The 113075-nt window shown below is 61.5% G+C and carries 101 protein-coding genes and 2 pseudogenes (2 of these 103 running past the window's edge); 55 read left to right on the top strand and 48 right to left on the bottom strand.

The features are described 5' to 3' along the window. Positions 1 to 344, top strand: the final stretch of a protein-coding gene (locus CTATCC11996_RS01000; RefSeq protein WP_003072033.1) for an FAD-binding oxidoreductase. 1084 nt of this gene lie to the left of the window's left edge; the window shows 344 of its 1428 coding nt (coding positions 1085-1428); its start codon lies off the left edge, out of view; its stop codon occupies positions 342 to 344. 88 nt (positions 345 to 432) lie between these two features. Here CTATCC11996_RS01000 and CTATCC11996_RS01005 read toward each other — a convergent pair whose 3' ends face one another. Both CTATCC11996_RS01005 and CTATCC11996_RS01010 read right to left on the bottom strand, forming a co-directional pair. Next, complete coding sequence (locus tag CTATCC11996_RS01005) at positions 433 to 1260, bottom strand: hypothetical protein (protein ID WP_003072034.1); 828 nt, start codon at positions 1258 to 1260, stop codon at positions 433 to 435. A 47-nt stretch (positions 1261 to 1307) separates the two neighbouring features. After that, positions 1308 to 1910 carry a tetratricopeptide repeat protein gene (locus tag CTATCC11996_RS01010; RefSeq protein WP_003065258.1) on the bottom strand — a complete coding sequence of 201 codons (603 nt, stop codon included), beginning with the start codon at positions 1908 to 1910 and terminating at the stop codon, positions 1308 to 1310. 197 nt (positions 1911 to 2107) lie between these two features. Between CTATCC11996_RS01010 and CTATCC11996_RS01015 the strand changes: the two genes are divergently transcribed. Further along, complete coding sequence (locus CTATCC11996_RS01015) at positions 2108 to 2860, top strand: class I SAM-dependent methyltransferase (protein ID WP_003072039.1); 753 nt, start codon at positions 2108 to 2110, stop codon at positions 2858 to 2860. Between the two features lie 6 nt (positions 2861 to 2866). Here CTATCC11996_RS01015 and sorU read toward each other — a convergent pair whose 3' ends face one another. From sorU to CTATCC11996_RS01040, 5 genes are all read right to left on the bottom strand, one after another. Further along, the gene (sorU, locus tag CTATCC11996_RS01020; RefSeq protein ID WP_003072042.1) at positions 2867 to 3202 is read right to left on the bottom strand and encodes a SorU family sulfite dehydrogenase c-type cytochrome subunit; all 336 of its coding nucleotides are present in this window, start codon (positions 3200 to 3202) and stop codon (positions 2867 to 2869) included. Positions 3203 to 3291: 89 nt separating this feature from the next. Continuing rightward, positions 3292 to 4503 (bottom strand): SorT family sulfite dehydrogenase catalytic subunit, encoded by a 1212-nt coding sequence (gene sorT / locus CTATCC11996_RS01025; protein WP_003072045.1) that lies wholly within the window; start codon positions 4501 to 4503, stop codon positions 3292 to 3294. Between the two features lie 47 nt (positions 4504 to 4550). Then, positions 4551 to 5138 (bottom strand): hypothetical protein, encoded by a 588-nt coding sequence (locus CTATCC11996_RS01030; protein ID WP_003072048.1) that lies wholly within the window; start codon positions 5136 to 5138, stop codon positions 4551 to 4553. Continuing rightward, positions 5135 to 5695 (bottom strand): RNA polymerase sigma factor, encoded by a 561-nt coding sequence (locus tag CTATCC11996_RS01035; RefSeq protein ID WP_003065266.1) that lies wholly within the window; start codon positions 5693 to 5695, stop codon positions 5135 to 5137. The genes CTATCC11996_RS01030 and CTATCC11996_RS01035 overlap by 4 nt, the downstream gene beginning before the upstream one ends. A gap of 100 nt (positions 5696 to 5795) precedes the next feature. Then, entirely contained in the window at positions 5796 to 6689 is an 894-nt protein-coding gene (locus CTATCC11996_RS01040) for an AraC family transcriptional regulator (protein WP_003072053.1), read from the bottom strand. Between the two features lie 77 nt (positions 6690 to 6766). Here CTATCC11996_RS01040 and CTATCC11996_RS01045 point away from each other — a divergent pair, with 77 nt between their 5' ends. From CTATCC11996_RS01045 to CTATCC11996_RS01055, 3 genes are all read left to right on the top strand, one after another. Next, positions 6767 to 8044, top strand: a complete 1278-nt coding sequence (locus tag CTATCC11996_RS01045) for an MFS transporter (RefSeq protein ID WP_003072055.1) — start codon at positions 6767 to 6769, stop codon at positions 8042 to 8044. A 215-nt stretch (positions 8045 to 8259) separates the two neighbouring features. Next, positions 8260 to 9546, top strand: a complete 1287-nt coding sequence (locus CTATCC11996_RS01050; RefSeq protein WP_003072058.1) for a M20/M25/M40 family metallo-hydrolase — start codon at positions 8260 to 8262, stop codon at positions 9544 to 9546. A 250-nt stretch (positions 9547 to 9796) separates the two neighbouring features. Beyond that, a complete protein-coding gene (locus CTATCC11996_RS01055; RefSeq protein WP_003072061.1) occupies positions 9797 to 10570 on the top strand; it encodes a class II aldolase/adducin family protein in 774 nt (257 codons plus the stop codon). A 55-nt stretch (positions 10571 to 10625) separates the two neighbouring features. Here the strand turns inward: CTATCC11996_RS01055 and CTATCC11996_RS01060 are convergent, their stop codons facing one another. The 7 genes from CTATCC11996_RS01060 to mnmG all read right to left on the bottom strand — a co-directional run bounded on the left by CTATCC11996_RS01060 (position 10626) and on the right by mnmG (position 16961). Further along, complete coding sequence (locus CTATCC11996_RS01060; RefSeq protein ID WP_003072064.1) at positions 10626 to 11168, bottom strand: GNAT family N-acetyltransferase; 543 nt, start codon at positions 11166 to 11168, stop codon at positions 10626 to 10628. Further along, entirely contained in the window at positions 11155 to 12084 is a 930-nt protein-coding gene (locus tag CTATCC11996_RS01065) for a ParB/RepB/Spo0J family partition protein (RefSeq protein WP_003072066.1), read from the bottom strand. The genes CTATCC11996_RS01060 and CTATCC11996_RS01065 overlap by 14 nt, the downstream gene beginning before the upstream one ends. Positions 12085 to 12099: 15 nt before the next feature. Further along, on the bottom strand, positions 12100 to 12648 hold the full coding sequence (locus CTATCC11996_RS01070; RefSeq protein ID WP_034348022.1) for an RBBP9/YdeN family alpha/beta hydrolase: 549 nt from the start codon (positions 12646 to 12648) through the stop codon (positions 12100 to 12102). 52 nt (positions 12649 to 12700) lie between these two features. Next, complete coding sequence (locus CTATCC11996_RS01075) at positions 12701 to 13471, bottom strand: ParA family protein (RefSeq protein WP_003072073.1); 771 nt, start codon at positions 13469 to 13471, stop codon at positions 12701 to 12703. Positions 13472 to 13483: 12 nt separating this feature from the next. Further along, positions 13484 to 14095: a LysE family translocator gene (locus CTATCC11996_RS01080; RefSeq protein ID WP_003072075.1), complete on the bottom strand. Its 612-nt coding sequence runs from the start codon at positions 14093 to 14095 to the stop codon at positions 13484 to 13486. Between the two features lie 245 nt (positions 14096 to 14340). Continuing rightward, a complete protein-coding gene (gene rsmG / locus CTATCC11996_RS01085) occupies positions 14341 to 15000 on the bottom strand; it encodes a 16S rRNA (guanine(527)-N(7))-methyltransferase RsmG (RefSeq protein ID WP_003072077.1) in 660 nt (219 codons plus the stop codon). Continuing rightward, complete coding sequence (gene mnmG, locus CTATCC11996_RS01090; RefSeq protein WP_003072079.1) at positions 14997 to 16961, bottom strand: tRNA uridine-5-carboxymethylaminomethyl(34) synthesis enzyme MnmG; 1965 nt, start codon at positions 16959 to 16961, stop codon at positions 14997 to 14999. Before mnmG ends, rsmG begins: the two co-directional genes overlap by 4 nt. A 255-nt stretch (positions 16962 to 17216) precedes the next feature. Here mnmG and CTATCC11996_RS01095 point away from each other — a divergent pair, with 255 nt between their 5' ends. From CTATCC11996_RS01095 to CTATCC11996_RS01105, 3 genes are all read left to right on the top strand, one after another. Further along, complete coding sequence (locus tag CTATCC11996_RS01095; protein ID WP_003072082.1) at positions 17217 to 17792, top strand: NADPH-dependent FMN reductase; 576 nt, start codon at positions 17217 to 17219, stop codon at positions 17790 to 17792. A 108-nt stretch (positions 17793 to 17900) separates the two neighbouring features. Next, on the top strand, positions 17901 to 18509 hold the full coding sequence (gstA, locus tag CTATCC11996_RS01100; protein ID WP_003072084.1) for a glutathione transferase GstA: 609 nt from the start codon (positions 17901 to 17903) through the stop codon (positions 18507 to 18509). Positions 18510 to 18859: 350 nt separating this feature from the next. Further along, positions 18860 to 19978, top strand: a complete 1119-nt coding sequence (locus CTATCC11996_RS01105; RefSeq protein WP_003072088.1) for an alkene reductase — start codon at positions 18860 to 18862, stop codon at positions 19976 to 19978. Between the two features lie 115 nt (positions 19979 to 20093). On the opposite strand, the gene CTATCC11996_RS01110 is transcribed toward CTATCC11996_RS01105, so the two are convergent. Then, positions 20094 to 21782 (bottom strand): methyl-accepting chemotaxis protein, encoded by a 1689-nt coding sequence (locus tag CTATCC11996_RS01110; RefSeq protein ID WP_003072090.1) that lies wholly within the window; start codon positions 21780 to 21782, stop codon positions 20094 to 20096. A 272-nt stretch (positions 21783 to 22054) separates the two neighbouring features. Between CTATCC11996_RS01110 and CTATCC11996_RS01115 the strand changes: the two genes are divergently transcribed. The 3 genes from CTATCC11996_RS01115 (at position 22055) to CTATCC11996_RS01125 (ending at position 24199) form a co-directional block, all read left to right on the top strand. After that, on the top strand, positions 22055 to 22249 hold the full coding sequence (locus CTATCC11996_RS01115) for a heavy-metal-associated domain-containing protein (RefSeq protein WP_003072092.1): 195 nt from the start codon (positions 22055 to 22057) through the stop codon (positions 22247 to 22249). A gap of 76 nt (positions 22250 to 22325) precedes the next feature. Beyond that, complete coding sequence (cueR, locus tag CTATCC11996_RS01120; protein ID WP_003072094.1) at positions 22326 to 22832, top strand: Cu(I)-responsive transcriptional regulator; 507 nt, start codon at positions 22326 to 22328, stop codon at positions 22830 to 22832. 179 nt (positions 22833 to 23011) lie between these two features. Then, positions 23012 to 24199: an acetyl-CoA C-acyltransferase family protein gene (locus tag CTATCC11996_RS01125; RefSeq protein WP_003072098.1), complete on the top strand. Its 1188-nt coding sequence runs from the start codon at positions 23012 to 23014 to the stop codon at positions 24197 to 24199. Positions 24200 to 24363: 164 nt separating this feature from the next. Here the strand turns inward: CTATCC11996_RS01125 and CTATCC11996_RS01130 are convergent, their stop codons facing one another. Then, complete coding sequence (locus tag CTATCC11996_RS01130) at positions 24364 to 25401, bottom strand: recombination-associated protein RdgC (RefSeq protein WP_003072101.1); 1038 nt, start codon at positions 25399 to 25401, stop codon at positions 24364 to 24366. A 262-nt stretch (positions 25402 to 25663) separates the two neighbouring features. Between CTATCC11996_RS01130 and CTATCC11996_RS01135 the strand changes: the two genes are divergently transcribed. Together CTATCC11996_RS01135 and CTATCC11996_RS01140 are read left to right on the top strand one after the other, a co-directional pair. After that, positions 25664 to 26218: a Spy/CpxP family protein refolding chaperone gene (locus CTATCC11996_RS01135; protein ID WP_003072102.1), complete on the top strand. Its 555-nt coding sequence runs from the start codon at positions 25664 to 25666 to the stop codon at positions 26216 to 26218. Between the two features lie 217 nt (positions 26219 to 26435). Continuing rightward, a complete protein-coding gene (locus tag CTATCC11996_RS01140; RefSeq protein ID WP_003072104.1) occupies positions 26436 to 26999 on the top strand; it encodes an acyloxyacyl hydrolase in 564 nt (187 codons plus the stop codon). A gap of 1494 nt (positions 27000 to 28493) precedes the next feature. On the opposite strand, the gene dinG is transcribed toward CTATCC11996_RS01140, so the two are convergent. Then, positions 28494 to 30665 (bottom strand): ATP-dependent DNA helicase DinG, encoded by a 2172-nt coding sequence (dinG, locus tag CTATCC11996_RS01145; RefSeq protein WP_003072106.1) that lies wholly within the window; start codon positions 30663 to 30665, stop codon positions 28494 to 28496. 320 nt (positions 30666 to 30985) lie between these two features. Between dinG and CTATCC11996_RS25665 the strand changes: the two genes are divergently transcribed. From CTATCC11996_RS25665 to CTATCC11996_RS01170, 6 genes are all read left to right on the top strand, one after another. Beyond that, positions 30986 to 31150 (top strand): hypothetical protein, encoded by a 165-nt coding sequence (locus tag CTATCC11996_RS25665; RefSeq protein ID WP_172590523.1) that lies wholly within the window; start codon positions 30986 to 30988, stop codon positions 31148 to 31150. Between the two features lie 539 nt (positions 31151 to 31689). Next, a complete protein-coding gene (locus CTATCC11996_RS01150) occupies positions 31690 to 32853 on the top strand; it encodes an efflux RND transporter periplasmic adaptor subunit (protein ID WP_034347924.1) in 1164 nt (387 codons plus the stop codon). Between the two features lie 20 nt (positions 32854 to 32873). Continuing rightward, positions 32874 to 35987: an efflux RND transporter permease subunit gene (locus CTATCC11996_RS01155; RefSeq protein WP_003072108.1), complete on the top strand. Its 3114-nt coding sequence runs from the start codon at positions 32874 to 32876 to the stop codon at positions 35985 to 35987. Then, positions 35965 to 37260 (top strand): TolC family protein, encoded by a 1296-nt coding sequence (locus tag CTATCC11996_RS01160; protein ID WP_003072110.1) that lies wholly within the window; start codon positions 35965 to 35967, stop codon positions 37258 to 37260. Before CTATCC11996_RS01155 ends, CTATCC11996_RS01160 begins: the two co-directional genes overlap by 23 nt. A gap of 122 nt (positions 37261 to 37382) precedes the next feature. Beyond that, the gene (locus CTATCC11996_RS01165) at positions 37383 to 38087 is read left to right on the top strand and encodes a response regulator transcription factor (RefSeq protein ID WP_003065317.1); all 705 of its coding nucleotides are present in this window, start codon (positions 37383 to 37385) and stop codon (positions 38085 to 38087) included. Next, positions 38087 to 39478, top strand: a complete 1392-nt coding sequence (locus CTATCC11996_RS01170) for a sensor histidine kinase (RefSeq protein WP_003072112.1) — start codon at positions 38087 to 38089, stop codon at positions 39476 to 39478. Before CTATCC11996_RS01165 ends, CTATCC11996_RS01170 begins: the two co-directional genes overlap by 1 nt. Before the next feature lie 22 nt (positions 39479 to 39500). On the opposite strand, the gene CTATCC11996_RS01175 is transcribed toward CTATCC11996_RS01170, so the two are convergent. Both CTATCC11996_RS01175 and CTATCC11996_RS01180 read right to left on the bottom strand, forming a co-directional pair. Then, positions 39501 to 40358, bottom strand: a complete 858-nt coding sequence (locus CTATCC11996_RS01175) for a protein NO VEIN domain-containing protein (protein WP_233506392.1) — start codon at positions 40356 to 40358, stop codon at positions 39501 to 39503. A 36-nt stretch (positions 40359 to 40394) separates the two neighbouring features. Then, positions 40395 to 40796: a YkgJ family cysteine cluster protein gene (locus tag CTATCC11996_RS01180; protein ID WP_003072116.1), complete on the bottom strand. Its 402-nt coding sequence runs from the start codon at positions 40794 to 40796 to the stop codon at positions 40395 to 40397. A 156-nt stretch (positions 40797 to 40952) separates the two neighbouring features. Between CTATCC11996_RS01180 and CTATCC11996_RS01185 the strand changes: the two genes are divergently transcribed. Together CTATCC11996_RS01185 and CTATCC11996_RS01190 are read left to right on the top strand one after the other, a co-directional pair. Beyond that, on the top strand, positions 40953 to 41570 hold the full coding sequence (locus CTATCC11996_RS01185) for a glutathione S-transferase family protein (RefSeq protein WP_003072117.1): 618 nt from the start codon (positions 40953 to 40955) through the stop codon (positions 41568 to 41570). Positions 41571 to 41943: 373 nt separating this feature from the next. Further along, positions 41944 to 42357, top strand: a complete 414-nt coding sequence (locus tag CTATCC11996_RS01190) for a hypothetical protein (protein WP_034347926.1) — start codon at positions 41944 to 41946, stop codon at positions 42355 to 42357. A 420-nt stretch (positions 42358 to 42777) separates the two neighbouring features. Here CTATCC11996_RS01190 and gyrB read toward each other — a convergent pair whose 3' ends face one another. From gyrB to CTATCC11996_RS25385, 4 genes are all read right to left on the bottom strand, one after another. Continuing rightward, positions 42778 to 45345: a DNA topoisomerase (ATP-hydrolyzing) subunit B gene (gene gyrB, locus CTATCC11996_RS01195; RefSeq protein ID WP_003072120.1), complete on the bottom strand. Its 2568-nt coding sequence runs from the start codon at positions 45343 to 45345 to the stop codon at positions 42778 to 42780. A 148-nt stretch (positions 45346 to 45493) separates the two neighbouring features. Then, the gene (dnaN, locus tag CTATCC11996_RS01200) at positions 45494 to 46615 is read right to left on the bottom strand and encodes a DNA polymerase III subunit beta (RefSeq protein WP_003064798.1); all 1122 of its coding nucleotides are present in this window, start codon (positions 46613 to 46615) and stop codon (positions 45494 to 45496) included. A gap of 131 nt (positions 46616 to 46746) precedes the next feature. Then, complete coding sequence (gene dnaA / locus CTATCC11996_RS01205; RefSeq protein WP_003064795.1) at positions 46747 to 48153, bottom strand: chromosomal replication initiator protein DnaA; 1407 nt, start codon at positions 48151 to 48153, stop codon at positions 46747 to 46749. 123 nt (positions 48154 to 48276) lie between these two features. After that, entirely contained in the window at positions 48277 to 48603 is a 327-nt protein-coding gene (locus CTATCC11996_RS25385; protein ID WP_138983832.1) for a hypothetical protein, read from the bottom strand. Positions 48604 to 48647: 44 nt separating this feature from the next. On the opposite strand from CTATCC11996_RS25385, the gene rpmH reads away from it, so the two are divergent. The 4 genes from rpmH (at position 48648) to yidC (ending at position 51409) form a co-directional block, all read left to right on the top strand. Beyond that, positions 48648 to 48782: a 50S ribosomal protein L34 gene (rpmH, locus tag CTATCC11996_RS01210; RefSeq protein ID WP_003060014.1), complete on the top strand. Its 135-nt coding sequence runs from the start codon at positions 48648 to 48650 to the stop codon at positions 48780 to 48782. A 64-nt stretch (positions 48783 to 48846) separates the two neighbouring features. Then, positions 48847 to 49404 carry a ribonuclease P protein component gene (locus CTATCC11996_RS01215; protein WP_003072124.1) on the top strand — a complete coding sequence of 186 codons (558 nt, stop codon included), beginning with the start codon at positions 48847 to 48849 and terminating at the stop codon, positions 49402 to 49404. Continuing rightward, the gene (yidD, locus tag CTATCC11996_RS24715; RefSeq protein ID WP_003060017.1) at positions 49401 to 49700 is read left to right on the top strand and encodes a membrane protein insertion efficiency factor YidD; all 300 of its coding nucleotides are present in this window, start codon (positions 49401 to 49403) and stop codon (positions 49698 to 49700) included. The genes CTATCC11996_RS01215 and yidD overlap by 4 nt, the downstream gene beginning before the upstream one ends. Beyond that, on the top strand, positions 49697 to 51409 hold the full coding sequence (yidC, locus tag CTATCC11996_RS01220; RefSeq protein ID WP_003072126.1) for a membrane protein insertase YidC: 1713 nt from the start codon (positions 49697 to 49699) through the stop codon (positions 51407 to 51409). The genes yidD and yidC overlap by 4 nt, the downstream gene beginning before the upstream one ends. A gap of 89 nt (positions 51410 to 51498) precedes the next feature. Here yidC and mnmE read toward each other — a convergent pair whose 3' ends face one another. Continuing rightward, positions 51499 to 52926, bottom strand: a complete 1428-nt coding sequence (gene mnmE, locus CTATCC11996_RS01225; protein ID WP_003072128.1) for a tRNA uridine-5-carboxymethylaminomethyl(34) synthesis GTPase MnmE — start codon at positions 52924 to 52926, stop codon at positions 51499 to 51501. A 237-nt stretch (positions 52927 to 53163) separates the two neighbouring features. On the opposite strand from mnmE, the gene CTATCC11996_RS01230 reads away from it, so the two are divergent. Beyond that, positions 53164 to 54582, top strand: a complete 1419-nt coding sequence (locus CTATCC11996_RS01230) for a sulfatase-like hydrolase/transferase (protein WP_003072130.1) — start codon at positions 53164 to 53166, stop codon at positions 54580 to 54582. A 240-nt stretch (positions 54583 to 54822) separates the two neighbouring features. Next, positions 54823 to 57132, top strand: a complete 2310-nt coding sequence (locus CTATCC11996_RS01235; RefSeq protein WP_003072131.1) for an NADP-dependent malic enzyme — start codon at positions 54823 to 54825, stop codon at positions 57130 to 57132. 69 nt (positions 57133 to 57201) lie between these two features. Here the strand turns inward: CTATCC11996_RS01235 and CTATCC11996_RS01240 are convergent, their stop codons facing one another. From CTATCC11996_RS01240 to CTATCC11996_RS01260, 5 genes are all read right to left on the bottom strand, one after another. Beyond that, positions 57202 to 57384 (bottom strand): hypothetical protein, encoded by a 183-nt coding sequence (locus tag CTATCC11996_RS01240; protein ID WP_003072134.1) that lies wholly within the window; start codon positions 57382 to 57384, stop codon positions 57202 to 57204. Between the two features lie 113 nt (positions 57385 to 57497). Further along, positions 57498 to 58265, bottom strand: coding sequence for a tyrosine-protein phosphatase (locus CTATCC11996_RS01245; protein WP_003072136.1), 768 nt, complete (start codon positions 58263 to 58265; stop codon positions 57498 to 57500). A gap of 154 nt (positions 58266 to 58419) precedes the next feature. Further along, complete coding sequence (locus tag CTATCC11996_RS01250) at positions 58420 to 59961, bottom strand: class I adenylate-forming enzyme family protein (protein WP_080569819.1); 1542 nt, start codon at positions 59959 to 59961, stop codon at positions 58420 to 58422. Between the two features lie 13 nt (positions 59962 to 59974). Next, positions 59975 to 61624, bottom strand: coding sequence for an acyl-CoA dehydrogenase family protein (locus tag CTATCC11996_RS01255; RefSeq protein WP_003072139.1), 1650 nt, complete (start codon positions 61622 to 61624; stop codon positions 59975 to 59977). Between the two features lie 85 nt (positions 61625 to 61709). Beyond that, positions 61710 to 62954, bottom strand: a complete 1245-nt coding sequence (locus CTATCC11996_RS01260) for a branched-chain amino acid ABC transporter substrate-binding protein (RefSeq protein ID WP_003072141.1) — start codon at positions 62952 to 62954, stop codon at positions 61710 to 61712. Between the two features lie 168 nt (positions 62955 to 63122). On the opposite strand from CTATCC11996_RS01260, the gene CTATCC11996_RS01265 reads away from it, so the two are divergent. Next, the gene (locus tag CTATCC11996_RS01265; protein WP_003072143.1) at positions 63123 to 63716 is read left to right on the top strand and encodes a TetR/AcrR family transcriptional regulator; all 594 of its coding nucleotides are present in this window, start codon (positions 63123 to 63125) and stop codon (positions 63714 to 63716) included. 65 nt (positions 63717 to 63781) lie between these two features. Here the strand turns inward: CTATCC11996_RS01265 and CTATCC11996_RS01270 are convergent, their stop codons facing one another. Continuing rightward, positions 63782 to 66718, bottom strand: a complete 2937-nt coding sequence (locus CTATCC11996_RS01270) for a DNA topoisomerase III (protein WP_003072146.1) — start codon at positions 66716 to 66718, stop codon at positions 63782 to 63784. A 117-nt stretch (positions 66719 to 66835) separates the two neighbouring features. Between CTATCC11996_RS01270 and CTATCC11996_RS01275 the strand changes: the two genes are divergently transcribed. From CTATCC11996_RS01275 to CTATCC11996_RS01285, 3 genes are all read left to right on the top strand, one after another. Then, complete coding sequence (locus CTATCC11996_RS01275; protein ID WP_003072148.1) at positions 66836 to 67342, top strand: SET domain-containing protein; 507 nt, start codon at positions 66836 to 66838, stop codon at positions 67340 to 67342. A gap of 151 nt (positions 67343 to 67493) precedes the next feature. Continuing rightward, positions 67494 to 68324: a biotin--[acetyl-CoA-carboxylase] ligase gene (locus tag CTATCC11996_RS01280; protein WP_003072150.1), complete on the top strand. Its 831-nt coding sequence runs from the start codon at positions 67494 to 67496 to the stop codon at positions 68322 to 68324. 164 nt (positions 68325 to 68488) lie between these two features. Continuing rightward, complete coding sequence (locus tag CTATCC11996_RS01285) at positions 68489 to 69292, top strand: hypothetical protein (protein ID WP_003072151.1); 804 nt, start codon at positions 68489 to 68491, stop codon at positions 69290 to 69292. 90 nt (positions 69293 to 69382) lie between these two features. On the opposite strand, the gene CTATCC11996_RS01290 is transcribed toward CTATCC11996_RS01285, so the two are convergent. The 4 genes from CTATCC11996_RS01290 to CTATCC11996_RS01305 form a co-directional block, all read right to left on the bottom strand. After that, the gene (locus CTATCC11996_RS01290) at positions 69383 to 70360 is read right to left on the bottom strand and encodes a Bug family tripartite tricarboxylate transporter substrate binding protein (protein ID WP_003064761.1); all 978 of its coding nucleotides are present in this window, start codon (positions 70358 to 70360) and stop codon (positions 69383 to 69385) included. A gap of 220 nt (positions 70361 to 70580) precedes the next feature. Beyond that, the gene (locus tag CTATCC11996_RS01295) at positions 70581 to 72023 is read right to left on the bottom strand and encodes a sensor histidine kinase (protein ID WP_003072153.1); all 1443 of its coding nucleotides are present in this window, start codon (positions 72021 to 72023) and stop codon (positions 70581 to 70583) included. Positions 72024 to 72115: 92 nt separating this feature from the next. Further along, positions 72116 to 72793 carry a response regulator gene (locus CTATCC11996_RS01300; RefSeq protein WP_003060046.1) on the bottom strand — a complete coding sequence of 226 codons (678 nt, stop codon included), beginning with the start codon at positions 72791 to 72793 and terminating at the stop codon, positions 72116 to 72118. Positions 72794 to 72902: 109 nt separating this feature from the next. Beyond that, a complete protein-coding gene (locus CTATCC11996_RS01305; RefSeq protein WP_003072156.1) occupies positions 72903 to 73394 on the bottom strand; it encodes a MarR family winged helix-turn-helix transcriptional regulator in 492 nt (163 codons plus the stop codon). Positions 73395 to 73532: 138 nt separating this feature from the next. On the opposite strand from CTATCC11996_RS01305, the gene recA reads away from it, so the two are divergent. The 3 genes from recA (at position 73533) to CTATCC11996_RS01320 (ending at position 76098) form a co-directional block, all read left to right on the top strand. Further along, positions 73533 to 74642, top strand: coding sequence for a recombinase RecA (recA, locus tag CTATCC11996_RS01310; RefSeq protein WP_003072158.1), 1110 nt, complete (start codon positions 73533 to 73535; stop codon positions 74640 to 74642). A 182-nt stretch (positions 74643 to 74824) separates the two neighbouring features. Next, a complete protein-coding gene (recX, locus tag CTATCC11996_RS01315; RefSeq protein ID WP_003072161.1) occupies positions 74825 to 75301 on the top strand; it encodes a recombination regulator RecX in 477 nt (158 codons plus the stop codon). A gap of 62 nt (positions 75302 to 75363) precedes the next feature. Next, entirely contained in the window at positions 75364 to 76098 is a 735-nt protein-coding gene (locus CTATCC11996_RS01320) for a hypothetical protein (RefSeq protein ID WP_034347932.1), read from the top strand. A gap of 25 nt (positions 76099 to 76123) precedes the next feature. On the opposite strand, the gene yddG is transcribed toward CTATCC11996_RS01320, so the two are convergent. The 3 genes from yddG to argC form a co-directional block, all read right to left on the bottom strand. Next, complete coding sequence (gene yddG / locus CTATCC11996_RS01325; RefSeq protein WP_003072164.1) at positions 76124 to 77044, bottom strand: aromatic amino acid DMT transporter YddG; 921 nt, start codon at positions 77042 to 77044, stop codon at positions 76124 to 76126. Between the two features lie 137 nt (positions 77045 to 77181). Continuing rightward, the gene (gene cycA, locus CTATCC11996_RS01330) at positions 77182 to 78594 is read right to left on the bottom strand and encodes a D-serine/D-alanine/glycine transporter (RefSeq protein WP_003072165.1); all 1413 of its coding nucleotides are present in this window, start codon (positions 78592 to 78594) and stop codon (positions 77182 to 77184) included. Between the two features lie 594 nt (positions 78595 to 79188). Further along, complete coding sequence (argC, locus tag CTATCC11996_RS01335; RefSeq protein ID WP_003072168.1) at positions 79189 to 80121, bottom strand: N-acetyl-gamma-glutamyl-phosphate reductase; 933 nt, start codon at positions 80119 to 80121, stop codon at positions 79189 to 79191. Between the two features lie 741 nt (positions 80122 to 80862). On the opposite strand from argC, the gene sucC reads away from it, so the two are divergent. From sucC to CTATCC11996_RS01365, 6 genes are all read left to right on the top strand, one after another. Further along, complete coding sequence (gene sucC / locus CTATCC11996_RS01340; RefSeq protein ID WP_003060063.1) at positions 80863 to 82023, top strand: ADP-forming succinate--CoA ligase subunit beta; 1161 nt, start codon at positions 80863 to 80865, stop codon at positions 82021 to 82023. Positions 82024 to 82043: 20 nt separating this feature from the next. Next, the gene (gene sucD, locus CTATCC11996_RS01345) at positions 82044 to 82943 is read left to right on the top strand and encodes a succinate--CoA ligase subunit alpha (RefSeq protein ID WP_003060065.1); all 900 of its coding nucleotides are present in this window, start codon (positions 82044 to 82046) and stop codon (positions 82941 to 82943) included. A gap of 145 nt (positions 82944 to 83088) precedes the next feature. Continuing rightward, positions 83089 to 83781, top strand: coding sequence for a TerC family protein (locus tag CTATCC11996_RS01350; protein WP_003072171.1), 693 nt, complete (start codon positions 83089 to 83091; stop codon positions 83779 to 83781). A gap of 134 nt (positions 83782 to 83915) precedes the next feature. Next, complete coding sequence (locus CTATCC11996_RS01355; protein WP_003072173.1) at positions 83916 to 84350, top strand: MerR family transcriptional regulator; 435 nt, start codon at positions 83916 to 83918, stop codon at positions 84348 to 84350. Further along, on the top strand, positions 84350 to 84784 hold the full coding sequence (locus CTATCC11996_RS01360; protein ID WP_003072177.1) for a PaaI family thioesterase: 435 nt from the start codon (positions 84350 to 84352) through the stop codon (positions 84782 to 84784). Before CTATCC11996_RS01355 ends, CTATCC11996_RS01360 begins: the two co-directional genes overlap by 1 nt. 121 nt (positions 84785 to 84905) lie before the next feature. Further along, positions 84906 to 85475, top strand: coding sequence for a dihydrofolate reductase family protein (locus CTATCC11996_RS01365; RefSeq protein ID WP_003072180.1), 570 nt, complete (start codon positions 84906 to 84908; stop codon positions 85473 to 85475). On the opposite strand, the gene CTATCC11996_RS01370 is transcribed toward CTATCC11996_RS01365, so the two are convergent. Beyond that, entirely contained in the window at positions 85472 to 86356 is an 885-nt protein-coding gene (locus tag CTATCC11996_RS01370; RefSeq protein WP_034347935.1) for a DMT family transporter, read from the bottom strand. The two genes, CTATCC11996_RS01365 and CTATCC11996_RS01370, sit on opposite strands and share 4 nt — an antisense overlap. Positions 86357 to 86586: 230 nt before the next feature. Between CTATCC11996_RS01370 and pyrF the strand changes: the two genes are divergently transcribed. From pyrF to CTATCC11996_RS01385, 3 genes are all read left to right on the top strand, one after another. Next, entirely contained in the window at positions 86587 to 87414 is an 828-nt protein-coding gene (gene pyrF / locus CTATCC11996_RS01375; protein ID WP_003072183.1) for an orotidine-5'-phosphate decarboxylase, read from the top strand. 19 nt (positions 87415 to 87433) lie between these two features. Continuing rightward, on the top strand, positions 87434 to 88342 hold the full coding sequence (locus tag CTATCC11996_RS01380; RefSeq protein WP_003072185.1) for a LysR family transcriptional regulator: 909 nt from the start codon (positions 87434 to 87436) through the stop codon (positions 88340 to 88342). Positions 88343 to 88547: 205 nt separating this feature from the next. After that, positions 88548 to 89531 (top strand): Bug family tripartite tricarboxylate transporter substrate binding protein, encoded by a 984-nt coding sequence (locus CTATCC11996_RS01385; RefSeq protein WP_003072187.1) that lies wholly within the window; start codon positions 88548 to 88550, stop codon positions 89529 to 89531. A 431-nt stretch (positions 89532 to 89962) separates the two neighbouring features. On the opposite strand, the gene CTATCC11996_RS01390 is transcribed toward CTATCC11996_RS01385, so the two are convergent. Both CTATCC11996_RS01390 and uvrA read right to left on the bottom strand, forming a co-directional pair. After that, on the bottom strand, positions 89963 to 91135 hold the full coding sequence (locus CTATCC11996_RS01390; RefSeq protein ID WP_003072189.1) for an NAD(P)/FAD-dependent oxidoreductase: 1173 nt from the start codon (positions 91133 to 91135) through the stop codon (positions 89963 to 89965). A gap of 54 nt (positions 91136 to 91189) precedes the next feature. Further along, positions 91190 to 94258 (bottom strand): excinuclease ABC subunit UvrA, encoded by a 3069-nt coding sequence (uvrA, locus tag CTATCC11996_RS01395; protein ID WP_003072191.1) that lies wholly within the window; start codon positions 94256 to 94258, stop codon positions 91190 to 91192. 226 nt (positions 94259 to 94484) lie between these two features. Between uvrA and CTATCC11996_RS01400 the strand changes: the two genes are divergently transcribed. The 5 genes from CTATCC11996_RS01400 to CTATCC11996_RS24720 all read left to right on the top strand — a co-directional run bounded on the left by CTATCC11996_RS01400 (position 94485) and on the right by CTATCC11996_RS24720 (position 99793). After that, entirely contained in the window at positions 94485 to 95657 is a 1173-nt protein-coding gene (locus tag CTATCC11996_RS01400; protein ID WP_003072194.1) for an MFS transporter, read from the top strand. A gap of 271 nt (positions 95658 to 95928) precedes the next feature. Beyond that, positions 95929 to 96477, top strand: a complete 549-nt coding sequence (ssb, locus tag CTATCC11996_RS01405) for a single-stranded DNA-binding protein (RefSeq protein ID WP_003072196.1) — start codon at positions 95929 to 95931, stop codon at positions 96475 to 96477. Between the two features lie 313 nt (positions 96478 to 96790). Then, positions 96791 to 97510 carry an FHA domain-containing protein gene (locus CTATCC11996_RS01410; RefSeq protein WP_003072198.1) on the top strand — a complete coding sequence of 240 codons (720 nt, stop codon included), beginning with the start codon at positions 96791 to 96793 and terminating at the stop codon, positions 97508 to 97510. Positions 97511 to 97698: 188 nt separating this feature from the next. Then, positions 97699 to 98142: a pilin gene (locus CTATCC11996_RS01415; RefSeq protein ID WP_003072199.1), complete on the top strand. Its 444-nt coding sequence runs from the start codon at positions 97699 to 97701 to the stop codon at positions 98140 to 98142. Between the two features lie 46 nt (positions 98143 to 98188). Then, a complete protein-coding gene (locus CTATCC11996_RS24720) occupies positions 98189 to 99793 on the top strand; it encodes an O-antigen ligase family protein (RefSeq protein ID WP_080569820.1) in 1605 nt (534 codons plus the stop codon). A gap of 99 nt (positions 99794 to 99892) precedes the next feature. Here CTATCC11996_RS24720 and CTATCC11996_RS24725 read toward each other — a convergent pair. After that, positions 99893 to 100643: pseudogene (locus tag CTATCC11996_RS24725) on the bottom strand (IS5 family transposase). Positions 100644 to 100701: 58 nt separating this feature from the next. Here CTATCC11996_RS24725 and CTATCC11996_RS26030 point away from each other — a divergent pair. The 3 genes and pseudogenes from CTATCC11996_RS26030 to CTATCC11996_RS26040 all read left to right on the top strand — a co-directional run. Beyond that, positions 100702 to 100893 (top strand): annotated as a pseudogene (locus CTATCC11996_RS26030) (DUF1153 domain-containing protein); the annotation flags it as partial. A 157-nt stretch (positions 100894 to 101050) separates the two neighbouring features. Then, on the top strand, positions 101051 to 101290 hold the full coding sequence (locus tag CTATCC11996_RS26035; protein ID WP_238532392.1) for a hypothetical protein: 240 nt from the start codon (positions 101051 to 101053) through the stop codon (positions 101288 to 101290). Beyond that, positions 101287 to 101712 (top strand): integrase core domain-containing protein, encoded by a 426-nt coding sequence (locus CTATCC11996_RS26040; RefSeq protein ID WP_236597890.1) that lies wholly within the window; start codon positions 101287 to 101289, stop codon positions 101710 to 101712. Before CTATCC11996_RS26035 ends, CTATCC11996_RS26040 begins: the two co-directional genes overlap by 4 nt. Before the next feature lie 180 nt (positions 101713 to 101892). Here the strand turns inward: CTATCC11996_RS26040 and moaC are convergent, their stop codons facing one another. After that, complete coding sequence (gene moaC / locus CTATCC11996_RS01435; RefSeq protein WP_003072208.1) at positions 101893 to 102366, bottom strand: cyclic pyranopterin monophosphate synthase MoaC; 474 nt, start codon at positions 102364 to 102366, stop codon at positions 101893 to 101895. A 200-nt stretch (positions 102367 to 102566) separates the two neighbouring features. Between moaC and CTATCC11996_RS01440 the strand changes: the two genes are divergently transcribed. Next, the gene (locus tag CTATCC11996_RS01440) at positions 102567 to 104213 is read left to right on the top strand and encodes a M48 family metalloprotease (RefSeq protein ID WP_034348030.1); all 1647 of its coding nucleotides are present in this window, start codon (positions 102567 to 102569) and stop codon (positions 104211 to 104213) included. Here the strand turns inward: CTATCC11996_RS01440 and CTATCC11996_RS01445 are convergent. The 3 genes from CTATCC11996_RS01445 to CTATCC11996_RS01455 all read right to left on the bottom strand — a co-directional run bounded on the left by CTATCC11996_RS01445 (position 104172) and on the right by CTATCC11996_RS01455 (position 105994). After that, positions 104172 to 104522 (bottom strand): phage holin family protein, encoded by a 351-nt coding sequence (locus tag CTATCC11996_RS01445; RefSeq protein WP_034348032.1) that lies wholly within the window; start codon positions 104520 to 104522, stop codon positions 104172 to 104174. The two genes, CTATCC11996_RS01440 and CTATCC11996_RS01445, sit on opposite strands and share 42 nt — an antisense overlap. Before the next feature lie 109 nt (positions 104523 to 104631). Then, entirely contained in the window at positions 104632 to 105105 is a 474-nt protein-coding gene (locus tag CTATCC11996_RS01450; RefSeq protein ID WP_003072214.1) for a hypothetical protein, read from the bottom strand. Between the two features lie 133 nt (positions 105106 to 105238). Continuing rightward, positions 105239 to 105994: a TerC family protein gene (locus CTATCC11996_RS01455; protein WP_003066777.1), complete on the bottom strand. Its 756-nt coding sequence runs from the start codon at positions 105992 to 105994 to the stop codon at positions 105239 to 105241. 425 nt (positions 105995 to 106419) lie between these two features. Here CTATCC11996_RS01455 and CTATCC11996_RS01460 point away from each other — a divergent pair, with 425 nt between their 5' ends. Further along, a complete protein-coding gene (locus CTATCC11996_RS01460) occupies positions 106420 to 106869 on the top strand; it encodes a DUF3717 domain-containing protein (RefSeq protein ID WP_003072217.1) in 450 nt (149 codons plus the stop codon). Between the two features lie 3 nt (positions 106870 to 106872). On the opposite strand, the gene CTATCC11996_RS01465 is transcribed toward CTATCC11996_RS01460, so the two are convergent. Further along, complete coding sequence (locus CTATCC11996_RS01465; RefSeq protein WP_003072218.1) at positions 106873 to 107433, bottom strand: YaeQ family protein; 561 nt, start codon at positions 107431 to 107433, stop codon at positions 106873 to 106875. Positions 107434 to 107584: 151 nt separating this feature from the next. Then, positions 107585 to 108964, bottom strand: a complete 1380-nt coding sequence (purB, locus tag CTATCC11996_RS01470) for an adenylosuccinate lyase (RefSeq protein WP_003072221.1) — start codon at positions 108962 to 108964, stop codon at positions 107585 to 107587. A gap of 170 nt (positions 108965 to 109134) precedes the next feature. Between purB and CTATCC11996_RS01475 the strand changes: the two genes are divergently transcribed. Beyond that, on the top strand, positions 109135 to 109752 hold the full coding sequence (locus CTATCC11996_RS01475) for a glutathione S-transferase C-terminal domain-containing protein (RefSeq protein ID WP_003072223.1): 618 nt from the start codon (positions 109135 to 109137) through the stop codon (positions 109750 to 109752). A 340-nt stretch (positions 109753 to 110092) separates the two neighbouring features. Here the strand turns inward: CTATCC11996_RS01475 and glnE are convergent, their stop codons facing one another. Next, complete coding sequence (gene glnE / locus CTATCC11996_RS01480) at positions 110093 to 112885, bottom strand: bifunctional [glutamate--ammonia ligase]-adenylyl-L-tyrosine phosphorylase/[glutamate--ammonia-ligase] adenylyltransferase (RefSeq protein ID WP_003072224.1); 2793 nt, start codon at positions 112883 to 112885, stop codon at positions 110093 to 110095. A gap of 183 nt (positions 112886 to 113068) precedes the next feature. Here glnE and CTATCC11996_RS01485 point away from each other — a divergent pair, with 183 nt between their 5' ends. After that, positions 113069 to 113075: the 5' end (the start) of a YhdP family protein gene (locus CTATCC11996_RS01485; RefSeq protein ID WP_003072227.1), read on the top strand. Its footprint extends 4055 nt past the window's final position; the window shows 7 of its 4062 coding nt (coding positions 1-7); its start codon is at positions 113069 to 113071; the stop codon falls past the right edge of the window.

Below are 113075 nucleotides of genomic sequence, written 5' to 3' on the forward strand. Positions count from 1 at the left end.
GCCTGGCCGATGCGCTGCTGGAGTGCGTGACCGAAGCCGATGCCAGCGGCATCCCCTACTTCCTGGTCGGCCACGTGGGCGACGGCAACTTCCACTTCGGCTATCTGATCGACCCCGACAACGAAGCCCAGCGCCAGCAGGCCGAGCAACTCAACCATACGCTGGTGGCACGCGCTATTGCACTGGGCGGAACCTGCACGGGCGAGCACGGCATCGGCATCCACAAGCAGGGCTTCTTGCTGGAGGAAGCTGGCGTTGGTGCGGTGCAGATGATGCGCGCCATCAAGCAGGCTCTGGACCCCAAGAACATCCTGAACCCGGGCAAGATCTTTCAGCTGCAGTAAGCAGCGCTCGAGGCGCTTGCTGAAGACGCGCAAACCATGAAAAAAGGGCCTGCAACTGCAGGCCCTTTTCTGTTCTCGGATCGGCGCTTTACTTGCCGACCTTGAGCTGACCGCCACGACCCAGGCCGCCCTTGACTTCCTGCGCCTTGTAGTTGCGCAGCGAGATCACCATGTTGTTGTAGGCATCCATGAAGGCGGCCACCGTGGCCTTGCCTTCGGGTGAGCGCGAGAAGCCGCCCAGACCACCACCCACGCCACCGCCGAACGCGCCCATGGCAGCGCCGAAGTTGGTGGCTGTGGAGTTGCCTTCGGAGATGGAGATCTGCACGCCAGAACGGATGTCGAACATGCTCAGCGTCACCACCGAAGCCTTGCTCTGCATGGCGCCGCCGATCAGCGTACCCACATTGCCGAACAGACCGCCCACACCCGCTGCCAGCTGGCCGGTTGCATCGTTGTCGATGATGATGGAAGGCTCCATGTAGTAGTCGGCTGCCACGCGCTGGCCCTTTTGCTGCTTGGAGCCGGCACGGAATTCACCGGAATTGCGCTGCTTGTCGGTGATCGCCGACATCTTGCTTTCGGTGCGGTTGTTGCCGATGGAGGTGATCACGAAGCAGTTGGACTGCTGCACGGCCAGACGGATCAGGGGTTCGATGGTCGTGATCTTGGTGGCAGCGCCAAAGCTGGCATACCAATCCTTGCCGCGACCGTCATCCACGGCCAGGGTGCCCAGAGGGGCATCGCAACGCTCCAGCGTAGGGTTCGCATTCACGCTGGTTGCGCCGCCCGCTGCGCCGGTGGCAGCCGTGGGAGCCGTACCCGTGGAGATGGTGCCGCCGCCGGGGGTCACGCAGCCGCCCAGTGCCAGGGCCGATGCGATGGCTGCCAGACGCAGCGTTGTCTTCTTGGACATAGTGATGCTTTCTAAAAAATAAAAAATGCTGCTGCGCTCACGGCGCCTCAGCGGTAATACCAACCCGACGAGCCCCACACCATGTAGTAGGGCGCGCCCACATACCAGCCGTTCCAGGACTTGCGCTCGTCCTCGATGGCCTGATAGCGTGCATGTGCATTCTGTTTGGCGGCCTGCGCCTGAGGCAGCAGTCGCTTGGCTTCCTTGAAGCCCTTGGCGGCAGCACGCGAAAGCCAAGCCTCGGCCTCGGCAGGGTCCGGGCCCATTTCTTCAAAGCCCAGCAGATACAGACGACCCAACGCAAACTGGGCCTGACCGTTACCGGCATCGCCGGCCTTGCGCATCCACTCGATGGCCTGATAGCTGTTGCGCTCCACGCCATCGCCGCGCAGATAGCGCAGGCCCAGGTCATAGGCTGCGCGAGGATCCGCTTCGGCTTTTTGCACCAGTGCCGCCAGGCGGCGCTCCGCCTCGGGATTGACGGGTTCGCCGCGGAAAGTCGCGACATTGCGCGGCAGCTCGGAACAGTTATTGCCTTCGCACAGGCGCACGGTGGGCGAAGCAGGTGCCAACTGCTCCTGCGGTGTCTGTACCGCGCATGCTGTCAACGCAAGAGCCGCCAATGAAAAGGTGGGGGCGAGCAGGCGCATGGATGTCTCCTCTGAATTCTCAGCCACTGAAAGCCGAAAAGTATACATAAGCAAAAATCAGTAATTTTTACGACGAGTTGACAACACGCATACCCCACCAAAGAGGGGTATCCCGCACAAAATGCAAAACTCCGACAAGGCCTTGTCTGCGCTTCGGTGTCTTGACGCCTGTGTATGACGGATACATTTCAAAACTCATGACAAAAAAATGGCTTGCCTCTACCTGGCCTCTGCCTGCACTGCTCGTCTGGCTGCTGGCCTGGATGATCTTTGCGGGACTGGCGCGCCTGCTGCCCTGGTGGCTGGCCCTGCTGGTCGCCGGCAGCTTCAGCACGGCAGCCAGTCTCTGCGGGCCCAACTGGTGGCGCAGGCTCATCATTGCGGCCGGGTTTCCGCTGTCGTTTCTGGTGCTCAGCGCCAGCCAGTTGCCCGCCTGGGGCTGGCTGCTGCCTCTGGGCTTGCTGCTGCTGATCTACCCGCTCAATGCCTGGCGTGATGCCCCGGTCTTTCCAACGCCGTTCAATGCGCTCAAAGGACTGGCAGAGATCGTGCAGTTGCCGGTGCAGGCGCTGGTGCTGGACGCCGGCTGCGGCATGGGCGATGGTTTGCGCGCGCTGCGCAGCGCGCTGCCGCAGGCCCGCCTCCATGGTCTGGAATGGAGCTGGCCACTGGCGATTGCCTGCGCCCTGCGCTGCCCCTGGGCACGCGTGCGACGCGGCGATATCTGGCTGGCCGACTGGAGCGGCTATCAGCTGGTCTATCTGTTCCAGCGGCCCGAAAGCATGGGCCGCGCCGCTGTCAAGGCGGCCACCGAGATGCAGCCCGGCAGCTGGCTGGTGAGCCTGGATTTCCAACTGCCCGGCGTGGAAGCGACGGCATGCCTGCAAGGCAATAGCCGCCACAAGGTATGGATCTACGCCATGCCGCTGGATGGCGCGCAGCGCGGCTGAGGCGCTTTACTTGGCTGCGCCGCTGGCCTTGCTCACGTAAAGAGCAACGGCAGCGATATCGGCTTCGCTCATTGTGGCCTTGAAGGAGGGCATGGAGCCGATTCCGTCCTTCAGAGCGCGCGCCACGCGGGCCGCATCGGGCTGCAGCTCGTCCAGCACGGGGCCGATGGCGCCTTCGGTGCCGGCGTCCTTGAGGGTATGGCACACCGCGCAGGCAGGGACTGCAGCAGTGGTGAACAGCTCTTTGCCGCGCGCCATCTGGGCAGACTGATCGGCATGGGCGGCAGTGCCCGCAAAGGCGGTCAACAACAGGGCGGCAAGGGTATGGTTTGTCTTCATCATTGTTCTTGGAGAAATGCGATGCATCGGGGTTGGATCCCATGCCCTGCGTCCCTTCTTCTGGCACCGGGCATGGGCAGTGATTGCGACGCTCAGGCCACGGTGACCGTCACTGCGTGGTCGGCCCAGCTGGTGTTGTTGTAGCCGCTCTGGTTTTCACCGCGCGTCTCGGGCTGCACATTGCCCTTCACATCAGTCGCGCGGCTGGCCAGCTGATAGGTGCCCTTGGGCAGCTGGGCCTGGAGCACGAACTGGCGCCAGGCGTACCTGCCCATGTCGGGGCCCACCAGACGGGCCTGCTTCCAGGTCTTGCCGCCGTCGATGGAGACTTCCACGCCCTTGACGGCGTTCATGCCGCCGAAGGCCACGCCCTGAATCTGCACCAGACCGGAGGCCTGGTTGCCGTCCTCGGGGATGGGGCTGTTGATCCATGACTTGACGCTCATCTCCTGCACCGAAGGCTGGCTGGGATCTCCCTTGCTGCCCGGAGGCGAGATGCGGTAGCCGTGGGACATGATGTGCGCTTCGCTTTCCTTGGCGGTAAAGACCAGCTGCTTGATGTACTTGATGTTGTTCACGCCGGTGTAGCCGGGCACGATCAGGCGCAGCGGGCCGCCATGGGCCAGAGGCACGGGCTCGCCGTTCATCTCCCAGGCCAGCAGCGCGTCCTCCATGGCCGAAAGGGGCACGGAGCGCTCCACCAGCACGCTCTTGGGATCGAGGCCTGCGGGCAGCACCTCTCCGCCCGTTCCCGTCATGTAGACCATGCCGTCGGCCACGCCGCCCAGGGCCTTGACCACATCGCGCACGGGCACACCGCTCCAGACCACGCAACCAGCAGCACCCACCGTCCATTGCGTACCGCTGGGCTTGGAGGGGAAGAAGGCGCGACCGTTGCCAGAGCATTGCAGCACCATGGTCACGGTCTCCAGACCCATGGTCTTGAGTTCACGCACGCTCAGCTGTCTGGGTTTTTTCACACCATCGATCTGCACCGCCCATGCGTCGCGGTCGGCCACGATGGCCTCGGAAGGCGTCGGCAGGTTGTTGCGCACATAGAGCTGGCTGGTGGGCGTGACCACGCCGGCGCCAAACGCGCTGCGCTTGGTCTCGATGGTGGTGGAGCTGTGCACGATCACGGCATCGGCATTCTTGAAGCTGGCATAGCCGGGCAGAGGCTTGGCGGCGGGCGCTGCCGCCTGAGCCATGGCTTGGCTCTGGAAGCTGGCCAGACCGGCTGCAGCCAGCGCGCTGGCGCTACCGGCGAGCAGGCGACGACGCGGCAGGGATGTGGGTTGTTGCATGGTGTCTCCTTGGTAATTGTGGTGAATGCTCAGCGCGAAAATCCGGTTCAGCCATCGGCTTTCTCAGGTGCCCCCAGAGCGCGTGATGCCACGGCCAGAGCCTGTTTCTTCTGTGCGATCAGCACCAGAGGGCGGCCTTCGCGCGAGCGCACCACCTGCCAGTAGCTGTTGGCCCACCAGCCCTGGCCGTCGGCAATCGGCTGGGGCTGCTCGAAGGCCAGCACGGTGACGATGCCGCCTTTTTCAAAAAAAGTGGTCAGGTGATAGGCGCGACTGCCGTCGATATCGCAGGGCCGCATGAGCTGGGTGTAGCCGGGCAGCTTCTGGTCGGCAGGCCAGTCCATATGCCTGGCAATCTCGGCCTCCGGGATGAACTGGCCACGCAGCGTGCGTTCGTAATACTCATGCTCGATGGCCGAGCGCACCATCTGCGGCGGGCGCAGGCTCAGCACGCCGCCCGCAGCAACGCTGCCGACCATCACGGCGGCACACAGTGCATGCAGGCCACGACGGGCGTACCAGGGCGTGTGGCGCAGCAAATGGGTCGGCGGCTCGCCGGGCTCGAAAGCCAGTGCCAGCTCGGCACGGGCACGCAGGTCGAAATCGGTGTCTTCGGGGCGGTCTTGGTGTTTCATGGTGCGCGCTTTCTCAGCGGTATCACGCCGGCAGCTGCGGAAGATTCGGTGGTGGCCCCTGCGGGACGGCGTGCAGGCTCCTGCAGTGCCGTCTTGAGCGCTTCACGGGCCCGCGCCAGGCGAGAGAGCACGGTGCCCGGTGCAATATCCAGCGCCTCGGCCATCTGGGCCGTGGGCATGTCGTCAAAGTAGTAAAGCACCAGCACTTCACGATGGATCGGGGCAATGCGGCTCAGCGCCTTGACCACGTCCAGCTGCGCATCGAGTGCATCGTGGTGATTCACGCCCTGCTCGCAGGCTTCATCCAGAGACTCGGTCTGCGATTGCACAGGATCGAAGTGCCTGAAGGCATGACGGCGCATGATCTGGAACAGCCAGGCTCTGGCCATGCTCTGGTCGCGCAGCTGGTGGCGAAAGCGCCAGGCGCTGGTGAAGCAATCCTGCACCACATCCTCGGCCGTGGCACGCGAGCCCGTCAGCGCCCAGGCGCTGCGCAGCAAAAAGCGGTAATGCTCGCGCACCCACTGGTTGTAGCGCGACTCGGCAGAGAAGATCATGGTGATAAAGAGCGCAGGCCTGCTGCTTTCATTCCATGTCGCTGCAAATATTTTCTGGAGCCACCCGGCAAATACAGATGAGGCTTGCAGCCCTGTTCAATCAATCGCTGGCAGCCATGACCTTGGTGTGCATGCCAAAGAACTGCGCAGGCGGCATGCCCACCGTGCGGCGCACCATGGCGCTGAAAGCGCTGGGACTGTAGTCCAGCTCGGCAGCAATGCGCTGAATCGGCCAGTTGCGCGCTGCCAAGCTCACGGCATGGGCCAGCACCACCTGCTGGCGCCACTGGGTAAAACTGCATTCCAGCTGCTGGCGAAACAGTCGCGCCACGGTGCGCGGACTGGCCCCGGTATCGCGCGCCCAGTCTTCCAGCGTCTCGTTGCGCGTGGGGTCGGCCAGCACGGCCTCGCACAGCAGGCGCAAGCGCTTGTCCTGGGGCAGGTTCACGCCCAGTTGCACGGCACTGGCGCGGCGCAGCTCGTCGAGCAGCAGCTGACTCAAATGGTGCTCGCGCGCCCTGTCCTGCTCGGACAGCTGCAGGCTGTCATCGGGCAGCGTGGGCAGCTCGCGCACCACGGCGCGCAGCAGATCCGACGCGTTGAGCACCCGGCATTGGCGCCAGGCCGCCTCTTGCTCAGGGCTGACATCGGGGCCGCAACGCCCCTGGGTCTGAAAGAAGTACAAGGTGCGCAGATCGGCACTTTCCACCATGGTCACCGCATGCTCCATGCCCGGCGGCACCCACAGTGCGCGGGACGGCGGCACGATATAGGTGCCCTGCGCTACTGTCAGGCGTATGGTGCCCGTGGTGGAGATGGCCAGTTGCCCCCAGGGATGACGGTGCGGCTTGACCTGGGTGTCGGCCTCCAGCCAGCGACATTTGGCGCGCACCGGGCGCTGCGCCGAGGGAATGTAGAGATGGGGTGTCAGCGTCTCCACATAGGCGGTGGCCTTGCCTGCACGCAGGGGCTCGGGGTCGTGGAGGCTGGACATGATGGTTGGCTGGCTTGCGATAGCAATTGGCAGACTATCGCATACAAGACGCAAGCAGTCTGCCTAAGATGCGACATATGAACCGCCCTGCCTCCACAACACCTCAAAACCAGGCGCCAGAGACACTGCGCAGTGACGCTCGCACCATCAGCCTCATCGGTCTGGCCCATGGCTCGTCGCACTTCTTCCACCTGCTGCTGCCGCCGTTGTTTCCCTGGCTGATCAAGGACTTCGGCTACAGCTATGCCGAGCTCAGCGTCATGGTTTCGCTGTTCTTCATTGTTTCCGGCACCGGCCAGGCACTGGCCGGCTTTGCGGTGGACCGCTTTGGCGCACGTCCGATTCTGTTTGCCGCCCTCGGCAGCTTTGTGGTGGCAGGCCTGATTGCCAGCACGGCCCAGGGCTACAGCATGCTGCTGGCTGCCTCCTTCTTTGCGGGCCTGGGCAATGCGCCCTTCCACCCCGTGGACTTCACCATCCTCAACAAGCGCGTGTCGCAGCAGCGCATAGGTCATGCGTTCTCGGTGCATGGCCTGTCCGGCAATCTGGGCTGGGCGCTGGCACCGCTGTTCATGGCGGGCATCACCACGGCCACGGGCTCCTGGCGTCTGGCCTGCCTGGGCGGCGCCCTCTGCGCAGCCGTGGTGCTGGCCATCATGGTCTTCAACCGTGACGCGCTCGATGATCGCGCCGAATCCGCAGGTGCTGCCGCCAAGCCGGCTGCCGGAGCCATTGCCGCACCTCAGGAACACCCCATGGCCTTCATGAAGCTGCCATCGGTGTGGCTGTGCTTTTCCTTCTTCTTCTGGAGCACCTGCGCGCTCAGCGCCATCCAGAGCTTTGCCAGCCCGGCCCTGCAATCCATGTACGGGCTGCCGCTTTCCGTGACGGCGCTGATCGTCACCGGCTATATGCTGTGCGGCGCTGCCGGTATGGTCGTGGGCGGCTTTCTGGTCGGCCGCGTGCAGCGGCTGGAGAAGGTGATCTCCATCTGCATGCTGGGCTCGGGCCTGTTGCTGTTTGTCGTCGGCACGGGCTGGCTGCCCGGCATGGCTGCCGTGATCGTGGCTTCTGTCGCCGGTCTGGGCACGGGCCTGGCCGGCCCCTCGCGCGACATGCTGATCAAGCGCGCAGCGCCCCCCGGCGCCACGGGCCGTGTCTACGGCACGGTGTATTCGGGCCTGGATCTGGGCTTTTGCCTGGCCGCGCCGGTCTTCGGCTACATGCTGGACCACCAGATGACCAACGCAGTGTTCTATGGCTCGGCGATTGCGCTGGTGCTGTCGGTGGTCTCGGCCGTCATCGTCGGCGACGGCGTGAGCAAGAAGACCAAATCCCATCTGGCAGCCGCCTGAGCAACAGGCGCAACCCACCCAGCCCTGCCCGCGCAAGCTGCAGGGCTTTTTTGTCGGCGCGAGAGATCAAGTTACCCTGGTATTTATCCCTAGTGGCTCAGCGCTGAGGCCACAAACACGGCTGCTAAGCTGAATTCCCTGAGCGGTGCATCACACCGCCTTTTCTTGCCGTGGCCCTATCCGGGAGCGGCTCGCCCCCCTCAAGGAGAATTTCTATGCGTTGGAACACGCCCTCTGCCCCTTTGCTGCGCGCCCTGCCCCTGGCCCTGGTGCTGGCCTTCGGCTCTGCCCAGGCTGCCTCTCAGACTGAATGGCTGGAGCATGCGAAAAAGGAGCAGCAGCCCTACCTGGATACGCTGCGCGATCTGGTGCATATCGAGTCCGGCAGCAAGGATGTGGCGGGCGTGAAGAAGATTGCCGAATACATTGCCGGCAAGCTGCGCGCGCAGGGCGGCAAGGTCGAGGTGATCGAGCCCAGCGACATCTACCGCCTCGATGACACGCCCGAGAAAGTCGGCTCCATGGTGCATGCCGAATTCAAGGGCAAGGGCAGCAGCCGCATCATGCTGATCGCGCACATGGACACCGTCTATCTGCCCGGCATGCTCAAGGATCAGCCCTTCCGTGTCGACGGCGACAAGGCCTATGGCCTGGGCATTGCCGACGACAAGCAGGGCGTGGCCCTGATCATGCATATCGTGCCCCTGCTCAAGAAGCTGGGCATCGAGGACTACGGCACGCTCACGGTGCTGATCAACGGCGACGAGGAAATCAGCTCGCCCGGAGCACGCAGCACCATCACCCGCCTGGGGGCCGAGCAGGACGCCGTGTTCAGCTTTGAAGGCGGCGGCACCGACGGCAGCCTGCGCCTGGCCACCAGCGGCATCGGCGCCGCCTACCTCAAGGTCACGGGCAAGGCATCGCATGCGGGCGCCAAGCCCGAAGACGGTGTGAATGCGCTGTACGAGCTGTCGCACCAGCTGCTGCAGATGAAGGATCTGTCCCAGCCCCAGGACGGCCTCAAGCTCAACTGGACGGTGTCCAAGGCCGGCACCAACCGCAATGTGGTTCCCGCCGAAGCCTCGGCCCAGGCCGATGCCCGCGCGCTGCGCGTGGCCGACTTCACGGCGCTGGAAAAAGCCATGCAGGACAAGATCGGCAACAAGCTGCTCCCCGCCAGCAAGGTGGAGCTGAAATTCGAAGTGCGCCGCCCGCCGCTGGAGGCCAATGCCACGGCGCGCAAGCTGGCGGCCCATGCCCAGGGCATTTATGAGCAGGAGCTGAAGCTGCCCATGAAGGTCATGGACAAGGCCACGGGCGGCGGCACGGATGCGGCTTTTGCGGCCCTCAAGGCCAAGGGCGGCGTGATCGAGGGCTTCGGTCTGTCGGGCTATGGCGCGCATTCCAACGATGCCGAATATGTGCAGATCAACACCATCGCACCTCGCCTGTATCTGGCCGCCCGCATGATCCAGGACCTGTCGCGCGGCCAGATCAAGTAAGCGCTTTTGATAGCTGCTTTCGCCTGATCAGCTTCGATTTCAGTATAAAAACAATCTACAAATCAACAGGAGCTTGCGATGCAAGCTCCTTTTTTATTCTCAGACTCAGCCAACACCTGCCACGGGCATCGCCACCACGCCTGATCCGAACCGGCCTCGCCCGCGTTTCCAGGCTTCTGTCGCCTAGCCAACAGACCGCTGACGCACGAGTGTCTACATTCATCGAATCAACGATGAAGGAGAGCCGCCCGTGAGCCAAGAGCCCTTGAACATCCCCAGCGTACAGCATCTGGTCAGCCCCGAGGAATGGCAGCTGCGCGTGGACCTGGCCGCCTGCTACCGGCTGGTGGCGCTGTACGGCTGGAGCGATCTGGTCTTCACCCACATCAGCGCGCGGCTGCCGGGCCCCGGGCATCACTTTCTCATCAACCCCTACGGGCTGATGTTTGACGAGATCACGGCCTCCTCGCTGATCAAGGTGGACCTGGGCTGCAACAAGCTCATGGACTCGCCCTTCCCCGTGAACCCGGCCGGCTTCGTCATCCACAGCGCCGTGCACGAGGCGCGTGCCGATGCGCAATGCGTGATCCACACCCACACGCGCGCCGGCGTGGCCGTGGCGGCCCAGAAGAACGGCCTGCTGCCCATCAGCCAGCAAAGCACCTTTGTCCTGGGGTCCCTGGCCTATCACGTCTATGAAGGCGTGGCCTTTCGCGAGGACGAGAAGCCGCGCCTGCTGGCCGACATGGGCGAGGCCAACTTCCTCATGCTGCGCAACCACGGCCTGCTGACCTGCGGCGCCACGATTGCCGATGCCTTTTTGTCCATGTACGTCTTCGAGTCCGCCTGCCAGATCCAGATCGCGGCCCAGTCGGGCGGCACCGAACTCACCGAGGTCGACCCGCAGATTCTGCAAGGCATCGCCCATGCCATGAAGGTACAGACCGGCGGCATGGGCGGCCAGTTTGCCTGGCCCGCCCTGCTGCGCAAGCTCGACCGAATCGACCCCGGCTACCGCAGCTAGAACACCACACCGGAATCAAAAAAGGGCATCCGAAGGGATGCCCTTTTTTGTAGCATCAGCTGCGGCGAATACGGTAGAGACAGTGCTCAGCCAGCGCGTGCCCAGCTGGCAGATCAGGGTGCATGAATGTCTGCGCATCGGGCTGCATTCCCAGGCGCTGCATTACGGCCTGCGAGGGCTTGTTCGGCACCGCCGTGAACGCCACAACTTCATCCAGCAGCAGCTCATTCCACGCAAAATCCAGCGCGGCTTTTGCACCCTCTGTCGCCAGACCTTTGCCCCAGTATGGCCGGGCCAGCCGCCAGCCCACTTCCACGCAGGGTGAAAACGGTAGCTCTGCTGCGGGAGTGTGCAAGCCAATCATCCCTGCCAAGTGCCCGGTGGCTCTATCCTGCGCAACCCAGAATCCCCAGCCACGCTCGGCAATCAGAGCTTCGGCCTTGGCGGCCAGGGCATCGCTGGCCTGCCTGTCCAGCACGCTTGGGAAGTAGCGCATGACTTCCGTGTCCGCATTGAGCGCGGCAAACTCCGGCAAATCCTGCGGCGTCCATTGCCGCAGAATCAGCCTTGGCGTGGTCAGGCACTCAGGCTTCACCACGCAGCTTTTCGATGATGCCGTTGAGCTCGTCAAGCGAGCCGAACTGGATGGCGATCTCGCCCATTTCCTGCTGCTTGCCGTGGCGACGCACGGTCTTCTTGATGCGCACCTCTACATCGGCCGTAAGCAGGTCGGACAGCTCTTCCTCGATGCGTTTCACGTCGCGCGACTTGCCATCCTTCTTGGCCTTCTGGCGCGTGAGATTGAACTCGGCACCGATCTTCTTGACCAGCGACTCGGCCTCGCGCACCGACATCTTCTTGGCCGCGATCTGGTTGCCTGCCGTGATCTGGGTGGCGCGGTCCAGCGTCAGCAGTGCCCGCGCATGGCCCATGTCGATATCGCCGGCCATCAGCATGGTCTGCACGGGCTCGGCCAGATTCAGCAGACGCAGCAGATTGGTGGCGGCGCTGCGCGAGCGGCCCACGGCCTGCGCGGTCTGCTCGTGGGTCAGACCGAACTCCTTGACCAGGCGGGCCAGCCCCTGCGCCTCTTCCAGCGGATTCAGGTCTTCGCGCTGAATGTTCTCGATCAGTGCCATGGCCGCAGCGGCTTCATCGGGCACCTCGCGCACCAGCACCGGCACCTCCGACAGACCCGCGATATGCGCGGCACGGAAGCGCCGTTCGCCGGCAATGATCTCGTACTTGCCGGCGTTGTCGCCCCGGGAGAGCTGGCGCACCAGAATCGGCTGCATGATGCCCTGGGCCTTGATGCTCTCGGCCAGTTCGTACAAGGCGCCTTCGTCCATGCGGGTGCGCGGCTGGTACTGGCCGGCCACCATCACATTGAGTGCCAGCGTGCTCGGCAGATTGGCCTGAGACCCGCTCGCTGCGGCCTGCTCTGCTTCACTGACCTTGGGGCCCAGCAGGGCTTCCAGACCACGTCCCAGGCCCTTGGGTTTCTTAGTCACCATTGCTGAATTCTTTCTTTAAAGGGAGAGCAGCAGCTCATGCCCGGCTTCCCACAGTCCCAGTCCGCTGGCCGTGTTGATATGGCCTGCGGCACCCGCATTCACGAAGCGGCTGCCCCAGCCCTGTGCCATGGCCTGTGCGCGTGCTACAGAGCAGTTGGGGTCGTTCTCGCTGCCCACCAGTATCGACGGGAAGGGCAGCTTTTGCAGCAGCACGGGCGACCAGCCCGGCAGGACGCCACGCAGACTCTCCTGCTCGGTGTCGCCGGGGGCCACCAGCAACGCACCGCGCACCTTGCTCCTGGCTACTTGAGAATGTGCCGCCCACCAGGCCACCAGCACGCAGCCCAGGCTGTGCGCCACCAGAGTGACGGGAGCAGGAGCGTCGAGCACGGTTTCCTGCAAGCGAATGCTCCAGTCACCACGCAGCGGATGCTGCCAGCTGTGCTGCTCCAGCCGTTGGTAGCCGTACTGCTCCTGCCACAGACTTTGCCAGTGGCCGGGGTCGGAGTTCTGCCAGCCGGGCAGCAGCCAGACATGCTGCGGGTTCAGTGCTTCAGAGGTCATGACCATTGGCGATGGCTAAATAGGAGACGGGGAGCTGTTTCACGTGAAACACTCACATTTTCTTGATACGGCGCACCATCTCTTCGGCGAACTCGACAAAGGCCTTGCTGCCCTTGGCCGAGGCGTCGAACACCACGCCCGGCAGGCCGTAGCTGGGGGCTTCGGCCAGGCGCACATTGCGCGGGATCACGGTATCGAACACCTTGTCGCCGAAATGCTCCTTAAGCTGGTCGCTGACCTGCTGCTGCAGCGTGGTGCGCGGATCGAACATCACGCGCAGCAGACCGATGATCTGCAGGTCGGGATTCATGTTCGCATGCACCTGCTTGATGGTGTTGACCAGATCGGTCAGGCCTTCCAGTGCAAAGTACTCGCACTGCATGGGCACGATCACGCCATGAGCCGAGCACAGACCGTTCAATGTCAGCATGGACAGCGAAGGCGGGCAGTCGATCAGCACAAAGTCATAGTCGGCGGCCACGGCCTGCAGAGCGGTCTTGAGACGCTCGTTGCGGCGCTCCAGCGAGACCAGCTCGATCTCGGCGCCCGACAGCTCGCGGTTGGCGCCCAGCACGTCATAGCCGACCTGCTCGGACTTCTGGGCCACTTCCTTGATGCTGGCGTTTTCCAGCAGCACGTCGTAGACCGTCAACTCCAGCGCGCGCTTGTCCACGCCGGAGCCCATGGTGGCATTGCCCTGCGGGTCCAGGTCGATCAGCAACACACGCTGGCCGACCTTGGCCAGACCGGCGGCAAGATTGACCGTGGTCGTGGTCTTGCCCACTCCACCCTTTTGATTGGCAACGCAGAAAATTTTGGCCATTGAACTTCTCTTTTAGTTGGCGGCCAGCTTGAGGCCAAAACCGATCAGAAACACACCGGCTGTTTTTTCCAGCCACTTCACCACGGCCGGATTGGCACGCAGACGCTCTGCCAACACCGTGGTCAGCGTCACCACGATGACGCTGTAGATAAAGGTAATTGCCGCCACCGTGGCAGCCATCACGCCAAAGGTGACGGCGCCCTGGTGATTGGCAGGGTCTACGAACATGGGAAAGAACGCCATGTAGAACACGATGGCCTTGGGGTTCATCAGAGTGATCAGAGCACCCTGACGGAAATACTGGCGCGGCTGGATTTCAATGGCTGGTGCATCGCCGGGCCTGGCCGTAAGCAGCTTGTAGCCCAGCCAGGCCAGATAGGCCGCCCCCACCCATTGCACGGCATGGAAGGCCGCGGGATAGGCGGCCAGCACCGCCGCCACACCGGCCACGGCCAGCCACATCAGCACCTGGTCGGCAGCCATCACGCCCAGGCAGCATGCAAGGCCCGCTCTCCATCCGCCCTTGCCCGTGGAGGTAATCAAGGCCAGATTGCCTGGCCCGGGGATCAGCAAGAAAACGGTAACGGCGGCTGCAAAAGCGCCGTAATCAGAGATGCCAAACATTCAAACCCTGCGCGATGGAAAACAGCAAGTTTATGCGAGGGCCATGACCGGCGCATCTGCATTGCGCAGATGTTGTCCGATACGGTGTGTAAAAAAAACGGTTTCCGCCGTGGCCAGCGACTTCGACATGCCGGCCCAGGTCGAGGACACCGAGCAAAGGCCCAGGCGGCCCAGGCGGCCCCGCGGCCCTGCGGCGAGAAGGCGCCGCCCCCTTCCAGGGGGAAGCGGCAAAGCCGCTCAGGGGGTTACTTGATTTTCAACCAGATCACGCAGCGCTCGGCATCAAGGCCGGGCACGGCCAAAGGTTCCACGTGAAACACCTTCACGTCGGCAGGCAGCGCAGCAATTTCCTCATCGGGGTGCTTGCCCTTCATGGCAAACCAGATTCCGCCCTCGGCCAGAGCCTTGCGCGACCAGGTCGTGAAGTCCACCAGGGACGCAAAGGCGCGGCAGCTGATGACCGGGTACTGGGTCTTGAGGTTTTCCACCCGGTCATGAATGCCGCGCAGATTGGGCAGGCGCAAGGATGCAGCCACCTGCTGGATGAAAGCGGCCTTCTTGCCCACGGTATCCACACAGTTCACATCGATCTGCGGGCAGCAGATGGCAAACACCACACCAGGCAGACCACCGCCGGAGCCCACGTCCAGCAGCGGCAGACGCTTGCCCTCTTCCAGCGGCAGGCTGCTCACATGTCGCAGCAAAGCGGGCACGGCAGCCAGGCTGTCGAGCAGGTGATGCGTCAGCATCTCCTGGGGATCACGCACCGACGTCAGGTTGTAGACCTTGTTCCACTTCTGCAGCAGATCCATGAAGGACATCAGCAGATCGATCTGGGCCGGGGCCAGATCCAGCTTCAGTGCCTGAACGCCCTGCTCCAGCTGAGTACGCAAAACCTGGCTCATGCGGAAGCCTCTTCGTTCTGATTGGCAAAGCCCTTGAAGCCGCCTTTTTTCAGATGCACCATGAGCAGCGAGATGGCAGCAGGCGTCACCCCCGAAATACGCGAAGCCTGACCCAGGGTTTCGGGTCTGTGCTTTTGCAGCTTCTGGCGCACCTCGAAGGACAGTGCCGCCACCTGCATATAGTCAAACTCCAGCGGCAGACGCAGGCGCTCGAAATGCGCGGCACGCTCCACCTCATCCTTCTGACGATCGATATAGCCAGAGTACTTGGCGGCAATCTCCACCTGCTCGATCACCGGGGCGCTGAGTTCGCCCAGCGCCTCGGGCTGCACATCGGCACTGGCGTACTTGCCCTCGTTCATGCCCATGAGCTTGTCGTAGTCCACACCCGGGCGACGCAGCAGGTCGAACAGGTTGTATTCGCGCTCCATGGCCTTGCCCAGCACGCGCTCGGATTCTTCCGCAGCCACGACACGCGGGTTCACCCAGGTGGACTTGAGGCGCTCTGTTTCACGTGAAACAGCATCGCGCTTGCGGCTGAAGGAGTCCCAGCGCGCATCATCGACCAGACCCATCTGGCGACCCGCTTCGGTCAGGCGCATATCGGCATTGTCTTCGCGCATCTGCAGGCGGAACTCGGCGCGGCTGGTGAACATGCGATAGGGCTCGGTCACGCCCTTGGTGATCAGATCGTCGACCAGCACGCCCAGATAGGCCTCGTCGCGACGCGGCATCCAGGGGCCTTCGCCACGGCACTGCAGCGCTGCGTTCAGGCCCGCGAACAGACCCTGAGCGGCCGCCTCTTCATAGCCGGTCGTGCCATTGATCTGGCCCGCGAAGAACAGACCCTGGATCTGCTTGGTCTCGAAGCTGCTCTTGAGCGAGCGCGGATCGAAGTAGTCGTACTCGATGGCATAGCCTGGGCGCAGGATATGGGCGTTCTCCAGCCCCTTCATGCTGCGCACCAGTTCGTACTGAATGTCGAACGGCAGGCTGGTGGAGATCCCGTTGGGGTAGAACTCGTGCGTGGTCAGGCCTTCGGGCTCCAGAAAGATCTGGTGGCTTTCCTTGTCCGCAAAACGGTTGATCTTGTCTTCCACGCTGGGGCAGTAACGCGGACCCACGCCCTCGATCTTGCCGGTGAACATGGGACTGCGGTCAAAGCCGCTGCGAATGATCTCGTGCGTGCGCGCATTGGTGTGCGTGATCCAGCAAGGCATCTGGCGGGGATGCATGGCACGGTTGCCCATGAAGCTGAACACGGGCACTTCGCCCTCGTTGACGCCGCCTGGCATGCCGTCGCCGGGTTGCTCCTCGCACTGGCTGAAGTCGATGCTGCGGCCGTCGATGCGCGGGGGCGTGCCGGTCTTCAGGCGCCCCTGCGGCAGCTGGAGCTCCTTCAGGCGTGCCGACAGGCTCACAGCGGGGGGATCGCCCGCACGGCCTGCTGCATAGTTGTTCAGGCCCACGTGGATCTTGCCGTCGAGGAAGGTGCCCGCCGTCAGCACCACGGTACGGCTGCGGAACTTGAGACCCACCTGGGTGACGGCACCGACCACGCGGTCGCCCTCCACCATCAGATCATCCACGGCCTGCTGGAAGAGCCAGAGATTGGGCTGGTTTTCCAGCATCTCGCGAATCGCGGCCTTGTACAGAATGCGGTCGGCCTGGGCGCGCGTGGCACGCACGGCCGGTCCCTTGGAGCTGTTCAGAATGCGGAACTGGATGCCGCCCTTGTCGGTCGCCAGGGCCATGGCTCCGCCCAGGGCATCGACCTCCTTGACCAGGTGGCCCTTGCCGATGCCGCCGATGCTGGGGTTACAGCTCATCTGCCCCAGGGTTTCGATATTGTGGGTCAGCAGCAATGTCTTGCTGCCCATGCGCGCAGCGGCCAACGCAGCCTCGGTGCCGGCGTGACCGCCACCGACCACGATCACGTCAAATTCCTGTGGGTACAACATATTTCTGCTCCGGGCCAAGCCCGGCCCTTGCCCCTGCACGAAGCAACCATGCCTCGGCTCTCATGGCAGGCGGACATGTTTTCGCGCCATGTCCAGCCCTGCGGGGAACCTGCAATTTTCCCACCATTGGCGCAACAATGCCTTGCCAGGGGGGTTTCACGTGAAACATGGCAGCCAGAGCTACGGCCTAGATGTTTGCCCTGATCACCCTGCCTACGCATGAAAAGTGCAATCGCTCTGTGCTGCAATGCCTGCATGCAAATCCTCATTTTTGCGGGCAGCACCCGCCAAGACTCGTACAACCGCAAACTGGCCAAGGTGGCCGCCTCCATCGCCCGGCAGCAAGGCGCAGAGCCCAGCCTGCTGGAGCTGTCGGACTACGACATCCCCCTCTACAACGCCGACCTCGAAGCGCAGGGAACTCCAGCCGATGTCATTCGCCTCAAGCAGGCCATGCACAGCCATGCTGCCTGGATTGTCTGCAGCCCCGAGTACAACGGCAGCTACCCTGCCCTGCTCAAGAACGCGATCGACTGGGCCTCCAGCCCGGTCAAGGGCGATGCGAAGTGGTCCGATGGCGTCCTGCCGTTTCGCAACAAGGTCGTCGGCATGGCCAGTGCCTCGCCTGGCGGTCTTGGAGGCCTGAGAGCGCAGTCACACCTCGCTGCGCTGCTATTGAACCTGGAATGCTGGGTGGCACCGCGCAGCCATGCCGTGAGCCAGGCGGGCGAGGCTTTCGATGCCCAGGGTCATCTGCTGCGCGCCCAGAACCAGCAAGGCATGGAGGCACTGGTGCAGCAGGTGCTGTGGGCTGCAGGGCGCCTGGGCTGAGCAATCCCCCACGGATACGGACTACTTGCTGTCGGCTGCATATGCATATGACATGCAACCGGTTTAGCATGGGCACTTGTCTTTTCATTGCATAGAGAGCCACTCACCATGAAGCTTTACTACAGCCCCGGCGCCTGCTCCCTGTCTCCGCACATCGTGCTGCATGAAGCAGACCTGCAGCATGAAACTGTGATGGTCAGCACCAAGAGCCACAAGCTCCAGGACGGAACGGATTACTACGGCATCAATCCTCTGGGCTATGTGCCTTTTCTGGTGCTGGACAACGGCGACACCTTGCACGAAGGCCCGGCCATTGTTCAATACCTGGCCGACCTGGCCCCCGAGAAAAACCTGGCGCCCGCCAACGGCACGGTGGCCCGCTACCACCTGCAGGAATGGCTGAACTTCATCAGCACCGAGGTGCACAAGGGCTTCGGCCCCTTGTTCAATCCTGCAACGCCAGAGGATTACAAGCCCCTGGCACGCGCCAGCGTGCTCAAGCGCCTGGCCTGGGTCAACGAGCAACTCGCCAACAAGACCTATCTGATGGGCGACCAGTTCACCGTGGCCGATGCCTACTTCTTCACGGTCACGGGCTGGGCCCAGTTTGTGGGCCTGGACATCTCCGAGCTCGAGCACATCCAGGCCTACCGCGAGCGCATTCTGGCGCGCCCCGCAGTACAGGCCGCCATGAAGGCAGAAGGCTTGCTGAAGTAAGTCTTTTGACACCCATGCAAACTGAGAACGTATTTACGATCTCTACGCAGCCGCGTTGGAGCGCAATCGGGATGAGTTCGAAGCGATGGCTCGCCGCTTGCACCGGGGTGCAAGCAAGAGACAGCGCACAGAAATCGCCCGATTTCGCTCCAACCCTTCGGGACAGTGTCTTTGCGGGCGGTCTGCGGCGTTGCGAATCCTCGCAATAGCACAGCTATTGCTGCGGTATCGCGCGCGGGGGGCCGCCCCCTTGCATCCCATCCCGCAAAGCCTCTGTCGCGGCGCGAGGAGATCGTAAACACGTTCTAGGAGCTCGGTACCCACCGAGCTTTTTTCATCTGGAGTTCTGCATGACCTCATTGTTCGACCCGATTGAAGCGGGCAGCCTGCGCCTGCCCAACCGCATTGCCATGGCACCGCTGACGCGCAACCGCGCTCCCGACGCGGTACCCACGCCGCTGATGCAAACCTACTATGTCCAGCGCGCCTCTGCCGGCCTGCTGATCAGCGAAGGCACGGCCATCAGCCACCAGGGACAGGGCTATGCCGACGTACCCGGTCTGTACGGCCAAGAGCAACTGCAGGCCTGGAAGAAAGTCACCGATGCCGTGCATGCCAAGGGCGGGCGCATCGTCACCCAGCTCTGGCATGTGGGCCGCATCTCCCACAACGTGCTGCAGCCCGACCTGCAGGCGCCGGTCGCGCCGTCGGCGCTGACGGCCCGCTCCAAGACTTTTGTGATCGACCGCGAGACGGGACAAGGCCAGTTTGTCGCCACCTCGGCGCCGCGCGCACTCGAGCAGAAGGAGCTGCCGGGCATTGTTCACAGCTTCGCCACCGCAGCGCGCGAGGCCGTGCATTCGGCGGGCTTCGATGGCGTGGAGCTGCATGCAGCCAACGGCTATCTGCTCGATCAATTCCTCAAGACCGGCACCAACCAGCGCAGCGACGACTACGGCGGCAGCATCGAAAACCGGGCCCGCCTGGTGCTGGAATGCGTGCGCGCTGTGGCCGATGCCATCGGTGCCGGCAGGTTCGGCATCCGCATCTCTCCGGTCACACCAGCCAACGACATCGTGGACGAAAACCCGCAGGCACTGTTTGAATATCTGGTGCGCCAGCTCGCGCCGCTGGGCCTGTCCTATATCCATGTGATCGAAGGCGCAACTGGCGGCCCGCGCGAACTCGCGGATCGCCCCTTCGACTACCAGGCACTCAAGCAGGCCTATCGCTCAGCGGGCGGCAAGGGAGTCTGGATGGTCAACAACGGCTATGACCGCCAGCTGGCGACGCGTGCGGTGGAAAGCGGCTATGCCGATGTCGTGGCCTTCGGCAAGGCCTATATCTCCAACCCCGATCTGGTGCACCGTCTGCGCGACGATCTGCCGCTCAATGCCTGGAACAGCGAACGCTTCTACGGCGGCGGGGCCGACGGCTATACCGACTACCCTGCGCTCGCCAGCCAGTAAGCACGAGCGGGCTGCAGGCCCCGTCACCGCTTGCGCCAGCAGCTGTTGAACGAAAGAAAAAAGCCCGGTGCAGCGCAGCAACCGGGCTTTTTTGTGGGCGTGCTCCGCCCGAGGATCAGGCCTGTTCGAGCAACTGCTGCTTCTGGCCCGGCAAAGCCACCTGGGCAGAGGCCACCTGGGCAGGCGCCATACCGGGATGGGCGGCAGTTCTGGGGCTGCGCTGTGCGGCATGCAGCGCGCCGCCGGCCAGCTTGAACTGGCTGACCAGCTGTGCCAGTCGCGCCGCCTGCTCGCGCAGCGATTCTGCGGCGGCGGCAGACTCTTCCACCAGTGCCGCATTCTGCTGGGTCATGCGGTCGATATCGCCCACGGCCTGGTTGACCTGGCTGATGCCCAGCGACTGCTCGCTGGACGCCGCTGTAATCTCGCCAATGATGTCGCCCACACGTTGTGCGCTGTCCACGGTCTCCTGCATGGCCTTGCCTGCGCTCTCCACCTGGCGCGCGCCCACATCCACGGTCTGCACGCTGGTGTTGATCAGCGACTTGATCTCGTTGGCAGCCTGGGCCGAGCGCTGGGCCAGGCTGCGAACCTCGGCCGCCACCACGGCAAAACCACGGCCTTGCTCGCCGGCACGGGCCGCTTCCACGGCGGCATTCAGCGCCAGGATATTGGTCTGGAAAGCAATGGAATCAATCAGACCGATGATGTCGCCGATCTTGCGGCTGGAGGCCGAAATTTCCTGCATGCTGTTGACGGCCTGGCCGACGATCTGGCCGCCCTGCACGGCCGTCGAAGAGGCCGAGGCCGCCAGCTGGTTGGCCAGTTGCGAAGACGATGCGGTCTGCTGCACCGTGGCCGTCAGCTGAGCCAGCGACGCGACGGTTTCCTGCAGATTGCTGGCCGTCTGTTCGGTGCGGGCCGACAGATCCTGGTTGCCCGTGGCAATTTCCTGGCTGGCCGTGGCGATATTGCCGCTGGCATCGCGCACCTGGGCCACCGTGGTGCCCAGCGACTGCTGCATCTGGTCCAGCGCACGCTGCAGATCCGTCAGCTCATCCTTGCCGCTGACCTCGACCTTGTGCGACAGATCGCCGCCAGCAATCGTCAGTGCCATCTGACGGGCCACTTCAAGCGGACGGCAGATGGACAGCATGTTCAGCAAAGTCAGCGGAATCACCACCACCAGCGCCAGGATCACGGCCACCACAAACATCCAGCGTGTCTGGTCGGCCACGTCGCGCTCGGCCGCAGCCAGTGCGTCGGCCTGCTGGCGCAGCAGCTTGTCCAGCTGCGCCAGCAGCTTGTCGGCCTCCATGACTTCGGCCAGAGCCTTGCCGCTCATGCGGTTGGCCGTGGTGGCCGAATCATAGCCACCGGCCTCCAGCTGGCGCGCCACAGGCTCGAAGAGCTTTCGATAAGCGTCGATATGCCCAATGATGCTCTTGGTCAGCTGTGCGTCCTGTGCATTCTGGTCGGTCACAAACTTGCCCAATGTCACCTTGGATTTGTCGATGAACATGACCCATTGCTGATAGGCCTTGCGCACCTCTTCGGGCTTTTCGTACTGGATGACCATGTCCTTCTCGCTGGAACGGATGCCACCCAGCTCGGTGCGCAGCTGCGCCATATGGCCCGATTTGACAAAGGCGTTGCTCAGAAACTCCTGGCTCATGTCCTGGATGCGGAACATGCCCAACATCCCGGCGCCCCCCAGCAAGCCCAGCAACACCATCACCACACCAATGGCGCCCATCATGCGCGTGCGGATGGTGAAGCCCCGCATCATTTCCAACAGACTCATGAATCTCTCTCCACTTTGAACGACTGGCATTGTCGGGCCAGAACTTGCAAATTGTTTCAGATTGTCACCGACACCGAGAAAAACCCGTGACTGCGATGCCCAAGCCATGGCGATGTGCAATATGACAAGTTCTTATCGGCAGTCTTTGCGGCTTATCAACCCTGCCGGCTTCATGTCTTGTCAAAGGCTTGACCTTGCCATGATGTTAGGGTTGACCATTCAAGACATGGAGTCCGCCAGTCCGGCCGACTCACTTTCTGAAGGAGCCATCCATGCAACAAGTTTTTGAAGTTCAAGGCATGACCTGCGGCCACTGCGAACGCGCCGTCACCAATGCCATCCAGGGCGTCGATGCCCAGGCACAGATCAAGATCGACCGCACAGCCAACCGCGTGGAAGTCGAAACCGGCGCCAGCCGCGAAGCCGTGGCAGCCGCCATTGCCGAAGAGGGCTACAAGGTAGCCTGAGCGCAGCCTCTCCCACCGCGCCAGCACCCCATGCAAGCCATAAGAAGGCTGCTGGCGCGTTTTTTCAGGACTAGCCATGCCCAACCACCCACCGACACAAAAAATCGCTCAGAACTGGCCTGTCGTCATCGGCGAGGCCGCACGCCGCGCCGGGGTTTCTGCGCGCATGGTGCGTCACTACGAGTCACTGGGCCTGCTGCCACCCGTGCACCGTACCGACAGCGGCTATCGCCAGTACACCGAAGCCGATGTGCATGCTCTGCGCTTCATCCGTCGCGGGCGCGATCTGGGCTTTTCCATGGACGAGATCGCCACCCTGCTCGGCCTGTGGCAGGACCAGGGCCGTGCCAGCAGCCAGGTCAAGGCCATCGCGCAAAAGCACATTGCCACTCTGACCGAGCGCATCGCCGCCATGCAGTCCATGCAGCGCACGCTGCAGACTCTGGTGCATTGCTGCCACGGCGATGACAGGCCTGACTGCCCCATCCTCGACGACCTGGCCAGCGCGGACACCGACCTGACGCCGACCCATCACGAGCCCACGGCCCCCACTCCGAGAAGCCGGCGCAGGGCTGCGGCCTGAGGCGGCTTGCGGGTTTCACGTGAAACCATCGCCGCCCACGCAGGGCAGCGTCAACAACGAGACATGTTGCACTGCAGCAAATACTGCAGAATACTCTGTGCGATGAATGCGGTTGCTCTCATTCATCTTTTCAAATCATTCAAGCACAAGCATTGCCGACGCGATGCAGGAGACAAACCATGAGCACCAGAGACATCTTCGTTGTCAGCGCCGCGCGCACGGCCATCGGCACTTTTGGCGGCAGCCTCAAGGACGTTCCCAACGCACAGCTGGCCACCACCGTGGTCAAGGCCGCCATCGCGCGTGCCGGCATCGCTGCCGACACCGTGGGTCATGTGGTGATGGGCAACGTCATCCCCACCGACACGCGCGACGCCTACCTGTCCCGCGTGGCTGCGGTGGACGCCGGCTGCCCCATTGAAACCCCTGCCTTCAACGTCAACCGCCTGTGCGGCTCTGGCCTGCAGGCCATCGTCTCGGCAGCGCAATCGATTGCGCTGGGCGACTGCGAAGTGGCCATTGGCGCCGGCTCCGAATCCATGAGCCGCGGCCCCTACTTCGACATGTCCGCGCGCTGGGGCGCACGCATGGGCGATGCCAAGAGCATCGACTACATGCTGGGCATCCTGCACGACCCCTGGCAAAAAATGCATATGGGCATCACTGCTGAAAACGTGGCCGAGCGCTACAAGATCAGCCGCGTGATGCAGGACGAGCTGGCCGTCATCAGCCAGCAGCGCGCCGCTGCCGCCATCGAGGCCGGCCGCTTCAAGGAGCAGATCGTTCCCGTGGAAATTGCCAGCCGCAAGGGCGTGGTGCTGTTCGACACCGACGAACACGTGCGCGCCGCCACCACGCTGGACACCCTGGCCGGCATGAAGCCCGCGTTCAAGAAGGAAGGCGGCACGGTCACCGCCGGCAACGCCTCCGGCATCAACGATGGCGCGGCTGCCGTGCTGATGATGAGCGAGCAGGCGCTGAAGTCTTCCGGCGCCAAGCCCATTGCCCGCCTGGTCGGCTACGCCCACGCTGGCGTCGAGCCCGCATACATGGGCATCGGCCCGGTCCCCGCCACGCAGAAGGTGCTGGCACGCACTGGTCTGAAGATCGAACAGATGGACGTGATCGAAGCCAACGAAGCCTTCGCCGCCCAGGCCTGCGCCGTGATTCAGGAGCTGGCTCTGGACCCTGCCAAGGTCAACCCCAACGGCTCCGGCATCTCCCTGGGCCACCCCGTGGGTGCGACCGGCGCCATCATCACCACCAAGGCCCTGTATGAGCTGCAGCGCACTGGCGGCCGCTATGCGCTGGTGACCATGTGCATCGGCGGCGGACAGGGTATTGCCGCGATTTTCGAGCGCGTCTGATACCGCGTTTCCGGGCGCCTGAAGCGCCCATGAAAAAGGCCTGCCGGAGACATCTGGCAGGCCTTTTTTTGATAGCTTCTTGCGCTTGCTAGCCATTGATTTCAGCATCAATGAATACTGAAATCCTTTATTTACATGCGTAAGAAGCTACATCATTCATAGCATCAGAACGGCGCCTCTTCCGGGGCCGTATCGGCGGGCGCCGTGGCCGGCCCGGTGACCGTTCCCTGGCTGCGCCCTTGTGCCAGACGCACGGGCAGAGTTTCTGCCGCAGGCGCCGACGACAGCGATGCAGGCAGGCCGTCGCCCAGACCCGTGCGCCCCTCCCCGCCCAGCGCCTCGATCAGGTCGGGAATCAGGCGCGAGAGCTCGCCCGTGGCAATCGTCACATCGGTATCGAAACCGCCATCATCCTGGGACTGGCCATCCATCACCGCATCGAGCAGCGCGATCTTCTTGATCTGCAGACCTTCGCTGAGCACAAAGCTCACGCGGTCATCCCAGGTCATGGCCAGCTTGGTCGGCAGCTTGCCATGCTCGATATGCTGGCGCACCTCGTCGATATCGAGCGGGTGGCGCGCATAGCGCACCACGGCTTTGGACTCATCGGCGGCCTTGAGCTCGCACTCGCGGTCGATGGAAAAACCTGCGGGCGGCTCCTGCGTCATCAGCCAGTGCGCCATGGCGGCCTGCGGACTGGTCTGCGTGTCCAGCAACGCCACCGCAAAGCCCGGCAGGCCTTCGACCAGCAGCGTCACGATCTCGTCGGCACGGCCTTGTGCACTGGTATCGAGCACCAGCGTGCGCGCCTGCGCATCGATCCAGACCCACATGCTGCCCTGCTTGGTGAAGGCCATGGGCAGCAGGTCCAGCTTGGCCTCGTCCTTGAGCTCCTTCTTTTCCTTCTTGCCGGGCTTGCGACCCTCCGTCTTTTCGATGTGCTCGGCCTTCTCGTTGACCTTGCGGTTGAGCACGCTGGCCGGCAGCATCTTGGACTCGCTCATGAAGCGCATCACCCACTGGCCGGCCACGCTTTCCGCCAGCGGGCCATGGGCCTCGCCTCGCGGCGGCACCCAGCCCACGGAGCGCTCCTGGGTCGCGCCGCACTCCTCAAACACCGTCTTTTGCAGCGCATCTTCGAGCTGCTGCAGATCGCCCTGCCAGCTCTCGGCAATGCGATAAACAATCATGTTCTTGAACATCAAAAACCTTTGCTAAACCTTCAATCGTCGCCAGCTCCTGCAGCTGGATCTCGCGGAAAAAAATCGGCCGCCAATGCAGCCCATGCATGCATTGTTGCGCAGTCGCAGCCACTCAAACTTATCAAATCTTTACAGAGCGGCTGCAAAACCTCACGTCTCAGAAACATGGGGGGGCCACACTTCAGTCATCCGCTACCGAATGCCCATTCAGGAGCAAGACCAGGCGGCCACTTCTTCCACTTCAACCGAAAAGGAAACAGACATGACCCGCTTTCGCCAGACACTGACCGGCGCCGCTGTTGCAACCGCCCTGCTCGCCTCGCTGAGCCTGCCCAGCTTTGCCCAGACCTCCGCCCCTGCCGAGCAACCCGCAGTCGCTCAAAAAGCGCCCGAGCCGCACCAGCACCAGCGTGGTGACAAGCGTGGCGACCGCATGGAGCATATGAAGCAGCGCATGGAAAAACTCAAGGCCGATCTGAAGCTGACGCCTGCGCAGCAAGCGGCCTGGACCACCTACACCCAGGCCATGAAGCCCGGTGAACGCCCTGCCCCCGGCGACCGCGAAGCCTTTGCCAAGCTGACCACGCCAGAGCGCATCGACAAGATGCGTGAAATGCGCGGCAAGCGCATGGCCGAGATGGACCGTCGTGCCGAAGCCACCAAGGCCTTCTACGCCCAGCTCAATGCCGAGCAGAAAAAGACCTTCGATGCGGCCACCCTGCACATGCATCACCAGCGTGGTGAGCGTCATCACGGCCACCATGGCGGCAAGCCCGGCCAGGAGCGTCCCGCAGCTCCTGCCCCTGCGGCAAAGTAAGCCGAGCTCAATCGCCCTCTCCATAAAAGCCCCCGGTCGTCATGACCGGGGGCTTTTTTCATTTCGATATCAATTGGCTGACTACCAACGCAAGCGCTTGCCGACAGAACATTTATTCACAAGCTTCTAGATTCATATCCACAGAGGGAGCGAAATCCAGGCAATACCCAAGCATCGATGTCGCGACCATATTCAAAACATTTAGATGGCAATTGACATGAAAAAACTGCAATTGACAACAAATCTTGTAGTCCCGACGCTGATCAGCCTGGCAAGCCCCATGCTTCATGCACAGCCTGCGCAATCATCGACAACAGCTATCTATCTGCAGTACGGCTCGGCGGAGCACAGCACCGACAGCTGGACGGGCGGCGTCATCCTCCCCTGGAACTGGAGCTACGCCCTTGGCTCGGGACGGATGACGGGTTACTGGGATCTCTCTGTCAGCCGTTGGTCGGCCGACTATCAGGGCGGCAATCGTTCAACCTGGGTTCTGGGTGCACAACCCACATTGCGCTGGCGCCCCTCTCAAGGCCAGTCTCCCTGGTTCCTGCAAGCCGGCCTGGGCGTGAGCTATGCCATCAACCACCGCTTCATCACCGATCACAAGGAATTTTCGACCCGCTACAACTTTGCCAGCCATATAGGCATCGGCTACCTGTTTGGCGAGCAACTGAAAAACGAGATCAGCCTGCGCTTCGAGCATCAGTCCAATGCAGGCATCAAGCGCCCCAATCCGGGAGAGAACTTTCTTCAGCTGCGATACGCACGCCACTTCTGAATTCCCGGGCCAGCGCGATCCGGGTCGACCAGGCCGCCCAACGGGCGGCTTTTTTCATGCTTTGCAGCATTTGCGTGACCTGTGAATAAACATGGTGATAAAAGCCAAGGAAATTTTCAGTTCTCCACAGACAGGCAAGCTTCTGGAAAGTTGTTCCCAAATCAAGGACATCGGCAGCCCATGTAAGGGCACAGACTTTCAAGAAGTGCAAGTTGTTGATTTTAAATGAACTTAATTACTTATCAACAATTAAGTGGACTACTTACTATTACTACTAAGTAAAAAGATAAGACTAGAAATAACAACTTTGGCCGAAGTGTACACAGCAATCTGAGAGGGCCTGGATAAAAAAACCGGCCGATCAGATCGAGTTCAGGAGGTTCTTGTTTCACCACACCTCTGACATCCAATGTGCCCAAGCATGCTTACATCAGTTGTTCACTATAAAAAACATAGCTAACTATGCTTATATAGCAACGTACTCATAGAATTTAATGCTTATCAAGGAAGAAATGAATTTCTGTGGATAACAAGATACCAACTCTTGGGTTTTCCACAAAAATCAAGAGATCGGCGAAGTTGTTCATGAACGGAGGACAGCAGCGACCCTCGTTTGTCTCCATGTTTGTCATCGAGCAAGAGACTTGATTTGTCTTGTTTTTTTGAAGTTATCAACAGCAGATGCCAAGTCTTACTACTACGACTATATTTTTATAAAACTTCTAAAGAACAACTGAAGGCAAACTCCCGGACAGGGGCTGGAGGAAGCTGGAACTGCGCGTGTTCAGCCGCTTCAATCCCTTTGCTTCAGAGGGAAGTTCAGAAAAAAAGCCCTTGATGAAAATTGACGCGCCAGATCTCGAAAAATTGGCGTAAGATGCGCCTCCTCAAAGATCCGAGCTGGGGATAAATTCCAGTGGCAGAGACTGTGAAGCGCTTGTTATCCACAGAATGTTATGAACAGCTGGGGGAAACTTGCCACGCATGCATGCAGCCGATGCCAGCGGCTGATGGCTTGTTATTCATTCAAAAAAATTCAATGATCCGTAGATAATTGTTTTCAAAGGATTTTTTGACTACTTCATGGAGTCCGAACCAGGACTGGGCCGGATACGGTTGGCATCCAGGCAGGTGCAAAGGCATTGCAGCAGGCGTCAATGCTCGAGCTGGGCACCCGCCATGGAGGCCGTCCAAGAGGAAAGGGCCGGATCGCAGGCGTATCGGGTATCGCGTCTTGCATGGGAATGGGCTTGCCGCGCAGTGCGTCGCATCGCTGCAGATGCTGCTCGCAGTCCCGGCAAGTGTTAGAAAAATTACAAATGCGCGGAGTGCGCCGGGACTGAGTGAACGTGCGCAGGAAGGGCGCGGCAGCAGTGCAGAAAAGAGCCATGCGGCGAAGGCCTGGAGCTCTGAAAACCTGCCTCAGGAATGACGCAAAAGAGCAGCGAAACGGCCTTGGATCAGCAGTGTGAAAGGCGCGCTTCGCTCAGGACTTCAAGGCATTGAAACAGGGCGCTTTTGCAGCGTGAACGGCGGCAGGCCCTTGATCAGCAGCTGGCCGTAGCTGGTGCCCGTCAGGCGACGGTCATAGCAGTACACATGGGCCTGGTCTTCCTCGGTCCGGATAGCGCGGCCTACCCACTGCGCCAGGCGAATGGCCGTGGCCGGCACCACCAGCTCGTTGAAGGGGTTGCGGCCGCTGCTGCGCAGCCATTCGGCTCTGGCTTCGCCAACGGGGTCGTCAGGCGGAGCAAAAGGCAGCTTGGTGATGAACAGGGACTCGCAGAGTGCTCCGGGCAGGTCCAGTCCTTCGCCAAAGGACTGCATGCCGAAGATGATGGAGGGCTCACCCATCGCCACGGCCTCGCGGTGGCGTGCCAGCAGTGTCTGGCGGGGCAGGGCGGTCTGCACCAGCACCTGGTTGCGCATGCTGGTGGAAAGCGCATCCACGGCCTGGCGCATCTGCTCGCGGGATGTGAACAAGACCAGTGCGCCGGCCTCTATGCGGCTCAGATCGTTCAGCAGGGCCTCTACCATCTCCTCGGTAAAGCGTGCGGCTTCGCGCGGGTCTGAGACCGTTTCACGGGCCACCAGCGTGCCCTGGCGCGCATAGTCGAAGGGACTTGGCACTTCCAGCGTGGTGACAGAGGCGTCATTGGCCAGCCCCGCCTCACGCAAAAAGAAGTCGAAATGGCCGCAGCTGGTCAGCGTGGCGGATGTCAGTACCGCGCCGCGCACCTGCGACCACAGATGCTGGCGCAGTGTGGAGCCGGGCTGTATGGGGCTGGCATGGGCCTTGACCACGATGAACTCGCCGTCCATCTCCAGCGTGAACCACTTGGCATGGGGCACCATCTTGCCGTCGCCGTCGCTCTCGTTGTTCTGCAGCAGCAATTGCGTGGTGTTGAAAATGGCTTCCAGCCTGGGAGCCAGGGCTCCTACCTGCGCATAGACGGTGGACAGGCGCTGTGCTTGCTCGGGTTGTTCCTTGATTTCGGCACGCAGGGCCTTGGAGACGGCACGCAGCGCATCCAGAAAGCCGTCGGCATGGTGCGCAATCTGTCCCAGAGGCTCCAGAAGGGCCTCTGGCAGCATTCCGCGGGGTGCCCGTACCCTGGCTGGCCCATAGCTGTCTTTTTGCGATTTGAGCGTCTCTCCGTAGTGCTCCATGACCAGTCGCGCCAGCTCCTGCATCTGCTGGCGCAGCTGACCCGCATGCTTGGGCACGTCGGCCAGTTCCTCCACTTCGGCGACCTGGTTCACGCGCAGCGCACGGCTGGCCAGCTTGTCGATCCAGCCCAGGCGGCTCAGATCCATCTCGCCGGCAAACTGGTCCAGAGCCGTGGAGGGCAGGTGGTGGGCTTCATCGAGCACCAGCAGGCAATTGTCCAGCTCGGGCAGCAGCTTGGAGCCCAGCGATGAAAGCAGCAAATCATGATTGGCGACAATGACTTGCGCTGCCACCAGGTCTTTGCGGCGCTCGTAATAGACGCAGTTGCCGAAGGCCGGGCAGTGCTTTCCGGTGCATGAAGAGGACTCGGCAGCCACGGGACTCCAGGCCTCGGCTTCGGGCGGGGTCTCCAGCGAATCGCGGTCGCCGTTCCAGGCCTCCGTGGCCAGCGCATCGGCCATGGATTTGTAGAACTGCATGCGGGCCTGCAGTTCATGCTGAGGACGACTGAACTTGGTCTGACCCTGCTCATCGCCAAACAGGTCGTCCATCTCGTCCTGTGCTTCCCCCGTGCTCGCCAGACGTTCCAGCTTGAGTTTGCAGACAAAGCGGCCGCGCCCCTTGGCCAGCGCGAATTTGAAAGGCTGGTCCAGCTTTTGCGCCAGGGCCGGCAAATCCTTGTTCACCAGCTGTTCCTGCAGCGCCACCGTGGCTGTGGAGATCAGCACGCGCGTGCCGCGCGACAGCGCCATGCGGATGGCCGGAATGCTGTAGGCCAGCGATTTTCCGACTCCGGTTCCAGCCTGCACGACAGCGATGGCACGACGCGGTTCCGGCTCGTCTTCATCGATTTTTCCGAGCTGGGCCTGGCTCAGCGTTTGCGCGATCTGGGCCGCCATTTTTCGCTGTCCATCACGACTGCGAAATCCCGGCATGGCCCCGACCACGGCATCAAAGGAATTCAGGGCCTCTTCAGCCCACTTTTTTTCATGCATTTCAGCGTTTTTCGAGACGCAAAGACGCTGTGCTTTTGCGACTTATAAGTATTCGTACAGAGATATGTATTAAATAAGATTGAATTTCTTATGCAATACGGCATACAAATCAGGGGAGTTTGTATGTTCTACAGCTGTATCCGAGGGAGTCGGTGGGCAGAACTTTTCCACTACTTGTATATGACTTGTTCATTGTAGTTGTGGATTCTGCCGAGTGCAGTTACCAAGAAACTTATCCACAGAATGGGTTGAAGATTGGCCTGTACATATCCTGGAGACAACCATGTATCAATCCCTGTGGATATGGTTGTTAAATTTTTATGAACAAAAAGATTTTTCTAGATTGCGACTTTGCTGTAATTTTGCAGAAATGCCATGGTTTTCAAGTGCTGTGGGTAAGGTTGTTCATGGCTATCTTCGCTCTTGCCAGTGGTGAAAAAGCAAATTTATCCACAAGTTTGATGAAAGCCCGCTGGGGTGGCTGAAGGCGCAAGATTACCCACCGGCAATGCTCGTCGCACTGGTTTGTATGCAAGAGCGCCGGTTTCTGTTGAAATCTGGAGGCAAAGGAGGAGAAGGGCGAAATCTATCCACCGCGTGGATAACTTTAAAGCTCACCTTTTGATAGTAGATATTCATTGACTATCAAAGGTTTGATTGTGTTTTCCCTGAAATTCAGAGACAAGGCATGCTTCGGCCCTTGGCCATGAAATGATGATGCTTTTGGTACTCATGTATGAAAAAATACATGAGAAATGCCTGTTTTTTGAGCAAGTTGCAGAAGGTATGCGTGATTTGCCTGAAAAACGGGCAATGCAGCCTGTCTGAAGGCTGATTTCCTGGTGTCAGGCCATCAGCGGGGCCTGGCCTGCTCTGCGGCCCTGTTTCAGTCCGTGTCTGGTCTTACCAAACCGTAATGCGTGTGTCATCCACGCCGCTGGGGGCTGTTCCTAGCATGGTGGCATCACTGCAAGTGAGGCCGCGGACCAGCTCGTCACTTGCCAGTCATGGAAAAGGGTGAACGATGAACAAAAGCCTTGTGGGACTGCCGGGAGCGGCACATTTACCAAACTGGACATGGGCAAGACTGCCGGTGGTGGCTGCGGCCATTGCCGTGGCGGGTCTGTTGGGTGGCTGTGATGCCTCCAAGGCCACCGAGGAAGCGAAGAAGCCGGTTGCGCAGCTGCCCAAAGGCTTTATTCAGGTCAAGCCAGAATCCGTGAAGATGCTGGAGATCGCGCCCGTGGCCGATCCGCAAGGGGTGCAGATGGCCTGGGCTCCTGCGCATGTGGCGTTTGTCGAGGATCGTGTGGCTTCGGTCGCAGTGCCGCTATCGGCGCGTGTCGTGGCTGTCAATGCGCATGTGGGCGATATGGTCAAGGCCGGTGATTTGCTGGCGACGCTGGTCAGCCCCGATGCACTGCGCACCCGCTATGACGTGGCTGCGGCCAAGACCGCACACGACGTGGCTGTGGTGGAAGCCCAGCGCCAGCAGACCATGGTGGACAAGGGCGTGGGCGTGGAAGTCGATCTGCGTGCCGCGCAGGCCAAGCTGCGTGAAACCTCGCAGGAGTTGGGCCGTGCACAGGGCACGGCAGCGCTGCTGGGCTCTGGTGGCGGCGATCGGATCGAGCTGCGCGCACCGCGCGCCGGCATCGTGGCCGAGCGCAAGGCCGTGGTGGGTACCGCTGCCGAGCCAGGAGCGGCGCTGTTCATGATTGGCGACCCCCAAGCCATGAATGTGGTCGCAGAGGTATTCGAGTCCGATCTGCCTGGCATTCGTCTGGGCAGTTCCGTACAGGTCGAGGTACCGCAGCTGCCCAAGCCGATCAAGGGCACGGTCCGTCATCTGGGGGCGACGCTGGACAAGGAGTCGCGCCGCGCTGCCGTGGTGGTGGAGCTGAGCGAACAGAACCCGGTGCTGCGTCCCGGCATGCAGGCCAAGGTGGGCGTGCAGTTGTCGAATCTGCAGGAGATGCTGATTCCCGTCACTGCCGTGCTTATCAAGGATGAGAGCCGCAGCGTGGTCTATGTACAGCATGAGAACAACCAGTTCGAAGCTCGCGTAGTGACGCTCGGGCGTCCATCGCGCGGCATGGTGCCGGTGATCAGCGGCCTCAAGGTCGGTGAGAAGATCGTGGTGCGTGGTGGCCTGCTGCTCGACGGCGCGGCCAGTCAGCTGCTGTAGTCCCGGCAGGAGTCTGAACCATGCTGCGTTCATTTATTGCATTTGTCGTCCATCGCCGACTGCTGGCGCTGTGCGCCACGCTGGCGATTGCCATCTATGGCGTCTACGCCTATCTGCAGACGGCCATCGAAGCCTACCCTGACGTGACCAATGTGCAGGTCGGCGTGATCACCCAGGCTCCTGGCCTGGCTCCTGAGGAAGTGGAGCGCCAGATCACGCAGCCGCTGGAGCGTGAACTCAACGGCACGCCGGGTCTGATATCGCTGCGTTCGGAGAGCTATTTCGGTCTCTCCATGATCAACCTGGTCTTCAACGACGACGCGAAAAGCTTCACTGCGCGTGCCGAGGTTTCGCAGCGTCTGCCGCAGGCAGATCTGCCCAACGGCGTGACGCCTGAAATGGCGCCCGACTACACCCCGCTGGGCAAGATTTTCTACTATCGCCTGCAAAGCGACAGGCACACCCTGGCGCAGCTGCGCACCGAGCAGGAATGGCATGTGGTGCGCGTGCTCAAGCAGGTGCAGGGCGTGGCCGATGTGGTGAGCATTGGCGGCTTCGTCAAGGAGTTCCACGTTGAAGTCGATCCCGAGAAGCTCTACAGCCTGGGCCTGTCGCTGGACGATGTGAGCGATGCGCTGTCCAAGTCCAACCGCAATGTTGGCGGTGGCCTGATGCGCCGCGGCGAGCAGTCCTTCATCATTCGCGGTATCGGCCTGTTGCGCAATCCGCAGGAGATTCAGGATGTGGTCGTTGCCATGCGTGGCAAGGCTCCCGTGACCATCGGTGACGTGGCGCGTGTCGCGCAGTCGCATACGCCGCGTCAGGGCTCGGTGGGCATGGACGACCAGAACGATGTGGTGCAGGGCATTGTGCTGCTCAAGCGCGGCGCCAACCCCTCCATCGTGCTCGATGACATTCATGCCAAGGTCGAGGAGCTCAACAGCGGCGGCCTGCCTGAAGGCATGCACATGGTCACCAACTATGACCGCTCCGATCTGGTGGGCCACACGCTCAAGACCGTGCAGCACAACCTGCTGTTCGGTGCCACGCTGATTGTGGCCGTGCTGTGGCTGTTCCTGCGCAGCCTGCGTGGCTCGCTGATCGTGGCCACCGTGATTCCGCTGTCGCTGCTGGTGGCCTTCATCGGCTTGCACTGGCTGGGCATGCCCGCCAATCTGATCTCCATGGGAGCCATCGACTTCGGCATCATGGTGGACGGTGCCGTGGTGCTGGCCGAGAACATCATCCGCAATGCACGCCAGCGCAAGCCGCAGACGGCCAATGACATGCGCCACATCATTGTGGATTCGGCCGTTGCCGTGGCCAAGCCCACCTTGTTCGCCATGGCCATCGTGATTGCGGCGCTGATTCCCGTGTTCTCGCTGCAGAGCATCGAAGGCCGCATCTTCCGCCCGCTGGCCATGACCTACAGCTTTGCCCTGCTGGGCGCGCTGGTGTTTGCCATGGGACTGGTGCCTGCGCTGTGCGCCCTGATGCTCAAGCCCAAGCATGTGATGGTGGAAGAGCCCAAGATCTTCGACCGCGCGCACCACGGCTACCAGCACTGGATCGCCAAGGTGCTGGGCGCAGCCAAGCGTCGCACGGCCGTGATTGCCGTGTTCGTGAGCGTGCTGGTGGTGGCCGGGGTTTCAGCCAAATGGCTGGGCACCGAGTTCCTGCCCGAGCTCGATGAGGGCGATGCCTATGTGCTGGTGCAGATGCCGGCTTCCATCTCGCTGGAAAAAGGCCAGGAAGTGCTGCGCGATGTGCGTCTGCGCCTCAAGGTCTTCCCCGAGGTGATTACCGTCACCACGGAGCAGGGACGTCCCGAATCGGGCACCGACAACGAGACGCTCAATCTGGCCAAGGTGCTGGTGCGCCTCAAGCCCCACGGCGATTGGCGCAAGGGCCTGACCAAGCCTGCGCTGATCGAGGAAATGCGTGCGACGCTGGGTGAAATTCCCGGCGTGGCCTTCAACTTCGCGCAGCCTATTCGCGACAGCGTGGAAGAGTCCACATCGGGCGCGCGCGGCCAGGTCGTGCTCAAGCTGTTCGGCCCCGATATTCCCACCCTGCGCGGCATTCTTCAGCAGACCAAGTCGCTGGTGAAAGGCATCGATGGCGTGGTTGACCTGGATCTGTATCGCGATGCTCCGGCACCCCAGGTGCATGTGCAGTTCGATCGCCAGGCACTGGCGCGCCAGGGCATTGCCATGGAAGACGCGCAAAAGACGCTGGAAGTGGCCCTGGCAGGCAATGTGGCCACCACTTTGTGGGAGGGCGAGTTCCCCGTGCCGGTGCGCGTGCGTCTGCCCTATGTGGACCGCATGGACGAGGAGCGCATTCGCAACATCGCCATACCGCTGCCCGATGGTGGTTCGGTCCCCCTGGGATCGGTCGGTACGGTCAGCATGAAGATCGGCAACTCCTCCATCTTCCGCGAAGGCAATGCGCGCTACATGGCGCTCAAATTCAACGTGGAAGGCCGGGATATCGGCTCGGTGGTGAAGGACACGCTGGCCACCTTCAAGCAGAACGTGAAGCTGCCCGAAGGCTACCAGGCCGTCTGGGGCGGCGAGTGGGAGAACCAGCAGCGTGCGGCTGCACGCCTGAAGGTGGTGGTGCCGCTGTCTCTGGTCATCGTCTATGCCCTGCTGTTTGGCGCGCTGGGCCAGGCCCGCAGCGCCGGCATCATCCTGCTGTGCGCGCCGTTCGCCATGGTGGGCGGCATCGCAGCTTTGCATCTGGCACACATCGAGCTGTCCATCAGCGCGGCCATCGGCTTTATCGCCTTGCTGGGTCAGGTGGCCCTGGCGGGCTTGCTGGTGGTCTCTGCGGTCGAGGATTTGCGCCGTCAGGGCATGCCCTTGATGCAGGCGCTGATCGAAGGTGCAGCCGAGCGCATGCGTTCCATCATTTTGGTGGCTTTGCTGGCGCTGCTGGGCCTGCTGCCCATGGCTCTGTCTACCGGCGTGGGTAGCGAAACCCAGCGCCCCTTTGCCTCGGTCATCGTCGGCGGCATGGTGGTGCTGCCACTGGTGGCACTGGTGCTGCTGCCCGTGCTGTATGCCTTGCTGGGCCCCAAGAACATGTTGACGCAGGAAGAACGTGATGAAAGCGCTCAAGATGAATAAGTGGCACTCTCTGGCCATGGCCGCTGCACTGTGCTGCGGTGCTTTCAGCGGCATGGGCCATGCTGCCGAGACTATGGATGCAGCCGCATACAGCAATGCTGCAGCGGGCCGTATGGCGGCCCCTGCACAGCCTGTGACCTTGCAGGAATATCTGCGCATCGTCGTGCAGAACCAGCCCAATCTGGCGGCTGATCGCATGCAGCTGGATCTGGCCAAGGCCGACAGCAAGACGGCTGCCACCATACCCAATCCCGCCATGCACTACTCCAGCAAGCGCGGCGAAAAGGAATGGGGTGTGGAGCAGGCCATCCCCATCTTCGGCCAGCGCGGCATGCGCATCGAGAACGCCAGGCTGGGCGAGAAGGCCGCTGCGGCCAATGCCGATGTCGCAGTCGCCGTCACCATGAGCGATGCAGCCCATGCCTTCAATGAGCTGCTGGTGGCACAGCAGCGCTATCAGGTGTGGTTGGCTGCCCGTGATGAGCTGGAGAAGGCAGGCAACATCGTCAAGGGCCAGATCGAAGCAGGCACGCGCAGCCGTTATGACGGCGCGCGCCTTAACCTGCAACAGGCACAGATGAGCATGCAGGTCAGCAAGGCTCAGGCCGCCTTGCGGGATGCAGCGTCACGTGTGGCCAGCATTGCGGCCTTGCCGCAATGGCAGGTACGTGTGGAAGGCAGCCTGCAGGCCACTGACATTCGCAAGGCAGCCAGCTACGAGCAGCTGTGGAACCAGGCGCAGACCCAGTTGCCGAGTCTGCGTGCCGCGCAGGCCGAGCTCGACAGGTCGCGCCAGAAAATCAAGCTGGAGCAGCGTGAAGCATTGCCCACGCCATCCTTTGGTCTGGCCCGCATTCGCAACAGCGTGGATGGCAGTTTCAACCAGGTGGGTGTGAGCGTGGAAATCCCGCTTTTCGACCGCCGCCAGGGCCCCATCGAGCGCGCCAAGGTCGAGGCCGATCAGGCCGAGCTGCGCCGTGATGCGGTCGTGCTTGCCGCTCAGTCCGAATTGCAGCGTGCCCTGCAGCAGCTGTCGCTGCGCCGAACGGCCGTGCGCGACTACGAGAAGGAAGGGCTGGCGCAGATCGCGCCGCTGCACCAGATGGCACAAGACGCCTACAAGCTGGGCAAGGGTACGATCCTGGAGCTGATCGATGCGCTGGGCTCGATTACCGAGCACAGGCTGGAGCACCTGGAGCTGGTCAAGGACATGCTGGATGCCGAGTGGGAAGTGCGTCAGGCCAGCGGCGATCTGCCACAGGTGCAGCCTTGAGCGAGGCGAGGGAGATGGCACAAACCCCTGTACCACCTCCTGATGCCGCTGCATCTCCGGCTGCGAAGGTGGAGGCAACGGCTTATAGTGTCTGTCCACCAACGGCCAGAGACAGACTCAGCATGTACCGCTACCTCATCATCGAAGACGATGCGCTCAACGCGCGTTACATCGCTGAAGGGTTGCGCCAGCAAGGCGCGCATGTCAGCGTCTGCGGTGACGGCGTGCAAGGCATTGCACAGGCTGTTGGCGAGAACTGGGATGTCATCATCCTCGACCGCATGTTGCCCAATGGCTTTGACGGGCTGCAGATTCTGCAGACACTGCGCTCCATGGGCAAGCAGACGCCGGTGCTGGTGCTCAGCGCCTTGTCTGCCACGGATGAGAGAGTGCGCGGGCTCAAGGCCGGCTGCGATGACTATCTGACCAAGCCCTTTGCATTTTCCGAGCTATCGGCAAGGCTCGAAGCCCTGGTGCGCCGCGCACAGATACCAGCTCCCACACGCGAGATGCAGGTGGCCGATCTGCGCGTCAACCTGATTTCACGCAGTGCCGAGCGCGCCGGCCAGCCGCTTTCGCTGCAGCCGCGCGAGTTCCGTCTGCTGGCGTTTCTCATGCAGCATGCGCATCAGATCGTCACGCGCACCATGCTGCTGGAGTCGGTCTGGGATTACCGCTTCGATCCGCAGACCAATGTGATCGACGTGCACATCAGCCGCCTGCGCAGCAAGGTGGACAAAGGCTTTGCCACGCCTCTCATCCATACCGTGCGCGGTGTGGGCTACAGCCTTTCGGACCAGCCGCAAGACCTGCCCGAGGTGGTCTGATGATGCGCTCCAGACCCTGGAGTTCACTGGCCTTCAGGCTGGCACTCAGCTATGGCGGCCTCATGGTGCTGACCATGGCCATTGTGCTGGCCGTCTTCTATGTCCAGACCGTCGGCGTGGTGCGGGTGAGGCTCGACAAGCAGGCCGAGAACCATGTGCGCAGACTGACCGAGCACTCGGCCAAATACGGCCCTGGAGCGCTGGAAAGCGAGATACTGCAGACCATTCGTGACGGTGTGAATACCGACACGGAAATCCTCATTCTCATGAACCCGCAAGGCGAGACCATTGTCAGCAATGCCGAGGTCTATCCTCCGCGCAAGCTCAGCATCATGGGTGTGCGTGAGCTGACCGTGAAGCGCAACGGGCGGCTGATGGTGGGCCGGGTTGCCGTGGTCGAAATGCCCAATGGCAATCTGCTGGCCGTAGGCAGCGACATGCAGCTGCAGCGCGACATGGAGGAGCTGTTCGGTCAGGCCAGCTTGCTGGCGGCCGTTGCTGCCTGCATCATGGCCCTGATAGGTGCCATGGTCTTCAGGCGTGTGGTGGATGAGCGCGCGGCAGCCATTCGCAACACCATGTCGCGCGTTGCGGCGGGCGATTTGCGACAGCGCATTCCGGTCGATCAGCGCGGTGATGAATTCACGCTGCTCAACCGCGATATCAACGCCATGCTCGATCGGCTCGAGCAGCTGATGGAAGGCATACGCCATGTCTCCAACAGCATTGCGCACAACCTCAGAACGCCGCTGACGCGCATATTGCTGCGCCTGCGCAACGCGCAGCAGGCCAGCCCCGAAATGCAGTCCGCCACGCTGGCGCTGGTGGCCGAAGAAGTCGCTGAACTCGGTGTGGTGTTCGAGAAGCTCTTGCAGATTGCCGAAGTGGAAAGCGGAGCCAGTCGCAAGAGCTTTGCGCCGGTTGATCTGCAGGCCTTGCTGGTCGATGTGGTGGACTTCTACGAGCCACTGGTGGAAGACGCCGGGGGCATTCTCAGGCTGGATGTGCAGGAAGGTGTGCAGGCCCTGGGCGATGGTGACTTGTTGGCCAGTGCTGTCTCCAATCTTGTTGATAACGCTATTAAATACGGAGCGTCAACCGACGATATCCATGGCGCTGACGTGCTGCTGCGTGCGGCCCCTGCGCAGGAGCAGGGCAGCGATGGCGCATGGGGGGTGGAGATCACCGTGCAGGACCAGGGACCGGGCGCAGATCCTCAGACCCTGGAGAAAATGACTACCCGCTTCTACCGCGCGGAATCGGATCGCCCGGGCTACGGACTGGGCCTGGCCAGCGTGCTGGCCATTGTCCAGCTGCATGGCGGCAAGCTCAGTTTTCACAACGCCCATCCAGGCATGGTGGCGCGCATCTGGTTGCCTGCCGTGGCGTAAGGGTGAGATCGGAGTCTCGTCGTTAGAAGCTGGCGCGATAGCTTTGTGCATCCAACTGGCAATGGCTGTCGATCGCTCCTGGGAGATCAAACAACTGAGGGCGCTTTCTGAAGTCATAAAGACGGTATAGATGAAAGCGAGAAGATTCTTGCTGTGACACCTGCAGCTCATTGCGTGTGACAAAAAATGGCGTTTCTTTGGCAAAGCTGGTGGTCTTTACTTCGATCAGCTTTTCCTTGCCGTGCAGGTCGAAGGATCGCACATCAAAACCCAGTCCATCCCCCAGCGACTCGGCAACATGCTCGACCCTGCTTGCCAGCTTGTGCAGTCCTTGCTTTTCAAGCTGCCATTGCTCATAAGCCAGCACAAATTTTTCGCCGGCCAAACCCAGTGAACGATTGCGTGCTTCCTGAGCCAGATAGTCACGTTTAGCGGCACTGTGCAGGGCATAAGTCGCGGTGGGCTCAGCCGCTTTGGGCGTGCGCTTCGGGGGCTCTTGCTGCACAGTGTCGAATGCCGGAGCGAGGTACTCAACTGCCGGTTGAGTCACGGCAAATTGCACGATGGCCTCCAGCGCCTGGCATTGCTGAAGCTGGGATTCGACTTCCTCCATCAGCAGCGACTGGAAGTTGAACCGCGGCTGATAACCCTTGATGTGAGGGTAGCCAAGAAGACGCATGACTGCACTGATATTGCAGTGCTTGAATTCAATGGACGCAGGCGATCGGATACCGTTCAGTTGCTGGAATAGAAGCTGTCGGCAAGCCGCCTTGTTGTAGCGTTGCCCGGCCAGCTCTTGCTGCAGCATGTTCAGATAACTTTGGACGGTTGCCCGAACTTCTGTTGTGCTCCAAGGCTGGCCCTTTTGTGATGTCTCCATGCCCCGATCTTGCCAGGAATTGAAGGCGGCTTGCTGCTATGAAAGCGCCTTGTTACCGTAGGCACAGAAGCCCGGTTTGGGCCCTTTCTTGGGATGCAATCTACAGGTCTCCGGGCGCTTTTCATAGACCGTGCAGCGGCGCGTGTTCTTGTCCAGGAAATTGCAGTCTCCGCCTGCCCGGCGGGCCATGGTGAAGATCTCGTGCTTGGGGTTGAAGTGGTCGATCAGGCGCATCTTCAGCAGCCGCTTGGCGATCAGCTTGGGCTCGATGTTCTCGACCTCAAACGGGTCCACCAGCTCCAGGCGCACCAGATCCGGCAGGCGTACCTCCAGCGGCATGGTGCAGCAATTGGCCGCGCAGCTGTCACACATGCCGGCCTTGTACTTGCTCCAGGTTTCCAGGCGGTCGACGTCAACAATGCGGATGGAGGATTTCATTTCGGGTGGGGCACTTCTGGCAGAAGCGCGATGCTGCCATGAGATGTCGATGTCTGCCTTGCGCCATTGCTATGAGCAGACCCGGTTCATGGGATTGAGCCGGCTGCGCAGCAGCCTACACTGCATAGGCACATCACCATCCACGGGAGAACGATTTTGGCAAGCCAAACCACGCTTTACTACGCAGCTGGCACCTGCGCGCAGGCCGTATTGATTGCGCTTTATGAGGCCGATGCCCAGTTCACGCTCAAGACGCTGAGCTTTGCCGACAACGAGCAGCGCAGCCCCGAATACCTGAGCATCAACCCCAAGGGCAGAGTGCCCGCGCTGGCCACGGAACACGGCGTGCTGACCGAGACTCCTGCGCTGCTGCTGTACGTGGCGCAGACCCATCCGCAGGCAAGACTGGCTCCGCTCCATGATCCCTTTGCGCTGGCGCAGATGCAGGAGTTCAATGCCTATCTGGCATCGACCGCGCACATCGCCCACGCTCACCGTCCGCGCGCCTCGCGCTGGGCCGACGACGAGGCCGCCCAGGCCTCCATGCGCGCCAAGGTGCCGCAGAACATGCGCGAATGCTTTGCCGTGATCGAGCAGCACTATCTGGGCGACAAGACCTGGGTGATGGGCGAGCAGTTCACCGTGGCCGACGGCTATCTCTACACCGTGGCCGGCTGGCTCAAGGGCGACGGCGTGGACATCGCCGAATTCCCGCGTGTGGCGGCCCATTTCGAGCGCGTGAAGGCCAGGGCTTCGGTGCAGAGGCTGAAATAAAAAAGGCCAGCTGACGCTGGCCTTTTTTCGGGTTTTGCACCAGGCGTAAGCCGCCACAAATAGTGAGACTGTCCTCACTGTAGAGATGCGTGACGACGCCACAGCATCAGCTCGCAAGCCGCCAAAGTTGCTGAGACTGGGCAAGGATGTGACACAGTTAGTGCGACTCAGGCTGCTGTGTTGGTGAATGTCTCAGACCGGCCAGGAGCAGTCCTTCGGACCGTGGCTTACAGCATTCACACCAAGACTGAGATCAAATTTTTAGTTTTGTCTAAACATGACAACAGCTAATTTGCCTGTCAAGTTGCGCACTCATACAGTATTAGGCGAACTAGACTTGCCTGTTGCGTGTCCTCTGAATCTCGTTAGCCTCATGAAAAAAACAACGAAGCTCCGAGGATTGGGCTCACCCACTCCCTCCAAAGAACAGCGAGTGCTGAGTGTTGAGCTGGATGGTGCACTGACAATCACCGTCGCAACATTCTCTCCATGGGATGGACAGTGGCGAGTCATCTTTAACAACCCGACTGGCGTTAGGGTGCTCGACGAGCGAGACACCCCCGAGTTCTGGCATATCTCTGTTGAGCTCTTGGATGGCACAAGTAACTCGGTCGTATATGAAGTAGTTGAAGGTGGCTGGCTTAGCCAGCAACTTCCTCACTCACCACTCATGCAGTCTGGTTTCTATTCAAGCATCAAGGAATATCTGGTTGCCGGAGATGCTGATTGCGTTAGTGTCCTTTCCGAGGACGAACCAAAAATTCTACGGATCAGCGAGTCCGCTTAGGCCTAACATTTCGTTCAAGGCGGACTGCTTTGCGCCGCTTAACTCAATCGTTAGTAATTTGGCTGTCTGATTTGGGTTGTGGATTTAACTGGTCAATGCAACACAATGACTGCCATCTGGCGGATGGAGTGTTGGCATGAAGCAAAGACCGCGGACTTACTACACCGAAGCTCAGAAGGCCCTGATGTGGGATCTCTGGAAAAGATGTTTAACGAATGTGTTGCATCCATCGGTTGAATCCACAGTCGATAGGCGACGGCTGCAGCCAACCTGTAATTCAGACCTCGCACCGCAAAAAAAGCCCCGTAACTTTGTTGAGTTGCGGGGCTTTTTTGATGCTCACCCACCAATAGCTAGCCCATTCGCGGCAACTGTGTCACCCAGTCGCAATTAATTTGGCGCCCTACGCCTGGGCAAAAATCAAACGTCGATATTCCCCGCACGCAGCGCGTTGTCTTCGATGAAGTTGCGGCGCGGTTCGACCTCGTCGCCCATGAGCATGGTGAAGACGCGGTCGGCCTCGATGGCGTCGCCGATCTTGACCTGCAGCAGACTGCGGACATTGGGGTCCATGGTGGTTTCCCAGAGCTGCTCGGGGTTCATTTCACCCAGACCCTTGTAGCGCTGGCGGCCCGTGGTGCGCTCGGCTTCGGAGATCAGCCAGGCCATGGCCTGACGGAAATCGCCAACCTTTTCGGTCTTGGCCTTCTCGCCTTCGCCGCGCGTGACCTTGGCGCCTTCGCTCAGCAGGCCGACGAAGTTCTGCGCTTCGTCGGACAGGGCGGCGTAGTCATGGCTGCGCACGAACTCCTGGGTCAGGATGGAGCTCTTGATATTGCCGTGGTGATGGCGGCTGATGCGCAGGATGGGGTGCTCGCTGTTGGGGTCGATCTCGGCCGTCACATCGGCAGGCACGCCGGTGGTGGTCAGCTCGCGCAGCTTGGCTTCCAGAATCGGGGCGCACTCCTGGGCTTGCTCGATGGTGTCGAGCTTGATCTGCACGCCATCGGCAATGGCGCGTAGGGCTTCGGCATCCATGAAGTTGGACAGGCGCTCGATGACGGTTTCGGCGGCCAGGTGCATGTTGGCCAGCTTGGCCAGCTCTTCGCCTTCCACGGTGCGCGGATTGTCGCCGCCGGTGTTCACGCTGGCATGGTTCAGCGCGATCTTGAGCAGGTATTTGTTGAGGGCAGGGCCGTCCTTGAGGTAGAGCTCTTCCTTGCCGTTCTTGACCTTGTACAGCGGCGGCTGGGCGATGTAGATATGGCCGCGCTCGACCAGGTCGGGCATCTGGCGGTAGAAGAAGGTCAGCAGCAGGGTACGGATGTGGGCGCCGTCCACGTCCGCGTCGGTCATGATGATGATGCGGTGGTAGCGCAGCTTGTCGGGGTTGTAGTCGTCGCTGCTGCTCTTGCCCGAGTCTTCGCTGACCTTGCCGATGCCGGTGCCCAGGGCGGTGATCAGGGTGATGATTTCCTGGCTGGACAGCAGCTTTTCGTAGCGGGCCTTTTCCACGTTCAGGATCTTGCCGCGCAGCGGCAGGATGGCCTGGAACTTGCGATCGCGACCCTGCTTGGCGGAGCCGCCGGCGGAGTCACCCTCGACGATGTAGATTTCGCACAGCGCAGGATCTTTTTCCTGGCAGTCGGCCAGCTTGCCGGGCAGGCCCATGCCGTCCAGCACGCCCTTGCGGCGCGTCATTTCGCGGGCCTTGCGCGCGGCTTCACGGGCGCGGGCAGCTTCCACAATCTTGTTGCAGAGAATCTTGGCGTCGTTGGGCTTTTCTTCGAGGAACTCGGCGAGCAGCTTGCCGACAATGTCTTCCACGGGCGCACGGACTTCGGAGCTGACCAGCTTGTCCTTGGTCTGGCTGGAGAACTTGGGCTCGGGCACCTTCACGCTGAGCACGCAGCACAGGCCTTCGCGCATGTCGTCGCCGGTGACTTCGACCTTTGCCTTCTTGGCGAGTTCGTTGTCGGCGATGTACTTGCCGATGACGCGGGTCATGGCGGCGCGCAGGCCGGTCAGGTGGGTGCCGCCGTCACGCTGGGGAATGTTGTTGGTGAAACAGAGGACTTGCTCGGCGTAGCTGTCGTTCCACTGCATGGCGACTTCGACGCCGATTTCGGTGCCGGGAATGCCACCATAGGTCTCTGCCGGGCGTGTGCCTTCGGCGTAGAAGGTGGTGGGGTGCAGGACCTTCTTGGTGCCGTTGATGAATTCCACAAAGCCCTTGACGCCGCCGGCGCCCGAGAAGTCGTCTTCCTTGCCGTCGCGTTCGTCCTTCAAGCGGATGCGCACGCCGTTGTTCAGGAAGGACAGCTCGCGCAGGCGCTTGGCCAGGATTTCATAGCGGAACTCGAAGTTCTCCTTGAAGATCTCCTGGTCGGGCAGAAAGTGCACCTTGGTGCCGCGCTTGTCACTGGGGCCGACCACGCGCATGGGCGAGACTTCGGTTCCGTCCACGACTTCGATCAGGCGGTTTTGCACAAAGCCGCGCGAGAAGTCGATTTCATGGCGCACGCCGTCGCGGCTGACGGTGAGCTTGAGCCAGATGGACAGCGCGTTCACGCAGGACACACCCACACCGTGCAGGCCGCCCGAGACCTTGTAGCTGTTCTGGTTGAACTTGCCGCCGGCGTGCAGCTCGGTCAGGGCGATTTCGGCCGCCGAGCGCTTGGGCTCGTGCTTGTCGTCCATCTTCACGCGCGTAGGAATGCCGCGGCCGTTGTCGATCACGGACAGCGAGCCGTCGGCGTGGATGGTGACCAGAATGTCGTCGCAGTAGCCGGCCAGCGCTTCGTCGATGGAGTTGTCCACGACCTCAAAGACCAGGTGGTGCAGACCGGTGCCGTCCGAGGTGTCACCGATGTACATGCCTGGGCGCTTGCGCACGGCTTCCAGGCCTTCCAGGATCTGGATTGCGCCTTCGCCATAGCCGCCTGCATCTGCGGCGGTCTGGGTGTCTGGCTTGTTCTCTTCGGTCATGAAATTACCTTGCTGCTACAAGATCAGGAGCTGTTGGCGCCTGACCTGCATAACTTTCAAATGAATACTTGCCTGAAATCATTACAGGACGAGCGGTAGCTGCTCCTGTTATTTCAGGCAATGAAATGGCTGGCTGCGTTCGGTCCACTCAGATGCGCATGGGCATCACGACGTACTTGAAGCTTTCGTTCTCGGGGATGGTGACCAGAGCCGAGCTGTTGCCGTCCTGCAGATCGATCTTGACCATGTCCTGGCTCATGTTGGTGAGCACATCGATCAGGTAGGTCACGTTGAAGCCGATCTCGATGGTGTCGCCACCGTAGTCGATGTCGAGCTCGTCCATGGCTTCTTCCTGCTCGGCGTTGTTGGACGCCACGCGCAGCGTGCCGGGCTCGACCGACAGGCGCACGCCCTTGAACTTGTCGCTGGTCATGATGGCCGTGCGCTGCAGCGATGCCAGCAGCGGGGCGCGGCCCAGGGTCACACTGTTGGTGTGGTTGCGCGGGATGACGCGGTTGTAGTCGGGGAACTTGCCTTCGACCAGCTTGGTCACGAACTCCATGCCGCCAAAGGTGAACTTGGCCTGGTTGTTGGCGAACTGCATCTCGATGACGGGCTGGTTCTCGCCGCTGGCGTCCGACAGCAGGCGCTGCAGCTCCAGCACGGTCTTGCGCGGCAGAATCACTTCCTGCTTGATGGGCACTTCCACATCCAGCGTGGCGCTGGCCCAGGCCAGGCGGTGGCCGTCTGTGGCCACCAGGCTCAGGGTGTTGCCTTCGGCGACGAACAGAATGCCGTTCAGGTAGTAGCGGATGTCCTGCACGGCCATGGCAAAGGAGACCTGGCCCAGCAGGTCCTTGAGCACTTTTTGCGGCACGCTGAAGGCGGGGCCGAAGGCGGCCGATTCCTGCACCAGCGGGAAGTCTTCGGCGGGCAGGGTCTGCAGCGTGAAGCGGCTCTTGCCGCCTTTCAGAATCATCTTGGACTGCTGCGTCTCCAGGCTCACGGTCTGGTCGCCGGGCATGGTCTTCAGGATGTCGATCAGCTTGCGGGCACCGATGGTGGTGGTGAAGTCGCCGGCGTCGCCGCCCAGCTCGGCCGTGGTGCGGATCTGGATTTCCAGATCGCTGGTTGTCAGCTGCAGTGCATTGCCGGTCTTCTTGATCAGCACATTGGCCAGAATGGGCAGCGTGTGGCGGCGCTCGACAATGCCGGCCACCGATTGCAGGACCGCGAGAACTTTGTCTTGTGTGGCTTTCAGGACGATCATGTCAACCTCAGTGATTTAAGTGCGCATTTGTTTTGACGCGGCGGCGTCCGCAGGGCAGGGCGGACGCTCCCTCATGCCGCGTGAATTCCCCATTTTGCCCTGTGTGAGTGACATTCATGGGGGAGTTTTCATCAACCCTTGAGCGTTTGTTCCAGCACATGGAGCTGCTGGTTCAACTCGGTGTTGGTCTGGCGCTCGCCCGCAATCTTGCGTACGGCGTGCAGCACCGTGGTGTGGTCGCGGCCGCCAAACAGCTCGCCGATCTCGGGCAGGCTTTTCTGCGTCAGCTCCTTGGCCAGGTACATGGCAATCTGGCGCGGCCGGGCAATGCTGGCCGGGCGCTTCTTGCTGTACATGTCGGCTACCTTGATCTTGTAGTAGTCAGCCACCGTCTTCTGGATGTTTTCCACAGAGATCTGGCGGTTCTGAATACTGAGCAGATCGCGCAGCGCCTCGCGCGCCAGCTGGATCGACACTTCCTTCTGGTTGAAGCGCGAATAGGCCAGGATCTTGCGCAGCGCGCCTTCGAGCTCACGCACGTTGGAGCGCACGTTCTTGGCCACGAAGAAGGCGACTTCCTCAGGCATGTCGGCGTTCTCGGCGCGGGCCTTGTTGATCAGAATCGCCACGCGCATTTCCAGCTCGGGCGGCTCGATGGCCACCGTCAGGCCGGAGTCGAAGCGCGAGACCAGGCGCTCGTGAATATTGGCCAGACCCTTGGGATAGGTGTCGGACGTCATCACGATATGGCTCTTCTTGGCCAGCAGGGCCTCGAAGGCATTGAAGAACTCTTCCTGCGTACGGTCCTTGTTGGCGAAGAACTGCACATCGTCGATCAGCAGCAGATCGAGCGAGTGATAGCGTTCCTTGAACTCGTCGAAGGTGCGGCGCTGGTAGGCCTTGACCACATCCGAGACGAACTGCTCGGCGTGGATGTAGAGAATCTTGGCGTCGGGCTTGTCCTTGAGCAGCTGGTTACCCACAGCATGCACCAGGTGGGTCTTACCGAGACCGACACCGCCGTAGATGAACAGCGGGTTGTAGAGGTGGCCGGGCGAGCCTGCCACATGCATGGCGGCCGAGCGCGCCATGCGGTTGGCCGTACCTTCGACCAGCGTCTCGAAGGTGAGGGCCGGGTTCAACCGGGTGCGGAAAACAGGTGCGCTGGCCTCTTCGCTGGTGACGGTGGGCACAGCGACATTGTGCGTCTGCGGCGCAGCCTGCTGTGTCGACGACGGAGGGCGCACATAAGTACGGACAACGCTTTCCCGCTGAGCAAGTGCTAACTCAAGGGTGACGGGTTGGCCGTAGAGCGACTCCAGCATGGCCGAGATGCGACCCGCATACTGGGCACGGATCCAGTCCAGCTTGAAGCGGTTGGCCACATAGACGGTGACCTTGGAAAAATCTTCTGCAACGAGTGCCGTCAGCGGCTTGATCCAGGTGTTGAATTGCTGCTCTGGCAGCTCCTGACCCAGTTGCTCAACGCAGACCTGCCACAGGGCCTGGCCTGCATCATTGGTTGGTTCCTCTGTCATTGTCAAAAGTCTAATTGTGGATAGGAGGAACAGTTGCGGGGTTGGTATTGTAGCTTTTGCGGAAGTTATCCACAAAATATCAGAAGGCTGTCCCCGACTCCAGTGCGTTATAGGCTGCACATCCTAATAGATTGGCAGCCTGCTGTTTGTAAAGAATCTCTGGGCCACGCAGGTGCTTGACGGGATACCCTGCGAGTCCTTAGCAAATTCAAGGGTCATTGCATCAAAGGCGCAACGCTGTGATAATCCCCGGTTTCCCTGAATGTGTTCAGGGTGATATGAGCCGGGCGCCTTTTTTGTGCGCGCGCGCCCAGTTGCTTTAGGAGCTGTGGCGGGTGCTTTGTTCCGTTTGTTGCCTTCTGGCCCGATGACATGCACGGCATGTGAAAAAATATCGGGTTTGGCGGTGACAGTGTGCGGCGCAAAACCGGAATGGTCGGGCGCGAACATGGCGCCTTGCCGACGCAAATACTGAACCTTCTCAAGGAACCAACATGAAACGTACTTACCAACCTTCCAAGATCCGCCGCGCCCGTACCCACGGTTTCCTGGTCCGCATGAAGACCAAGGGTGGCCGTGCCGTGATCAACGCACGTCGCGCCAAGGGCCGCAAGCGTCTGGCCGTCTAAGGCCGGCGTTGGCTAGCGGTCTGCTCATTCGCTGCGCTGAAGGCCTCTGAACGGAGGCTCTCCTATGCAAAGGCTGAAAACGCGTCCGCAATTCCAGGCCACCATGTCCGCGGGTACGATTGCCCGTACCCCGCACTTCGCCCTGCACCGCATGGAGCTGGTGGCCGAGGTTACCGACATGGTTGCCAACCCCAGGACAGGGCCCGGATCGAATGATCCGCAGGCCCTGTTTGGCATTGGTGCCGTGCGCAAGCAGGCCTGGCTGGGTGCCATGGTGCCCAAGCGCTGGGCACGCCGCTCTGTCACGCGTCACACCATCAAGCGCCAGATCTATGCGGTGTCCTCGGATTACGAAGACGCCCTGCTGTGTGCTTCCTATGTGGTGCGCCTGCGCTCGGGGTTTGACCGTAAGCAATTCGTCAGTGCAACTTCGGATCAGCTCAAGGCAGCGGTCCGCAAGGAACTGCAACAGCTTTTTGCGACCGGGGCGCGCCGCCTGACGCAGGCCCGTCAGGCCGCTGAGGCGGAGGTGGATTTGAAGAAGAATTCACCTCAAGCCATTGACGGCAAAGCGCAAGAGGCTACTGATTCAATAGCGAATCAGCCGGAGAACCAGCCATGATGCAGCGACTGCTCATGGCTGTAGTGCGTGGCTACAGGCTGCTGCTCAGTCCCTGGCTGGGCTCGGCCTGTCGCTTCGAGCCGACCTGCTCGGCCTATTCCCTTCAAGCGCTGGAGCAACACGGCGCTGCGGTAGGCTCTTATCTGACGGTGCGCCGGCTGGCGCGTTGTCATCCGTGGTGTGACGGAGGGCATGATCCCGTGCCACAGCAAAAGCCCAGGCTGTTTTCCTTTCTGGACAATGCCTCGGACTCTTCCGCGACCACCCAACCTTCCTCACCTAAGAAGTCTTCATGAACGATATTCGCCGCACCATACTGTGGGTGATATTTGGCTTTTCCATGGTTTTGCTCTGGGACAAGTGGCAAATCCATAACGGCAAAAAGCCCACCTTCTTCCCATCGCCGCAGACGGTCAGCGCGCCTGCTGCGGCTGATGCCAAGCCTGCTGACGTCAGCGTGCCCCAGCCCGCCGCTGCCGCTTCTGCCGGCGATGTGCCCGGTGCTGCCAATGCTGCGGCTCAGCCCGCAGCAGCCGTGACGCCCCGTCAGGACGTGATCGTGGACAGCGATGTGATGCGTCTGACCTTCGACAGCGAAGGTGGCACGCTAAAAGCTTCCGAGCTGCTCAAGTACTCCGACACCACGGATGACAAGAAGCTCATGCAGGTGTTCGAGCAAAACGCCAAGCGCGTCTACCTGGGTCAGACCGGCCTGATCGGCGGCAACTTCCCCACGCACAAGACTCCCATGACCGTGATGCCCGGCGAGCGCGAGCTCAAGGACGGTCAGGACAGCGTGCAAGTGCGCTTCGAGTCCGCCGACCAGGGCGGTGTGAAGCTGATCAAGACCTTCACGCTCAAGCGCGGCTCCTATGCCGTCGATGTGCAGCACGATGTGGTCAACACTGGCTCGACCGCCGTGAACCCCCAGCTGTACATGCAACTGGTGCGCGACGGCAACAAGCCTGAGCATGAGTCCAGCTTCTATTCCACCTTCACCGGTCCTGCCGTCTATACCGACGCCAAGAAGTACCACAAGGTCGAGTTCAAGGACATCGAAAGCGGCAAAGCCGAGGTCGACAAGGCCTCTCCCAATGGCTTTGTGGCCATGGTGCAGCATTACTTCGCCAGCGCCTGGCTGCTGGCCGACGGCATCCAGCGCGACAACTTCGTGCGCAAGGTGGGCGACAACCTCTATGCAGTGGGCATGATCACGCCCGTGGGCACGGTGGAGCCTGGCCAGACCAAGACCGTGAGCTCGCGCCTGTTCTCCGGTCCTCAGATCGAGCCCATGCTGGAAAAGCTCTCGCCCGGTCTGGAACTGGTCAAGGACTATGGCTGGCTGACGATTCTGGCCAAGCCGCTGTACTGGCTGCTGTCCGAGCTGCACAAGTTCATCGGCAACTGGGGCTGGTCCATCGTGGCCCTGGTGGTGCTGCTGAAGATCGCCTTCTACTGGCTCAACGCCAAGGCGTACTCCTCGATGGCCAAGATGAAGGCCATCAACCCCCGCATTCAGGAAATGCGCGAGCGTCTGAAGGACAAGCCCCAGCAGATGCAGCAGGAGATGATGCGCATCTACCGCGAGGAGAAGGTCAACCCCATGGGCGGCTGTCTGCCCATCGTCATTCAGATCCCTGTCTTCATGGCTCTGTACTGGGTGCTGCAGTCCAGCGTGGAAATTCGCAACGCACCCTGGATTGGCTGGATTCATGACCTTTCGGTGCCGGATCCCTTCTTCATCCTGCCGCTGCTGATGACACTGTCCTCGCTGTTGCAGACCGCCCTGAACCCCGCTCCTCCTGACCCCATGCAGGCCAAGATGATGTGGATCATGCCGCTGATGTTCAGCGTGATGTTCTTCTTCTTCCCCTCGGGTCTGGTGCTGTACTGGCTGACGAACAACATTCTGTCGATCGCTCAGCAGTGGATCATCAACAAGCGCATGGGCGTGCCGCCTCAGTTCAACCTGCCCAAGTTCGGCAAGGCTGCCGAAGGCAAGTAAGCACGGCGCCAGCGCCAACAAAAACGCCACCTGAAAAGGTGGCGTTTTTTTATGCCCGCTCGAACAGGGCGGAGGGCCGGCCTGCGGCCTTACTTGCCGATGCAGAAGCTGGAGAAGATCACCCCCAGCAGGTCGTCTGAGCTGAATTCGCCGGTAATCGAGTTCAGCGACAGCTGGGCCAGGCGCAGCTCCTCGGCCAGCAGGTCCAGATGGGCGGATTGCGCAGCCAACTGCTCGTCGGCCATCTCCAGGTGGGCATCCACGGCCTGCAGGGCCTCCACATGGCGGGCGCGTGCCAGGTACAGGCCCTCGGGGGCGGACTGCCAGCCCGCCACTTCCAGCAGGCGCTTGCGCAGCGCATCCAGGCCGTCGCCGGTACGGGCGGACAAGGCGATCTGCTCGGCATTGAGCTGGGCGGTGTGACGGGACTGCACGTCGGCAGCCGCCATATCGGTCTTGTTCCAGACATGAATGACCGGCACCTGCGCGGGCAGCCTGTCCTGCAGGGTGCGGGCGATATCGGCATCGGCTGCCGCATAGTCGGCCTGCTCCACGCGGGTCAGGTCATGCAGGAAGAGCACGGCATCGGCCGCTGCAATCTCGTCCCAGGCGCGTGCAATGCCGATGCGCTCCACCTCGTCATCGCTGTCACGCAGGCCTGCGGTGTCGATCACATGCAGGGGCACGCCCTCGATCTGAATCGTCTGCTGCACCTTGTCGCGCGTGGTTCCGGCAATGGGGGTGACGATGGCCAGCTCGGCCCCTGCCAGCGCATTGAGCAGCGAGCTTTTGCCCGCATTGGGCTGGCCGGCAATCACCACCTTGATGCCTTCGCGCAACAGCGCGCCCTGGTGGGCGCGTGCCAGCACGGCAGTGACCTGGGCGCGCAGGCGCTCGAGTTGGCCAAAGGCATCGGCCTTCTGCAGAAAGTCGATTTCCTCTTCGGGGAAGTCCAGTGTGGCCTCCACCAGCATGCGCAGATGCACCAGAGCATCGCGCAGCACATGGATTTCCTGCGAGAACGCGCCGGACAGCGAGCGGCTGGCACTGCGCGCGGCCGCTTCGGTGCTTGCATCGATGAGGTCGGCAATCGCCTCGGCCTGGGCCAGGTCGATCTTGTCGTTAAGAAAGGCGCGCTCGGTGAACTCGCCGGGCTGGGCCAGGCGCAGTCCAGTCAGCACTGGCTTGCCATCTTCATTGGCGCTCTGTGCTGCTTCCAGACAGCGCGCCAGCAGCAGCTGCAGCACCACAGGGCCGCCGTGGGCCTGTAGCTCCAGCACATCCTCGCCCGTGTAGCTGTGCGGGCCCGGAAAGTAGATGGCCAGGCCATGGTCGATGGGCGAGCCGCCCGCGTCCCTGAAGGGCAGATAAGTCGCTTCGCGCGGTTTCAGCGCCTTGCCACAAAGCGTCCGGACCAGCGCAGCAATGCCTTTGCCGGAGACCCGAACGATGCCCACGGCACCACGCCCCGGAGCGGTGGCGATAGCGGCAATCGGGTCGTTGTGGCGGGGCAGCATGGGCGGACTTTCGGTCGAGAAGAGAAGCCGCGAATCATAGCCCTGTGGGTCAAGTCCTAGGAAATCAGTGGTGAGCGCTGCTTGGGCGGCTATTTAACAAAAGAAGTATTTCATACAATCGTCACAAAACTGTCACGAAAAATGAATATATCTTCCTTTGCAATGAGACTGGGCTCTCTACTAGCCTGGATACTGCTTTTTTCACCGCCGTTTCTAATTCGCTCATATGGAAAAGAGGTGGGCTACACATTGTTGGCCGCGCTGTTCTTCTATCCTTTGGCGCTGTCCCGAAAGTCTCTGGCGATCTGTATTCCACTTCTGATTTTTATTGGCGCTGCGAATATTTTTCATGCCCAGTTTTTGGGAAACATGATCGATGAGTTTTCCCTTGCCACGCTGCTGCGCACCGAGGCTCATGAGGCTGCCGAGTTCCTGAACTCTATCAATCGCCAGATGATTCTTGTCGTGCTGTGCTGGCTGGTGGCAAGTTTCGGATGTGGCTACTTTCTCTTTAAAAACTGCAAGGCTGGAGCAGCTCCATTTCAGAAATGGGAGAAAAGAATACTGCTGGGCATAGGATTGCTCTGGACCAGCTTTTTTGCCTTTGGCATGACCCAGCAGTTCACCGTCAATGACTATGTGCATAAACTGCGTCATATCTACCCCATGCATATGGCCAAGGCTGCGGTGCGCTATGGAGATCTGGAAAAAGAGGTTTTCTATCAGCCGACACTGCCTGCCAGGCCAAGCGCATCTCAGGCGAACACCTTGGTGGTGATTATTGGTGAGAGCGCCAGCAGCCATCGCTGGTCACTATTGGGCTATCAGGAAGACGATACCAATCAGTCACTGAGGCAGGTTTCCGGTTTGCGTACCTACAAGGTCATGGCTCATGGCTTCAATACCGCAAAGGCGCTGCCCTATATTTTGACGGGGCAGTCTGCTTTCGACAGCCAGAAAAATGCCTCGCCTTCGTTCCTGGATTTGGCGCGGCATGCTGGCTACAAGACCTTTGTCTTTTCGAACTCTAGATTCAATGACAAGAGCGAGGATATGTACTCGCAGATATTGCGTCGCTCTGCGGATGTCTATGCCAAGGTGGGCAATGGGGCACATGACGAAGTAATGACGACTTGGCTGGAGAAGTCGCTGGCGGATGACGCGTCACATAAGCTAGTGGTTCTTCATACCTATGGCAGTCATCCCGATATCTCCCAGCGCTACCCTCGTTCCCGCTATGAGGGCGCAGATGCATACGATAACTCGATTCGCTATACCTCGGACCTGCTGGCCGACTGGATTCGCATGGTGGATGAGGCGTCTGACGCGCCCAGCGCGCTGCTTTACGTGTCTGATCATGGCCTTGGAGTTCCTCCTTGTGTGGACAGCCCTCGCCAGGGTAATGATCAGTCAGTGCTGGAGGTGCCGCTGGCATATTGGGCGAATGAGGCAATGAGGAGTCTCCAAGGGAGCAAAGAGGTGGCGGTCTCTGACAGTCCTCTGGAACACAGCACGACTCTGGCACCCGAGATATTGATTGCTGCCCAGGGGTACGACATCCGCACGGCGATGCCGCATTTGCAGGACAGCCGGAAGCTGCATTTCGATGGCGTGCCTTATGCCAAGCTCTATCGCGACGATGCCTGCACGCCCTGAAGTGCAAAATCTCCATATGTTATGCGCTGTTTGCATAATGTTATGATTTCGTTTGCATTGTTATTGAACAGTCATGGCTGTTTGACCTTAAACGCCGAGCTGCAACCCCTCTTTTTTTGATAGCGCTCGGCCTACAATCCAAAATCCGATTTCATCGTCCGCGGGAGCACAGGGGCCGGGCTGTGTGCCCATAGAGAGTCCTTACTGCGGATGACTTACTTTGCGAGCTGGAGACCGCTGATGTCCGACACCAAGCCCATTACCTCGATTGATAAACGTGCGTTGCTGCGTCAGGCGGCGCTGGAGTATCACGAGTTCCCCAAGCCCGGCAAGGTGGCCATCACGGCAACCAAGCCCATGGCCAATCAGCATGATCTGGCTCTGGCCTACTCGCCTGGCGTGGCTGCGCCTTGCGAGGAAATCGTCAAGGACCCGGCTGCAGCCTTCAAGTACACCAGCCGCGGCAACCTGGTGGGCGTGATCTCCAACGGCACGGCGGTGCTGGGCCTGGGCGATATCGGCGCGTTGGCTTCCAAGCCCGTGATGGAGGGCAAGGGCGTGCTGTTCAAGAAGTTCGCCGGCGTCGATGTGTTCGATATCGAGATCGACGAGAAGGACCCGCAAAAGCTGGTCGACGTGATTGCTGCGCTGGAGCCCACCTTCGGCGCCATCAACCTCGAAGACATCAAGGCACCCGAGTGCTTCTTCGTGGAGCGCGAGCTGCGCAAGCGCATGAACATTCCCGTCTTCCACGACGACCAGCACGGCACGGCCATCACCGTGGCAGCCGCCATGGTCAACGCGCTCAAGGTGGCGGGCAAGAAGATCGAAGAGGTCAAGCTGGTGGCTTCGGGTGCTGGCGCCGCGGCGCTGGCCTGCCTGAACCTGCTGCTGGAAGTGGGCCTGAAGCGCGAGAACGTGTTCGTGACCGACATCGCCGGCGTGGTCTATGAGGGCCGTACCGAGCTGATGGACCCGGACAAGGCGCTGTTTGCCCAGAAGACCGAGCTGCGCACGCTGGGTGAGGTGATCGAGGGCGCCGACGCCTTCCTGGGCCTGTCCGCCGGCAACGTGCTCAAGCAGGACATGGTCAAGAAGATGGCGGCCAGGCCCATCATCTTCGCGCTGGCCAACCCCAACCCGGAAATCATTCCTGAAGATGTGAAGGCGGTGCGCGACGACGCCATCATCGCCACGGGCCGCACGGACTACCCCAACCAGGTCAACAACGTCCTGTGCTTCCCCTACATCTTCCGTGGCGCGCTGGACTGCGGTGCGACCACCATCACCACTTCGATGGAGATCGCCTGCGTGCACGCGATTGCCGCGCTGGCCCAGGCCGAGCAGTCCGAAGAAGTGGCAGCCGCCTATGTGGGCGAAGTGCTGAGCTTCGGCCCCGAGTACCTGATTCCCAAGCCCTTCGACCCGCGCCTGATGCTGATCGTGGCACCCGCCGTGGCCCAGGCAGCGGCCGAAGCCGGCGTGGCCAAGCGCCCCATCCAGGACATGGATGCCTACCGCGAGCACCTGAAGACCTTTGTCTACGCCTCCGGCACCATGATGAAGCCCATCGTGCATGCCGCCAAGAAGGCCACCAAGAAGCGCGTGGCCTATGCCGAGGGCGAGGAAGAGCGCATCCTGCGCGCGGCCCAGATCGTGGTGGACGAACGCATTGCGCGCCCGACACTGATCGGCCGTCCCACCATCATTGCCCAGCGCATCGAGAAGTTCGGCCTGCGCATGAAGGAAGGTGCCGACTACGACGTGGTCAACGTCGAGCATGACGAGCGCTACCGCGACTTCTGGCAGAGCTATCACCGCATGACGGAGCGCAAGGGCATCACCGCGCCCATCGCCAAGATCGAAATGCGCCGCCGCCTGACGCTGATCGGCTCCATGCTGCTGCACAAGGGTGAGGTCGACGGCCTGATCTGCGGCACCTGGAACAACACCAATGTGCACCTGAACTACATTGATCAGGTCATCGGCAAGCGCAGCGGCGTGGCCACCTATGCCTGCATGAACGGCCTGCTGCTGCCCGAGCGCCAGGTGTTCCTGGTCGACACCCACGTCAACTACGACCCCACGGCCGAGCAACTGGCCGAGATCACCATCATGGCTGCCGAGGAAATGATGCGTTTCGGCATCAAGCCCAAGGCTGCGCTGCTGAGCCACTCCAACTTCGGCTCCAGCAACCAGCCCAGCGCCATCAAGATGCGCCAGACCCTGGAGCTGCTGCGCGAGCAGGCACCCTGGCTCGAAGTGGATGGCGAAATGCACGGCGATGTGGCTCTGGACGGCAAGGCCCGCGCCAAGCTCATGCCCAACAGCACGCTGCTGGGTGATGCCAACCTGCTGGTCTCGCCCAATATCGACGCTGCCAACATCAGCTACAACCTGCTCAAGCAGGCGGCCGGCGGTGGCATTGCCGTGGGCCCGGTGCTGCTGGGTGCGGCCAAGCCCGTGCATGTGCTGACGCCCAGCACCACGGTGCGCCGTATCGTGAACATGACGGCGCTGACCGTGGCTGACGCCAACGTCAGCCGTTAATTACGGGGCAAAAACAAAAGCCCGCCGTGCAGGGAGCACGGCGGGCTTTTTTGTGCCTTGCGGCGGGGCTTACCAGGTGCGGCTGACGCCTGCGTCCACGGTGCCGAAGATTTCCACGCCGCCGGAGCTGCCGGAGCCGCTGGAGCTGGAGGAGGCCGGCATGGTGCCGGAGCAGGCCGTCAGCGCCAGCGTGGCGGCTGCTGCGGCCAGGGAGAGCCATTTGCGCATCTGCATTTCCTTGTCCGCATCCATTGCGGCTTATGGGCCATGGTAGCGGGCCGAGGATATCCTGCCGTAACAGCTTGTTATGCCTGAAATTGGTGTGAAACCAATTCAGGACAAGCGTTGACAGCTATCAAAGTTGATCAAGTCTCCAGATACAGCTCGGCCAGTCGCTCGCGTGCAGTGCCGTCTATACCCAGCTCCTGGCTCAGATAGCGGTCCACGCTGCCGTGCTGGGCGCGCACCACATCGACCGAGGCCATCAGATAGGACGGCTGCACGCGCCACAGCGCATCCAGAGCCTCTTCGGACAGCTGGCCGTACATCTGGGCCGGGCGTTTGAAGTACTGATTGGTCAGCAGATAGTCTTCCATGATCTGCTCCTCGTCCACGCCCAGCGCCGTCAGCAGCAGGGCAGCAGCCCAGCCCGTGCGATCCTTGCCGGCCGTGCAGTGAAAGACCAGCGGCGCATCGCTGAGCTGCAGCAGTGCGAGGAACTGCGCAAAGCGATTGCCGTACACGTTCACAAAGCTGCGGTAGGTGTCGTGCATCAGCTCCTCGGTATCGCGGCTGCTGAGGTTACGGCCCTGCTCCATCAAGGACTGGGCGCGCTGCACTACCGTGGGCTCGACGACCAGGGCATGGCGCTCGATTCTGGGCCAGTCATAGGAGAGATGCGCGCTTTCGCCTTCGCCGCGAAAGTCCGCGCTGCGGTGGATGCCAAGCTTTTGCAGCTGTTCCAGGTCCTGCTGCGTCAGATGCGCCAGATGGGCGGAGCGGTACAGCTTGCCCCATTGCAGGCGGCGGCCGTCCAGGCCCCGATATCCGCCCAGATCACGGAAATTGGAGGCTCCCGAGAGGGAGACTTGGCGCGCCGGGCGCTCCGTCAGCAGGTCGTGGTTCAGTTGCATATCACTGCTTATAGCGGATTGCAAAGACCCATCCATGTCATCCGTGTTACCCGGGTGCGGCACCAGGAGCATCGGCCCGAACGGAAAGCGCCGCATGCCCAGGACATGCGGCGCTGAACCTATCCGAAGCGGTCTTGCGACAGTGCCTTCGCACTCAATGGCTGGTCGTGCTGCCCCGCAGCATGTGCTTGAGCAGCTTGCCGGTCGCGGTGCGTGGCAGCGTGTCGCGGGCCTCGAAGAAGCGCGGAATCTTGTAGCGCGCCAGCTTCGGCGCCATGAACTGGAGTAGGGCCTCATGGTCCAGCAACTTGCCGGGCTTGAGGGTCAGCACCGCCACCACGGTCTCGCCCCATTCAGGATGAGGGCGGCCGATGACGGCTACGTCCTGCACATCGGGGTGGGTGCAGAGCACGTCTTCCACTTCCTTGGAGTAGACGTTCTCGCCACCCGTAACGATCATGTCCTTGAGTCTGTCCACGATGTAGAGATAGCCGTCCTCGTCCACGCGCGCCAGGTCGCCGCTGCGATACCAGCCCTGGTCGTCCAGCACGGCGGCCGTGGCCTCGGGGTTGTCCAGATAGCCTTGCATCATGGCCGCAGAGCGCAGGCAGATCTCGCCCACTTCGCCGGGGCCGCACAGGCCGCCGTCCTGACGGCGCACCTCCAGTTCCACGCCGGGTATGGCGCAGCGACCTATGGAGCCCGCCTTGGCCACAGCCTCTTCGGGGTAGAGCACGGTGCCCAGAGGGCCTGATTCGGTCATGCCATAGACCTGCATGAAGCGGTCGCTGCGATAGGCCTGAGCCAGCTTGCGCGCCATGTCCGCGCCCAGTGGGCCACCGCCGTAGGCCCACAAACGCATGGCACTGAAGTCGTAGCTGGCCACATCGGGCACCACGGACAGCGGAGCCAGAAAGGCAATCGGTGCGCCAAAGGTGAAGCTGATGCGCTCCTGCGCCAGCGTTTCCAGAAACTCCCTGGGCGCATATTCGCGCATCAGCACAGCGGTGCCGCCCATGAGCAAGGTGCCCAAGAACCAGTTGTTCAACGGCGACGAGTGCCATATGGGCATGGCGATCAGCGTGCGCTCTGTGGGAGTCAGCGAGGTGGCCGCCGCTGCACACAGGGCGGCATGGAAGACATTGGCATGGCTGTGCAGGCAGCCCTTGGGCTGGCCCGTGGTGCCGGAGGTGTAGAGAATCTCGGCCAGCGCGTCTGGCGCAGGTCGGCCATGCTCTTCGCCGCAGGGCGCAGCCTGCGCCAGCAGCTCATCGAAGCAGTCCAGGCCTTCGGCGGCAGACGCTGTGCTCAGCCACTGCATGTCCGCCAGCGGCTGTGGTTCGGCCTGGATGGCGGTGATCAGCGAAGCGCGCGCACCATCCACAAGGCACAGTCGAGCACCCGAGTGGCGCAGTATGTAGCTGACTTCCGGGGCCTGCAGCTTGTGGTTGATGGGCACGACGACCGCGCCCAGCCGCCAGGCGCCGAATAGGGCGAACACAAAGCCCGGGGTGTTGAAGCACAGCAGACCTAGCTTGTCGCCCCGGCGCATGCCTTGCGCGCGGAGCACGGCAGCGGCGCGACGGCTGGCCTCGGCCAGCGCGGCATAGCTCCAGCCCAGGCCGTCCGCGCGCAGCGCCAGTTTTTCGGGGCGCGTACGTGCCTGCTGGTCGAGCAGGGAAATGAAATTCATCATTGCTGGCATCCCCTCAACCCGCCCATGCATTGCGCAGCAGGGCGGCCGGGTCGTTGCTGGCGCAGGCAACACCGGCCACCGGGCCCCAGTCCGGATCGAAGCGGCTGCCGATGAAGGCCGAGGCACTGTCGCTGCCCGCATGCTGCAGCATCAGTGTGGCTTGTACCGTGATAGCCAGGCGCTGGGTGAAGCGGCGCGCCTCGCGCTCCAGATCCTGCGGAGGCAGGGTGACGGCCTGGCGCAGCTTGTCCACCTGCGCACGCAGCACGGCCTCTTCTGAGCTGACTTCACGCAGATGGTCCAGCAGCAGATGGGCGTCGTCGGGGTTGCGGGCAATGGCGCGCAGCACATCCAGACACATGACGTTGCCCGACCCCTCCCAGATGGAGTTGACGGGGGCTTCGCGGAACAAGCGTCCCATGGGGCCGGTCTCCACATAGCCGTTGCCGCCGAAGACTTCCATGGCTTCGCCGGTGTAGCCCACGGCACGCTTGCAGTTCCAGAACTTGGCGGCAGGCGTGACGATGCGGCGCCAGGCCTGATCCAGCGGGTCTTCGGAGCCAAAGCGTGCGGCCAGATCCATGGCCAGCCAGGTGGCGGCTTCGGATTCCAGTGCCATATCGGCCAGCAGGCCGGTCATCACCGGCTGCTCGGCCAGCGGCAGGCCGAAGGCATGGCGGTTGCGCGTGTAGTGCAGGGCCTGCACCAGGGCCTGGCGCATGAAACCTGCACTGGACAGCGCACAGTCCAGGCGGGTGTAGGTGGCCATTTCGATGATGGTGGAAATGCCCCGGCCTTCCTGGCCGATGAGTACGCCCCAGGCGTCGTCGAACTCCACTTCGCTGCTGCTGTTGGAGCGGTTGCCCACCTTGTCCTTGAGGCGCTGGATGTGAATGGCGTTCTTGCTGCCGTCGGGTCGCCAGCGTGGCACGAAAAAGCAGGTGGGGCCCCGCTCCTCGGTCTTGGCCAGCACCAGATGCCCGTCGCACATGGGGGCCGAGAAGAACCATTTGTGGCCGGTGATCAGGTATTCCTCGCCCCGGGGGCCGCTGCTGCCCGACGGGTTCAGGGCCACGGCACGAGTGGTGTTGCTGCGCACATCGCTGCCGCCCTGGCGCTCCGTCATGCCCATTCCCACGGTGATGGAGCGCTTGCCCTCGGCGGGAATGTCGCGTGCGTCGTAGTCGGTGGATTCCAGCAGCGGCCCCAGCGTCGCGTTGAGCTGGGGGTTGATGCGCACCAGCGGAATGCTGGCCTTGGTCATGGTCGTCGGACAGGTCGAGCCGGACTCGATCTGGCTGTGCATGAACAGCGATGCGCCATAGGCGGCCCAGGCCGTCTGTCGCTGGTCGGTGAAGGGCAGGTTGGAGATGCCGTTGCGCCGTGCAATCGTCATCATCTGGTGCCATGCGGGGTGAAAGCGGACCTGGTCGATACGGTCGCCTGAGGGCGAATGCGTGTGCAGCTCGGGCTCGAAGTGGTTGGCTTCTTCTGCGGCGCGCAGCGTGGCTTCGGCGCCATATTCCGCGCCCTGGCGTTGCAGCTCCGGGTCGCGCCACTGTGCGCCGCCGCGAGTCACGGCACGCTGCAGCACCGGGTCGCTGGTGTAGACGTTGTAGTCCTTGAGCTCTGGAGCCTGGTTATGGGGATGGATGCCAGTCATGATGTCTCTTCCTTCTGAGGTGGGTGGCCCTGTTCGCAGAGGGGCTCAGGGCGTTGTGATTTCTAGGAGGCGCCAGGCAGGCGGCTCAGGAGGGCCGCTTCATAGTGCAGCTGGTGTCCAGGCTGGATGCCTGTGCGGAAACCGTGCTGACGGGCTTCCATCCCAGGCCCGTTCCTTCCTGGTCATGCACCACGGTCTTGCCGTCCATTTTTTCCCAGCTCAGCACATGGATGGGTTGCTGGGCCTGGTGGTCGCTCTTGCGCATTTCCACGGGGCCGTTGATGCCCTCGAAGCGCATGCCAGACATCCTGGCCGCGACGGCGCCAGGTTCCACGGACTTGGCCTCGCGCATGGCCTGGGCCAGCATCAGCATGGCGTTGTGGCCCAGGCCGTTGATGAAGTCCTCGTTGAACTGGCGCTTGAAGCCCGGCAGCAGCGGGCTGCTCATCAGCGGCTCAGAGTTGGGGCTGAAGGCCGAGATCAGCTTGACCCGGCCTTGCCCTGCCGCACCCATGGCGCTGGGCACCCCGAAGTTGTTGCCGTTGAGGGTGTAGAAGTCCGTGTTCAGACCCGCTTCGCGCGCAGCCCGCACGATCAGTGCCAGATCGGCACCGAAGTCCGCAGTGATGACGGCATCGGCCCCGGATTGCTTGATCTTGGCGATATACGGCGAGTAATCCTTGACCTGTCCGAGAGGGTGGAAGTCATCGCCCACGATCTTCAGGTCGGGGCGCTTGGCCGCCAGCATGCTGCGTGCGGCGCGCGAGACTTCCTGGCCGTAGGCATAGTTGGGGTTGAGCAAAAAGACCTGCTTCACCTGCTTTTGCCCGGCCAGGTAGGAGGTCAGCGCGGCCACCTTCATGTCCGAATTCGCATCGGTGCGAAAGTGCCAGTAGCTGCACCTGGCATTGGTCATCTGCGGCGCCTGGGCTGCATAGTTCAGGTAGATGATTTCCTTGCCGGGGTTGCGGCTGTTGTGCTTTTCTATGGCCTCCTGCAGTGCCAGGCCCACGGCCGAGGAGCTGGCACCCTGCACCACATAGCGGATGTTCTGTCCGATGATGGAGTTGAGCTGGCTCAGCGCCTCCTGTGCGGAGAGGCGGTTGTCGAAGGGCACGACCTCGAACTTCACGGCACCGGCCCAGCCTTGCTCGTTGGCAAGCTTGGCGCTGTACTGGAAGCTCTTGAGCACATTCAGGCCCAGCCCCGCCATGGGGCCGCTCATGGCATCCAGCGAGGCAATCTTCACCACCGTGGCCGGCTGCGCGTGAACGAGTGATGCGCAGGCCAGAGCCACTGCCGCCAAGGGAGTGGAAATACGAGGGTGCATGCTTGTCTCCGTCTTCTCATAAGAATTTTTTATTCACCAGGCCGCAATGCACAATGGCATCGAAGTACCTGTCAAAAATTCTAGGAAACCGTGCAAAAAAGGTGTTCGGATTTGGCCAGCATGAAACCACGCACTCCTTCGACCGCGACAGCAGGGCGTCGCCGCCCTTTGCAGTCCCGTGCGCGGCAGACGTTTCAGGCCCTGCAGGACGCCTTTGTTCGGCTTTTGCTTGAGCGCAGTTACGCGGAAATCACCGTGCGCGAGATCGTCCTGGTGGCGGGCACCGGGCTGGGCAGCTTCTACGAGTACTTCTCGGGCAAGGAAGACCTGGCCAAGGTTTGCCTGCATCTGCGCTCCAAGTCACTGCTGCTGGGAATTCGCGGCGTGACCGCAAGCCATTCGGGCCAGCCGCTGATGCAGATTACCGAGGCGGTGATCGAGTCACAGCTGCAGGCGCACCGTGAGCGGGCAGATGAATGGGGTGCCCACTATCTGCTGGAGCGCCACTACTCCACTTCCGAGGCCTACCGAAAGATGTTCGAGCGCTTTGTGGATGCCTGGGCCGCAGCCATGGAGCAGGCCGTCGATCTGCCCCCGGACTACCCGGTGCGCGATGCTGCACGGGTGAGCCAGTGCATTCTGTACGGCCTGTTCAATCACAGCTATCTGGCCGCCGATGCTCCGCCGGATCTGGACTTGCTGCGCCAGCGCGCCAACACGGCCATATCCGGCTATCTGAACGCCTTGCGCTGCGCTGCCTGAAATGAAAAAGACCGCCAGCGGCAAGCCGTGGCGGTCTTGGTTGGTCATTGCGGCAGGGCTGGCGATCAGCTCACATGCTTGCCCACAATGCCGGCCAGCTCGAACATGCTGATCTGCTCCTTGCCGAACACCGGCTTGAGCTTGGCGTCGGCGTTGATGGCGCGCTTGTCCTTGGCGTCCTGCAGGCCGTTGGCCTTGATGTAGTCCCAGAGCTTCTTGATCACGTCGGGGCGCGAGGTGGGCTCGCTGCCGATCACGGCGGCCAGGTCGGCGCTGGGCTTGAGCGTGGCGCTCACGGTGCGGGGCTTCTTCACCGCAGCGGTCTTGGTCGTCGCCTTGGTCGCTGTCTTGGCGGCGGTCTTCTTGGCTGCGGCGCCTGTCTTCTTGGCGGCAGCCGTCGTGGTCTTGGCCGCTGCAGCGCCCGCCGTCTTGCGTGCCGGGTATTTGCCTTCGCGCTGCTCGAACTCGAAGTTCACCTTGCCCGCAGCACCATCCCAGACCAGGAAGGCCTTGAAGTTGCGGCGCGTGCGGTTGGAGACGAACTTCTCCAGCAGATCGGTCTTGCCGGTCTGCAGCAGCTTGCTCATCTGCTCGCGCTCGATGGGCTGCTGCAGGATGATCTGGCCGCTCTTGAAGTCGCAGCTGGGCGTGGTCTGGGCCAGCGTGGGCACGGCCTTGGAGCAGACATAGTTGGCGCCATGCTCGAAGACGGGCGAGCCGCACTTGGGACAGGGGCCCAGGCTTTGCTGGTGGGCAAAGTCCACAATCTCGCCCGTGTCCTCGGAGTCCTTGTCGTCGCCGAAGTCGAATTCCAGCTTGAAGTTGCTGTTTTCCTCGTCACGCACGATGGCGACCTCGGCCACAAACGGCCAGCCGGCCTTGGAGCGGAAGCCTTCCAGCGGGCCGATGCGGCGCTCGCGCAGCAGCTGCTCGGCTTCGGCCGTCTCGAAGGTGCGGCCGGCCGGCGACTTGGTGAACGAGAAGCCGCAGCCTTCGCTGGCGCCATTGGCGCCTGTGCAGGCGTAGCGGCGGTAGTTTTCCTTGACTACGCCGCCGCAGTTGGGGCAGGGCGTGGAGAGCGTCGCGTAGTCACCGGGAATGGTGTCGCGGTCGTATTCCTTGGCCTTCTTGACCAGCTTCTCGGTCATGGCCTGGATCTGCTGCATGAAGGCTTCGCGGGAGAGCTGGCCTTTTTCCATCTGCGACAGCTTGAATTCCCATTCGCCGGTCAGGTCGGCGCGGCACAGTTCCTCGACTTCCAGACCGCGCAGCAGCGTCATCAGCTGGAAGGCCTTGGCCGTGGGGATCAGTTCGCGGCCTTCGCGCAGCATGTACTTTTCCGTCAGCAGGCCTTCGATGATGGCCGCACGCGTGGCTGGCGTGCCCAGGCCTTTTTCCTGCATGGCTTCACGCAGCTCGTCGTCGTCGATCTGCTTGCCGGCGCTTTCCATGGCCCCCAGCAGCGTGGCTTCGGAGTAGCGTGCCGGCGGCTTGGTCTTGAGGCCCTTGACATCGGCGTGGTGGGTGCGCGGCTGCTCGCCGGGCTTCACGGCCACCAGGGGCTGGCCCTTGTCGCCTTCCTTGGCATCCTCCACCTCGTTGGCGGCTTCCTTGCCATAGATGGCCAGCCAGCCCGGCTTGACCAGCACCTTGCCCTCGGTCTTGAAGCTGTGCTGCTCCACCTTGCTGATGCGCGTGGTGACCTGGTATTCGGCGCTGGGGAAGAACACCGCCATGAAGCGGCGCACGACCAGGTCGTACAGCTTCTGTTCGGCTTCCGACAGGCCGGAAGGGGCCTGTGTGGTCGGGATGATGGCAAAGTGATCCGACACCTTGCTGTTGTCGAAGACGCGCTTGGTGGGGCGGATGTAGTTGTCGTTGATGGCCTGCTGGGCAAACGGCGCCAGATGGCGCATGCCGCTGGTGGCCAGCATGTCGAAGGTCTGCTTGGCGACGGGCAGATAGTCTTCGGGCAGGGCGCGCGAGTCGGTACGCGGGTAGGTCAGGGCCTTGTGGCGTTCGTACAGGCTTTGCGCCAGCGCCAGCGTGGTCTTGGCCGAGAAGCCGAACTTGCCGTTGGCCTCGCGCTGCAGGCTGGTCAGGTCGAACAGCAGGGGCGATGCCTGCGTGGTGGGCTTGCTCTCTTCGGTGACGGTGGCCGGCTTGCCTTGCACGGCGGCGGCAATCGCTTCGGCATCGGCCTTGTTCCACAGGCGGTCGGCCTTGGCCTCGGCATCGTCCGACTTCTTCCACTGCGGGTTGAACCACTTGCCCAGGTACTGGCCGGCCTGAGCGTCGAAAGTGCCGTGCACTTCCCAGTAGTCGCGGCTGACGAATTTGCGGATCTTTTCCTCGCGCTCCACCACCAGGGACAGGGTGGGCGTCTGCACGCGGCCCACGGTGGTCAGGAAGAAGCCGCCGTCGCGCGAGTTGAAGGCCGTCATGGCGCGCGTGCCGTTGATGCCCACCAGCCAGTCGGCTTCGGAGCGGCTGCGCGCAGCGCTGGCCAGGCCCTGCATCTGGGCATCGCTGCGCAGATTGTTGAAGCCGTCGCGAATCGCCTGCGGCGTCATGGATTGCAGCCACAGGCGCTTGACGGGTTTGCCCAGGCCGCCCTTGGCGCCGCCCGCGTATTGCTCGATCAGGCGGAAGATCAGCTCACCTTCGCGGCCCGCGTCACAGGCGTTGATGAGTTCGGTCACGTCCTTGCGCTTGGCCTGCTTGACCACGGCGTTCAGGCGGGTCTTGGTCTTGTCCACGGGCTTGAGGTCGAAGCGCGGGGGGATGACCGGCAGATTGGCAAAACTCCATTTGCCGCGCTTGACGTCGAATTCTTCGGGCGCCTGAATTTCCACCAGGTGGCCGACCGCACTGGTCACCACATAGCTGTCCGATTCGAAATAGTCATCGTGTTTTTCGAACTTGCCTGCCACCGGGGTCAGCGCACGGACGATGTCCTGTGCGACAGAAGGCTTCTCTGCAATCACCAGGGTTTTAGTCATTGTGTGTTCTCGTCGTCATTAACCACCTGAACCCGAATCAAAACTCAGGCTCATACAATTCGCTTATCACGCGCGCGCATGCGCACATGTGTGCATATTCAAAGTATCAGAGAAAACATGCCCCGCACATCACTGGCCTCTTCAACGGGTCGCCGCATCCAGACCCGGCGCTCTGGCGTTCATGGCAAAGGCGTTTTCGCCGCGCAGGATATTGCGGAAGGCGAAACCATTATTGAGTACGTGGGCGAAGTGATTGACTGGCAGGAGGCGCAGGACCGTCATCCGCATGATCCCAGCCAGCCCAATCACACTTTTTACTTTCAGGTCGATGATGAGCGGGTGATAGATGCCACGCACAAGGGCAATTCTTCGCGCTGGATCAACCACAGCTGCGCGCCCAACTGCTACACCGACGAGATCGACGGTCGCGTCTATATCGTGGCGCTGCGCAATATTGCAGCGGGCGAGGAACTGAACTACGACTATGGCCTGATGGTGGAGGAGCGCTATACGGCCAAGCTCAAGGCTGAATATGCCTGCTACTGCGGCGCCGCGAACTGCCGCGGCACCATGCTGGCGCCGAAAAGGGGCTGGAAACCTCCGATGCCCCAAGGCTCCCCCTGAGCGGCTTTGCCGCTTCCCCCTCTCTCGCGTTGCTTCGCAATGCGGGAGGGGGACGACGCCATCGCCGCGAGGCGGCTCTTGCTCGGCGTCTCTGAGTTGGAACATGCTTGTTCAAGGCGTGCTCGCTGCATAGAAATTTTGGATAAAGAAAATGACTCAGCCGATTCACTGGAATGCCGAAGCCTTGTGGGAAGCCATTGCACCGCAGTTGCCGGGCTTTACGGTCGAGGTGCTGCCGACCATCGATTCCTCAAATACCGAAATCATGCGCCGCGCGCGCGACGGGCTGACGGACCCGGTGCTGCTGATTGCCGAGCAGCAGACCCAGGGCCGAGGCCGCCTGGGCCGCAACTGGGTCAGTGGCGTCGGTGATTCGCTGATGTTCTCGCTGGGCCTGCCACTGGCACCGCGCGACTGGTCGGGGCTGTCATTGGCGGTGGGAGTGAGCGTGGCCGAGAGCCTGCAGCCCCAGCTTCCTGCAGCGGGGGCTGCGCCCAGGATCGGCATCAAATGGCCCAACGATCTGTGGCTGGAGGGCGACCGCAAGCTGGCCGGCATTCTGATCGAGACCGCCAGCTTTGTCGGCGGCCAGCAGCACGATATGACGGCGCCGCGCTATGTGGTGATCGGTATCGGCATCAATGTACGCCCGCGTCCCGGTGACGGCATGCGCACGGCCCCGGCCTGCCTGCAGGAGCTCGATGCCGCACTGGATGCGCCCACGGCCCTGGCCTGCATATTGCCCAACCTGGTGGCCGAGGTGCAGAGCTTTGCCCTGCATGGCTTTGCTCCGCTGATGCAGCGTTTTGCCCAGCGCGATCTGCTGGCTGGACGCGAGGTGAATCTGAGCGACGGCACGAGCGGCATGGCTCAGGGTGTGGCTGCCGATGGCGGCTTTCTGGTGCGTACCGCGACCGGGCTGCAAGCCGTGACCAGTTCTGAAATCAGCGTGCGTCCGGCTGGCAGCCCGCTGCAGGCTTGAAATGAAGCACCTCATGAGGCGCTTTGCGCCTTCCTCCTCTCTCTACGCGCTGCGCGCTAGGGGAGAAGGACGCAGCCCTCGCTGCGGGGCGGCGGGGCCGCCCAGGCCCTTGCCCGGCTGCCCGCGAGCGGCTGCAGCCCATGGATAACTGATGTGAGAAACCTATGCTGAGAATCGTTTTTCTGCTCCTGGTACTGGGCAATGCCGGCTACTACCTGTGGAGCCACGGCTATCTGGCCGGCATGGGACTGGCGCCGGAGTTGCAGTCCGAGCCGCAGCGCCTTCAGGAGCAGATCAGACCGGATGCCCTGGAGCTGCAACAGCCCGAAGCGGCGCAAGCTCCGGCCGTTGAACCCGCAAAGACTTCGGAGCCTGAAGCGCCTGCGGTGGACGACAGCGCGCCGCCAGCCGCTCCCGAAAGCAAGTCGGATGGCAAGCCTGAAGCTGCAACCGTCGCGGCCAGGGAAACCAAGGACGCCAAGGATACCAAGGATGCCAAGACCGCCATCAAGGAGCCTGAGGCCTGCTATCAGGCCAACGGCATCGAAGAGGCGCAGGCCGACAGCATTCGCCGTGCGCTGGCGGGCAAGTCCAAGAGCGATTGGGAGCTGGTGGCCAGCCATCAGGGGGGGCGCTGGATGGTCTATATGGGCAAGTTCCCAGACGCCGAGTTCATGGACCGCAAGCGCGGCGAGCTGCGCCTGATGAATATCGACTTCGACCGCGCCGGCGGCAGCTTCGAGCCCGGTCTGTCGCTGGGGCGTTTTTCGACGGAAGAAGCCGCCCAGCGGCAACTGGCCACTTTCGCGCGCCAGGGCGTGCGCACGGCGCGCGTGGTGCAGGAGCGCCCCGATGTGACGACCTATGCGCTGCGCCTGCCCAAGGCCACACCGACCTTGCGCAACGAAGTGGCCGCGCTGGCCGGCAAGAACTTGGTACCCAAGGCCTTGCAGGCCTGTGCCAAGTAATTTTCGTAGCTGCTATCGCAAGAAAGGCCTGCATTTGCAGGCCTTTTGCATTGGAAAACCAGTTGCGACAAGCGTAACCAGCTCCTGTTTTTAGTCCAGATGAATATTGGCAACAGCGGCCAGTTTCTTCATCTTGGCCACTTCGCTGGCGATCTGCTTGGTGAAGTCGGCGCTCGATGTGCCCGAGGGGTACAGGCCTTGAGCAGCCATGCGCTGCTTGACGGCGGGATCCTTGAGTGCGGCAATGATGGCTTTTTGCACACGTTCCACTTGTGCGGCGGGCGTGTTCTTGGGGGCTACCAGGCCAAACCAGGAAGGCTCGTTCAGATCGGGGTGACCGGCCTGCGCATAGGTCTGCACATCGGGCAGCACGTCCAGGCGTTCATGCCAGGACACGGCCAGGGCGCGCACCTTGCCCGACTTGATATGGGGCAGCGAAGAGTTCACCTGGTCGAAGTACACGGGAACCTGGTTGCCCAGCACGTCGTTGATGGCCGGAGCCGAGCCACGGTAGGGAATGTGGTGCATTTCGGTGCCCGTGCTCTTGAGGAACTGGGCGCCCCACATATGGCCGATGGTGCCGTTGCCGGGGGTGGCATAGGACACCTTGCCGGGGTTGGCCTTGAGGTAGGCCACAAACTCGGCAAAAGTCTTCACGGGAATCAGCTTGGGGTTGATCACCAGCACGCCGGGGGCCTTGACGATCTCGGTCACGCCCACGAAGTCGTTGATCGCGTCGTAAGGCAGCTTCTTGAACACGGCGGGGTTCACGCCATGGGTGGACAGCGTGGCGATACCGAAGGTCACGCCATCGGTGGCACGGGCCACTTCGGCCATGCCGATGGAGCCGCCGGCGCCGGCCTTGTTTTCAATCACCACGGCCTGGCCGCCCAGCAGCTTGATCAGCACGTCCTGCATATTGCGGGGCACCATGTCGGTAGGGCCGCCTGCGGGGAAGGGCACGACGATGCGCAGAGGACGCGATGTGTCCTGCGCCATGCTCATGCCGGAGAAAGAAGAAGCGGCTGCGGCAGCAGCGGCGGTGTAGATGAATTGACGTCGTTGCATCAAAAAGCTCCCAGGATCCAGTGATTCCAAATTGTTGTCCTGCAGAGCACAAATAGCGACTCTTCAGACAACCCATGATCGAATTGATTCTAGGGTAAGCGAGAACTTGCCAAATACGCAGTTTCCGATATCCGCATCGGGGCAAACGGGCGCAAAGCCAAGTCTGGCGCGGCTTCTGAGCCTTGGCTGGCACCGAATTGGTGCATTTCGAGCTTGCGCTTCACTGCTGTCCGGGCATGGCCTTGAAGCGCACGGTAAACAGCGCCCCCGGCGGGGTATGACCGGGCCTGGCATCTTGCAACAGCACTTGCGCGCCATGCTGACGGGCGATTTCCATGACGATGGGCAGGCCCAGACCGGAGCCGTCGGCTTCGGAGCCCAGCGCCCGGTAAAAGGGCTGGAAGATCAGTTCGCGCTCGGCCAGCGGCACGCCGGGGCCTGAGTCCTCGACCTGCAGCAGCAGAATCTGGCCGAAATGATCGGCCTGCACGCGCACGGTGACCACGCCTGGCTGTTCGCTGGTCGATGGCGTGTAGTTGATGGCGTTGTCCACCAGATTGCGCACCAGCTCGGCGAGCAACGTGGCATTGCCGTTGAGCCAGACACCGGGCGTGCTGGCGTCGGCGCCCTCGTAGCCCAGGTCGATGTGCTTGTCCATGGCGCGCGGCAGGCAGTCCTGCACCACGTCGGTGACGATGCGCACAAGGTTGCAGCCCTGCATGGCGGGCACGGCGCTCTCGGCCCGTGCCAGTGCCAGCAACTGGTTGACAGTATGGGTGGCACGCATGCTGGAGCGGCCGATCTGCGCCAGCGAGCGCTTCAGATCTTCGGTATTCGTGCCCTCGCGCTGGGCCAGGTCGGCCTGCATGCGCAGCCCCGCCAGCGGGGTCTTGAGCTGGTGGGCGGCGTCGGCCAGAAAGCGCTTTTGCGTGGCGATGGAGTCATGCAGACGCTGCAGCAGATCGTTGACCGAATCGACCAGCGGAACCACCTCCAGCGGCACATCCTTGTGGTTGATGGGCGAGAGATCCTCTGGCTTGCGCGCGCGGATGCGCTCTTCGAGCCGGTGCAGCGGCTTGATGCCGCGCGCCAGTGCCAGCCACACCAGCAGGGCGGCCAGCGGCAGGATGACGAACTGCGGCAGCATCACGCCCTTGATGATTTCCGTGGCCAGCACGCTGCGCTTTTCGCGTGTTTCCGCGACCTGCACCAGAGCGCTGGGCTCGCCGGGCAGCGGCATGCGCACCCAGATGTAGGCCACGCGCAGATCGATACCCTTGTATTCCTCATCGCGCAGCAGCACCGTGCCGGTGGGCGGGTCCTCGTCGATGGCGGGCGGGCGGGGCAGGTCGCGCTCGCCCGCCAGATATTCGCCCCTGGTGCCGCTGACCTGGAAGAACACCGTGTCCGATTCATCGGCGCGCAGGATCTCGCTGGCCGACTGCGGCAGATTGAACTGCACCTTGCCGCGTTGCACGATGACCAGCTGAGCCAGGGCCTGGGCGTTGTACTCCAGCGCGCGGTCGAAGGGCTTGTTGGCCAGACCCTGGGCCACCAGCCAGGTCAGCGCCAGGCTCACGGGCCAGAGCAGCAGCAGCGGCGTGAGCATCCAGTCGAGGATCTCGCCAAAGAGGGATCGCTGCTCACGCTGAAAGATCTTCATGGGTGGGGCGCTATCTCATGCAAGAGGCAGCCAGCGAGGGCCGCCCCGAAGCCAAGGCTGCCGTCCCCCTTGGGGGGAAGCGGCAAAGCCGCTCAGGGGGGGGTGATTTTTTCCAGGCAGTAGCCGAGGCCGCGTACGGTGGCGATGCGGATCGGACCTTTCTCGATTTTCTTGCGCAGGCGGTGGATATAGACCTCGATGGCGTTGTTGCTCACCTCTTCGCCCCATTCGCACAGGCGCTCCACCAGCTGGTCCTTGCTGACCAGACGGCCCGCGCGCTGCAGCAGCACCTCCAGCAGGCCCAGCTCGCGCGCCGACAGCTCCACCATCTTGCCGTCGATGGTGGCCACCCGGCCGGTCTGGTCATAGACCAGCGGGCCGTGCTTGATGGTGGAGCTGGCGCCGCCCATGCCGCGACGCGTGAGGGCGCGCACGCGCGCTTCCAGCTCGGACAGCGCAAACGGCTTGGCCATGTAGTCATCGGCACCATAGTCCAGGCCCTGTACGCGCTCTTCGATCGAGTCGGCGGCCGTGAGAATCAGTACCGGAAGCGCATCGCCGCGCCCACGCAGGCGCTTGAGCACTTCCAGGCCGTGCACCTTGGGCAGGCCCAGATCGAGAATCAGCAAATCGAATTCGCTGCTGGTCAGCAAGGCGGTATCGGCCTCGCTGCCATTGGCCACATGGCTGACGACGGCGCCCGAGCTGCGCAGCGTGCGCAGCAGGCCGTCTGCCAGCACCTGGTCGTCTTCGGCAATCAGTATGCGCATGTGTGTCTCCTGCTTGTTATGTGTGCCTGTTTGCACTTTTGCTGCCATTGTAGGGATGGCCCGTGGCCGTTCGGGGCAATTCTCGACAGCCGCTTACAGGCGTCGAATCTCAGTAGCCTTCGGCATAGGCTTCCAGGCCCAGCGCGACCACGGTGGCCACATCCGCGCCCACGGCTTCGCGAAACTCGGCCTCGGCCTGGCTTACGGCGTCGTGAAAAGCCTGCAGCCAGGCCAGGCCCGCATCGGTGAAGCGCACGCGCCTGGCGCGCGCATCATGCGGGTCGGCCTCGCGCGTGACCAGGCCCCAGGCTTCGCACTGCGTCACCAGATCGGCCATGGCCTGCTTGGTCATGCCGGCCTTGTCGGCCAGATCGGTGAGCCGGTCGCCAGCCAGCGACAGATGGCGCGTGATGTGGATATGGGCTGCCCCCACCTTGTCGCGCGCCGCCAGATTGGACAGGGCCAGCGGCACCTCCACTGCACGCGCCATGAGCTGCAGCACGCGTGCATCGAAGCGGCGCATGGCATGACCCAGCAGACGGCCAAGATGGGTCTGGCGCCAGGCATCGGCGGGCGGGGTGACGGGGGCGATTTCTGACATGGATAAATAGTAAGGCAAACTGACTAAATATTTAAATAAATTCGCAATATCAGCCTCTAAACTACTGTTCAAGCATCCAGCCTGAATACAACAACAGGGCTGGCCACAGACAGTCATTCACCTACTTCGGAGCCTGATATGAACGCCATCGCCAAGACCAACGACGCCAACAGCGAAAAAGCCAAAGCCCTGGCTGCAGCCCTGGCCCAGATCGAAAAGCAGTTCGGCAAGGGCACCATCATGAAGCTCGGTGAAGGTGAGGCCATCGAAGACATTCAGGTCGTCTCCACCGGCTCTCTGGGTCTGGACATCGCGCTGGGCGTAGGTGGTCTGCCGCGCGGCCGCGTGATTGAAATCTACGGTCCCGAATCCTCGGGCAAGACCACGCTGACGCTGCAGGTCATTGCCGAGATGCAAAAGCAGGGCGGCACCTGCGCCTTTATCGACGCCGAACATGCGCTGGACACCAGCTACGCCCAGAAGCTGGGCGTGAATCTCAGCGACGTGCTGATCAGCCAGCCCGACACCGGTGAGCAGGCCCTGGAGATCTGCGACAGTCTGGTGCGTTCGGGTGCCGTGGACCTGATCGTCATCGACTCGGTGGCCGCATTGACGCCCAAGGCCGAAATCGAAGGCGAGATGGGCGACGCCCTGCCCGGCCTGCAGGCCCGCCTGATGAGCCAGGCCCTGCGCAAGCTGACGGCCACCATCAAGAAGACCAACTGCATGGTCATCTTCATCAACCAGATCCGCATGAAGATCGGCGTGATGTTCGGCTCGCCCGAGACCACCACCGGCGGCAATGCGCTGAAGTTCTATGCCTCCGTGCGTCTGGATATCCGCCGCACCGGCACCATCAAGAAGGGCGACGAGGCCATCGGCAACGAAACCAAGGTCAAGGTCGTGAAGAACAAGGTCTCGCCCCCCTTCAAGACGGCAGAGTTCGACATTCTGTTTGGCGAAGGCATCAGCCGCGAAGGCGAGATTCTGGATATGGGCGTGAACGCCAAGATTCTGGAAAAGAGCGGTGCCTGGTATGCCTACAACGGCGAAAAAATCGGCCAGGGCCGTGACAACTCGCGTGAGTTCCTGCGCGAGAACCCCGCGCTGGCCATTGAGATCGAAAACAAGGTCCGCGAAAGCCTGGGCATCAAGCTGTTGCCCGTGGACGGTGCTGCGGCTGCCGAAGCCAAGCCTGCCAAGGGCGGCAAGGGCAAGGTGGACAAGGACGGAGTGATTGAAGGTTGATTCTTCCCCCTGAGGCGCTTGCGCCTTTCGCGAAAGGGGACGACATCCTCGCTGCGGTGCGGCCCTTGCTTGATGTCCCTGGCTTGATGAACGCCAGTGTTTGAGTACGGGCCTCATTGCTCAAAAGGTTTGCCATCTTTGCGCAGGTTCGTCCTGCGCCTTTTTGTTTCTGGAGATGCGTCGTGAGCTTTGCCAAGCTTTCACTCAAGGGCCGCGCCCTCAAGCTGCTGGCGCAGCGCGAGCATTCGCGGCTGGAGCTGCAGCGCAAGCTGGCCGCCCATGTAGAGGAGGGCGATGATCTGAATGCCGTGCTCGACGAGCTGGAGCAGCGGGGCTTCATCAGCGTGGAGCGCGTGGTCGAGTCTGTCTTGCGCAGCAAGGCCGGCCGATATGGTGCAGCGCGTCTGGTGCATGATCTGCGCAGCAAGGGGCTTGATGACGAGACCGTGCGTCAGGCGGGCGAGCAGCTGCGCGGCAGTGAGCTGCAGCGCGCGCGGGCGCTTTGGTGCAAGCGCTTTGGCAGCGTGCCCGTCGACCTCAAGGAAAAGGCCAGGCAGCTGCGCTTTCTGGCTTCGCGCGGCTTTTCGGCAGATGTGGCTTCACGCGTGCTGCGCGATGCCCCATACTCCCCTGCACCCGACTGCGAGGACGAGGACTGAGGCGGCCACCCGGTCCCCGCCCACCTGCGGCGGCAACAGCTTCTTACACCGGAGGGACCCACGTGCTGACTGCTTCGCAACCCCCTGATTCCCCATCCGCATTGCGCGTGGGCCTGAGTGCAGGCAAATCGCTGCTGGGCGGCCTGATGCTCGGTGCCTTGCTGGCCCTGGTGCTGGGCTGCGGCGCGGCCGTGTTCTATTTTTCCCGCCTGATGGCCGACCCCGGCCAGGGCATTCATGCCTCGGCGCATACCGGCATCTACGGCGCCGTGATCAGCCTGCTGATGTCGCCGCCGCTGCTGGTGGCTGTGGTGCTGATCTTTATCATCCCCGCCTACCTCATGGTCGGTCTGCAACTGGGCCGCGCCCGCGCGGCAGGCAAGCTGGTGGCGCGTTACGGCCAGGGCCTGGCCGAGCGTCTGGCGGCCATGCTGGCACAGCGCATCGAGGCCCTGCCCAGCGCTCACAAGGCCATGCACAAGGCGGCCGACCTGCTCACCGTGGGCGCGGCGATGGAGCATCTGCAGCCCTGGGTGGGTAACGGGCGTGCCGTGCAGTTCGTGGTGCGCAGCGTGCTCAATCGCCTGCCGCTGGCCGATCTGCTTGAGGAATGGGGCCACACGCGCGCCCAGTGGGGCAGCGAAGGCGGCAAGGACGATCCGGCGCTGCGCGCCTTTCTGGGCGCCCGCATCCAGGAGATGCTGCAGGGTCTGACCGAGCCGCCCTGGACGCTGTTGTGGATCTTGCTGGCCGGGCATGCCACCGTGCTCGGATTGGGCATCTGGCTGACGGCCTGAGGGCCCCGGCGGGCGCGGTGCCGGCCTAATCCCGGCTGCTGCGCGTCGCCCACCAGCAGATCAGCGAGCCCAGCGTGACCAGGGCCACGCCCTGCCAGAAGCTCCAGCCCGGCAGCACCTGCAGCAGGGCGCTGGCCATCAGCGCCGAGAGCACGGGCGTGAAGTAGGACGCCGCTGCCAGCAGGGCCAGCTTGCCATGCTGGATGCCGTGCTCCCAGCAGCTGTAGCCCAGTGCCGTGAGCGCGCCGACCAGAAGAACCTGGCCGGCGGTGAGCCAGGTCCAGTGCATGGGCTGTGCGTCGCCCAGCATCAGCCATTTGAGCCACAGCGCCAGGGCAGTCCAGGTCACGAACAGGCCCACGGCGTTGAAGCCCGCACCGTGGCGGCGCGCCAGCAGCGAATAGGCCGGCCAGAGCAGGGCGGCGGCAAAACCCATGCCATAGGCCAGCGGGTTGCCCAGCACATGGCTCCACATGACCGGCAGGCTGAAGCTTTCGCCGCCCAGCACGCGCGCCAGGCCCCACAGGCAGATCAGTACGCCGGGCCACAGCCACCAGCGTGCCGCCTGCTGGCCGCACAGCACGGCCAGCACGATGGTGAGGCTGGGCCAGAGGTAGTTGATGAGCCCGATCTCCATGGCCTGGTTACGATCGTGAGCCAGGCCCACGGCCACGGACAGGCAGATCTCGTAGACCACAAACAGCAGGCCGCAGCCCCAGAGATAGGCCGGATGCATGCTGCGCCAGCGGGCCAGCTCGCGCCAGCCCTTGCGTCCGCGCGCCACGGCGATGCACAGCGCGGCCATGGTGTAGAGGCAGGCTGCGCCGCCGACCGCGCCCAGCGGCTCGGCCACGGCGCGCATCAGACCCACGGTGCAGCTCCAGCAGAGCACGGCCAGCAGGCCTATCAGGGTGGCGCGGTGCTGAAGGTTGGGATTCTGGGACATGGGACCGGCCGGGTTATCAAAACAATAGCTGCTTGCGCCCGTCAGATAAGGAATTTCAGGTGAAACACCTGAAATTCCATGCTGGGAAAGCGTCAGCTGCTATCCAAAACAAGAATGCCGCGCATTGTGCGCCGAGCTTACTGAATGGCCACCACGCCGGCTGCAGCGCGCTTGCGCACGAACTGGTAGGCCACGCCCAGCAGCACAAACCACAGCGGGGTGACGATCAGCGCCTGGCGCGTATCGTCCTTGAGCGTGAGCAGCACCAGAATACCCGCGAAGAAGGCCAGGCAGGCCACGCACATGGGAACGCCGCCGGGCATCCTGAAGCGGGAGGCCAGGTGCAGCGCTGCACGCTGGCGGCGGTAGGCGATGTAGGACAGCAGAATCAGCGACCAGACAAACATGAACAGAATGGCCGATACCGTGGTCACCAGGGTGAAGGCTTCCATCAGATCGGGAATCATCCACATCAGGAAAGCGCCTGCCAGCAGACAGATGCACGAAAACATGAGGCCGCGCGAAGGCACGCTGCGCGAGGACAGGGTGCCGAAGGACTTGGGCGCATCGCCCTTGAGCGACAGGCCGTAGAGCATGCGGCTGGTGGAGAACACTCCGCTGTTGGCCGAGGAGGCGGCCGAGGTCAGCACCACGAAGTTGATGATGCCGGCGGCGGCGGGCAGACCGGCCAGCACGAACAGTTCCACAAACGGGCTCTTGCCCGGCACCACGTCGCGCCAGGGTGTGACGGTCATGATGGCCACCAGCGCCAGCACGTAGAAGACGATGATGCGCACGGGAATCGAGTTGATGGCGCGCGGCAGCGTGCGCTCCGGATCCTTGGCCTCGGCGGCGGTGGTGCCCACCAGTTCGATGCCGACAAAGGCGAACACCGCAATCTGGAAGCCCGCGAAAAAGCCCATCAGGCCGTTGGGGAACATGCCGCCGTCATTCCAGAGATTGGCCAGCGCAGCCTGACGGCCCGCAGGCGATACAAAGCCCGAGAACACCATCCACAGGCCCACGCCGATCAGCGTCACGATGGCCACGATCTTGATCATGGCGAACCAGAACTCGGTCTCGCCGAACAGCTTCACCGTCAGCAGGTTCAGGCCCAGCAGCAGCAGCACGCAGGCAATCGCAGGCAGCCACTGCGGGATGTCGGGGAACCAGAATTGCGCGTAGCCGGTGATGGCAATCACATCTGCGATGCCGGTGACGATCCAGCAGAACCAGTAGGTCCAGCCCGTGAAAAAGCCCGCCCAGGGGCCCAGCAGATCGGCAGAGAAATCGATGAAGGAGCGGTACTGCAGATTGGACAGCAGCAGCTCGCCCATGGCCCGCATCACGAAGAACAGCATGATGCCGATGGCCATGTACACAAAGACGATGGACGGCCCGGCCAGGCTGATTGTCTTGCCCGAGCCCATGAACAGGCCCGTGCCTATGGCGCCGCCGATGGCGATCAGCTGTATGTGGCGGTTGGTGAGGTTGCGTTGCAGGTGGTCGTGGCCATCCTGGCCCGGCGCGCCTGATGCCTTGCGAGTCATCTGAGGGAAACCTTTGCAAAAGCTGCCGTCGCCACGAACGGCAACGCCGCCGCTGCGGCGCCGGACCGCAATGGCTGGCAGGAAACCTGAAATCTTAGAGCGTGGTTACGATCTCTACGCAGCCGCGTTGGAGCGCAATCGGGATGAGTTCGAAGCGATGGCTCGCCGCTTGCACCGGGGTGCAAGCAAGAGTCAGCGCACAGAAATCGCCCGATTGCGCTCCAACCCTTCGGGACAGGGGCTTCGCGGGCGGTCTGCGACGTTGCGAATCCTCGCAATAGCGCGGCTATTGCTGCGGTATCACGCCTTGCATCCCATCCCGCAAAGCCTCTGTCGCGGCGCGAGGAGATCGTAAGCACGCTCTTAGAGTCGGCAAGGATAAACCAAGCCGGCTCATGGCATCCGGGGTACTGGAATCCGGACTCGGGCGGCAGCCCTGCCGCCACAGGAGTTCGGCTGCGGGCAGGCGCATTAGAAATGCCCGCCGAGGCGGGCATCAGCGGATGTGGAGCGCATGCAGGCGTCAGTGCCCGTCGGGCAAGCGCCTGCAGCTATCGCAACCGTAGCGAGTGGGAGCGCCGACCGAGCCCGCGATTACAGGCCCAGCATGAGCTGCAGGTTCTGCACGGCGGCACCGCTGGCACCCTTGCCCAGATTGTCCAGACGTGCGATCAGCACGGCCTGGCGATATTGCTCGTTGGCAAACACGCGCAGCTCCAGCTTGTTGGTATTGGCCAGGGTGTCGGCGGCCAGCTTGTTGTCGTCCGTGGGCGGCAGCACGCTGACCCAGTTGGCGCTGGTGTTGGTCTGGGCGTAATGGCTGGCCAGCGCGTCGTGCAGGTCGGAGGCCTTGGGCGCGCCGGGCAGCAGATCCAGGTGCAGCGGCAGCTGCACCAGCATGCCCTGGGCAAAGTTGCTCACGGCGGGGATGAACACGGGGCGGCGGGTCATGCCGGTGTAGTGCAGGATTTCGGGAATGTGCTTGTGCGACAGGCCCAGAGCGTAGGCTTCGTAAGGTGCAGCATCGCCGCCTTCATAGGCCTCGATCATGGTGCGGCCGCCGCCGGTGTAGCCGGACACGGAAGGCAGGCTCACGGGGTAGTCGGCGGGAATCAGGCCGGCAGCCACCAGCGGTGCCAGCAGGGCGATGGCGCCAGTGGCGTAGCAGCCGGGGTTGGAGACCCGGGTGGCGCTCTTCACGGCGTCGAGCTGGCCGACGCGCAGTTCGGGGAAGCCGTAGACCCAGCCTGCGGCCGTGCGGTGGGCGGTGGAGGCGTCGATGATCTTGATGGCGCGGCCGGTTTCTGCGGTGATGGAGTCCACCATGGCTGCCGTTTCACGGGCGGCATCGTCGTGCAGGCAGAGGATGACCAGATCCACACCGGCAATCAGAGCGCGTTTGGCGGCCGGGTCCTTGCGCAGTGCGGGGTCGATGCTGACCAGCTCCACACCTGCAAAATCGACCAGACGATCACGGATCTGCAGACCCGTGGTTCCTGCTTCTCCGTCAATAAAGACTTTTGCCATTGCATTTTCTCCTGCACCGGCGCGCGCATTTCTTGGTTTATATGCCGCTGCCTGCGGCACCATTGCCGCTTTCCGAGCGGTGATTGTCCTTGAATCTCGTCAGGGATGTGCATTGCCTGTCTTTGAGAACGTGGTTGAGATCTCCTCGTGCCGCGACAGAGGCTTTGCGGGATGGGATGCAAGGCGCGATACCGCAGCAATAGCCGTGCTATTGCGAGGATTCGCAACGCCGCAGACTGCCCGCAAAGACACTGTCCCGGAGGGTTGGAGCGAAATCGGGCGATTTCTGTGCGCTGACTCTTGCTTGCACCGCGGTGCAAGCGGCGAGCCATCGCTTCGAACTCATCCCGATTGCGCTCCAACGCGGCTGCGTAGAGATCGCAATCACGTTCTGAGGCAAGTCTTGCGCGAATGGCCCAGTAGACGTAGCAGCTATTCGCAGTTGTCAGCACATTGCCAGCCGCTGCCTCAATGCCTTTAACTCGTATATAAGACATAAGAAAGTTGCGGGAAGAAAAGATATCGTGTAGGAATAATTTCCCTAAAGAATTCAAGGCATTGCAGCTGTTTCCGGAACACGACAAAGTTGCGCGAAATTGTGGATTTTGCGCATGTTCAGGTGTCGTTTTGCGCGGTGCAGCATGGTACATTCCTGCTCGCCATGTCATATGAACCCGATGGCCAGGCTCCCCCGAGTCGGTGGCAAGCGGGTATTTCCCCTCAGTTCAGAGAGACAAAGTCATGAAGATTCATGAATACCAAGGCAAGGAAATCTTGCGCCAATTTGGTGTGCCCGTTCCCCGTGGCATTCCTGCGTTTACCGTGCAAGAGGCTGTTGAAGCAGCCCAGAAGCTGGGTGGACCCGTGTGGGTGGTGAAGGCCCAGATTCACGCTGGCGGCCGCGGCAAGGGCGGCGGCGTGAAGGTTGCCAAGTCCATCGAGGACGTGCAAAAGCTGTCCGAGCAGATCCTGGGCATGCAGCTGGTGACTCACCAGACCGGCCCCGAAGGCCAGAAGGTTCGCCGCCTGTATATCGAAGACGGCGCCGACATCAAGAACGAGCTGTATGTGTCGCTGGTGACTGACCGCGCCACACAGAAGGTTGCCCTGATCGCTTCCAGCGAAGGCGGCATGGACATCGAGGAAGTGGCTCACTCCACTCCCGAAAAGATCATCACCGAGATGATCGACCCCCTGACCGGCATCACCGAAGCGCAATCGCGCAAGGTGGCGGCTGCCATCGGTCTGGAAGGCAAGTCCGTGGACCAGGCCGTGGATCTGTTCGCCAAGATCTACAAGTGCTACATGGACACCGACGCGTCGCTGGTGGAAATCAACCCCCTGAACTGCGACTCCAAGGGCGACCTGATGGCCCTGGACGCCAAGTTCAACTTCGACCCCAACGCGCTGTTCCGTCACCCCGAAATCGTGGCCTTCCGCGATCTGGACGAAGAAGACGCTGCCGAAATCGAAGCATCCAAGTTCGATCTGGCCTACATCTCCCTGGATGGCAACATCGGCTGCCTGGTGAACGGCGCCGGTCTGGCCATGGCCACCATGGACACCATCAAGCTGTTCGGCGGCGAACCTGCCAACTTCCTGGACGTGGGCGGTGGCGCTACGGCCGAGAAGGTGACCGAAGCCTTCAAGATCATGCTCAAGAACCCCGAAGTCAAGGGCATTCTGGTCAATATCTTCGGCGGCATCATGAAGTGCGACACCATCGCCAACGGCGTGGTCACAGCCTGCAAGGCCGTGAACCTGTCCGTGCCTCTGGTCGTGCGCATGAAGGGCACCAACGAAGAGCTGGGCAAGCAAATCCTCAAGGATTCCGGTCTGCCCATCATCGCTGCTGACACCATGGCTGAAGCAGCGACCAAGATCGTTGCTGCCGTTAAGTAATACGCCCCGGAGATAGAAACATGTCGATCTTTATCAACAAAGACACCAAGGTCATCACCCAGGGCATTACTGGCAAGACCGGTCAGTTCCACACTGAAAAGTGCCAGGAATACGCGAACGGCAAAAACTGCTTCGTGGCAGGCGTGAACCCCAAGAAGGCTGGCGAAAAGATTTTCGACATCCCAATCTTTGGTTCCGTCAAGGACGCCGCCAAGGAAACCGGCGCTACCGTGTCCGTGATCTATGTGCCTCCCGCAGGTGCTGCTGCTGCCATCTGGGAAGCGGTTGAAGCCGATCTGGACCTGGCCATCTGCATCACCGAAGGCATCCCCGTTCGCGACATGCTGGAAGTGCGCAACAAGATGAAGGCCAAGGAAGCTGCTGGCGGCAAGAAGACTCTGCTGCTGGGCCCCAACTGCCCCGGTCTGATCACGCCTGACGAAATCAAGATCGGCATCATGCCCGGTCACATCCACAAGAAGGGCCGCGTGGGCGTGGTGTCCCGTTCCGGTACGCTGACTTACGAAGCCGTGGCTCAGCTGAGCGAACTGGGCATTGGCCAGTCCTCCGCCGTCGGTATCGGTGGCGACCCCATCAACGGCCTGAAGCACATCGACGTGATGCGCGCTTTCAACGACGATCCCGACACCGATGCCGTGATCATGATCGGTGAAATCGGCGGTCCCGATGAAGCCGAAGCTGCCCAGTGGTGCAAGGCCAACATGAAGAAGCCTATCGTCGGCTTCATCGCCGGCGTGACTGCGCCTCCCGGCAAGCGCATGGGCCACGCAGGTGCCCTGATCTCCGGCGGTGCCGACACGGCTGACGCCAAGCTGGCCATCATGGAAGAGTGCGGCTTCACCATCACCCGCAACCCTTCCGAGATGGGTCGCCTGCTGCAAGGCCTGCTGAAGAAGTAAGCCCGTGCAAAAGTTCGTGATACCGCGTTGAATTTACGCAGTATTACGAACTGGCAAGGTGGGCTTCGCGCCCTACACTGCCTCCACTCTTAAAAGAAAGCGCCGCGCAATGCGGCGCTTTCATATTCAAAACAGTGGAGTCAACATGGAAATGCTCAATAGCGCCGATTTCTGGATCGGCCTGGTGAAGATCATCTGGATCAACATCATCCTCTCCGGCGACAACGCCGTGGTCATCGCGCTGGCCGCGCGCTCCCTCCCCCCTGAACAGCAAAAGAAAGCCATCATGTTCGGCTCCGGCGCCGCCGTGGTGCTGCGTATCGTGCTGACCGTGGTCGCTGCCAAGCTGCTCGAACTCTCCTTCCTGCAAGTCGTGGGCGGCTGCCTGCTGCTGTGGATCGGCTATCAGCTGCTGACTGGCGACGAAGACGGCGAGGGCGAATCCAAGGGCCATGGCTCCATGATGACCGCCATCCGCACCATCCTGATTGCCGACTTGGTGATGAGCTTGGACAACGTGATTGCCGTGGCCGCTACCGCCCAGGGCAATATGGTGCTGCTGATCCTGGGTCTGGCCATCTCCATTCCCCTGGTGATTTTCGGCTCCACGCTGATGATCAAGCTCATGGAACGCTTCCCCGTCATCGTCACGCTGGGCGCGGCGCTGATCGGCTGGGTGGGCGGCGAGACCATCGTCAACGACAACCTGCTGCATGGCTACACCATGGCTCACCCCTGGCTGCACTATGCCGCTGCTGCAGCGGGCGCCGTGCTGGTGGTCGGACTGGGCAAGCTCATGCAGGCACGCTCTGCCAAGAAGGAAGTCGCCGCGGCCTGATTGCCCCGGAAGTCTTTCCCCAAAAAACGCACCGTGCTTTCACGGTGCGTTTTTTTGGCTGCAGCGCGGATGACAAACTGTGTGAACATGGCCTCCAACCTTCGTGTAACCCCAGGCTTGTTAGCCTTGTTGCCATGCAGATATCGGAACTTGCCAGCCTGTCGGGTGTGTCCGTGCACGCCATTCGCCACTATGAGAGTCTGGGCCTGATTGCCGCCGCCCGGCGCCCCTCCGGCTACCGCGAGTTCGATGACAGCGTGATCCGCGAGCTGCGATTCATCGCCATGTCGCGGCAATGTGGCTTCTCCCTGGCGCAGATCGCCGAAGTGCTGCCGGCCTATCGTCGCAAGACGCTGACGGCGGCCCAGATGATTGCCAGGCTTGAGGAGCGCATTGCCGAACTGGATGCGGAGATTGCCCAGCGGCGCGCACTGCGCAAGCACCTGGTTTCACATATCGCATGGTTTGGCGAGCGCGAGCCGCAGCCAGCCTCGAAGTCAGGATTTCCGCGTGTTCGTGCGCGCGGCAGTGACGAGGCCGGTTTATCCGGTCGGAGCAGGAGGAAGTGATGACACCACAGAACGAGAATTTCGCCCGTGACGTACAGGCCCTGGTGCTTTCCATGCCGGTGGCGCAAATGCTGAAGCTGCGCTTTGAGCGCATGGAGCCAGGCGAGGTCGATCTCTGCCTGCCATACCAGGAAAGCCTGAGCTTCAGACCCGGACAGTTGCAGGCAACGCCGGTCTTTGCCATCGCGGACTTCGCCGCCGTATCGGCCGCAGGGACACTGCTGCCGACCGGCTGGCGCAATGCCACGATCGACTGCAGCATCAAATACCTGGCTCCTGCCGATGGCGAGACATTGCTGGCCCGTGGCCGGGTCATCCAGACCAGCAAGCTGCTGACGGTTGCCAGGGCGGATGTGTTTTCTCGCAAGGCGGGCCGGGAGCTGCTGTGCGCCACCATGCTGGCCACGGCGCGGAACCTGGCGCCTGCACAGTAGGGGGCCTTTCGGTGCTGTAGCGCCTGAACGGCGGATGCTGGATGCTATCGAGATAGATTTTTCTCCATAGCAGGTCTGTAACCGACCGGGCCAGCGCCTTCAAGGCAAACTACAGCCCATCATGAAAACCCAGTACTACACCGCCTCCAGCCTGGACGGATTTCTCGCCACCGAAGACGACTCACTGGACTGGCTGTTTCCGTTGGGCAGCCTGACGCAGTCCAGCTATCCGGGCTTTATTGCGCAGGTCGGCGCGCTGGCCATGGGCTCATCCACCTACGAGTGGATGGTCCGCAATGCCGATGCGGTGAAGAAGGAGACCGGCGCGGCCTGGCCTTATGCGCAGCCTGCCTGGGTGTTTTCCAGCCGTCAGCTGCCGTTGATAGAGGGAGCCGATGTGCGCTTTGTCAGCGGCGATGTGCGGCCCGTGCTGGCAAGCATGAGAGCTGCAGCCGGTGACAAGAACATCTGGATCGTGGGCGGCGGTGATCTGGCGGGTCAGTTCCATGACGCGGGGCTGCTCGATGAGGTGATTGTGCAGGTTGGCTCGGCCACTCTGGGCCGTGGCAAGCCTTTGTTTCCGCGCCGCGTGCTGAGCCCTGTGCTGCAGCTGCAGTCCGTACAGCAGATGGGCGCGGGCATGGCGGAGCTACGCTACACCGTGTGCAAGACGCAGCTGCCCGCGAATTAACGGCTGTTTTTGGCAGGCCAGAGCACCGAGGCAATTGCCACCACCATCAGGCAGACAGCAGTCCAGTCCTGCCAGTGCAAGACCTCGCCCAGCCACCAGGCGCCCACAAAAACGCCCAGCACCGGAATCATCATCACGCTCAGCGTGGAGGCCACGGGCGGCAGGCTGCGAGCCAGATAGAACCACACGGCCTGGGCAAAGCCCAGCACTAGCACACCATTGAAAGCGATCGCAGCCAGAGCGCTCTGGTCGGGCACATGCCATTGCTGGCGCTCGAAAACAAAGGCCAGCAGAGTCAGCACCACGGTGGTGATGGCCACCATCCACAGCGACAGCGTCATCAGCGGCACCGGCGCCTCGGTGCGGCGCAGCAGCTGCGTGCCCCAGGCCCAGCCGGCGGCGGCGATCAGCATCAGCATCACGCCCAGGGGCTTGCTGCCCAGAGCGCCAACCTCATGCCACAGCAGCAGCAGCACGCCGGCGAAGGCCGCTCCCACGCCTGCCCAGGCGCGCGCGCCCAGCCGGTCCTTGAAGAACAGGCTGCCGAACACGGCCGAGAAGATGGGCATGGTGTAGCCCAGAATCGCCGCACGCCCGCTGGACAGTGTGGGGATGGCGATGATGATCAGGCAGTGCCAGAGCACCATATTGAACAGCGTGAGCTTGGCCAACTGGCCCCAGTAGCTGCGCGGTATGGTCAGCGGCAAGCCCCTGCCGACGACAAAGAGGGCCAGAATGGGCAGGCCTATCCACATGCTGACCATGCGAAAGCTCAGGGGCGGGAAATGCTGCACGCCGAGTTTCATCACCGGCCAGTTCAGGCCCCAGACGATGGTGAGCAAGACGAGAAGAACGAGCTGTTTGGGCGTGAACGAAGGCATGGGGGTGGATTATCTCCCCCGGAATGACTTTCTCCCCCTGTGGCGCTTCGCGCCTTCCCCCTCTCTCTACGCGCTGCGCGCTATGGGAGGGGGGCGACAGCCTCGCTGCGGGCGGCGGGGCCGCCCAGGCCCTTGCTCGCTGTCTCTCTGCTGGTGTGTGCCTGGTTTGACGCCTTGCTGCAAAACCTGTGGCAAGGCTTGGAAGGGGCGAACAATTAAAATCACGCTTTATGACTTTTATCGACATGCTGCGCGACGCGTCCACGCGCAATGACTCCATGCTGTGCGTGGGTCTGGACCCTGAACCCAGCCGTTTTCCTGGCGCCATGCAGGGCGATGCGTCCAAGATCTACGACTTCTGCGCAGCCATCGTCGATGCCACCCATGATCTGGTCAACAGCTTCAAGCCCCAGATCGCCTACTTTGCAGCCCACCGCGCCGAGGACCAGCTCGAAAAGCTGATGGAGCACATGCGCCGCGTGGCACCCCATGTGCCCGTGATTCTGGATGCCAAGCGTGGCGATATCGGCTCCACTGCCGAGCAATACGCCAAGGAAGCCTTCGAGCGCTATGGTGCCGACGCCGTGACGCTCTCGCCCTTCATGGGGTTCGATTCCATCACGCCCTATCTCAAGTACGAGGGCAAGGGAGCTTTTTTGCTGTGCCGTACCTCCAACCCCGGCGGTGACGATCTGCAGGCCCAGGTCCTGGCCGATGTGCCTGGCAACCCCCATATGTTCGAGCATGTGGCCAAGCTGGCCCAGGGCCCCTGGAACACCAACGGCCAGCTGGGCCTGGTGGTGGGTGCGACCCGTCCCAACGAGATCGAGCGCGTGCGTGCCGTGGCCCCCACCTTGCCGCTGCTGATTCCCGGCGTGGGTGCACAGGGGGGCGATGCCGTGGCAACCGTCAAGGCGGCCCGCATCGGCGGCGGACCCATCATCATCAACTCCTCGCGCGCCATTCTGTACGCAGGGCAGGGCGATGACTTTGCCAAGGCTGCACGCGAAGCCGCCATCGCTACGCGCGCCACGCTGCAGGCTGCAGCCCAGAGCTGAGCCAGGGTAGGCTCTGGCCATGCAAAGCAAATGGCTGGAAGACTTCCTGCTTCTGGCTCAGGAGCGCAGCTTCACCCGTGCGGCAGAGCTGCGCCATGTCACCCATCCGGCCTTCGGCCGGCGCATCCGTGCGCTGGAGGAATGGGCTGGAACGCCGCTGATCGAAGCAGGTGGCGGGCCGGTTCGTCTCACCCCGGCCGGCGAAGCCTTTCGCGACACCGCCGAGCAGATGGTGCGCACACTGGCCCAGTCGCATGACGAGTTGCAGGCCGTGGCCGGCCGGCAGGCCCATGTGATCACGCTGGCCACGGGGCGTACCCTGGCGCGCACCATCGTGGCCGACTGGCTGGCACGCTACGGCAGCGTGCTGCAGACAGCGCAGATGCGCATCGTTACCCGCACACTCGACGAAACCGTGCACATGCTGCAGCGCGGCGAGGTCAGTTTTGCCCTGCTCTATCACCATGCGGCCATTGCCGTGCGGCTGGATGGCCGTCAGTTCAGCTATCTGACGGTGATGAGCGACAAACTGGTGCCCGTGGCGCGTGCCGATGCCGAAGGCAAGCCCTTGTTTGCACTGGCGCAGGCTCTGCTGCCCGGTGCCAGTCCTGTGCCTTATCTGGCCTTCTCGCACAGCATGGCGCTGGGGCGACTGGCTGAAGACCACCTGGCCAGCCATCCGCTGTGGCCGCGTCTGCGCCGCTGCATCGAATGCGATTCGGCGGATGCCAATTACGAGTACGTGCTCAAGGGGCTGGGCGTGGCATGGATGCCCTGGTCCATGGTGCAGCGCGACTGCCAGGACGGTCGTCTGGCGCTGGCCGGGGACGGCAGCCTGGACGTGCATTTCGATGTGCGGCTTTATCGGCCCAAACGCCGTTTGAGCACCGCTGCGGAGCAGTTCTGGACCGATATCACTGGCCAGTAAATGAGCAGTCACTCCTTTTTTGCCTGCGGCCAGACTTGAAGCTGGAAAAACAACAGTGGGTATCGGACTCCTGGCGACATTGCTCTCTCTCGATTTGCTCAAAAACGCATTGATGTGCTGAAATGGCACGGAAATGTGCCAGATCGGCACCGAAAGGTTTTCTCCGTATTCGGACAATTGCCTCATACAGATTCGGAATAGTTTCATGCAGAACACAAACATCCTCCGCCGTACCGCCATCGCCGCGGGCCTGCTGCTGGGCGCTGCCGTGGCAGTGCCTGCCATCGCCGCCGACAACTATCCCAGCAAGGCCATCACCATGGTTGTGGGCTACCCGGCCGGCGGCAGCACCGACCTGGTCGGTCGTCTGGTGGCCGACGGCCTGGCCAAGCACCTGGGCCAGCCCGTGGTGGTGGAAAACCTGGGCGGTGCTGGTGGCGCCATCGGTGCGCAGAAGGTGGCCAAGGCCCCTGCCGACGGTTACACCATCATGGTGGGCGCCAACAATGAGCTGGCCATCGCCAGGCTCATCAACAAGGCCGTGAAGTACAACATCGGCGACTTCACTCCCATCGGTCTGGTGGGGTCCCAGCCCATGGTGCTGGTCGCATCGCATAAGGCCGGCGTGAAGAACGCGGCCGAGTTCGTGAGCCTGGTGTCCAAGAACCCCGACAAGTTCAGCTACGGCAGCTCCGGCGTGGGTACGGCGCTGCACCTGGCTGGCGAGCTGGTCAAGGAGCAGGGCAAGCTGCAGATGACCCATGTTCCGTACAAGGGCGTGGCTCCGCTGACCACCGACTTGGTGGGCAACAACATCGAGTTCGGCGTGTTCGTGCTGTCCTCGGGCCTGCCCCATATCAAGGCCGGCAAGGTCGTGGCCCTGGGTACGACCGAAGCCAAGCGCTCGGCCATCACCCCCGATATTCCTGCCCTGTCCGAACTGCCCCAGTTCAAGAACGTGGACATCAACAGCTGGTTTGCACTGATGGCCCCCAAGGGCCTGCCCGCTCCCATCGCCGCCAAGCTAAAGAAGGCGCTGGAAGAAACCATGGCTTCGCCCGAGTTTCGCAAGAAGATGGAAGAGACCGGCAATGTGGTGGCCGATCCCAAGGTGGATGCCGGCAAGTACATCAACACCGAGATTGCCAAGTACGCAAAGATTGTTCAGTTCGCGCATATCGAGAACTGATCTGACTTTGACTGGCGGCGGCCTGAGGTCGCCTCGGTTGGGAAACGGCTTGTGTCTTTGGGGCGCAGGCCGTTTTTGTTTTTGCGTTTTTTCGGTGTCGTGCTTGATTTGTTGGCAGGGGCCGGGTTTCGCCTCGGCGGGTGAACTCAAGGCAATGTGAAGAAATTGGCTTCCGACGCTTATCTAGATTGCGGTAGCAGCTATCAATTCTCAAAGAAGCTATCCGGTATTGCCCCTTGTGCCCACGCAGGTTGCCCGCAGCGTAGCGGAGGGACGTGGGCAGTAGGGGCCGGCTCTGTGCCTACTTTCTGGCACGCCAGAAAGTAGGTCGGCTGGCGGGTCGAGCCCCGCCCTCTGAGTGCCAATCAAGCAAGCCGTAATAATTGAATCAAATCGGCATCAAGCGCAGTCCTAAAAAGCGCAACCAGCTCTCAATTCTGGGGCGCCAGCTGACAACGCGCAGGCGACACCGCCCCCACATTCACCTGCTGCGCGGCCAGCGCCGCATCCAGCGTTTCCCCAAGCAGCAGATTGCGCGCCAGCAGGCTGTAGCCAGCGGCGCTCTGGATGCCATAGCCGCCTTGGGCGGCGACCCAGAAAAAGCCCGGCACGGGCGTGGGTGAGGCATCCCAGCCGATCACCAGCTCGCCATCGGCGACAAAGCTGCGCAGACCGGCCCAGGTATGCGAGGGGCGGCGGATTTCCAGCGTGGTGGCTTCCTCTATGTGATAGATGCCGGTGGCAATGTCTAACTCTTCGGGCACCACGTCGTGCGGTGCCACGGGGTCTGCATTGGCCGGCGAGCCCAGCAGCTGGCCGGCGTCGGGCTTGATGTACCAGTTTTCATCGGCGCTGATGATGGCGGGCCAGTGCGTGGCGTCCAAGCCTTCGGGGACAGGGAAGGTGAAGGCACTGCGGCGCTTGGGCGTGATGCCGATGGGAGCCGCGCCCACCATGGCGGCCACGACATCCACCCAGGCCCCGGCGGCGTTGACGATGACCTTGGCACGAAGGCTCAGTCCCTGGGGCAGGGCGATATGCCAGCAGTCGTTGACCCGGGTGATGGCCTGGACCTCGGCGTTGCACCACAGGTCGCCGCCGCGCTGGCGCAGGCCGCGGATATAGCCCTGGTGCAGACCGTGCACGTCGATGTCGCGCGCACCAGTATCGAGAAAGCCGTCCACCAGCACCTCGGTGTCGAGCACGGGAACCAGCGCCTTGAGCTGTGCGGCGCTCAGGCGCTGGGCATCCGGGGAGTGAATCTGGGCCTCGGAGTAGGCGGCATCCACCAGATCCCGCTGATCGGCCGTGCCCACATAGAGCACGCCGCGCGGCGTGAGGATGGGGGCTTCGGCAAATCCGGCCGGCGGCGCATCGTAGAAGGCGCGGCTGGCGCGGGTCAGGGCCTGTACCTGGGCAGGACCGTAATGCTCTTCAAACAGTGCGGCCGAGCGGCCGGTGGTGTGATAGCCGGGCTGGGATTCGCGCTCCAGCACCAGGACGGAAGGCGGAGTTTCGCCACCCGACTGCGCCAATTGCCAGGCGGCGGAGGCTCCGGCCATGCCCGCGCCCACGATGACGAAATCCCAGACATCTTTCTGCATTGCTTCTCTCCTCTGTGTCGCCGGTCATGGTCCTGCATGGCTGGCTGCGTTTGGTCAGTCCTGGCTTGTGGTCGATTTGGCTCTGGATTTTGCGGGAGCCTTGTCCAGATAGGGCTTGAGGTAGCGGCCCGTCACGCTGGCCGGGTTGGCTGCGATGTCTTCGGGTGTGCCCTGGGCCACGACCTGGCCACCGCCCGAGCCGCCCTCGGGGCCCATGTCGATCAGCCAGTCGGCGGTCTTGATGACGTCGAGGTTGTGCTCGATCACGACGATGGTGTTGCCCGCATCGCGCAGCTGATGCAGCACTTTCAGAAGCAGGGCGATGTCGGCAAAGTGCAGGCCCGTGGTGGGTTCGTCGAGGATGTAGAGCGTGCGGCCGGTGTCGCGCTTGGACAGTTCCTGCGCGAGTTTGACGCGCTGGGCCTCGCCGCCCGACAGCGTGGTCGCGCTCTGGCCCAGGCGGATATAGGACAGGCCCACGTCCAGCAGGGTCTGCAGCTTGCGCGCAATGCTGGGCACGTCCTTGAAGAAGGCATGAGCGTCTTCGACCGTCATCTCCAGAATCTGCGAGATGTTCCTGCCCTTCCACTGCACTTCCAGCGTCTCGCGGTTGTAGCGCTGGCCGTGGCAGAGGTCGCAGGGCACGTAGACATCGGGTAGAAAATGCATTTCCACCTTGACCACGCCGTCGCCCTGGCAGGCTTCGCAACGGCCGCCCGAGACGTTGAACGAGAAACGCCCGGGGCCGTAGCCGCGCTCCTTGGCGGTATTGGTTTCTGCCATCAGCTCGCGGATCGGCGTGAACAGGCCGGTATAGGTTGCCGGGTTGCTGCGCGGCGTGCGGCCGATGGGTGACTGGTCGACGTTGATGACCTTGTCGAAATAGTCGATGCCAGCGATATCGTCATGCGCCGCCGGCTCGGTGCCTGCGCGGTGTATCTGGCGTGCCGCTTCGGCATACAGCGTGTCGTTGACCAGGGTGGACTTGCCCGAGCCGGAGACGCCGGTCACGCAGGTGAACAGGCCGACGGGGAAGTCCACCGTCACATTCCTGAGGTTGTGGCCGCGCGCGCCTTGCACGGTCAGCGCCTGAAGGTCGGTGCGCGCCTTGCTCGCAGATTCCCGCTTCTTGGCGGCAGTAACGGGAAAGCGCGATGTGCTCTGGGCGGCCTCGGCTTCACTTTCCTTGCGCAGCACGGGCAGCCAGGCGGTGCGCTGCCTGGGCACGGGGATGCTTTGCACGCCGCTCAGGTAGCGGCCTGTGGGCGAATCGGGGCTGGCCTTGATGTCTTCGTAGCTGCCCTGGGCCATGATGCGACCGCCATGCACGCCGGCGCCCGGGCCCATGTCGATGATCTGGTCGGCTGCGCGCATCATGTCTTCGTCATGCTCGACCACGATCACGCTGTTGCCGATATCGCGCAGATGCTCGAGTGTCGCAATCAGCTTGTCGTTGTCGCGCTGGTGCAGCCCGATGGAGGGCTCGTCCAGCACATACATCACGCCCGTCAGGCCCGAGCCGATCTGGGACGCCAGGCGAATGCGCTGGGCTTCGCCACCCGAGAGCGTGTCGGCGCTGCGGTCCAGGCTCAGGTAGGACAGGCCTACATCGTTGAGGAAGAGCAGGCGCGAGGCGATCTCGCGCACGATCTTGTCCGCAATCTCGGCCTTGGCTCCGGCCATGCTCAGCTGCTTGAACCAGCCCAGTGCATCGGCCAGCGTGGCATGGCTGACTTCATAGATGGAGCGGGCCTGCTCGCCATCGCCCACGCGTACAAAGCGTGCTTCTCGGCGCAGGCGCGTGCCTTCACATTCGGGGCATTTGCGAACGCTGCGCAGCTTGGCCAGGTCGTCGCGTACCACCTGGGATTCGGTCTCGCGAAAGCGGCGCTGAATGTTGGGGATGATGCCCTCGAACGGGTGCGACTTGATGAAGGCTTCGCCCTTGCGTTCGCCGCTCTCGAAAACATAGTTGAATTCCATGGACTCGTCGCCCGAGCCAAAGAGAATCACGTTGCGTACTTTCTCGGGCAGTTCCTCGAATGCCGTCTCGGTGCTCACGCCATAGTGTTTGGCCACGCTCTCCAGCATGGAGAAGTAGTAGTTGTTGCGCTTGTCCCAGCCCTTGATGGCGCCGCTGGCCAGACTCAGCGACGGGAAGGGCACGACGCGGTCGGGGTCGAAGGCTTCGCTGTTGCCCAGGCCGTCGCAGGCCTGGCAGGCTCCCATGGGCGAGTTGAAGGAAAACAGGCGCGGCTCCAGCTCGGGCAGGGAGTAGTCGCAGAGCGGGCAGGCGAACTTGGCGCTGAACAGATGCTCCTTGCCGCCGTCCATCTCCAGCGCGATGACGCGGCCGCCGGCATCGGCACCGCCGGCGCGCAAGGCTGCCTCGAAGCTTTCTGCCAGGCGCTGCTTGATATCTTCGCGCACCTTGACGCGGTCTATCACCACGTCGATGTTGTGGCGCTCGTTCTTCTCCAGCTTGGGCAGGGACTGGGCGTCATAGATCTGCCCGTCGACGCGAAAGCGCACATAGCCCTGGGCCTGCAGCTGCACGAAAAGCTCGGCGAACTCGCCCTTTTTCTCGCGCGCCAGGGGGCCGAGGATCATCAGCTTGGTGTCTTCGGGCAGCTGCAGCACGCTGTCCACCATCTGGCTGATGGTCTGGGCCTGCAGCGGCAGATTGTGGTCGGGGCAGAACGGTGTACCGGCACGGGCGTAGAGCAGGCGCAGATAGTCGTTGATCTCGGTCACTGTGCCCACGGTGGAGCGCGGGTTGTGGCTGGTGGCCTTTTGCTCGATGGAAATGGCAGGCGACAGGCCCTCGATCAGATCAACGTCGGGTTTGTCCAGGCGGCCCAGAAACTGGCGTGCATAGGCCGAGAGGCTCTCCACATAACGACGCTGGCCTTCGGCGTACAAGGTATCGAAGGCCAGGCTGGACTTGCCCGAGCCCGAAAGGCCGGTGATCACCACCAGCTGGTTGCGGGGAATGTCCAGGTCGATGTTCTTGAGGTTGTGCGTGCGTGCACCGCGAATGGCGATGCGTGTCTGCGCCAGAGAACGGCCCAGATAGAGGCTGTCATCGTGGACTTCAGAGGGCGAATCAGGCTTCAGGGACACGGGCGCTCCAGACGGGGAAAACTCTCCATGATAGTCAGACGGGCTTGTGCGTGACTAGATGATCCAGGTTCACGGACAATCTACGGTTTTATTTCCTCTCTTTTGCCCGGCAGTGATTTAGTTAACCTGGGCATAAGACTTTGACTCTTGGCAAAATCTGAGCGTGAAAAAAATCATTACCTCCCCCAGCGCGGGCACGCAGGGCACGGACAAATCCTCCACCACCATGACCTCCCAGGAACGCCGCTCCAGCGGCGCCCTGGCGCTGATCTTTGCGCTGCGCATGCTGGGCCTGTTCCTGGTGCTGCCCGTCTTCATGCTGGAGGCACGCAAATACCCGGGCGGTGACGACCCGGCCATGATCGGCCTGGCCATGGGTCTGTATGGCCTGACCCAGGCCCTGTTCCAGCTGCCCATCGGCCTGGCTTCCGACCGTATCGGCCGCAAGCGTGTCATCGTCGCCGGCCTGCTGGTGTTTGCGGCGGGCAGCCTGATTGCGGCCATGGCCGATTCGCTGACCGGTCTGATGGCCGGACGTGCCATTCAGGGCGCAGGCGCCGTGTCTGCCGCGGTCACGGCCTTGCTGGCCGATCTGACGCGCGATGGCGTGCGTACCAAGGCCATGGCCCTGGTGGGCGGCAGCATTGGGCTGATGTTTGCGCTGGCGCTGGTGCTGGCGCCGCTGCTCAACGCCTGGATCGGGCTGTCCGGCATCTTCGGCCTGACCTGCGCGCTGGCGCTGGCCGGCATTGCCGTGGTGCTGTGGGTGGTGCCGCCCGAGCCCAGGCAGCATGCCGATGCGCCCAAGGGCCGGTTCAGCGAGCTGCTGGGCCAGTCCGATCTGCTGCGCCTGAATTTTGGCGTCTTCATTCTGCATACCGTGCAGATGTCCATGTGGGTGGCCGTGCCGGCCATGCTGGTGCAGGCCGGTCTGGCCAAGGAGCAGCACTGGCATATCTATCTGCCGGCCGTGCTGCTGTCCTTTGTGGCCATGGGCCTGCTGTTCTCCATGGAGCGCAAGGGCAGGCTGCGCACAGCCTTGCTGGGGGCCATCGGTCTGGTACTGGTCGTGCAGATCGGTCTGGGCATGTTGGCCGCCAGCGGCACTATTCCTACGGTCTGGTGCATGGCGCTGCTGATGTTTCTGTTTTTCTGCGGCTTCAATGCTCTTGAGGCCACCCAGCCAAGTCTGGTCTCGCGCATGGCGCCGGCGCCGCTGCGCGGTGCGGCCTTGGGGGCCTATAACACGCTGCAGTCACTGGGGCTGTTTGCCGGCGGCGCTGTCGGTGGTGCAGTCGCCAAATTTGCGGGCGTGCCGGGCTTGTTCATCATGACGGCTGTGCTGGTTGCCCTGTGGCTGGTCGTGACCTGGCCGCTGCGCCCTGTGGGGCGCCACTGACTTAGACCAACACCCTCTGAGGCGCTGTGCGCCTAGGCGGCCCCGCCTTCCCCCTCTCTGCTCGCGGAGGGGGATGCAGCCCTCGCAGCGGGGCTGCCCTTGCTCGGCTGTTCGTGTGCAGTGGCCCCTTTCCTGCTGGGGCACCATGTATCGCCGTGATGGGATATAGGGCAATCCCGTGCTCTTCATGGCTGGCTTGGGGCAGAATACGAGGCTCATTGGTTCGGGACCTTTCTTGACTACCCGGGCCACTTTTTGAAAAGGTATCTCTATGGCATCCGTCAACAAAGTCATCATCGTCGGCAATCTGGGTCGTGACCCTGAAATGCGCACCTTCCCCAGCGGCGATCAGGTGGCCAATGTGACCATCGCCACCACAGACCGCTGGCGCGACAAGAACACCGGCGAGAACCGCGAAGCCACCGAATGGCACCGCGTGGTCTTCAACGGCAAACTGGCCGAAATCGTGGGTCAGTACCTGCGCAAGGGCAGCCAGGTCTATGTGGAAGGCAGCCTGCGCACCCGCAAGTGGACCGACCAGGCCTCCGGCCAGGAACGCTACGCCACCGAAATCCGTGCTGACGCCATGCAGATGCTGGGCAGCCGCCAGGGTGGTGGCCAGCAGCAAGGCGGCTATGGCAGCGATGATGGCTATGGCGAAAGCAGCTACGAAGCACCCCGCCGTCAGGCTCCCGCTCCGATGCAGCAGCGCCCCGCACCGGCACCCATGCAGCAGCGTTCTGCTCCTGCACCCATGGCTCCTCCTCCCCAGCGCGCAGCTTCGGGGTTTGACGACATGGATGACGACATCCCGTTCTAAATCACGGACAGGTGGCTGCCGCCACTTTGCAAAGATTTGCAAAAAGCCCGCGCTCCAATCAGCGTGGGTTTTTTTATGTGGCGACTCGATAGATTGCCGAAGTGCTTCCCAAGATGTTGCAGGTGAATGGCAGCCAGGTTGAAAATTTCAATCGGTTAGCTGGCTTCATCGAATTAGTGAAATAAGATGCTGCATGCGAGCGCGTTTCATCCAGTTACGATTGATGATCGAGCGCTGAATCACACACTCAAGTGGGAGTGGTCCTAGCCAGTGCAGCCAAGCAGGACTTGGCGTTTCCTCAGGAGCTTCGAGCATGCCGACTTTGGTCATCTCAATCGACGGCGCAGTCATCAAGGAAGTACAGCTCACCAAGGAGCGCACGACTTTGGGTCGTCGTCCTTACAACGACATCGTGATCGAGAATCTGGCGGTCAGCGGCGAGCATGCCGTGCTCACCATCTCTGGCGGCAAGGTCAGCATTGAAGACCTGCGCAGCACCAACGGCACCTATGTCAACGGTCGTGCCATCCAGAAGCAGGGCCTACTCAACGGCGACCTGCTGGACATTGGCCGCTATAAGATCCGCTTTCTCGATGCCGTGATTGCCGATTCGAGTGCCCCGTCGTCTGCCCAGAGCAGCAAAAAGGCGTTGGCGCATATTTCCGAAGAGGCAGACAGCGGCTACGCCAAGCTTGCCAGCCCCTCCGGGTTTGGTGAAATCTCCAGCTTCAGCTCCACCATCCAGGGCTCGCTCGCCGCGCTGCCTGAGCGCCACGCCGTGATCCGCATGCTCACCGGCAGCCTGGCCGGCAGGGAAATACCTCTTTTCAAGGTCGTCACCACTCTGGGCAAGCCTGGTGTAGCCATCGCCTCCATCACCCAAAAACCTCATGGCTTTGTGCTCACCCAACTGGAGGGCGCAAGCGAAGACCTCAAGCTCAATGGTCAGGTCGTGGGCCCTCTGTCTGTGCCGCTGCTCAATGGTGACACGGTGGACCTGGCGGGCAGCACCATGCGCTTTGTCGTGGAGTGACAGACCGGCTTGACGGGTGTTAGGCGTCTGACAAATTTGTCACCGCTTGCGATTGGATCGCCAAAATTGTTACTCAAACTCGCGTTCGTGTTGCCAAACGTGTCGTCTGTTGCAGGCTCTGCCTCTGTCAAATTGTTGGCATGCAGCTTGCTTGATACCTTAGGTCTCATCCAACTAGGGAGTTTGAAATGAAGCGTTCCATTCAAAAGGGTTTCACCCTGATCGAACTGATGATCGTTGTCGCGATCATCGGTATTCTGGCTGCTGTGGCTCTGCCTGCTTATCAGGATTACACGGCCCGTGCACAGGTGTCGGAAGCATTTAGCTTGGCTAGTGGTCAGAAAGCTGCTGTTTCCGAATATTATTCAAATAATGGCGTGATGCCAACCTCAAATGCATCTGCTGGAATAGCAACAAACACCGATATTAAAGGTAAGTATGTCGCTCAAGTTGATGTCGGTACCAGTGGTATTATTACAGCGACAATGCAATCTACAGGGGTAGCCAAAGGCCTGGAATCTAAAAAATTGGGACTTGTTCCAGTTGTTAACAATGGGTCTTTGGATTGGAAGTGTAACGACACTACACAGACTACGATTGTGACGAAGCATCTTCCAGCTGCTTGCCGCTAATAAACACTAGCCCATAAAAGAGTGCGTAAGCACTCTTTTTTTGTTTATGAAATATTTACAGGTTGCAATAAAAACTTTTTTTGTTATTTTTTTATTGGGTGCTTTTTTATTGCCCGGTAAATACTCTTTTTGGCCTGAATTTCATCAGTCTGCCTCTGCGATATGCGTGGCAATTATTTCCTCAATTGCACTTATCTTCTATAAAAGGATAGCGATAAATCATTTTTCAATAATTTTATTTTTCTTCTGTATAGCTATTGTTTTTGATCTTTTCCTTGAAAGAAATTATTTCTTTGCATTTAATTTTTATGGGTTGCTTTATTTATTGGCTGCTATTTTTTTAAGTATATATTGTATTAATAATGAAGATGATAGCTTATATTATATTTTTTCTGTATCTCTGATATTTATTTCTCTTGTGTCTTTTTTGCTCCAGATTTATCAAATAACTGGATGGTGGGTTGATTATCAGTTGATCATAAATTACTTGGATGAAAATGATAATAGAGCGTATGCGAATATAGGGCAGCCTAATTTACTCGGAACTTTGTATGTTGTTTCTATTATAGTTTCATTGGTGAATTTTTCTCAAAAAAAAATTAATGGAAAAATACTTTCGTTATTGATTTTTATATTTTCTCTTGGGGTGTATCTGACGGCCTCTCGAGTGGCCATGCTCTCATTGTTTCTGGTGTCCATATTTTTATTAGGACAAGAAAAATTTAGAGCTAATCCTATTAGTGTAGCGCTTCCATCTGCTTTGATAATTATCTTTTTTTCAAAATTTTCTATTCCTTTTTTGTTTTCTTTGGAGGAAAGATCACTAATTTCATCAAATTTTTCAAATGGGCGCTTTGAAATATGGAGGATGGCATTAAGCCAAGTGGGAAAAAATTTGAGTACAGGCTACGGATTCAATAGATTTGGATTGGCTAGTTTTTATAACTTGGACACATTCCCATATTTGGAAAATACGTTCGTCACTCAATCGCATAATTTATTTATTGATTTATTTATATGGTTTGGTATTCCTATTGGAATTATTCTGTCGGTGGCGATTTTTATTTTTATTTTTATATTTGTCAAAGAGAATTTTTCATTCAAAGATAGAAATTTCTTGTATATTGCATCATTTCCGGTTCTTATACACGCCATTTTTGAATATCCGCTTTATTATCAGAACTTCCTTTCTATTTTTGCAATTATTATTGGGTTGTCAAAAAAAAATAAAGTATTCTATATCAATCCGAATTTGATTCGAATTCTGACACTGATTTTTTGGTCTTTTTCTCTTCAGGCTTTTTATGAGATGAAGACATTGGAGGTTTCTCTTTTAGAACAAAAGTTATACGCCAATAGAATATATAAATCAAAAAATCAGGAGCCGAGATACATCATGTATGCAGACTTAATTAAAGAGCATATTGAATTAATGGCTTTTAGGGAAGATGCTGATATAAATGAGGACGTAATTAAAAGGATGGAAAATTTCTCATCGTATTATATTGTCCCTAAATATATATATTTTATAACAAAATTTTATAAAGAAAAAAATAATTATGAGATGTTTGAGTTATGGAGAAAGAGGGGAAGAATATTTCTTCCAAAAGAATATTCAAATTATTATAATAATTTAAAATTTAATCAATGAAGGTATCGAATAGTTCACATTAATTTTTATTGTTATTCTTATAAATTCTTGCGCTAAGGAGATTGCATAGATAAAATGCGTTATCCAGTTTTAGACGGGCTAACACCACCTATCCACGAAGCGTGCGCAGATGATCGCAGCTTGCCAAAGCCTGCAAACCAGCTGTGCGTCCTCTCCACCACCCAGCGGTGCTTGCCTAGCCGCTGGCTGCTATCAACGCCTCGTCTGGCAATCCGGCCGATGATGCCCCGCTGCCTCAGGTGGGTTCGGCATCGCTTGAAGTCGTAGCCTTTGTCGGCGTGCAGCTTGGCTGGTCTTTTACGGGGACGCCCTGACAAGCCTGCAATCGCAGGAATCGCGTCCACGCACCTCTCGAACATCTTAGAGTCGTGCCGGTTCGCGCCGCTGACCAAGATCACCAGCGGGATGCCTCTGGCATCTACGACGATGTGTCGTTTGGAGCCGAGCTTGCCTCTGTCCGTGGGGTTGGGGCCCGTTTCCTGGCCCCCCGGGGGCTTGGTACCGAGGAGCTATCGATGCTGGCCCGGCTCCAATCGATCTGGTCGTGTTCACGCAAGCGCATCAGCATGGCCTGGTGCAACTGCTTCCAGATACCAGCGGCATTCCAGTCTCGCAGGCGCCGCCAGCAAGTCATGCCGCTGCCGTACCCAAGAGATTGGGGAAGGTCCTCCCATGGAATGCCTGTTTGCAGCACGAACAGGATGCCGTTGAGGGCGGCTTCGTCGCTGACCGCGAGCTTGCGCGCACCGCCCTTGGCAGAAGGCACGAAGGCTGGGATCAGGGGTTGTAGCTGTCGCCACAGTTCTTTGCTAACGGGTCGTCTTGCCATGAGGGCCGCAAGCATAACTGCTCTGCGAGGGGCTATGACGAAGTGATGTTAGCCAGTCTTAGCGCCCTCGGAGATCGAGAGCTGGGTGAAGGACGGCCGTAAAGGGGTGGAGAATGCCCTGAGCCAACCCGCAGGACTTGCGCGAGCAGTATGAGCGCCAGCTGAAGGAACTCCAGGAGGCCTACGGCGAAGCGATGCTGGAGCTGCGCGCAAGAAAAAATTGCAGTCCCTGCTGCGCAAGGACGAGAAGTTATCGAGACGATCCGCCAGGGACTGCAGGCCGATGGCATTACCGTCTCGATCTCCAAGCTGTGTCGCTGGTTTGATGTGCCCAGGCGCACCGTGTACTACCGCCCAGTCAAGACTGCGCTAAGTTGCAGGATCGATTGGAGGCACTGATCAAGGCCATGATCGAGGAGAACTCATCCTTCGGCTATCGAACGGTGGCGCATCTGCTGGGGTTCAACAAGAACACGATGCAGCGCATCTTCCAGATAAAAGGCTGGCAGGTGCAAAAGCGCCCGGTAGGCTCCAGGCCCAGGATCCAATCAATGCCCTCGGTGGCCAAGACGCCGAATGAACGCTGGGCCACCGACATGTGCCGGGTCTGGGTCGGAGGTGATGGCTGGACCACGATGGCCCGGTGATCGATTGCCACAGCCGGGAACTGCTGGACTGGCACCTGTCGCGCAGCGGGAGATCCAAGACGGCGGAGTCAGCACTGGAGCAGGCGCTGATTGCACAGTTCGGGACACTCGGGCGTGTGCCAGCGCCGTTCCTACTGCGCTCGGACAATGGGCTGGTCTTCACCAGCCGCAGCTTCACGGCCCTGGTCAGAGGCTATGGCCTGCGTCAGGAACTCATCACGCCGCACAGCCCCGAGCAGAATGGCTTGGTCGAGCGGGTGATTCGTATGCTCAAGGAGCAATGCGTGCATCGGCTCCGGTTCGAATGGCTGCAGCATGCCAGTCGCCTGATGGGAGACTGGAGCCACTTCTACAACCATCGGCGCCCGCACCAGGCGCTGAACATGAGAACTCCCGCTGAGGCATGTGCATTAGCGGCCTGACCTGTGCAGGCTCTGCTGGGTCAATACACCAGAAATTAGTTCGGCATGGCGGGACGAAACCCGACCTCCCTCCATCGAACAAACATAGCGCTCAAGCAGGCATTTCAAGCAAAATTGGCCTCAAACCCTTATCTTTCAAATATTGAGAGCTATCAACGAGCTACGGTACATAGCGGCCCCTTATAGCGACCAGTTCCCCGACTTCCCCCCTCGCTTCTCCAGCACCCTAACTCCCTCCATCACCATCCCCTTATCCACCGCCTTGCACATATCGTAGATCGTCAGCAATCCGACCTGTACGGCGGTCAGGGCTTCCATTTCCACTCCGGTCTGGCCTTTTAGCTCAACGGTGGCGGTGCAGAGAATGGAATTGGATTCCGGCTCCAGCTCAAACTCCACGGCGACGCGGGTCAGGGCCAGGGGGTGGCACAGCGGGATGAGGTCGCTGGTTTTTTTTGCGGCCATGATGGCGGCGATGCGGGCCACGCCCAGCACGTCGCCTTTTTTGGCCGTGCCGGCCTGCACAATGGCCAGGGTCTCGGGTTTCATGGTGATGCGGCCTTCGGCCACGGCAATGCGGTGGGTGCTGGGCTTGGCACCGACGTCCACCATATGGGCCTGGCCTTGGGCGTCGAAGTGGGTAAGAGAGGACATGGCGGGTCTTTCCGGCGGCAGATGGGTTCGGCTCTGCGGCTCAATCAAGGTTGAGTGGGTGGTGGAGGGCGGCTATACCTGGGCATCACAGGCGGGCATCTCGCCGCATCCATCAATCAAGGCATCATAGTGGGGTGTTGAATGGTCGGCATATGGAAGATCCGTATGTCGGCAATGCTGTGATTGCCATGCCATTTTTGATGCCAAAACTGCGTACTGTTCATATTCTAAAAGCGCTGACAGCTTCTGTTTTGATAGCTATTCAGGCCGTATCCCCATTGGCTTGCTCTGCGCAGGCGGCGGGCTTGCCGACCCTGGGCGACGGTGCATCGTCGCTGACCACGGGTGAGGAGCGGCGCCTGGGCGATTCCATCGTCAAGGAACTCTACCGCGACCCGGACTATCTGGACGACCCGGTGCTGCAGGAGTATGTGGAAGGCATCTGGCTGCATCTGCAGGATGCGGCGCGCAAGAATGGCGAGCTGTCGCCCGAGCTGGAGGAGCGCTTTGCCTGGACGCTGCTCCTGGGCAAGGATCGCCAGGTCAACGCGTTTGCGCTGCCCGGCGGCTATATGGGCGTCTATCTGGGCCTGATCGGCGTGGTCAGCAGCGGCGATGAGCTGGCCTCGGTCATTGCCCATGAAACCAGCCACATCACCCAGCGCCACATTGCCCGCATGATGGCGCAGCAAGGCAAGCAGACGCCGCTGATGCTGGCTTCCATGCTCCTGGGCGCCCTGGCGGCCACGCGCAGCCCCGATGCGGCCATGGCCATCATGATGGGCGGGCCGGCGGCCGTGATGCAGAACCAGCTGAATTTCTCGCGCGCCATGGAGAGCGAGGCGGACCGCATGGGCTACAGCCTGATGTCTCCCGCCGGCTTTGCCCCCCAGGGTTTTGTGAGCATGTTCGGCAAGCTGCAGCAGGCCAGTCGGCTCAATGACAACGGCAGCTGGCCCTATCTGCGCAGCCACCCCTTGACCACCCAGCGCATCGCGGACATGGATTCACGCATTCCGCCGGGCAAGCGCGCGGCCGACCCCGTGCCCACGCTGGAACATGTGATGATGTCGGCCCGCGCCCGTGTGATTTCCAATCCCGGTGTCGAGGTGCGCCGCCAATGGGCCAGGCTGCCGCGTTCCGGCAGTTTTTCCAGTTTGAGCCAGTTCGAGCAGGTCGCTCAGCTCTATGCAGCCACTCTCAGCGCCATGTATCTGCGCGACTGGCCGTTGGCGCGTGAGATGGTGCAGCGGCTGCTGGCGGCGACGGTGGGCAATGCGCCAGCGAATATTCAGGCCAGATGGCTGAATGCCGAACTCGAATTCAAGGCCGACAACCCGCAGGCGGCCTTGGCGGCCTTGCCGCTGCAGTCCGGCAATGCGCCCCAGGCGGCGCCCAGGGTCACGGCCAGCGGCAATCTGGCCGGGCCGCGCGAGGCCGGGCCGAGTTTGGCCACGATTGACGTGGTGGAGCGGGTCGCACCGCGCAGGCCAGAGCTGTTGCTCAAGACGGAAATCCTGCTCAGGCTCAACCAGGCTGGCTCCATGGCCAGCCCCTTGCAGACCTGGGTGACGGACCATCCCCGCGATGGCTCTGCCTGGCAGACGCTGGCCCGCGTATGGCGCAGCCAGGGCCAGGAAATGCGTGCCCTGAGGGCCGAGGCCGAGGCCCAGGTGGCGCACTATGACTATGCAGCAGCGGTGGATCGCTTCAAGGCTGCGCAGGATCTGGCCCGCAAGGCTGGTGCCGGCGCCGATTACTTCGAGGCTTCCATCATCGACACGCGTTTGCGTGCCGTGGAAGAGTTACTCCGGGAACAGCTGCGCGACAAGGCGGTCAATAAGTAGGCCCAGCACTGAGTAGATCAGCGCACCCAGCATGGCGGCCCAGAAGCCGGTGACATGGAAGCCGCCAAGGATGCCGGAGGCCATCCAGAACATCAGGCCGTTGACCACCAGCAGGAACAGACCCACGGTGATGATGGTCACGGGCAGCGTCAGTATCACCAGGATGGGGCGAATGATGGTGTTGAGCAGGCCGATGACCAGGGCCGCAATCATGGCCGAGCCGAAGCTCTGTACCTGTACGCCGCTGTAGACATAGGCGACCGCGAGAAGAGCCGCCGCGCAAAGAAGCCATTTGACGAGGATTTTCATGCTGACCAGCATAGCAGCAGGCTGTGTCTGCGGTCATCGCGGCACATCATAAAAAAAGCCTTGCGAGGCTTTGGCCGCGCAAGGCTTATTCAGAGAATGCTTGGCGCTCTTAAATCGAGAGCGAGTCGTCGATCACAAAGCCCATCATGGCGGCAATCGCCGCCATGGTGCCGGGCAGATTCCAGCGGCCGCCGGTGGCGCCTGTCTTGGCGTTGGCCTTGACGGGAGCGGCTTGTACAGCCTCCTGCTTGGGGCGGCGGGCGTCGATGATCTGTGCTGCGCCATGTTCTTGCTGCAGCTCGGTAACCAGCTCGGTCAGCGGGCCCTTGGCCAAGACGGGCGTGACCTTGCCGCCGCTCGTCGCCATGACGGGCATCAGCGCCGCAAACAGCTTGTCGGCCCATTTGCCGCGCCAGTTCTCGCGAGCGCGATGGCTGACCCATTTGCTCACACGGTGGGTCATGCGCGGAGCACAGGCCACCAGCAACCAGTGGGAGGAAGCCGCCTGGCTCGATCCCGCCAGTGCCTCGAGCATAGGCTGGGCGTATGTGGCGTCATCCACGTAAACAATGATGGGGTTCAAAGTGCGTCCTAACGGGAACGAAGGTTGAAGAATGCGGCACATCTGTAGGAATGTGCCGACTTGTTTCTATTGTGAGTCGTGAAGGCTGCGGTCAGTTCCCGCATTCCTTCACGAATTGCTGGATTTTCCAGACTTAGTGGGCTGCAACCGCAGGGCGGCGGCTGGCAATGAACTTGCCCAGGGCCAGAACCAGCAATGCGCCGCCGATATGGGCTGCCCAGTACAGGGTCTTGGAGATCTCGGCCAGACCTTGTGCATCGGTCGTGCCCAGCTTGGGCATCCACAGCCACTTGTCGGTGTTCACGAACACGGGGTCGGTCACGAACATGCCGCCCGCGATCCAGCCCAGCAGCATGCCGCCGGCCACGATGATCATGGGGAAGCGCTCCATCAGCTTGATGACCAGCTGCGAGCCCCAGACGATGATGGGCACGGAAATCAGCAGACCCAGCACGATCAGCAGCATCTGGTGGTCGCCCGAGCTCTGGGCTGCACCGGCGATGGCGATCACGTTGTCCACGGACATCACCAGGTCGGCGACGATGATGGTCTTGATGGCGGCAAACAGCTTGTCGCTGCCTTCGATGTTGTCGTGACCTTCGTCATCGGGAGCAATCAGCTTGATACCGATCCAGATCAGCAGTATGGCACCCACGACCTTCAGGAATGGCAGCTGCAGCAGCACCATGGCAAAGGCGATCAGGATGATGCGCAAGATGATGGCGCCGGCAGTACCGTAGATGATGCCCTTGCGACGCTGCTCGGGTGGCAGCTTGCGGCAGGCCAGTGCGATCACGACCGCGTTGTCGCCGCCGAGCAGGATGTCGATGATGATGATTTGGCCCAGCGCAATCCAGAAGGGCGTGTGGGTCAGAAAGTCCAGATCCATGTGATTTTTCCTCGTTGTGGAATGCCGCTGGTGCAGTCTGCATAGGTTTGGCACTTGACGCCAGCGGGTGAAGACCAAGGTGACGTAAGTCGAAGCGCAAACCCGCGCGAGGAATCGTGCAGGGGCAGACACTTTGATTGACCGTCATCGGCCTATCAAAGGTCTTGCTCGATTGCAGCCTGGCTGCAAACCGTATGGCCGGAAGCTTGCGCTTCGTATTGACGACCATCCGCTCATGACGCAAAGCATGCGCCCGATAAGCTACTCCCCTTCGAAGCTGCGCATTTCAACACAGCAGGCATGGGATTTCAAGTTTCAAACCCCATCTAGTTCACAGGTTTTATATTGAGTAGTCGTCTTGCAGAGCCTTTGCACAAAGCGCAGGCAGCTACCAAAAACGAAGCAACCTTGCTGGCGCAGGCCTCATGGCAGCGGCTTATGATGCCTGCTCCATGACTGCTATTCACATCACCGACATCGAAGCCGCCATCAATTACTGGCGAGGTCGTGCTCCATCGCCCGACGGCGTGCTGCTGGCACCCGAGGTCAAGGCCCTGGCCGAGGTGTATGCGCTGATGATTTATGCCTGCGAGTCCGAGGTGGCGGTGGAGGGTTTCCCGTCACATGCCATGGCTGCCTGGCTGGCCTGGTTCGACACCATGCCCGATACGCCTTGCATTGCTATCTGCTCCACCAGCCAGGGCGACGAGAAATGCAAGGGCTGCGGCCGCAGTTTCGACGAGGTGCAGTACTGGACGGCCATGGAGCCCGCCGAGAAGCGGGCCGTATGGCGCCGCATCACGGTCGAGGGCGACTCCTGGCGCTTCACCCGCTATGCGGAGCGCGCGGCGGAGCGGCGCGGCCAGAGTTTCTGAAGCTTATTTCCAGCGCGTGGGCTCGACAAACACCGTGCCCAGATTGCTGGACAGGGTGAGCTGGCCTTCCTGAATCGTGGCCTGCAGTTGCATGCTGCGCTCGGCCAGCGCACCCAGTTGCTGGGCCACTTCCGAGTCGATGTAATGCACTTCCAGCTTGCTCTGGCGGGCTAGCTTGCCTTCCAGACCCTTCCACCAGACATGGGCGGCGTGGTTGAAGGGGTAGACCAGCATATGGTCGGACTTGTTGCAGGCTTTGGTGATGGGCTTTTCGTCGGGCTGGCCGACTTCGATCCACAGACGCTTCTGGCCGGTGTAGTCGGTGATGTGCACGTCCGGATCATCAGGGTCGGACAAACCAATGCCAAAGCCCAGCGTGCCGTCACCATTGCACAGGTCTTGCAGCTTCCAGGCGTTCAGCGCCAGGGCCACCAGGCGCACCATCATGCGGTCATCGGTTTCGCTGGGATGGCGCGCCAGCGTCAGGTTGTGGTCGGCGTAGTAGTTGTGGTCGATGTCGGCAATCGACAGATTGGCTTTGAAGATGGTGGACTTGATGGCCATGGCGGTGCTGCCCGCAGGCAGTCCTTTTGAAAACTATCAAAAACAAGAGCTGCCATCGCCAATCAACATTGGCTTTGGCAGCTCTTTGATGCTGAAAAGCTTGAGTATCAAGCGATAGCAGCTATCCTTTTTTGCGGATCAAACTTGCGAATCAAACGCGCTTGGCCAGCTCGGCAGCCTTGCCGATGTAGGAGGCAGGCGTCATGGCCAGCAGACGGTCCTTGTCGGCCTGGGGGATTTCCAGACCGTTGATCAGGCGGTGCAGGTCTTCGGCCAGCACGGTCTTGCCGCGCGTGACTTCCTTGAGCTTTTCGTAGGCGCCCTGCACGCCATAGCGGCGCATCACGGTCTGGATGGGCTCGGCCAGCACTTCCCAGGCGTGGTTCAGGTCTTCCTGCAGGCGCTCTTCGTTGAGTTCGAGCTTGTTCAGGCCGGTCATCAGCGAGGCGTAGGCCAGCGTGGTGTAGCCAAAGGCCACGCCGATGTTGCGCAGCACGGTGGAATCGGTCAGGTCACGCTGCCAGCGGCTGATGGGCAGCTTCTCGGCCAGATGCTTGAGCATGGCGTTGGCCATGCCCAGATTGCCTTCGCAGTTCTCGAAGTCGATGGGATTGACCTTGTGGGGCATGGTGGACGAGCCGATCTCGCCGGCTTTGAGGCGCTGCTTGAAGAAGCCCAGGGACACATAGCCCCAGATGTCGCGCGACAGGTCGATCAGGATGGTGTTGGTGCGAGCCATGGCATCGAACAGCTCGGCCATGTAGTCATGGGGCTCGATCTGGATGGAGTAGGGCTGGAAGCTGATGCCCAGACCCTTGGGCTCGGCCGATTCCACCACGCTCTGGCTGAAGGCTTCCCAGTCGAACTCGGGCCAGGCCGACAGGTGGGCGTTGTAGTTGCCCACGGCGCCGTTCATCTTGCCCAGGATCTTCACGCCGGCGATGTTGGCAGCGGCCTTTTGCAGGCGCACGACCACATTGGCCAGTTCCTTGCCCACGGTGGTGGGAGAGGCGGTCTGGCCGTGGGTGCGGCTGAGCATGGGCACTTCGGCGTAGAGGTGGGCCATCTCGCGCAGCTTGGCGATGATGCCGTCAATGGCGGGCATCAGCACGGTGTCACGGCCGACGCGGATCTGCAGGGCGTGGCTGGTGTTGTTGATGTCTTCGCTGGTGCAGGCAAAGTGCACGAACTCGGCGGCCTTTTGCAGCTCGGCGCGACCGTCGAACTTGGACTTGATCCAGTACTCCACGGCCTTGACGTCGTGGTTGGTGGTCTTCTCGATGGCCTTGATGGCGTCTGCATCGGCTTCGGAGAAGTTGGCGACCAGAGCGTGCAGATAGTCGCGCGATTCGGCCGACAGCGCGGGGAATTCGGCAAAGCCGGCATCCGACAGCGCGATGAACCAGGTCACCTCGACCTGAACACGGCGGTGCATATAGCCGTATTCGCTCATGATGGGGCGCAGTGCGGACAGCTTGGCGGCGTAGCGGCCGTCCAAGGGAGAGATGGCGGTGAGGGAGGACAGGTTCATGGTGGCGCAATTGTAGGTGCGCTGCATCAGTCGCACGCAGCGCTGGGTTGCTCGGCAGCCGTGGCTGGCATGCATGCAAGCCCTTTGCGACGGCAGCCGTGCCGTCATGCCAGCGCATAGAATCATTGCACCGGCCCGTCGCCGGTGACTCGTGTCATGGAACCGCTGCTATGAAACTAATAGGCTCCACCACCAGCCCCTTTGTGCGCAAAGTCCGCGTCGTGCTGGCCGAAAAGAAGCTGGACTATCAATTCGTCGAAGAGAACCCCTGGGAGGAAGCGCTTTCACCCGGTACGGGCAATCCTCTGGGCAAGGTGCCGCGTCTGGTGATGGACGGCACGGAGGCGATGTTCGATTCGCGCGTCATCGTCGAATATCTGGACACACTTTCGCCGGTCGGTAAGCTGATTCCGGGCACGGGCCGCGAGCGCGCCGAGGTCAAGACCTGGGAGGCCCTGGCTGACGGCATGCTGGACGCCGCGGTTCTGGTGCGGCTGGAGGCCACCTGGCCCGGCCGCAGCGCAGAGCAGCGCAGCCAGGCCTGGATGGACCGCCAGATGGGCAAGGTCCAGGCCGCGCTCAAGGTCATGTCTCAGGGATTGGGCGAGAAGCCGTTTTGCTGCGGAGGCACGCATCTGACGCTGGCAGATATCAGCGTCGGCTGCGCCCTGGCCTGGCTGGATTTCCGCTTTCCCGAGATGGACTGGCGCGCCGAGCATCCGAACCTGGCTGCCTTGCTGGCCAAGCTGGCGGCGCGCCCCAGCTTTGTGAACACCGTGCCCCACTGAGTGGCTGCATGCCGTCAAAGAAAAGGCCACTCGAAAGTGGCCTTTTTTGGGGCATAAAAAAGCTGCGAAGCATCCCGAAACGAATTAAGAGAGGGAGGGAGGAGAAGCGCTCCGGGGATGGTTCAATGGGCGTACCCAAGGGCTTCGCAACTGGAAATTGGTGAATGCAGACCTGTCAGTTCATTGCACTTGACTATCAGATAAGACACTGTTGCAGAAGTTCCAGCCCCCGTGGGTTTCATTTTTGTAACAATTTGGCAATGCCTGTAGGCAAATCTTGATGGATGCTGCCAGCGCCTCGAAAAGCAGGTGCTCACCAATCTCCAGTCCCTTGGAACAGCTAGCTGCTTTGCGTTGAGGCGACAGGCCCGAACACCGCAGTCCAGAGCTTGAGTACCGCTTCACGCTGGGCTTGGGCCTGTTCTGGTTCCAGCTGTCCGGAGCGCTCATCCAGTCTTGCCACGTGTTGCAGGCGGCGCAGCTCGCGGTAGGCCTTGGCTGCTTCATAGCCCACTGCCTTGGGCAGCAGGCCCGCGTCTTCGGCGCGCTGCAGCAAGGCGATATTGCCCACGTTGGCAATCAGCTCGCGGTGTGCGCCGGATTCGGCCAGCACCAGGTACTGGACGGCAAATTCCACATCCACCATGCCGCCGGGGCTGTGTTTGACGTCAAACAGGCCGCCGCGTACCGGGTGGGCGCCGCGCACCCGCTCACGCATGGTTTCAATCTCGTTGCGCAGAGCAGCGGCATCGCGGGGTGCGGTGATGACGGCTTCGCGCACCGCATCAAAGCGCTGATGCAGGTGCAGATCGGTCGCAGGCTCGCCTGCAGGCGAGGGAAAGTCGCGGCTGCCCAGCACAAAGCGGGCACGCGTCATGGCCTGGTGTTCCCAGGTCCAGGCAGTGTTGCTGCCGCGCTGCTGCTGGTAATTGGCATAGGACTCGAAGCTGGTCACCAGCAGGCCCGAGTTGCCGTTGGGGCGCAGCGCGGTGTCGATCTCGAACAGATCGCCTTCACCGGTCTTGACGGTCAGCCAGTTGATGAGCTTGCGCACATAGGCCGCGTAGACCTCGGGCGCGCGGTCATCGTCGTCATCGAAGACGAAGACGATGTCCAGATCGCTGCCGTAGCCCAGTTCCTTGCCGCCCAGCTTGCCGTAGCCCACGATGCCGAAACGTGGCGTATCGCGATGGCGGCTCTTGAGCCGGCTCCAGCACCATTGGGCCGTGATGCGAAGCACGCTGTCGGCCAGGGCGCTGAGGTCGTCGGCCACTTGCTCTACGGTAATGCGGCCTTCGATATCGCGAGCCAGCGTGCGGAAGACTTCGGCATGGTGGGCGCGGCGCAGCAGATTGAGCAGGGTTTCGTCGTCGTCCTCGCCCGTGGACTGCAATGCTGCCAGACGCATGGCCAGCTCATGCTCGAAGTCTGCTGCGACAAAGCGCTCCTTGAGGATGGCATCGCTGGCCAGCTCGTCGATCACGCCGGGGTGTTGCTGCAGGTAACGTGCTGGCCAGCGTGCCGCCCCCAAAAGATGTAGCAGCCTCTCGTGAACTGCGGGGCGCTCCAGCAGCAAGGCGAGGTAGCTTTCACGGCGCAGCAGGGGCTCCAGCCACTGCAGAAAGCGTTTGGCGGCTTCTTCGCTGGACTGGCCGCTTTCCACCCATTGCGAGGTGCGCTCCACCAGTCTGAACAAACGGGCCCGCGCCTCGTCGCGCAGGCCGTTGATGCGGGTGTTGCTGCGCCAGTCGGCGACCTGCCCTGCCAGCGAGGGGGGCAGGGCCTCGATCAGGTCTTCGATGTCTCTGGGTGTGGGCGGCCCGCCTGCCGCTGCCTTGGCGGCATTGCAGTGACCGTTGCTGCATTGCTGGGAGTCACCGCCGAGCAAGGTGTCGAACTCCTGCGCCACCAGTTCGCGGTGCTCGTCCAGCTGGTGCAGAAAGCCGCAGGCATCGGCATAGCCCAGGGTGCGGGCAATCCACAGCAGATCATCGTCGCGTGTGGGCAGCACGTGGGTCTGCTGGTCGTCCAGGTACTGGATGCGGTGCTCCACCTGGCGCAAGAAGATGTAGGCGCGGCTCAGCGCATCGGCAATCTCGGCGCTCATCAGATTGGCCTGCACCAGGCGCTGCAGGGCTTCCAGCGTGGGTCGGCGGCGCAGCTCGGGGAACTGGCCGCCGCGCACCACCTGCAGCAGCTGCACGATGAATTCGATCTCGCGGATGCCACCGCGCGAGAGCTTGACGTCATTGGCGCGCTCGGGGTGGCCCGCGCTGCGTTTGGAGGCGTGGTCGCGGATCTGGCGGTGCAGGCTGCGCAGCGAGTCAAACACCGCATAGTCCAGATAGCGGCGGAACACAAAGGGCAGCACCACGCCGCGCAGGGCCTGGACGTTGGGGGTCTGGATATCGGCCAGCGGCGCCACGATGCGGCTCTTGAGCCAGGCAAAGCGCTCCCACTCCCGGCCGTGAATCTGCAGATACTCCTCCAGCGAGGACAGCGAGACGGCGGGGGCGCCGGAATTGCCGTTGGGCCGCAGGGCCAGGTCGACGCGAAAGACAAAGCCGTGCTCGGTGGTGTCGCCGATCAGGCTGAAGATGCCTTTGACGGCACGGCCGAAGTACTCGTGGTTGGAAATCACGCCGCGGCCGTCGGCCTGCCCCCGGGTGTCGCCGTCATGTTCGTAGACGTAGATCAGGTCGATGTCGCTGGAGACATTGAGCTCGCGGGCACCTAGCTTGCCCATGCCGATGACCCAGAACTGGACTTCCTGACCTGTCGGCCCCTGGGGCGCGCCGTGCCGGGCATCCAGTTCGGCACGCACCTGGGTGCAGGCACGGTCCAGGGCCAGCTCGGCCAGCTCGGTGACGGCCTTGGTCACCACGCCAAGAGAAGCGCCTTGCTCGCAGTCCAGCACGATGATGCGCTCCATCACCAGCTGGCGCAGCACGCGCAGTGAAGCGGAGAGATCCAGGCCGCGCGAGTGCAGCGTGCCCAGGGCCAGCTCCATCAGAGACCGGTCGGGGGCTCCCGGCGGCAAGGCATCAAACCAGTTCTCGTAACGGCGGTGAAGGCGCTGCACAAAGCGCGAGTACTGGGCCGGGGAAGGAACATTGAGGGCGTTTTCTGCCATTGCTTGCTCTGGGGACTGCATGCGGACCGTAAAAAATGGTGTCAGGCAGGCAGGTAATCAGCTCGGCAACGTGTGGTTACCGAAACGCGCACGGGGGCGCCGGTCATAATTCCTGCCATTGCTAGGCCACCGATGATCGAACCGAAACCACTCCCAACTCGCCAAATTCATAGGCTGGCCAGCTTGGCAC

The organism is Comamonas testosteroni ATCC 11996 (genome assembly GCF_000241525.1).
Taxonomy (GTDB): Bacteria; Pseudomonadota; Gammaproteobacteria; order Burkholderiales; family Burkholderiaceae_C; genus Comamonas; species Comamonas testosteroni.

Excerpts from the sequence above, each read along its gene's own strand:
- CTATCC11996_RS01135 (WP_003072102.1), top strand. The coding sequence starts at position 25,664 with ATGACCCGCTTTCGCCAGACACTGACCGGCGCCGCTGTTGCAACCGCC.
- CTATCC11996_RS01050 (WP_003072058.1), top strand. The coding sequence starts at position 8,260 with ATGCGTTGGAACACGCCCTCTGCCCCTTTGCTGCGCGCCCTGCCCCTG.
- CTATCC11996_RS01155 (WP_003072108.1), top strand. The coding sequence starts at position 32,874 with ATGCTGCGTTCATTTATTGCATTTGTCGTCCATCGCCGACTGCTGGCG.
- CTATCC11996_RS01030 (WP_003072048.1), bottom strand. The coding sequence starts at position 5,138 with ATGAAACACCAAGACCGCCCCGAAGACACCGATTTCGACCTGCGTGCC.
- gstA (WP_003072084.1), top strand. The coding sequence starts at position 17,901 with ATGAAGCTTTACTACAGCCCCGGCGCCTGCTCCCTGTCTCCGCACATC.
- CTATCC11996_RS01370 (WP_034347935.1), bottom strand. The coding sequence starts at position 86,356 with ATGCCTTCGTTCACGCCCAAACAGCTCGTTCTTCTCGTCTTGCTCACC.
- cycA (WP_003072165.1), bottom strand. The coding sequence starts at position 78,594 with ATGACTCGCAAGGCATCAGGCGCGCCGGGCCAGGATGGCCACGACCAC.
- CTATCC11996_RS01475 (WP_003072223.1), top strand. The coding sequence starts at position 109,135 with ATGAAACTAATAGGCTCCACCACCAGCCCCTTTGTGCGCAAAGTCCGC.
- CTATCC11996_RS01190 (WP_034347926.1), top strand. The coding sequence starts at position 41,944 with ATGAAAAAAACAACGAAGCTCCGAGGATTGGGCTCACCCACTCCCTCC.
- CTATCC11996_RS01065 (WP_003072066.1), bottom strand. The coding sequence starts at position 12,084 with ATGGTGACTAAGAAACCCAAGGGCCTGGGACGTGGTCTGGAAGCCCTG.
- argC (WP_003072168.1), bottom strand. The coding sequence starts at position 80,121 with ATGGCAAAAGTCTTTATTGACGGAGAAGCAGGAACCACGGGTCTGCAG.
- yidD (WP_003060017.1), top strand. The coding sequence starts at position 49,401 with ATGATGCAGCGACTGCTCATGGCTGTAGTGCGTGGCTACAGGCTGCTG.
- CTATCC11996_RS01180 (WP_003072116.1), bottom strand. The coding sequence starts at position 40,796 with ATGAAATCCTCCATCCGCATTGTTGACGTCGACCGCCTGGAAACCTGG.
- CTATCC11996_RS01130 (WP_003072101.1), bottom strand. The coding sequence starts at position 25,401 with ATGTTCAAGAACATGATTGTTTATCGCATTGCCGAGAGCTGGCAGGGC.
- CTATCC11996_RS01005 (WP_003072034.1), bottom strand. The coding sequence starts at position 1,260 with ATGTCCAAGAAGACAACGCTGCGTCTGGCAGCCATCGCATCGGCCCTG.
- CTATCC11996_RS01235 (WP_003072131.1), top strand. The coding sequence starts at position 54,823 with ATGTCCGACACCAAGCCCATTACCTCGATTGATAAACGTGCGTTGCTG.
- CTATCC11996_RS01365 (WP_003072180.1), top strand. The coding sequence starts at position 84,906 with ATGAAAACCCAGTACTACACCGCCTCCAGCCTGGACGGATTTCTCGCC.
- CTATCC11996_RS01305 (WP_003072156.1), bottom strand. The coding sequence starts at position 73,394 with ATGTCAGAAATCGCCCCCGTCACCCCGCCCGCCGATGCCTGGCGCCAG.
- CTATCC11996_RS01455 (WP_003066777.1), bottom strand. The coding sequence starts at position 105,994 with ATGGATCTGGACTTTCTGACCCACACGCCCTTCTGGATTGCGCTGGGC.
- rpmH (WP_003060014.1), top strand. The coding sequence starts at position 48,648 with ATGAAACGTACTTACCAACCTTCCAAGATCCGCCGCGCCCGTACCCAC.
- CTATCC11996_RS01255 (WP_003072139.1), bottom strand. The coding sequence starts at position 61,624 with ATGACTGGCATCCATCCCCATAACCAGGCTCCAGAGCTCAAGGACTAC.
- CTATCC11996_RS01270 (WP_003072146.1), bottom strand. The coding sequence starts at position 66,718 with ATGACTAAAACCCTGGTGATTGCAGAGAAGCCTTCTGTCGCACAGGAC.
- CTATCC11996_RS01045 (WP_003072055.1), top strand. The coding sequence starts at position 6,767 with ATGAACCGCCCTGCCTCCACAACACCTCAAAACCAGGCGCCAGAGACA.
- purB (WP_003072221.1), bottom strand. The coding sequence starts at position 108,964 with ATGAACCTGTCCTCCCTCACCGCCATCTCTCCCTTGGACGGCCGCTAC.
- CTATCC11996_RS01160 (WP_003072110.1), top strand. The coding sequence starts at position 35,965 with ATGAAAGCGCTCAAGATGAATAAGTGGCACTCTCTGGCCATGGCCGCT.
- CTATCC11996_RS01295 (WP_003072153.1), bottom strand. The coding sequence starts at position 72,023 with ATGAAGATCTTTCAGCGTGAGCAGCGATCCCTCTTTGGCGAGATCCTC.
- dnaA (WP_003064795.1), bottom strand. The coding sequence starts at position 48,153 with ATGACAGAGGAACCAACCAATGATGCAGGCCAGGCCCTGTGGCAGGTC.
- CTATCC11996_RS01355 (WP_003072173.1), top strand. The coding sequence starts at position 83,916 with ATGCAGATATCGGAACTTGCCAGCCTGTCGGGTGTGTCCGTGCACGCC.
- CTATCC11996_RS01380 (WP_003072185.1), top strand. The coding sequence starts at position 87,434 with ATGCAAAGCAAATGGCTGGAAGACTTCCTGCTTCTGGCTCAGGAGCGC.
- CTATCC11996_RS01250 (WP_080569819.1), bottom strand. The coding sequence starts at position 59,961 with ATGATGAATTTCATTTCCCTGCTCGACCAGCAGGCACGTACGCGCCCC.
- dnaN (WP_003064798.1), bottom strand. The coding sequence starts at position 46,615 with ATGATCGTCCTGAAAGCCACACAAGACAAAGTTCTCGCGGTCCTGCAA.
- yddG (WP_003072164.1), bottom strand. The coding sequence starts at position 77,044 with ATGTCCCAGAATCCCAACCTTCAGCACCGCGCCACCCTGATAGGCCTG.
- CTATCC11996_RS01150 (WP_034347924.1), top strand. The coding sequence starts at position 31,690 with ATGAACAAAAGCCTTGTGGGACTGCCGGGAGCGGCACATTTACCAAAC.
- CTATCC11996_RS01260 (WP_003072141.1), bottom strand. The coding sequence starts at position 62,954 with ATGCACCCTCGTATTTCCACTCCCTTGGCGGCAGTGGCTCTGGCCTGC.
- CTATCC11996_RS25385 (WP_138983832.1), bottom strand. The coding sequence starts at position 48,603 with ATGTTCGCGCCCGACCATTCCGGTTTTGCGCCGCACACTGTCACCGCC.
- CTATCC11996_RS01110 (WP_003072090.1), bottom strand. The coding sequence starts at position 21,782 with ATGAGTCTGTTGGAAATGATGCGGGGCTTCACCATCCGCACGCGCATG.
- CTATCC11996_RS01070 (WP_034348022.1), bottom strand. The coding sequence starts at position 12,648 with ATGACCTCTGAAGCACTGAACCCGCAGCATGTCTGGCTGCTGCCCGGC.
- pyrF (WP_003072183.1), top strand. The coding sequence starts at position 86,587 with ATGACTTTTATCGACATGCTGCGCGACGCGTCCACGCGCAATGACTCC.
- CTATCC11996_RS01125 (WP_003072098.1), top strand. The coding sequence starts at position 23,012 with ATGAGCACCAGAGACATCTTCGTTGTCAGCGCCGCGCGCACGGCCATC.
- CTATCC11996_RS26035 (WP_238532392.1), top strand. The coding sequence starts at position 101,051 with ATGATCGAGGAGAACTCATCCTTCGGCTATCGAACGGTGGCGCATCTG.
- CTATCC11996_RS01360 (WP_003072177.1), top strand. The coding sequence starts at position 84,350 with ATGACACCACAGAACGAGAATTTCGCCCGTGACGTACAGGCCCTGGTG.
- CTATCC11996_RS01140 (WP_003072104.1), top strand. The coding sequence starts at position 26,436 with ATGAAAAAACTGCAATTGACAACAAATCTTGTAGTCCCGACGCTGATC.
- cueR (WP_003072094.1), top strand. The coding sequence starts at position 22,326 with ATGCCCAACCACCCACCGACACAAAAAATCGCTCAGAACTGGCCTGTC.
- CTATCC11996_RS01010 (WP_003065258.1), bottom strand. The coding sequence starts at position 1,910 with ATGCGCCTGCTCGCCCCCACCTTTTCATTGGCGGCTCTTGCGTTGACA.
- CTATCC11996_RS01460 (WP_003072217.1), top strand. The coding sequence starts at position 106,420 with ATGGCAGCGGCTTATGATGCCTGCTCCATGACTGCTATTCACATCACC.
- CTATCC11996_RS01275 (WP_003072148.1), top strand. The coding sequence starts at position 66,836 with ATGCCCCGCACATCACTGGCCTCTTCAACGGGTCGCCGCATCCAGACC.
- CTATCC11996_RS01165 (WP_003065317.1), top strand. The coding sequence starts at position 37,383 with ATGTACCGCTACCTCATCATCGAAGACGATGCGCTCAACGCGCGTTAC.
- CTATCC11996_RS01400 (WP_003072194.1), top strand. The coding sequence starts at position 94,485 with ATGACCTCCCAGGAACGCCGCTCCAGCGGCGCCCTGGCGCTGATCTTT.
- moaC (WP_003072208.1), bottom strand. The coding sequence starts at position 102,366 with ATGTCCTCTCTTACCCACTTCGACGCCCAAGGCCAGGCCCATATGGTG.
- sorU (WP_003072042.1), bottom strand. The coding sequence starts at position 3,202 with ATGATGAAGACAAACCATACCCTTGCCGCCCTGTTGTTGACCGCCTTT.
- dinG (WP_003072106.1), bottom strand. The coding sequence starts at position 30,665 with ATGCATGAAAAAAAGTGGGCTGAAGAGGCCCTGAATTCCTTTGATGCC.
- CTATCC11996_RS01095 (WP_003072082.1), top strand. The coding sequence starts at position 17,217 with ATGCAAATCCTCATTTTTGCGGGCAGCACCCGCCAAGACTCGTACAAC.
- sorT (WP_003072045.1), bottom strand. The coding sequence starts at position 4,503 with ATGCAACAACCCACATCCCTGCCGCGTCGTCGCCTGCTCGCCGGTAGC.
- CTATCC11996_RS25665 (WP_172590523.1), top strand. The coding sequence starts at position 30,986 with ATGAACAAAAAGATTTTTCTAGATTGCGACTTTGCTGTAATTTTGCAG.
- CTATCC11996_RS01075 (WP_003072073.1), bottom strand. The coding sequence starts at position 13,471 with ATGGCCAAAATTTTCTGCGTTGCCAATCAAAAGGGTGGAGTGGGCAAG.
- CTATCC11996_RS01465 (WP_003072218.1), bottom strand. The coding sequence starts at position 107,433 with ATGGCCATCAAGTCCACCATCTTCAAAGCCAATCTGTCGATTGCCGAC.
- glnE (WP_003072224.1), bottom strand. The coding sequence starts at position 112,885 with ATGGCAGAAAACGCCCTCAATGTTCCTTCCCCGGCCCAGTACTCGCGC.
- CTATCC11996_RS01175 (WP_233506392.1), bottom strand. The coding sequence starts at position 40,358 with ATGGAGACATCACAAAAGGGCCAGCCTTGGAGCACAACAGAAGTTCGG.
- gyrB (WP_003072120.1), bottom strand. The coding sequence starts at position 45,345 with ATGACCGAAGAGAACAAGCCAGACACCCAGACCGCCGCAGATGCAGGC.
- CTATCC11996_RS01410 (WP_003072198.1), top strand. The coding sequence starts at position 96,791 with ATGCCGACTTTGGTCATCTCAATCGACGGCGCAGTCATCAAGGAAGTA.
- CTATCC11996_RS01245 (WP_003072136.1), bottom strand. The coding sequence starts at position 58,265 with ATGCAACTGAACCACGACCTGCTGACGGAGCGCCCGGCGCGCCAAGTC.
- CTATCC11996_RS01300 (WP_003060046.1), bottom strand. The coding sequence starts at position 72,793 with ATGCGCATACTGATTGCCGAAGACGACCAGGTGCTGGCAGACGGCCTG.
- CTATCC11996_RS01240 (WP_003072134.1), bottom strand. The coding sequence starts at position 57,384 with ATGGATGCGGACAAGGAAATGCAGATGCGCAAATGGCTCTCCCTGGCC.
- CTATCC11996_RS01440 (WP_034348030.1), top strand. The coding sequence starts at position 102,567 with ATGCCAAAACTGCGTACTGTTCATATTCTAAAAGCGCTGACAGCTTCT.
- CTATCC11996_RS01105 (WP_003072088.1), top strand. The coding sequence starts at position 18,860 with ATGACCTCATTGTTCGACCCGATTGAAGCGGGCAGCCTGCGCCTGCCC.
- CTATCC11996_RS01015 (WP_003072039.1), top strand. The coding sequence starts at position 2,108 with ATGACAAAAAAATGGCTTGCCTCTACCTGGCCTCTGCCTGCACTGCTC.
- CTATCC11996_RS01390 (WP_003072189.1), bottom strand. The coding sequence starts at position 91,135 with ATGCAGAAAGATGTCTGGGATTTCGTCATCGTGGGCGCGGGCATGGCC.
- rsmG (WP_003072077.1), bottom strand. The coding sequence starts at position 15,000 with ATGAGCCAGGTTTTGCGTACTCAGCTGGAGCAGGGCGTTCAGGCACTG.
- CTATCC11996_RS01035 (WP_003065266.1), bottom strand. The coding sequence starts at position 5,695 with ATGATCTTCTCTGCCGAGTCGCGCTACAACCAGTGGGTGCGCGAGCAT.
- CTATCC11996_RS24720 (WP_080569820.1), top strand. The coding sequence starts at position 98,189 with ATGAAATATTTACAGGTTGCAATAAAAACTTTTTTTGTTATTTTTTTA.
- CTATCC11996_RS01385 (WP_003072187.1), top strand. The coding sequence starts at position 88,548 with ATGCAGAACACAAACATCCTCCGCCGTACCGCCATCGCCGCGGGCCTG.
- mnmG (WP_003072079.1), bottom strand. The coding sequence starts at position 16,961 with ATGTTGTACCCACAGGAATTTGACGTGATCGTGGTCGGTGGCGGTCAC.
- CTATCC11996_RS01170 (WP_003072112.1), top strand. The coding sequence starts at position 38,087 with ATGATGCGCTCCAGACCCTGGAGTTCACTGGCCTTCAGGCTGGCACTC.
- CTATCC11996_RS01280 (WP_003072150.1), top strand. The coding sequence starts at position 67,494 with ATGACTCAGCCGATTCACTGGAATGCCGAAGCCTTGTGGGAAGCCATT.
- sucC (WP_003060063.1), top strand. The coding sequence starts at position 80,863 with ATGAAGATTCATGAATACCAAGGCAAGGAAATCTTGCGCCAATTTGGT.
- mnmE (WP_003072128.1), bottom strand. The coding sequence starts at position 52,926 with ATGCTGCCCCGCCACAACGACCCGATTGCCGCTATCGCCACCGCTCCG.
- CTATCC11996_RS01445 (WP_034348032.1), bottom strand. The coding sequence starts at position 104,522 with ATGAAAATCCTCGTCAAATGGCTTCTTTGCGCGGCGGCTCTTCTCGCG.
- sucD (WP_003060065.1), top strand. The coding sequence starts at position 82,044 with ATGTCGATCTTTATCAACAAAGACACCAAGGTCATCACCCAGGGCATT.
- CTATCC11996_RS01115 (WP_003072092.1), top strand. The coding sequence starts at position 22,055 with ATGCAACAAGTTTTTGAAGTTCAAGGCATGACCTGCGGCCACTGCGAA.
- CTATCC11996_RS01215 (WP_003072124.1), top strand. The coding sequence starts at position 48,847 with ATGCAAAGGCTGAAAACGCGTCCGCAATTCCAGGCCACCATGTCCGCG.
- yidC (WP_003072126.1), top strand. The coding sequence starts at position 49,697 with ATGAACGATATTCGCCGCACCATACTGTGGGTGATATTTGGCTTTTCC.
- CTATCC11996_RS01350 (WP_003072171.1), top strand. The coding sequence starts at position 83,089 with ATGGAAATGCTCAATAGCGCCGATTTCTGGATCGGCCTGGTGAAGATC.
- CTATCC11996_RS01080 (WP_003072075.1), bottom strand. The coding sequence starts at position 14,095 with ATGTTTGGCATCTCTGATTACGGCGCTTTTGCAGCCGCCGTTACCGTT.
- CTATCC11996_RS01285 (WP_003072151.1), top strand. The coding sequence starts at position 68,489 with ATGCTGAGAATCGTTTTTCTGCTCCTGGTACTGGGCAATGCCGGCTAC.
- CTATCC11996_RS01415 (WP_003072199.1), top strand. The coding sequence starts at position 97,699 with ATGAAGCGTTCCATTCAAAAGGGTTTCACCCTGATCGAACTGATGATC.
- recA (WP_003072158.1), top strand. The coding sequence starts at position 73,533 with ATGAACGCCATCGCCAAGACCAACGACGCCAACAGCGAAAAAGCCAAA.
- ssb (WP_003072196.1), top strand. The coding sequence starts at position 95,929 with ATGGCATCCGTCAACAAAGTCATCATCGTCGGCAATCTGGGTCGTGAC.
- CTATCC11996_RS01290 (WP_003064761.1), bottom strand. The coding sequence starts at position 70,360 with ATGCAACGACGTCAATTCATCTACACCGCCGCTGCTGCCGCAGCCGCT.
- CTATCC11996_RS01040 (WP_003072053.1), bottom strand. The coding sequence starts at position 6,689 with ATGTCCAGCCTCCACGACCCCGAGCCCCTGCGTGCAGGCAAGGCCACC.